At 61.5% G+C, this 115,343-nt stretch carries 101 protein-coding genes and 5 tRNA genes (1 of these 106 running past the window's edge); 39 read left to right on the forward strand and 67 right to left on the reverse strand.

Annotation, left to right across the window (positions count from 1 at the left end):
• Positions 1–4: 4 nt before the first annotated feature.
• Positions 5–80, reverse strand: a tRNA-Ala gene (locus BUC04_RS16465).
• Positions 81–162: 82 nt separating this feature from the next.
• Complete coding sequence (gltX, locus tag BUC04_RS16470; RefSeq protein ID WP_067664404.1) at positions 163–1,575, reverse strand: glutamate--tRNA ligase; 1,413 nt, start codon at positions 1,573–1,575, stop codon at positions 163–165.
• A 165-nt stretch (positions 1,576–1,740) separates the two neighbouring features.
• On the opposite strand from gltX, the gene BUC04_RS16475 reads away from it, so the two are divergent.
• The gene (locus BUC04_RS16475; RefSeq protein WP_067664406.1) at positions 1,741–1,968 is read left to right on the forward strand and encodes a hypothetical protein; all 228 of its coding nucleotides are present in this window, start codon (positions 1,741–1,743) and stop codon (positions 1,966–1,968) included.
• A gap of 101 nt (positions 1,969–2,069) precedes the next feature.
• Positions 2,070–2,945 (forward strand): LysR family transcriptional regulator, encoded by an 876-nt coding sequence (locus BUC04_RS16480; protein ID WP_067664408.1) that lies wholly within the window; start codon positions 2,070–2,072, stop codon positions 2,943–2,945.
• Here BUC04_RS16480 and gltS read toward each other — a convergent pair.
• The 12 genes from gltS to pspA all read right to left on the reverse strand — a co-directional run bounded on the left by gltS (position 2,942) and on the right by pspA (position 14,436).
• The gene (gltS, locus tag BUC04_RS16485) at positions 2,942–4,135 is read right to left on the reverse strand and encodes a sodium/glutamate symporter (protein ID WP_067664410.1); all 1,194 of its coding nucleotides are present in this window, start codon (positions 4,133–4,135) and stop codon (positions 2,942–2,944) included. The genes BUC04_RS16480 and gltS overlap by 4 nt on opposite strands.
• A gap of 200 nt (positions 4,136–4,335) precedes the next feature.
• The gene (gene maiA, locus BUC04_RS16490) at positions 4,336–4,983 is read right to left on the reverse strand and encodes a maleylacetoacetate isomerase (RefSeq protein WP_067664512.1); all 648 of its coding nucleotides are present in this window, start codon (positions 4,981–4,983) and stop codon (positions 4,336–4,338) included.
• Between the two features lie 142 nt (positions 4,984–5,125).
• Positions 5,126–6,196, reverse strand: coding sequence for a 4-hydroxyphenylpyruvate dioxygenase (gene hppD, locus BUC04_RS16495; RefSeq protein WP_067664514.1), 1,071 nt, complete (start codon positions 6,194–6,196; stop codon positions 5,126–5,128).
• A 169-nt stretch (positions 6,197–6,365) separates the two neighbouring features.
• Positions 6,366–7,916: a transcriptional regulator TyrR gene (tyrR, locus tag BUC04_RS16500; RefSeq protein WP_067664412.1), complete on the reverse strand. Its 1,551-nt coding sequence runs from the start codon at positions 7,914–7,916 to the stop codon at positions 6,366–6,368.
• 209 nt (positions 7,917–8,125) lie between these two features.
• Positions 8,126–8,461, reverse strand: coding sequence for a 4a-hydroxytetrahydrobiopterin dehydratase (locus BUC04_RS16505; protein WP_067664414.1), 336 nt, complete (start codon positions 8,459–8,461; stop codon positions 8,126–8,128).
• Positions 8,462–8,473: 12 nt separating this feature from the next.
• Positions 8,474–9,265, reverse strand: a complete 792-nt coding sequence (phhA, locus tag BUC04_RS16510) for a phenylalanine 4-monooxygenase (RefSeq protein WP_067664416.1) — start codon at positions 9,263–9,265, stop codon at positions 8,474–8,476.
• Positions 9,262–10,464, reverse strand: a complete 1,203-nt coding sequence (locus BUC04_RS16515; protein WP_067664418.1) for a trans-sulfuration enzyme family protein — start codon at positions 10,462–10,464, stop codon at positions 9,262–9,264. The genes phhA and BUC04_RS16515 overlap by 4 nt, the downstream gene beginning before the upstream one ends.
• Before the next feature lie 203 nt (positions 10,465–10,667).
• Positions 10,668–11,690: a TIGR01620 family protein gene (locus BUC04_RS16520; RefSeq protein WP_067664420.1), complete on the reverse strand. Its 1,023-nt coding sequence runs from the start codon at positions 11,688–11,690 to the stop codon at positions 10,668–10,670.
• On the reverse strand, positions 11,687–13,066 hold the full coding sequence (locus tag BUC04_RS16525; protein ID WP_067664422.1) for a YcjX family GTP-binding protein: 1,380 nt from the start codon (positions 13,064–13,066) through the stop codon (positions 11,687–11,689). Before BUC04_RS16525 ends, BUC04_RS16520 begins: the two co-directional genes overlap by 4 nt.
• A gap of 64 nt (positions 13,067–13,130) precedes the next feature.
• Positions 13,131–13,520 (reverse strand): envelope stress response membrane protein PspC, encoded by a 390-nt coding sequence (gene pspC / locus BUC04_RS16530; RefSeq protein WP_067664424.1) that lies wholly within the window; start codon positions 13,518–13,520, stop codon positions 13,131–13,133.
• Positions 13,507–13,752 (reverse strand): envelope stress response membrane protein PspB, encoded by a 246-nt coding sequence (pspB, locus tag BUC04_RS16535; RefSeq protein ID WP_067664426.1) that lies wholly within the window; start codon positions 13,750–13,752, stop codon positions 13,507–13,509. Before pspB ends, pspC begins: the two co-directional genes overlap by 14 nt.
• Before the next feature lie 15 nt (positions 13,753–13,767).
• Entirely contained in the window at positions 13,768–14,436 is a 669-nt protein-coding gene (pspA, locus tag BUC04_RS16540; RefSeq protein WP_067664428.1) for a phage shock protein PspA, read from the reverse strand.
• A 179-nt stretch (positions 14,437–14,615) separates the two neighbouring features.
• Between pspA and pspF the strand changes: the two genes are divergently transcribed.
• From pspF to BUC04_RS16570, 6 genes are read left to right on the forward strand one after another with little or no spacing between them, the layout of a single operon-like run.
• Positions 14,616–15,671, forward strand: coding sequence for a phage shock protein operon transcriptional activator (gene pspF, locus BUC04_RS16545; RefSeq protein ID WP_067664430.1), 1,056 nt, complete (start codon positions 14,616–14,618; stop codon positions 15,669–15,671).
• A gap of 55 nt (positions 15,672–15,726) precedes the next feature.
• Positions 15,727–17,328, forward strand: a complete 1,602-nt coding sequence (locus BUC04_RS16550; RefSeq protein WP_067664432.1) for an ABC transporter substrate-binding protein — start codon at positions 15,727–15,729, stop codon at positions 17,326–17,328.
• Positions 17,329–18,351, forward strand: a complete 1,023-nt coding sequence (locus BUC04_RS16555; protein ID WP_067664434.1) for an ABC transporter permease subunit — start codon at positions 17,329–17,331, stop codon at positions 18,349–18,351. It begins immediately after the preceding gene.
• Positions 18,344–19,234, forward strand: a complete 891-nt coding sequence (locus BUC04_RS16560) for an ABC transporter permease subunit (protein WP_067664436.1) — start codon at positions 18,344–18,346, stop codon at positions 19,232–19,234. Before BUC04_RS16555 ends, BUC04_RS16560 begins: the two co-directional genes overlap by 8 nt.
• Positions 19,234–20,229, forward strand: a complete 996-nt coding sequence (locus tag BUC04_RS16565; protein ID WP_067664438.1) for an oligopeptide/dipeptide ABC transporter ATP-binding protein — start codon at positions 19,234–19,236, stop codon at positions 20,227–20,229. The genes BUC04_RS16560 and BUC04_RS16565 overlap by 1 nt, the downstream gene beginning before the upstream one ends.
• Positions 20,226–21,005 carry an ATP-binding cassette domain-containing protein gene (locus BUC04_RS16570; protein ID WP_067664440.1) on the forward strand — a complete coding sequence of 260 codons (780 nt, stop codon included), beginning with the start codon at positions 20,226–20,228 and terminating at the stop codon, positions 21,003–21,005. Before BUC04_RS16565 ends, BUC04_RS16570 begins: the two co-directional genes overlap by 4 nt.
• A gap of 76 nt (positions 21,006–21,081) precedes the next feature.
• Here BUC04_RS16570 and fabV read toward each other — a convergent pair whose 3' ends face one another.
• The 11 genes from fabV to BUC04_RS16625 all read right to left on the reverse strand — a co-directional run bounded on the left by fabV (position 21,082) and on the right by BUC04_RS16625 (position 32,021).
• Positions 21,082–22,284, reverse strand: a complete 1,203-nt coding sequence (gene fabV / locus BUC04_RS16575) for an enoyl-ACP reductase FabV (RefSeq protein WP_067664442.1) — start codon at positions 22,282–22,284, stop codon at positions 21,082–21,084.
• A 619-nt stretch (positions 22,285–22,903) separates the two neighbouring features.
• A complete protein-coding gene (locus tag BUC04_RS16580) occupies positions 22,904–24,763 on the reverse strand; it encodes a SurA N-terminal domain-containing protein (RefSeq protein ID WP_067664444.1) in 1,860 nt (619 codons plus the stop codon).
• A 171-nt stretch (positions 24,764–24,934) separates the two neighbouring features.
• Positions 24,935–25,207, reverse strand: coding sequence for a nucleoid-associated protein HU-beta (hupB, locus tag BUC04_RS16585; protein WP_067664446.1), 273 nt, complete (start codon positions 25,205–25,207; stop codon positions 24,935–24,937).
• A gap of 278 nt (positions 25,208–25,485) precedes the next feature.
• Positions 25,486–27,843 (reverse strand): endopeptidase La, encoded by a 2,358-nt coding sequence (gene lon / locus BUC04_RS16590; RefSeq protein ID WP_067664448.1) that lies wholly within the window; start codon positions 27,841–27,843, stop codon positions 25,486–25,488.
• 179 nt (positions 27,844–28,022) lie between these two features.
• Positions 28,023–29,300: an ATP-dependent protease ATP-binding subunit ClpX gene (gene clpX / locus BUC04_RS16595; protein ID WP_067664451.1), complete on the reverse strand. Its 1,278-nt coding sequence runs from the start codon at positions 29,298–29,300 to the stop codon at positions 28,023–28,025.
• Positions 29,301–29,367: 67 nt separating this feature from the next.
• Positions 29,368–29,985, reverse strand: a complete 618-nt coding sequence (clpP, locus tag BUC04_RS16600) for an ATP-dependent Clp endopeptidase proteolytic subunit ClpP (RefSeq protein WP_067664453.1) — start codon at positions 29,983–29,985, stop codon at positions 29,368–29,370.
• Positions 29,986–30,082: 97 nt separating this feature from the next.
• Positions 30,083–31,384: a trigger factor gene (gene tig, locus BUC04_RS16605; protein WP_067664455.1), complete on the reverse strand. Its 1,302-nt coding sequence runs from the start codon at positions 31,382–31,384 to the stop codon at positions 30,083–30,085.
• A 238-nt stretch (positions 31,385–31,622) separates the two neighbouring features.
• Positions 31,623–31,698, reverse strand: a tRNA-His gene (locus tag BUC04_RS16610).
• Positions 31,699–31,710: 12 nt separating this feature from the next.
• Positions 31,711–31,787, reverse strand: a tRNA-Arg gene (locus BUC04_RS16615).
• Between the two features lie 34 nt (positions 31,788–31,821).
• Positions 31,822–31,909, reverse strand: a tRNA-OTHER gene (locus BUC04_RS16620).
• 35 nt (positions 31,910–31,944) lie between these two features.
• Positions 31,945–32,021: transfer RNA gene (locus BUC04_RS16625), tRNA-Pro, on the reverse strand.
• Positions 32,022–32,256: 235 nt separating this feature from the next.
• Between BUC04_RS16625 and folD the strand changes: the two genes are divergently transcribed.
• A complete protein-coding gene (folD, locus tag BUC04_RS16630) occupies positions 32,257–33,111 on the forward strand; it encodes a bifunctional methylenetetrahydrofolate dehydrogenase/methenyltetrahydrofolate cyclohydrolase FolD (RefSeq protein ID WP_067664457.1) in 855 nt (284 codons plus the stop codon).
• A gap of 69 nt (positions 33,112–33,180) precedes the next feature.
• On the opposite strand, the gene cysS is transcribed toward folD, so the two are convergent.
• Positions 33,181–34,566, reverse strand: a complete 1,386-nt coding sequence (gene cysS / locus BUC04_RS16635) for a cysteine--tRNA ligase (protein ID WP_200804702.1) — start codon at positions 34,564–34,566, stop codon at positions 33,181–33,183.
• Between the two features lie 142 nt (positions 34,567–34,708).
• Between cysS and BUC04_RS16640 the strand changes: the two genes are divergently transcribed.
• Positions 34,709–35,203 carry a peptidylprolyl isomerase gene (locus tag BUC04_RS16640; RefSeq protein ID WP_067664461.1) on the forward strand — a complete coding sequence of 165 codons (495 nt, stop codon included), beginning with the start codon at positions 34,709–34,711 and terminating at the stop codon, positions 35,201–35,203.
• Positions 35,193–35,945, forward strand: coding sequence for a UDP-2,3-diacylglucosamine diphosphatase (locus tag BUC04_RS16645; RefSeq protein WP_067664463.1), 753 nt, complete (start codon positions 35,193–35,195; stop codon positions 35,943–35,945). The genes BUC04_RS16640 and BUC04_RS16645 overlap by 11 nt, the downstream gene beginning before the upstream one ends.
• A 9-nt stretch (positions 35,946–35,954) precedes the next feature.
• On the opposite strand, the gene miaE is transcribed toward BUC04_RS16645, so the two are convergent.
• Positions 35,955–36,680: a MiaE family protein gene (gene miaE / locus BUC04_RS16650; RefSeq protein ID WP_067664465.1), complete on the reverse strand. Its 726-nt coding sequence runs from the start codon at positions 36,678–36,680 to the stop codon at positions 35,955–35,957.
• Positions 36,681–36,852: 172 nt separating this feature from the next.
• Between miaE and BUC04_RS16655 the strand changes: the two genes are divergently transcribed.
• The gene (locus BUC04_RS16655; protein WP_067664467.1) at positions 36,853–37,452 is read left to right on the forward strand and encodes a Yip1 family protein; all 600 of its coding nucleotides are present in this window, start codon (positions 36,853–36,855) and stop codon (positions 37,450–37,452) included.
• Positions 37,453–37,511: 59 nt separating this feature from the next.
• Here the strand turns inward: BUC04_RS16655 and purF are convergent, their stop codons facing one another.
• The 10 genes from purF to fabB form a co-directional block, all read right to left on the reverse strand.
• The gene (gene purF / locus BUC04_RS16660; RefSeq protein ID WP_067664469.1) at positions 37,512–39,026 is read right to left on the reverse strand and encodes an amidophosphoribosyltransferase; all 1,515 of its coding nucleotides are present in this window, start codon (positions 39,024–39,026) and stop codon (positions 37,512–37,514) included.
• 38 nt (positions 39,027–39,064) lie between these two features.
• Positions 39,065–39,553: a CvpA family protein gene (locus BUC04_RS16665; protein WP_067664471.1), complete on the reverse strand. Its 489-nt coding sequence runs from the start codon at positions 39,551–39,553 to the stop codon at positions 39,065–39,067.
• Between the two features lie 106 nt (positions 39,554–39,659).
• A complete protein-coding gene (locus tag BUC04_RS16670) occupies positions 39,660–40,256 on the reverse strand; it encodes an SPOR domain-containing protein (RefSeq protein WP_067664474.1) in 597 nt (198 codons plus the stop codon).
• A 2-nt stretch (positions 40,257–40,258) separates the two neighbouring features.
• Positions 40,259–41,509: a bifunctional tetrahydrofolate synthase/dihydrofolate synthase gene (folC, locus tag BUC04_RS16675; RefSeq protein WP_067664476.1), complete on the reverse strand. Its 1,251-nt coding sequence runs from the start codon at positions 41,507–41,509 to the stop codon at positions 40,259–40,261.
• Positions 41,506–42,423 (reverse strand): acetyl-CoA carboxylase, carboxyltransferase subunit beta, encoded by a 918-nt coding sequence (gene accD / locus BUC04_RS16680; RefSeq protein ID WP_067664478.1) that lies wholly within the window; start codon positions 42,421–42,423, stop codon positions 41,506–41,508. The genes folC and accD overlap by 4 nt, the downstream gene beginning before the upstream one ends.
• Before the next feature lie 264 nt (positions 42,424–42,687).
• Positions 42,688–43,479, reverse strand: a complete 792-nt coding sequence (truA, locus tag BUC04_RS16685) for a tRNA pseudouridine(38-40) synthase TruA (RefSeq protein WP_067664480.1) — start codon at positions 43,477–43,479, stop codon at positions 42,688–42,690.
• A gap of 128 nt (positions 43,480–43,607) precedes the next feature.
• Positions 43,608–45,095 (reverse strand): FimV/HubP family polar landmark protein, encoded by a 1,488-nt coding sequence (locus BUC04_RS16690; protein WP_082766785.1) that lies wholly within the window; start codon positions 45,093–45,095, stop codon positions 43,608–43,610.
• Between the two features lie 65 nt (positions 45,096–45,160).
• Positions 45,161–46,171, reverse strand: a complete 1,011-nt coding sequence (locus BUC04_RS16695) for an aspartate-semialdehyde dehydrogenase (protein WP_067664484.1) — start codon at positions 46,169–46,171, stop codon at positions 45,161–45,163.
• Positions 46,161–47,303, reverse strand: a complete 1,143-nt coding sequence (locus tag BUC04_RS16700) for a 4-phosphoerythronate dehydrogenase (protein WP_067664486.1) — start codon at positions 47,301–47,303, stop codon at positions 46,161–46,163. The genes BUC04_RS16695 and BUC04_RS16700 overlap by 11 nt, the downstream gene beginning before the upstream one ends.
• 142 nt (positions 47,304–47,445) lie before the next feature.
• A complete protein-coding gene (gene fabB, locus BUC04_RS16705; RefSeq protein WP_067664488.1) occupies positions 47,446–48,669 on the reverse strand; it encodes a beta-ketoacyl-ACP synthase I in 1,224 nt (407 codons plus the stop codon).
• Positions 48,670–48,799: 130 nt separating this feature from the next.
• On the opposite strand from fabB, the gene mnmC reads away from it, so the two are divergent.
• Complete coding sequence (mnmC, locus tag BUC04_RS16710) at positions 48,800–50,731, forward strand: bifunctional tRNA (5-methylaminomethyl-2-thiouridine)(34)-methyltransferase MnmC2/FAD-dependent 5-carboxymethylaminomethyl-2-thiouridine(34) oxidoreductase MnmC1 (protein ID WP_067664490.1); 1,932 nt, start codon at positions 48,800–48,802, stop codon at positions 50,729–50,731.
• 85 nt (positions 50,732–50,816) lie between these two features.
• Here the strand turns inward: mnmC and BUC04_RS16715 are convergent, their stop codons facing one another.
• The 6 genes from BUC04_RS16715 to prmB are packed head-to-tail and all read right to left on the reverse strand — an operon-like array spanning position 50,817 to position 55,955.
• Positions 50,817–51,086: a YfcL family protein gene (locus BUC04_RS16715; protein WP_067664492.1), complete on the reverse strand. Its 270-nt coding sequence runs from the start codon at positions 51,084–51,086 to the stop codon at positions 50,817–50,819.
• Positions 51,087–51,088: 2 nt separating this feature from the next.
• On the reverse strand, positions 51,089–52,213 hold the full coding sequence (locus BUC04_RS16720) for an ATP-NAD kinase family protein (RefSeq protein WP_067664494.1): 1,125 nt from the start codon (positions 52,211–52,213) through the stop codon (positions 51,089–51,091).
• Entirely contained in the window at positions 52,195–52,743 is a 549-nt protein-coding gene (locus BUC04_RS16725; protein ID WP_067664496.1) for an elongation factor P hydroxylase, read from the reverse strand. Before BUC04_RS16725 ends, BUC04_RS16720 begins: the two co-directional genes overlap by 19 nt.
• Positions 52,709–53,899 carry an MFS transporter gene (locus tag BUC04_RS16730; protein WP_067664498.1) on the reverse strand — a complete coding sequence of 397 codons (1,191 nt, stop codon included), beginning with the start codon at positions 53,897–53,899 and terminating at the stop codon, positions 52,709–52,711. Before BUC04_RS16730 ends, BUC04_RS16725 begins: the two co-directional genes overlap by 35 nt.
• Positions 53,900–53,901: 2 nt before the next feature.
• The gene (gene aroC / locus BUC04_RS16735) at positions 53,902–54,999 is read right to left on the reverse strand and encodes a chorismate synthase (protein WP_067664500.1); all 1,098 of its coding nucleotides are present in this window, start codon (positions 54,997–54,999) and stop codon (positions 53,902–53,904) included.
• A gap of 23 nt (positions 55,000–55,022) precedes the next feature.
• Entirely contained in the window at positions 55,023–55,955 is a 933-nt protein-coding gene (gene prmB, locus BUC04_RS16740) for a 50S ribosomal protein L3 N(5)-glutamine methyltransferase (RefSeq protein WP_067664503.1), read from the reverse strand.
• 89 nt (positions 55,956–56,044) lie between these two features.
• Here prmB and smrB point away from each other — a divergent pair, with 89 nt between their 5' ends.
• Positions 56,045–56,578, forward strand: coding sequence for an endonuclease SmrB (gene smrB, locus BUC04_RS16745; RefSeq protein WP_067664505.1), 534 nt, complete (start codon positions 56,045–56,047; stop codon positions 56,576–56,578).
• Here smrB and sixA read toward each other — a convergent pair.
• Positions 56,575–57,036 (reverse strand): phosphohistidine phosphatase SixA, encoded by a 462-nt coding sequence (gene sixA, locus BUC04_RS16750; RefSeq protein ID WP_067664506.1) that lies wholly within the window; start codon positions 57,034–57,036, stop codon positions 56,575–56,577. The two genes, smrB and sixA, sit on opposite strands and share 4 nt — an antisense overlap.
• Before the next feature lie 189 nt (positions 57,037–57,225).
• Between sixA and BUC04_RS16755 the strand changes: the two genes are divergently transcribed.
• The 3 genes from BUC04_RS16755 to BUC04_RS16765 all read left to right on the forward strand — a co-directional run bounded on the left by BUC04_RS16755 (position 57,226) and on the right by BUC04_RS16765 (position 65,569).
• The gene (locus BUC04_RS16755; RefSeq protein ID WP_067664508.1) at positions 57,226–60,012 is read left to right on the forward strand and encodes an insulinase family protein; all 2,787 of its coding nucleotides are present in this window, start codon (positions 57,226–57,228) and stop codon (positions 60,010–60,012) included.
• Between the two features lie 106 nt (positions 60,013–60,118).
• On the forward strand, positions 60,119–64,456 hold the full coding sequence (locus tag BUC04_RS16760) for an EAL domain-containing protein (RefSeq protein WP_067664511.1): 4,338 nt from the start codon (positions 60,119–60,121) through the stop codon (positions 64,454–64,456).
• A gap of 333 nt (positions 64,457–64,789) precedes the next feature.
• The gene (locus BUC04_RS16765) at positions 64,790–65,569 is read left to right on the forward strand and encodes a hypothetical protein (RefSeq protein WP_073326019.1); all 780 of its coding nucleotides are present in this window, start codon (positions 64,790–64,792) and stop codon (positions 65,567–65,569) included.
• Positions 65,570–65,794: 225 nt separating this feature from the next.
• Here BUC04_RS16765 and fadJ read toward each other — a convergent pair whose 3' ends face one another.
• Together fadJ and fadI are read right to left on the reverse strand one after the other, a co-directional pair.
• The gene (gene fadJ / locus BUC04_RS16770; protein ID WP_067663612.1) at positions 65,795–67,918 is read right to left on the reverse strand and encodes a fatty acid oxidation complex subunit alpha FadJ; all 2,124 of its coding nucleotides are present in this window, start codon (positions 67,916–67,918) and stop codon (positions 65,795–65,797) included.
• Entirely contained in the window at positions 67,918–69,228 is a 1,311-nt protein-coding gene (fadI, locus tag BUC04_RS16775) for an acetyl-CoA C-acyltransferase FadI (protein ID WP_067663615.1), read from the reverse strand. Before fadI ends, fadJ begins: the two co-directional genes overlap by 1 nt.
• A gap of 222 nt (positions 69,229–69,450) precedes the next feature.
• Between fadI and BUC04_RS16780 the strand changes: the two genes are divergently transcribed.
• The 9 genes from BUC04_RS16780 (at position 69,451) to BUC04_RS16820 (ending at position 77,989) form a co-directional block, all read left to right on the forward strand.
• Complete coding sequence (locus tag BUC04_RS16780) at positions 69,451–69,792, forward strand: hypothetical protein (RefSeq protein ID WP_143165773.1); 342 nt, start codon at positions 69,451–69,453, stop codon at positions 69,790–69,792.
• A gap of 59 nt (positions 69,793–69,851) precedes the next feature.
• A complete protein-coding gene (locus BUC04_RS16785) occupies positions 69,852–70,808 on the forward strand; it encodes an AAA family ATPase (protein ID WP_067663622.1) in 957 nt (318 codons plus the stop codon).
• The gene (locus tag BUC04_RS16790; protein ID WP_067663625.1) at positions 70,808–71,716 is read left to right on the forward strand and encodes a DUF58 domain-containing protein; all 909 of its coding nucleotides are present in this window, start codon (positions 70,808–70,810) and stop codon (positions 71,714–71,716) included. The genes BUC04_RS16785 and BUC04_RS16790 overlap by 1 nt, the downstream gene beginning before the upstream one ends.
• On the forward strand, positions 71,713–72,168 hold the full coding sequence (locus BUC04_RS16795) for a DUF4381 domain-containing protein (RefSeq protein WP_067663628.1): 456 nt from the start codon (positions 71,713–71,715) through the stop codon (positions 72,166–72,168). The genes BUC04_RS16790 and BUC04_RS16795 overlap by 4 nt, the downstream gene beginning before the upstream one ends.
• Positions 72,161–73,129 carry a vWA domain-containing protein gene (locus BUC04_RS16800; protein ID WP_067663631.1) on the forward strand — a complete coding sequence of 323 codons (969 nt, stop codon included), beginning with the start codon at positions 72,161–72,163 and terminating at the stop codon, positions 73,127–73,129. The genes BUC04_RS16795 and BUC04_RS16800 overlap by 8 nt, the downstream gene beginning before the upstream one ends.
• Complete coding sequence (locus BUC04_RS16805) at positions 73,122–75,032, forward strand: vWA domain-containing protein (protein WP_067663634.1); 1,911 nt, start codon at positions 73,122–73,124, stop codon at positions 75,030–75,032. Before BUC04_RS16800 ends, BUC04_RS16805 begins: the two co-directional genes overlap by 8 nt.
• Complete coding sequence (locus tag BUC04_RS16810) at positions 75,026–76,684, forward strand: BatD family protein (RefSeq protein WP_143165774.1); 1,659 nt, start codon at positions 75,026–75,028, stop codon at positions 76,682–76,684. Before BUC04_RS16805 ends, BUC04_RS16810 begins: the two co-directional genes overlap by 7 nt.
• 89 nt (positions 76,685–76,773) lie before the next feature.
• Positions 76,774–77,289 carry a sigma-70 family RNA polymerase sigma factor gene (locus BUC04_RS16815; protein ID WP_067663640.1) on the forward strand — a complete coding sequence of 172 codons (516 nt, stop codon included), beginning with the start codon at positions 76,774–76,776 and terminating at the stop codon, positions 77,287–77,289.
• Positions 77,282–77,989 carry a DUF3379 family protein gene (locus BUC04_RS16820; protein ID WP_067663643.1) on the forward strand — a complete coding sequence of 236 codons (708 nt, stop codon included), beginning with the start codon at positions 77,282–77,284 and terminating at the stop codon, positions 77,987–77,989. The genes BUC04_RS16815 and BUC04_RS16820 overlap by 8 nt, the downstream gene beginning before the upstream one ends.
• A gap of 20 nt (positions 77,990–78,009) precedes the next feature.
• Here BUC04_RS16820 and BUC04_RS16825 read toward each other — a convergent pair whose 3' ends face one another.
• The gene (locus tag BUC04_RS16825) at positions 78,010–78,480 is read right to left on the reverse strand and encodes a GNAT family N-acetyltransferase (protein ID WP_067663646.1); all 471 of its coding nucleotides are present in this window, start codon (positions 78,478–78,480) and stop codon (positions 78,010–78,012) included.
• Positions 78,481–78,540: 60 nt separating this feature from the next.
• Between BUC04_RS16825 and putP the strand changes: the two genes are divergently transcribed.
• The 8 genes from putP to BUC04_RS16865 all read left to right on the forward strand — a co-directional run bounded on the left by putP (position 78,541) and on the right by BUC04_RS16865 (position 88,838).
• Positions 78,541–79,980: a sodium/proline symporter PutP gene (gene putP / locus BUC04_RS16830; RefSeq protein WP_067663649.1), complete on the forward strand. Its 1,440-nt coding sequence runs from the start codon at positions 78,541–78,543 to the stop codon at positions 79,978–79,980.
• A 213-nt stretch (positions 79,981–80,193) separates the two neighbouring features.
• Positions 80,194–81,561 carry an OmpP1/FadL family transporter gene (locus BUC04_RS16835; protein WP_067663693.1) on the forward strand — a complete coding sequence of 456 codons (1,368 nt, stop codon included), beginning with the start codon at positions 80,194–80,196 and terminating at the stop codon, positions 81,559–81,561.
• A gap of 408 nt (positions 81,562–81,969) precedes the next feature.
• Complete coding sequence (locus BUC04_RS16840) at positions 81,970–83,286, forward strand: OmpP1/FadL family transporter (protein WP_407643885.1); 1,317 nt, start codon at positions 81,970–81,972, stop codon at positions 83,284–83,286.
• A 239-nt stretch (positions 83,287–83,525) separates the two neighbouring features.
• On the forward strand, positions 83,526–86,105 hold the full coding sequence (locus tag BUC04_RS16845) for an efflux RND transporter permease subunit (RefSeq protein ID WP_067663652.1): 2,580 nt from the start codon (positions 83,526–83,528) through the stop codon (positions 86,103–86,105).
• On the forward strand, positions 86,086–86,898 hold the full coding sequence (locus BUC04_RS16850; RefSeq protein ID WP_067663655.1) for an outer membrane lipoprotein-sorting protein: 813 nt from the start codon (positions 86,086–86,088) through the stop codon (positions 86,896–86,898). The genes BUC04_RS16845 and BUC04_RS16850 overlap by 20 nt, the downstream gene beginning before the upstream one ends.
• Before the next feature lie 11 nt (positions 86,899–86,909).
• Positions 86,910–88,226 (forward strand): hypothetical protein, encoded by a 1,317-nt coding sequence (locus BUC04_RS16855; protein WP_067663658.1) that lies wholly within the window; start codon positions 86,910–86,912, stop codon positions 88,224–88,226.
• A 28-nt stretch (positions 88,227–88,254) separates the two neighbouring features.
• Positions 88,255–88,491 carry a YgaP family membrane protein gene (locus BUC04_RS16860; protein ID WP_067663661.1) on the forward strand — a complete coding sequence of 79 codons (237 nt, stop codon included), beginning with the start codon at positions 88,255–88,257 and terminating at the stop codon, positions 88,489–88,491.
• Positions 88,488–88,838 carry a rhodanese-like domain-containing protein gene (locus BUC04_RS16865; protein WP_067663663.1) on the forward strand — a complete coding sequence of 117 codons (351 nt, stop codon included), beginning with the start codon at positions 88,488–88,490 and terminating at the stop codon, positions 88,836–88,838. The genes BUC04_RS16860 and BUC04_RS16865 overlap by 4 nt, the downstream gene beginning before the upstream one ends.
• A gap of 14 nt (positions 88,839–88,852) precedes the next feature.
• Here BUC04_RS16865 and rssA read toward each other — a convergent pair whose 3' ends face one another.
• Complete coding sequence (rssA, locus tag BUC04_RS16870) at positions 88,853–89,803, reverse strand: patatin-like phospholipase RssA (protein WP_067663665.1); 951 nt, start codon at positions 89,801–89,803, stop codon at positions 88,853–88,855.
• A 177-nt stretch (positions 89,804–89,980) separates the two neighbouring features.
• Between rssA and BUC04_RS16875 the strand changes: the two genes are divergently transcribed.
• Positions 89,981–91,540: a SulP family inorganic anion transporter gene (locus BUC04_RS16875; protein ID WP_067663667.1), complete on the forward strand. Its 1,560-nt coding sequence runs from the start codon at positions 89,981–89,983 to the stop codon at positions 91,538–91,540.
• 441 nt (positions 91,541–91,981) lie between these two features.
• Here the strand turns inward: BUC04_RS16875 and BUC04_RS16880 are convergent, their stop codons facing one another.
• The 14 genes from BUC04_RS16880 to BUC04_RS16945 form a co-directional block, all read right to left on the reverse strand.
• Positions 91,982–92,713 (reverse strand): nitroreductase family protein, encoded by a 732-nt coding sequence (locus BUC04_RS16880; protein ID WP_067663669.1) that lies wholly within the window; start codon positions 92,711–92,713, stop codon positions 91,982–91,984.
• 118 nt (positions 92,714–92,831) lie between these two features.
• Positions 92,832–94,043, reverse strand: a complete 1,212-nt coding sequence (gene flgL / locus BUC04_RS16885) for a flagellar hook-associated protein FlgL (protein ID WP_067663672.1) — start codon at positions 94,041–94,043, stop codon at positions 92,832–92,834.
• 10 nt (positions 94,044–94,053) lie between these two features.
• Positions 94,054–95,958 carry a flagellar hook-associated protein FlgK gene (gene flgK / locus BUC04_RS16890; protein ID WP_067663676.1) on the reverse strand — a complete coding sequence of 635 codons (1,905 nt, stop codon included), beginning with the start codon at positions 95,956–95,958 and terminating at the stop codon, positions 94,054–94,056.
• An 11-nt stretch (positions 95,959–95,969) separates the two neighbouring features.
• Positions 95,970–96,935 (reverse strand): flagellar assembly peptidoglycan hydrolase FlgJ, encoded by a 966-nt coding sequence (gene flgJ, locus BUC04_RS16895; RefSeq protein WP_067663679.1) that lies wholly within the window; start codon positions 96,933–96,935, stop codon positions 95,970–95,972.
• Positions 96,935–98,023 carry a flagellar basal body P-ring protein FlgI gene (locus BUC04_RS16900; protein WP_067663682.1) on the reverse strand — a complete coding sequence of 363 codons (1,089 nt, stop codon included), beginning with the start codon at positions 98,021–98,023 and terminating at the stop codon, positions 96,935–96,937. Before BUC04_RS16900 ends, flgJ begins: the two co-directional genes overlap by 1 nt.
• 11 nt (positions 98,024–98,034) lie before the next feature.
• Positions 98,035–98,709, reverse strand: a complete 675-nt coding sequence (gene flgH / locus BUC04_RS16905) for a flagellar basal body L-ring protein FlgH (protein ID WP_067663685.1) — start codon at positions 98,707–98,709, stop codon at positions 98,035–98,037.
• A gap of 9 nt (positions 98,710–98,718) precedes the next feature.
• Positions 98,719–99,507 (reverse strand): flagellar basal-body rod protein FlgG, encoded by a 789-nt coding sequence (gene flgG, locus BUC04_RS16910; protein WP_067663687.1) that lies wholly within the window; start codon positions 99,505–99,507, stop codon positions 98,719–98,721.
• Positions 99,508–99,519: 12 nt separating this feature from the next.
• Complete coding sequence (locus tag BUC04_RS16915; protein ID WP_067663690.1) at positions 99,520–100,260, reverse strand: flagellar basal body rod protein FlgF; 741 nt, start codon at positions 100,258–100,260, stop codon at positions 99,520–99,522.
• Positions 100,261–100,711: 451 nt separating this feature from the next.
• Entirely contained in the window at positions 100,712–102,115 is a 1,404-nt protein-coding gene (gene flgE, locus BUC04_RS16920) for a flagellar hook protein FlgE (protein WP_067663704.1), read from the reverse strand.
• 11 nt (positions 102,116–102,126) lie between these two features.
• Positions 102,127–102,810 carry a flagellar hook assembly protein FlgD gene (locus tag BUC04_RS16925; RefSeq protein ID WP_067663707.1) on the reverse strand — a complete coding sequence of 228 codons (684 nt, stop codon included), beginning with the start codon at positions 102,808–102,810 and terminating at the stop codon, positions 102,127–102,129.
• Between the two features lie 13 nt (positions 102,811–102,823).
• Positions 102,824–103,240: a flagellar basal body rod protein FlgC gene (gene flgC, locus BUC04_RS16930; protein ID WP_067663710.1), complete on the reverse strand. Its 417-nt coding sequence runs from the start codon at positions 103,238–103,240 to the stop codon at positions 102,824–102,826.
• Positions 103,241–103,242: 2 nt separating this feature from the next.
• A complete protein-coding gene (gene flgB, locus BUC04_RS16935; protein WP_067663712.1) occupies positions 103,243–103,638 on the reverse strand; it encodes a flagellar basal body rod protein FlgB in 396 nt (131 codons plus the stop codon).
• Positions 103,639–103,718: 80 nt separating this feature from the next.
• Positions 103,719–104,555, reverse strand: coding sequence for a CheR family methyltransferase (locus BUC04_RS16940; RefSeq protein WP_373277980.1), 837 nt, complete (start codon positions 104,553–104,555; stop codon positions 103,719–103,721).
• Entirely contained in the window at positions 104,552–105,475 is a 924-nt protein-coding gene (locus BUC04_RS16945; RefSeq protein ID WP_067663717.1) for a chemotaxis protein CheV, read from the reverse strand. Before BUC04_RS16945 ends, BUC04_RS16940 begins: the two co-directional genes overlap by 4 nt.
• Positions 105,476–105,653: 178 nt before the next feature.
• Between BUC04_RS16945 and flgA the strand changes: the two genes are divergently transcribed.
• The 3 genes from flgA (at position 105,654) to BUC04_RS16960 (ending at position 107,158) form a co-directional block, all read left to right on the forward strand.
• Positions 105,654–106,337 (forward strand): flagellar basal body P-ring formation chaperone FlgA, encoded by a 684-nt coding sequence (gene flgA, locus BUC04_RS16950; RefSeq protein WP_067663719.1) that lies wholly within the window; start codon positions 105,654–105,656, stop codon positions 106,335–106,337.
• A 79-nt stretch (positions 106,338–106,416) separates the two neighbouring features.
• Positions 106,417–106,734: a flagellar biosynthesis anti-sigma factor FlgM gene (flgM, locus tag BUC04_RS16955; protein ID WP_067663722.1), complete on the forward strand. Its 318-nt coding sequence runs from the start codon at positions 106,417–106,419 to the stop codon at positions 106,732–106,734.
• Positions 106,727–107,158, forward strand: a complete 432-nt coding sequence (locus BUC04_RS16960) for a flagella synthesis protein FlgN (RefSeq protein ID WP_067663725.1) — start codon at positions 106,727–106,729, stop codon at positions 107,156–107,158. Before flgM ends, BUC04_RS16960 begins: the two co-directional genes overlap by 8 nt.
• Positions 107,159–107,340: 182 nt before the next feature.
• Here the strand turns inward: BUC04_RS16960 and ptsG are convergent, their stop codons facing one another.
• The 4 genes from ptsG to BUC04_RS16980 form a co-directional block, all read right to left on the reverse strand.
• Complete coding sequence (ptsG, locus tag BUC04_RS16965) at positions 107,341–109,221, reverse strand: glucose-specific PTS transporter subunit IIBC (RefSeq protein ID WP_073326026.1); 1,881 nt, start codon at positions 109,219–109,221, stop codon at positions 107,341–107,343.
• Positions 109,222–109,240: 19 nt separating this feature from the next.
• Complete coding sequence (gene ptsP / locus BUC04_RS16970) at positions 109,241–111,829, reverse strand: phosphoenolpyruvate--protein phosphotransferase (protein WP_067663731.1); 2,589 nt, start codon at positions 111,827–111,829, stop codon at positions 109,241–109,243.
• 648 nt (positions 111,830–112,477) lie between these two features.
• A complete protein-coding gene (locus BUC04_RS16975; protein WP_067663734.1) occupies positions 112,478–112,918 on the reverse strand; it encodes an LPP20 family lipoprotein in 441 nt (146 codons plus the stop codon).
• Positions 112,918–113,586 (reverse strand): FlgO family outer membrane protein, encoded by a 669-nt coding sequence (locus BUC04_RS16980; RefSeq protein WP_067663736.1) that lies wholly within the window; start codon positions 113,584–113,586, stop codon positions 112,918–112,920. The genes BUC04_RS16975 and BUC04_RS16980 overlap by 1 nt, the downstream gene beginning before the upstream one ends.
• Before the next feature lie 127 nt (positions 113,587–113,713).
• Between BUC04_RS16980 and BUC04_RS16985 the strand changes: the two genes are divergently transcribed.
• On the forward strand, positions 113,714–114,838 hold the full coding sequence (locus BUC04_RS16985) for a flagellar assembly protein T N-terminal domain-containing protein (protein ID WP_067663740.1): 1,125 nt from the start codon (positions 113,714–113,716) through the stop codon (positions 114,836–114,838).
• Positions 114,839–114,911: 73 nt separating this feature from the next.
• On the opposite strand, the gene aqpZ is transcribed toward BUC04_RS16985, so the two are convergent.
• A protein-coding gene (aqpZ, locus tag BUC04_RS16990) for an aquaporin Z (protein ID WP_067663743.1) crosses the window boundary here: on the reverse strand, positions 114,912–115,343 show its 3' portion. 264 nt of this gene lie beyond the right edge of the window; 432 of the gene's 696 nt are visible here — the last part of the coding sequence; the start codon falls outside the window, past its right edge; its stop codon occupies positions 114,912–114,914.

The raw sequence follows: 115,343 nt of genomic DNA on the forward strand, positions 1-115,343 counted from the left end.
AAGATGGTGGAGCTACGCGGGATCGAACCGCGGACCTCTTGCATGCCATGCAAGCGCTCTCCCAGCTGAGCTATAGCCCCATCAAGCTTGCCCTTTCAGGGGGCGTCCCCTTCAGTGCGAGGCGCATTTTAGGGAGCCCCCAGAAATGAGTCAATACGTTTTTTAGGAATTCGCTCTGTTTGCTACAAATTCAACCGCCTTGCCGATTCTCTCGACGGAACGTGCTTGTCCAATCAGCAACAGGGTCAGATCCAGGCTCGGAGATTGGCCGGCGCCGGTCACCGCCACGCGCAGCGGCATACCCACTTTGCCCATGCCCAGCTCCAGCTCCTCGGCGGTCTGTTTGATGCAGTTGTGGATCGCCTCGGCATTCCACTCCTGCAGTGCCGCCAGCTTCTGGGCAACCAGCTCCAGCGGAGCTTGTGCCACCGGACGCAGGTGCTTCTTGGCTGCGGCAGCGTCGAACTCTTCGAAGTCTTCGTAGTAGTAGCGGCTGGATTCGGCCAGTTCCTTGAGGGTCTGAGCGCGCTCGGCCATTACCGGGATCAGGGCCTCCAGGCTGGGGCCGTTCTGCAGCGGGATGTTCTGTTGCTCAAAGTGCCAGGCCAGGTGCTTGGCCACTTCGTCCGCCGGCAGGCTCTTCATGTAGTGCTGGTTGAGCCACAGCAGCTTGTCGGTGTTGAAGGCGGAGGCAGACTTGTTGATCGCCTTGAGGGAGAACAGCTCGATCATCTCCTGCTCGCTGAAGATCTCCTGGTCACCGTGGGACCAACCCAGGCGCACCAGGTAGTTGAGCAGGGCCTGAGGCAGGTAGCCGTCATCCCGGTACTGCATCACGCTGACCGCACCGTGGCGCTTGGACAGCTTGGCACCGTCGTCACCCAGGATCATGGAAACGTGGGCAAACTCCGGTACCGGGGCACCCAGAGCCTGGTAGATGTTGATCTGACGGGGGGTGTTATTGATGTGGTCTTCGCCACGCACCACGTGGGAGATCCCCATATCCCAGTCGTCCACGACTACACAGAAGTTGTAGGTGGGGGAGCCGTCGCTGCGGCGGATGATCAGATCGTCCAGTTCGCGGTTGTCGATCTCGATACGACCACGGACGTGATCGTCAAAGGCCACGGTGCCCTCGGTGGGGTTGCGGAAGCGGATCACGAAAGGCGCGTCAGCGGCGTGCTGCTCCTGGCTGTCACGGCAGTGACCGTCGTAACGGGCCTTTTCACCATTGGCCATCTGCTGCTCGCGCAGGGCATCGACGCGCTCTTTGCTGCAGTAACACTTGTAGGCTTTGCCTTCGGCCAGCAGTTGATCGATCAGCTGGTTGTAGCGGTCAAAGCGCTTGGTCTGATAGTAAGGGCCCTCTTCCCAGTTCAACCCAAGCCAGTTCATGCCCTCGAGGATGGCGTCGATCGCCTCCTGAGTGGAACGCTCCAGATCGGTGTCTTCAATGCGCAAGACAAACTCGCCGCCCTGGTTCCGTGCGTGTAGCCAGGAGTACAGTGCGGTGCGCGCCCCTCCCACGTGGAGAAAGCCGGTCGGGCTGGGGGCAAAACGGGTTTTTACGGTCATATCTTTCTCGATATACAAATGCTTCTGGGGGCGGCCGGGGCCGTTTCAAGGGCGCTAGTTTAGCAGCCCGGCGGCAAGTCAACAAAAGCAATCCAACGACGGCGCCAAGACGTAGACAATGGCCTACGCTAGAGCTGTGGCGCGACAGGAATCCGGAGGCTCATTATGCCCACCAACATTTCGCAATCCGCCCCGATTGAGAGCATCGCCAGCTACCTTAAGCAGACTCAGGGCTACGACCACGCCCAGGCGATGTCGGAGGCAAAACAGGTGGTCGAGGATTTCAAGAAGATGCAGCGTCTGGGCTACATCCGTGGATGGTATTTTGACGAGCATGGTCACCTGGACCTGATCCCGTCCGATGACGTGCTGGGTCGGTTACAGGACACCTAGAGACGCAGGAGGCGCAGCCTGTAACAATCTGCTTGAGACATTTTCATAAACTGGCATAGTAAGTGACTACCGATGCAGTTTATCAAATGGCTCAAACACCTATGGATCTCAGACAGCTTCGTAACTTCGTCATGGTGGCGGAACACGCCAGTTTTACCCGGGCAGCCAAGGTCCTGGGCGTGGCACAACCGGCGGTCAGCACCGCCATCAAGAAGCTGGAGAGTGACCTGGGTCTGGTGCTGTTGCACCGCCAGGATAAACGGGTACAACTGACTGCCGAGGGCAAGGAGCTGCTGCCCCATGCCCAAGCCATCTTGCAGCGGGTTGAGCAAGCCACCCAGGCGATGGCCCGCTTGCGCGACCTTGACCGCGGTGAGGTGCGCATTGCGCTGCCAGGTATGGTCGGCTCCTACTACTTCCCTGCCCTGTTGATGGCATTCCACCATCGCTACCCTGACTTAAAGCTGTCACTGTGCGAGGCCGGCACCCAGGAGATCCGCGCCATGCTGGAGCGGGATGAGGTGGACATCGGCATCATCATCGATCCGGGTGAGCAGGTAGGATTGGAAACCCTGCCCTTGATGCGCCCGGAGATGATCGCCGCCGTGGGCACCGAACACCCGCTGGCGCAGCGTGACAGCATCGACTGGGACGAGTTCTTCCAACACGAACTGGTGATGTTTAAGCCTGGTTATTACCACCGTGAGCTGGTCAATGAGCTGGCCCAGGCCCGCGGCTTTACCCCCGATATCGCCTTTGAAACCAACCTGATTGAACTGATCCGCAGCATCGTACGGCAGGGCTTTGCCATCACCACGGTGCTGGAGATGGTGGTGGAGTCGGATCCTGAGATCAAGGCGCTGCGCTTCAGTGAGCCGATGTACATGGATCTGCACGTCGGCTGGAAGAGTGGCCGGGCACTGACCCAGGCGGATCGAACCTTCCTGGACTTCCTGCTGGAGCAGAACGGCCGCTAGGGCGCAAACAGGTTGAGCAGCGCCTGCAGAATGATGGCGTTGGAGATATCAACGAAGAAGGCGTTGGCCAGCGGCAATACCATAAAGGCCAGCGGCGCGGCACCATAGCGATTGACCACGGCGTTCATATTGGCCATGGCGTTGGGCAAAGCGCCCAGCCCCATGCCCAGGTAGCCTGAGCAGATCACCGCGCTGTCATAGCTGCGCCCCAGCATCGGAAACAGCACAAATACCACCAGCAGCACCATCATGGTGACCTGAGCGACGATGGTCAGAAACATCGGTAATGCCAGGTCCACCAGGGTCCACAGCTGCATCCCCATCAACGACATCGACAGAAACAGGCCGAGGGTGATCTCCCCCATCAGTGGCAGTGACTGGCCGTCGGTGGGGGCTTCAAGCTTGGGCAGCAGCCGCGGCAGTACATTGGTCAACAGCAGACCACTGAGCATGCAGGCCAGGAACTCCGGCACATTGACGCCGTGAGCCGCCGCCCACTCTGACGCCTGGGTCCCCAGGATCATCCCTGCACTGATGTACATCAACACCACGAACATGCTCTGGCTGTCGATCTTACGCCCCGGCCCCTCGTCACTGGTGCTCTCCAGCACCGGCTCACCCGCCTTGAGCTTATGCTTGTCGATCAGCTTCTGCGCCAGTGGTCCACCAACCAGGCCCCCCATCACCAGCCCCATGGTGGCGCTGCCGATGCCAATCTCCAGGGCATTGCTGATCCCCAGCCGCTGCTCAAACACGCTGGACCAGGCCACCGAGGTGCCGTGACCACCGAACAGGGAAACGGAGCCGAGCAGCAAGCCATTGGCCGTCGGCAAACCGGTCACCGTGGCCATGAGCAGCCCGGTGACGTTTTGCAGCACCACGCCGGCGACGCAGACAAACATCAGCACCAGCAGCGGCCGCCCCCCTTTTGCCAGCATCTCCAGCCGGGCCGCCAGCCCCACCGTGGTAAAGAAGGCCAGCAGCAGGGCGTCTCGCAGCGAGGTGTCAAACTGCACCTCGAATTGCCACAGCTCGTAGGCGGCAAAGGCTAACAGGGAAGCGAAGATCCCGCCGGACACGGGCATTGGGATGTTGTAGCGGCGCAGCACGGCGATCTTGCTGTTCAGCAACCGTCCGATCAGCAAGACCAGGATCGCGGCCAAGACAGTCGCACGCAGCGATAGCTCCATACTGGCTCCTCATGAACCTCCGCACCGGCGTGCGGCGATCTGGGTTTGGCGTTGTTATGGGTGGCGGCTGCGTACCGGCTCAAACACCGAGCTGACCCCAGAACCACAGAGGGGAAAATGGTTAGCGCAGGAGTATGGAAGTATAGGCAGGACATCAGGGGGAGCAGAAAAGAAGGCGGCGGCCCTTCGGCCGCATAGCATCAGTTGGAGACGATCGCATCCGGCTGGCGCTCTGGGGCAGCCAGGTTAAAGGCCTCCAGTTCGCGGCAGCGGCTGACGATGCGCTGGATGCGGGGAAACTCCTCCAGGGAGAGACCCACTCGCTCGGCCTGGTAGCACTGGGGCACCAGGCAGACGTCCGCCAGGGTGGGCTGATCGCCAAAGCAGAAGCGTCGTGCGGTGCCCTCGAGCTGGGCCTCCAGGCCCGCCAGAGCCAGACGGTGCCAGTGACGGAACCAGGCTTCTTTCTGCGCCTTACCCTGTTTGAGCTCATTGCCCAGGTACTTCATCACCCGCAGGTTATTGAGCGGCTGACAATCGCAGACCAGGTTCAGCGCCAGGGCGCGCACCTTGGCCCTGTCCAGCGGGCAGGCGGGCAGCAGAGGCTTGTCGGGGTAGGCTTCGTCCAGGTATTCGATGATCGCCAGCGACTGATTGAGGATCATGTCGCCGTCCACCAGGGTGGGCACCAGACGATTGGGGTTGAGGATGGTATAGCCGGGCAGGTGCTGCTCGCCCCCCTCTTTAGTGAGGTTGACGGCGATGTACTCAAACGGCAATCCTTTGTAATGACACGCTATCCGAACGCGGAACGCCGCGCTGGAGCGCCAGTATCCATAGAGTTTCAGCATGACCGAGGCGTCTCTTTGAAGCAACCGGGGCAATTAGTAACAACTATAGTTGCTGCTTCTCCAAACGCCTCTTTAGTAAAGAAGTTTTTTCATTCCCCCCTCATACCGGGTTCACCCGGGGGTGAACCCGGCCGAAGGTTTAGATCACGCCGCGGCGGATCTGATCTTCCTCAATGGACTCAAACAGGGCCTTGAAGTTGCCCTCGCCGAAGCCCTCGTTGCCCTTGCGCTGGATGATCTCGAAGAACACCGGACCGATAACGGTCTGGGTGAAGATCTGCAGCAGGATACCGTCTTTCATCGGCGCGCCGTCGATGAGGATGCGCAGCTCCCGCATCCGATCAACGTCCTCGCCGTGCCCTTCAACCCGGCTGTCGACCTTGTCGTAGTAGGTGTCCGGGGTCGGCATAAAGTCCATGCCACCGGCGCGCAGCGCCGCCACGGTGCCGTAGATGTCTTCGGTGGTCAGGGCGATGTGCTGGATCCCCTCCCCTTTGTACTCGCGCAGGTACTCCTCGATCTGGCTCTTGTCGTCGGAGGACTCGTTGATGGGGATACGGATCTTGCCGCAGGGGCCGGTCATGGCCCGGCTGACCAGACCGGTGAGCTTGCCTTCGATGTCGAAGTAGCGGATCTCACGGAAGTTGCCGATGCGCTCGTAAAAGCCAGCCCAGGTGTCCATGTTGCCCTGGAACACGTTGTGGGTCAGGTGATCGATCTCGTACAGGCCCTTGTCGGCCGCAGCCAGGCGCACCGCCGCGTCGGGATAGAACTCGAAGTCCACATCGTAGATGGAGCGATCGCCGTAGCGGTCGACGAAGTAGAGGGTGGAATCGCCGATGCCATTCACCGCCGGGATGTTCAGCTCCATCGGGCCGATGTTACCGACAAACTCGCTGGCACCGTTGGCCAGGGCGTGGGCCAGGGCCTTACCGGCGTCCTTCACTCGCCAGGCCATACCGCAGACGCTGGGGCCGTGCTGCTTGGCAAACTCCGCCGCCTGGGAGTGCGGCTGAGCGTTGACGATAAAGTTGATGTCGCCCTGGCGGTAAAGCCAGGCGGCCTTGCTGCGATGCTTGGCGATCTCGGCAAAGCCCAGGCCGGAGAACAGCTGCTTGAGGGCATCGATCCCCTCTTGGTTCGGGGCGGTGTACTCAACAAATTCAAATCCGTCGGTGGCCAGCGGATTCCAGTCCACGGCGTTGGTCACTTCGGTCACGTTGCTTCTCCCTATTCGTGTTGTTCGTGTGATACCCCTCTTGTTTACCCAACCCCTGCCAAACAATAAACTCCGTGACCCAGATCACACTGCATACAACTGCAAAAGGGCCCGTCACCTGGTCTTTACACCAGACAACGGGCCCTTTTATATCAACAGCTTACTTGGAGGTTCGCTGTTTGCCGATGCGATACTCCCGCAGCTTGTTGGCGATGGCGGTGTGGGATACCCCCAGCTTGCGCGCCAGCTGACGGGTGGAGGGATACGCCGGGTAGAGTCGGCGCAACAGGCTGGATTCGAACTGCTTGACCGCCTCATCCAGGGTGCCCTCGAACTCCTGGTCAAGATAGCCAAAGGTTTCGTTCCAGGCGGGCAGACGCAGCTGCTCCGGGGTCAGCTCGCCGCGCTCATCGGCCATGGAGACCGCCCGGAAGATGGCGTTCTTCAACTGGCGCACGTTCCCCGGCCAAGCGTAGCTGCGCATAAAGTCGCGGCAGCTGGCGGAGAGCTGGCGCAGGGGGCTGCCTAGCTGCTCACTGTAGTGCTCGAGGAACAGCTCGGCCAGCGGCAGGATGTCGGCCTTACGCTCACGCAGTGGCGGCAGCTGCAGGTTGAGCACATTGATGCGGTAGTAGAGATCCTCGCGGAACTCACCCTTCTGGCACAGCTCGGACAGGTCGCGCTGGCTGGCGCAGATGATGCGCAGATCGACCTTGATCTCGGTGTCATCACCGACCCGGCGGAAGCAGCCATCCTGGATCAGGCGCAGCAGCTTAACCTGCAGCTGCGGCGACATGTCGGCCACCTCATCCAGGAATACCGTGCCGCCATCGGCCTGTTCAATCACCCCTTTCTTAACCAGTTCGGTGGGGCTGGAGGCCAGGCCGAACAGTTCACTCTCGGCCACGTCATCCGGCAGCGAGGCGCAGTTGATCACCACGAAGTTTTTGTCGTGACGCAGGCTGGCCTGGTGGCAGGCGCGGGCCATCTGCTCCTTGCCGGTGCCGGTCTCTCCCAGGATCAGCAGCGGCGCCTCCAGCTGGGCCATGCGACGGGCCTCATCCAGCAGGGTGCGCATCCGCTCGCTTTCGGCGATCAGAGTATCGAAGCCGGAGCGATGCTCACGCAGGGCGTTGAACTGACGCCCGACCCGGGCGGCGGATTTGAGCTGGACCATGGCCCCGGCGAGGATCTTGGTGCCCTCCTCGTCCGGCAGGTCGATCGGCAGCATCTCCGCCAGGTACTGGCTGCCGCCGATAGTGACCTTGATGGCCTGGGGCAATACCTCTTCACCGCCCAGCCAGCGGGCAAAGGAGAAGCCCTGGATGAAGTTGGCTACCGGCTGATCGATCACCTCCTCTGCCGGGCTGCCCAGTACCGCCAGGGTGGAGTCGTTGGCGGTGGCAAAGTTGGCCTTGAGATCCAGCGAGAAGATGGGATCCGGCAGGGTACGCAGCAGCGCTTCCAGGGCGTAGTGCTCACGCTCTGAGGGCATATAGGGAACGGTGCGTACGTCGGTGACGTTGGGGATCTTGCGCAGCATCGGCATCAGCTCTTGCAGCTGCTCAAAGGTGGGTGCGGGCACCTGCAGGTACACGTAGCCCTCACTGCCGGCATCGATGGCGTTGATGTTGATGCCTTGCTTCTCCAGTACTTCCAGGATCTCTCGCGCCAGTCCGATACGGTCCTGGCAACTTACTCGAATCCGCATAGTCCCTTCCTGTTGTTTTGTTGTCGTGATAGGAACGGTCAATCAACCTGTTGCAGCGAGCCCCTGGTGTACGTTGGCGTCTCTCCCCAAATCCAGGCGCTGCTGGGTCACTCGCTGAAATGATACTGTAAAAATACCTGTACAATAACCCCGACCAGCACAAAAAAGCCCACCCTGTCAGGGTGGGCTAATCACTGCTAGGGCTGGGCCTACAGCAAGGCGTCGGTCTTGGCGGCCATGATGAAGTCGTTCTTGTGCAGGCCACCGATGGCGTGGGTCCACCAGGTGACGGTCACCTTTCCCCACTCCAGCAGGATCCCCGGGTGGTGGAACTCCGCTTCGGCCAGCTCCGCCACCTTGTTACTGAAGGCCCAGGCCTGCTTGAAGTTCTTAAACTTGTAGACCCGCTCCAGCTGCATCACGCCGTCGTGCACCGGGGTGGCCCAATCGGGGATCTGGCCCATCAGTTCGGCCAGCTCCTGCTCGGTCACCTTGGGGGCTCCGGCCTGGCAGGCCTCGCACTTCATCTCACTCAGTTCGCTCATCCTTGGGTTCCTTTAACTTGCTTGCTGCTTAGGGGGAAAGAGGGGCTCGCGCAGACCCAGGGCCATCGCCTGGTCCACCAGGGCCATCAGGTCCATCTGCGCCAGCTCGTAAAGCTGATCAATCTGCTCCAGTACGAAATAGACCGGCTGCATGATGTCGATGCGGTAAGGGGTGCGCATCGCCTCCAGCGGGTCCATCGGCTGCAGCTTGGGTTGTCCCGAGAGGGCGTACTGGGTCTCGCCGGGGCTCGACAGGATGCCGCCGCCGTAGATCCGCAGCCCCTCGCTGCTCTGTACCAGGCCAAACTCCACGGTAAACCAGTACAGTCGGGCCAGGTAGACCCGCTGCTGCGGTGTGGCCGCCAGCCCCAGCTTACCGTAGGTGTGGGTGAAGTGGGCAAAGGCCGGGTTGGTCAGCAGTGGGCAGTGGCCGAAGATCTCGTGGAAGATGTCCGGTTCCTGCAGGTAATCGAACTCTTCCCGACTGCGGATAAAGGTGGCGACTGGGAAGCGCTTGCTGGCCAGCAGCTCGAAAAAGCGCTCAAAGGAGATCAATGCCGGCACCTGGGCGGTCTGCCAGCCGGTGCACTCCATCAGTACCCGGTCTACCTCCGCCAGCTGGGGGATACGGTCGCTGGGCAGGGCCAGGCGTTCCAGCCCATCCAGGTAGGCGTCGCAGGCCCGACCCGGCAGGTGCTGTTGCTGCCGCGCCACCAGCTCTGACCAGATCTGGTGCTCCTCGGGCGGATAGTGGATATGGCCCTGAGCATCGGGGTTGCGGGCGCTGTATTGGGTGCCTTTCATCGCTGTGCTCCTTGGGTCTCCACTTGGGTTGCTACCGCTGCCAGGGCCTGGTCCAGATCCGCCAGCAGATCGTCGACGTGCTCCAGGCCGATGGCCAGGCGGATTAAGCTGTCACTGATGCCGGCGGCCTGGCGTACCTCCGGCGCATAGGGGCTGTGGGTCATGGATGCAGGGTGCTGCACCAGCGACTCCGGATCCCCCAGGCTGACCGCCAGGGTGAACAGCTGCAGCCGGTCGGCAAAAGCCAGGGCCTGATGGTAGTCAGCCTCCAGCTCCAGCGCCAAGACCGCGCCTCCGGCGGCCATCTGGTTTCCCAGCAGATTGTCCTGCTCCAGCCCCGGGTAGTAGACCCGGGCTACCCTGGGGTGATGCTGCAGATGTTTGGCCACCTTGAGGGCACTGGTGCAGTGGCGCTCCATCCGCACCGCCAGGGTCTTCATCCCGCGCAGGATCAACCAGGCATCGTGGGGGGAGAGTACGGCACCGAAATCCTTACGGATCTCACCGCGCAGTCGCTGCATCATCTCGTCACGGCCACAGACCAGGCCGGCGATCACATCGCCATGGCCATTGAGGTACTTGGTGGCACTGTGCACCACCAGGTCAACCCCGTGACTGAGGGGCTTTTGCAGCAACGGGGTCATAAAGGTGTTGTCGACCACGGTCAGCAGCTCATGGCGCCGGGCCAGGGCAACAATGGGGTCCAGCGGATAGACCCGCAGGTGCGGATTGACCGGGGTCTCCAGCAGCATCAGCCGGGTGTTGGGTTGAATGGCGGCCTCGACGCTCGCCAGGTCGGCAAAGTCCACCAGGCTGACCTCGATGCCAAAGCGCGGCAGTTGCTCGGTCACCAGTGAGTAGCTGCAGCCATAGAGGCCGACCGCCGCCAGCAGGTGATCCCCCGCTTGCAGGTTGGCCAGCAAGGTGGCGGCGACCGCGGCCATGCCACTGCCGAAGGCAACCGCGGATTCGGCCCCCTCCAGCAGCGCGATGCGGCGCTCCAGCTCGTCGGTGGTTGGGTTGCCCAACCGGGTGTAGATCGGTCCCGTTTGCTCACCGGCGAAGCGTGCGCCACCGGTCTGGCAATCGGGAAAGGCAAAGGTGGCGGTTTGCCACAAGGGCGTGACCAGACTGCCGCTGGCGTCGCGCCGGTGACCGCCATGGATCACGCAGGTATCCGGGTGCATCTTGGCATCCATACTCTTCTCCCCTGGATGTGGCCCGCCGGGGCTGTCTGCCCTTATTGGTGTTTATTGGTTGGCGGGGTATCGCCCTAACATAAGCCAGAGGATGGCGCGATCGAGATCCGTGAGCCAGATCACAATCGTATCGGCATGTAAATTCTCCGTTACGCCCAGCAGTGAGGCCGCAGCAGACGGTCAGGTCGGTGCGGACAACAAGTTTACGGGGTCTTGGTCAGGTCGCTGGCCCGGCGGGCCTGGCGCAGTGCATCGGCGGAGACCCGGGTCAGCTCAGAGAGCAGACGGCCCTGCACCTTCATCAGCGAGGGGCGCTGGCGCGCCTGGTAGGGTAACGGGCGGCACTGGGCGCACGCGGCGTAGCCCAGGCGGGCGGTCAACAACCCCGCTCCCAGCCCCTGCGCTACCCGGGCAGAAAGCTTGCCGGTCAGCTCTGCCGACAGCATCTGGGTGCCCAGATCCAGTGCCAGCTCGCTGCCCCCGGCGTAGAGCAGGTTAGCGAGAATGCCGCGCACCAGCCGGATCCGGCCCCAATAGCCCGGCTCAATGCCGTAGATCCGCGCCACCTCATCCAGCATCGCCTGATTGCGCCACAGCATCAGCGCCATATCCAGCACCGCCATGGGACTGGCCGCCAGCAGCAAGCTGGCCTGGGCGGCATAGCGGTAGATGCATTCGTGGGCCGCCTCATCCTGGCGGCTGAGCACGGTGCGCTCGTACAGCAGCAGCAGCTCGGCATCATCATGGTGAGGCTGGCGGCGCTGCTGCCAGTCCACGACCTGGGGTTGGTAAGCCTCAGGCACCTGCTGACTGATCTGCTTGATAAAGCCCTCCGCCTCGCCTCGTTGGGCACTGCAGGCCATGCGCTTGGCCTGGTCGCGGGCGCCTTGGGCGGCCTTGAGCTGGCGCAAGCGACGCCACTCACGCCAGCCCCAGCGGGCCAGTACCAGGCCGGCCCCGGCGAAGGCGGTGGCGTAGAGGGCAAACCAGGCCCAGTGCTGCTGATACACGCTCCACAGGGTGTGGCCGGCCTCCACCAAGAGCAGCAGGCCGAAGGTCAGCAATACCCCGCGCAGCAGCTTGCTGGGGGGCTTGCTGGCGGTCACCTTGGGCTGCGACATGTCGATCAGCGGCTCATCCGCCAGATCCTGGGCCGGCTGCAGCTGGGTTACCGAGTGCTCCGGCAGGTCATCAAAGCTCTGGGCTGGCTTGAGATCCTTATTCACATCTTGTCTCCCAACATCCACTCAATCAGGTGGTCCATACGCATATGAGGTAAGGGGGCCTGCACCGACCCCAGCTGCGGCGGCGCCAACCGGCCAAACTCGAACCCCTGCTGCTGCCAGAAGCTGGGCTCGGGCAGCTGGCTGGGGACCTCACCGGGAAAGCGGGTCACCGCCTGCTGGGCCATATCAACGCCGCGGATCACCGGGATCAATCCGCCCCGGTCTACCTGGCCCTGCTGGCTGGCGCGGATGGCGCTGAGCACCATGGTTTCGACCTTGCTGCCACTGAAGCGGGCCAGGCGACCGGACTGCCCCATCAGGCTGTCGGTCAGTGACAGCAGGTTGGCGTGCTGATCGACGGTGATGTGGTCCGCCTTGCCGGCGGCAAACAGCAGTTTGTCGATGCGGGGGCGGAACAGTCGCCGCAGCAGACTGCCGGGGCCGTAGTGAAAGCTTTGCTGGATCGCCTGGATGGCATCGGCCATCTGGGTGATCTGGGCATGGCCCTTGTCCAGCGCCCCCAGGGTATCCACCAATACCACCTGCCGGTCGAACCGGGCGAAATGCTTGCGGTAGAAGGGCTTCACTACCTGCTCGCAGTAGGCGTCGTAGCGAGAGCGCAGCACCGCCACCAGGGGATCGTCATGCTGCTCCAGCCGTTGCGGCGACAGTGGGAAGAACGCCAGGATCGGCGTACCGGCCAGCTCGGCGGGCAGCAATGCCCTACCCGGCTGCAGATAGGTGGCCGCCAGACTCTGGCGCAGCTCACCGAGCAAGCTGCCGTACTGGGCCGCCAGCGGTTCGATGCCCGCCTCGTCACTTAACTGCTCCACCTCGGCCAGCCAGGCCCCGGTGGTCTCGTTCCAGGGCGGCGCGCTGAGCATCTGCCACTGTTGGCGAGACCAATCGGCAAACTCCAGGTTCAGCATCGGCAGGTCCAGCAGCCACTCCCCCGGGTAATCCACCAGATCCAGGTAGAGGGTGAGGTGATCGATCAGTTGACGCTTGAGTCCGCCGGCAGGGGCGAAGCGCAGTGCCAGACGGATCTCCGACAACCCCCGGGTGGAGGGCGGCCATTGCGGCGGATTGGCGCAGAGGCCGGCGATGGCGTTGTCATAGTCGAACGGCAGCAGTGCCAGGTCCGGTTGGGATTGGCGCTGAACCCCCAACAGGCGGCCATCGCTTAAGGCCTGCCACATCGGCAGATGTTGCGGCTCGGCGTGGAGGAGTTGGTGAACCAGGGAGGTGAGAAAGGCGGTCTTGCCGGCGCCAGACAGGCCGGTGATCCCCACTCTGAGATGTTGATCCAGGCCGCGGTAGGCCCACTGTTCCAGGTTGCGGCCCCAGCGGCGCCAATGGCTTTTGTTGGGTGTCATAGTGTCCCAGCAGGTCGAAAGCGGGAGCATGCTGCTCCCGCCGAGGGCTTATCTTCGTTATCGATTATTTTAAGTTATCGATTTCCCGTCGCAGGTTGTAGCTGTCTGAGGTGACGTAGCGCTCCATCTGCTGCAGCCTCAGTTCCAGGGCGCGAAAGCGGCTGTTGACCTCCCGAAAGGCACTGCGGGGGGACTCGCCGGCCTGCCACACCTTGGTCTTTACATCGTGGCGATGCAGCGGCTCCTCACGGGGCTTCTTGTCCAGCAACACCCAGGCCACCACGTAGAGCAGCAGGACGAAGCTGAAGATCCCGGTCAGGATAAGTGCCGACAGCATGACGATCCGCACCAACCACACCTCGAGGCTAAAGCGCTCCGCCAACCCGGCACAGACCCCGGCGATCTTGCCTTGCTCCGGGATCCGGTACAGCGGGATGGTGTTATTCTTGGCCATGCTTCCTCCTCCAGTCCGGCGACTCTGCATCCAGGATCCGCTCCAGACTGTCAATGCGATCGGCCATCTTATCGGCCCGGTGCAGCAAGCTGTTCAGTTGCTCATATTCTTCATCGGTAAGCCCTTGGCTGATCTGCTTCTTGCTGCGGTAATGCAAGATGAGCCAGATGGGCGCCACAATGACTAAGAATATGATGATGGGCGCAACCAGTAACCCGATCAGATCTTCCATGGGGGGCTCCTTACCTTAGGATTTCTTCTTCGACATCTTTTTCTTCATCGCTTCCAGCTCCTGGTTGACCTTGTCCTCGGCCTCCAGGGCGGCAAACTCGTCATCCAGGCTGCGGGGCTGGCTCAGCTCGTAGGCCTCCACCTCAGACTCGATGTTTTCGACCCGACGCTCGTATTGCTCAAAGCGGTTCATCGCCTGGTCGATCTTGGAGGTGTCCAGCTGACGCTTCACATCCAACCGAGAGCTGGCGGCCTGCTTGCGCATGACAATGGTCTTCTGCCGGGCGCGGGCGTCGTTCAGCTTTTCTTGCAGCTGGGTGATCTCCTCCTTCAGGCGGGCGATCTGGGTTTCGATGGTTTCCAGCTCCTGCTTCAGGGCTTCCACCAGCTCACCGGCCTTCTGCTTCTCTACCAGAGCGGCGCGGGCCAGGTCTTCCCGGTCTTTCGACAGGGCCAGCTCAGCCTTGGCCTGCCATTCGTCAGCCTGGCGCGTGGCGCGCTCCACCCGACGTACAGCTTCTTTCTTTTCCGCCAGGATCTTAGCGGAGGTTGAACGCACCTCCACCAGTGTATCCTCCATCTCCTGGATGATCAGGCGGACCATCTTTTCCGGATCTTCGGCCTTGTCCAGCAAGGCGCTGAGATTAGAATTCACAATATCGGCAAAGCGAGTAAAGATACCCATAACTGATTCCTCTTATAAACTTGCCCTCGTGCCAAATGTTTACAGGAAGCGTGCCAACTTTTTATCTAATTGCAAAGCACTGTATTTACAGGATTTTTGTAAGTCCTTTATTTTTCAGTGGTCTGTTCCTATCATGGAAACCGCCAACAGTTGGCGAAACTCACCATACGGGATAATGGATGTCTGCACACCGCCACACGGATAATCTGATCGGCCAGTCCGCCGCCTTTCACCAGGTTCTGGACCACGTCTCCAAGATCGCGCCACTGAGTAAGCCGGTGTTGATCATCGGCGAACGGGGGACGGGTAAGGAACTGATTGCCGAGCGCCTGCACTTCCTGTCGCAGCGGTGGGAGCAGCCCTACCTCAAGCTCAACTGCGCGGCCCTGAATGAAAACCTGCTGGAGAGCGAACTGTTTGGCCACGAGAGTGGTGCCTTTACCGGCGCCGGCAAGAAACACGAGGGCCGATTTGAGCGGGCCGACAAGGGCACCCTGTTCCTCGACGAGCTGGCCAACACCTCCGGACTGGTCCAGGAGAAGCTGCTGCGGGTGATCGAGTACGGTGAGTACGAGCGGGTGGGCGGCAACCGCACCCTGCGCAGCGACGTCCGCCTGGTGTGCGCCACCAACGAAGACCTGCCGCAGCTCGCCGCCAAGGGCGAGTTTCGCGCCGACCTGCTGGACCGGCTCGCCTTTGATGTGATCACTCTGCCGCCGCTGCGAGCCCGCAGCGAGGATATCCTGCTGCTGGCAGAACATTTTGCCATCCAGATGACCCGCCAGCTCGATCTGGAGCTGTTCTCCGGCTTCACCGAACGGGCCCGTAAAACCCTGCTGACCTACGAGTGGCCGGGCAACGTGCGGGAGCTGAAGAACGTGGTGGAGCGCAGCGTCTACCGCCACAACAACGCCGAGCTACCGTTGCACGAGATCGTGCTGGACCCGTTCGAGTCCCCCTGGCGTCCCACTCAAGCGGTGCGCACCGAGGACAGACGCAGCGTCAGCGAGGTCAGTGCCCCGCCGCAAGCGCCGGCAGCGGCCCCCAGCGACGAGGGGATCGCCCTGCCGCTGGACTTCAAGCAGGCCAGCCAGGATCATGAGATCAAGATCCTCAAGCAGGCCCTGGTGCAGAGCCAGTACAACCAGAAGAAGAGTGCCGAGCTGTTGGGCCTGACCTACCACCAGCTGCGCGGGATCCTAAAGAAGTACGACCTGCTGGGGCAGGAGAATTGAGCCCCAAGGTGGCCCCTGCTAAACTAGTGCGATCAACAAGTTGTGAACTTTAATCATGGCCAGAATCTGGTTGAGTGTCGCCGCCCTGGCCTGGGTCTTGAGCGGTTGCAGTGGCGAGGGGGTCGAGCCGACCTCCGGCATGGTGTACTGCTCCGAGGGCAACCCGGAAACCTTTAATCCCCAGCTTACGACCTCCAGCACCGCGGTGGATGCCACCGCTAAACAGCTCTACAACCGCTTGCTGCGCATCGATCCGCAAACCGGATCCCTGGTGCCGGAGCTGGCGATCAACTGGCAGGTCAGTGGCGACGGACGCCAATACCACTTCACCCTGCGTAATGGCGTCCGCTTCCACCAAAGCGACCGCTTTACCCCAAGCCGCGAGTTCAACGCCGACGACGTGCTGTTCAGTTTCAACCGCATTGTCGACACCACCCACCCTTACCATGGGGTATCCGGCGGGCGTTATCCTTACTTCCAGAGCGTCGGCCTGGAGCAGAACCTGGCCCGGATCCACCGGCTGGATGATCATCAGATCACCTTTGAACTGCACGAGCCCAACGCCAGCTTCCTGTCGGACCTGGCCACCGACTTTGCCGTTATCCTCTCCGCTGAGTACGGCGAAACCCTGCTGCACCGGGGCGAGACCGAGGTGATGGACCAGCATCCCATCGGCACCGGCCCCTTCCTGCTAAAGGATTACCGCCGCAACCAGTACGTCCGCTACAGCCGCCACCCCCATTACTGGGGTGAGCCGGCGCAGATCGAGCAGCTGGTGTTCGATATCACCCCCTCCAGCACCACCCGGGTGATCAAGCTGATCGGCGGTGACTGCGACGTGGCTGCCCTGCCCCAGATCAGCGAGCTGTCGGTGATCCAGCGCTATGACGACCTGGCAGTAGACACCCGGCCGGGGATGAACGTGGCCTTCTGGGCCTTCAATACCCAGAAGCCGCCGCTGGATGACCCCCGAGTCCGACGGGCGCTGAGCCAGGCGGTGGACAAGCGCCGCCTGCTGACCACCGTTTACCACAACACCGCGGTGGTGGGAAAAGGGCTGTTGCCCCCCATCTCCTGGGCCTATGACCCCAGTCTGCCGGATCTCAACTATGACCCGGAGCGCGCCCGCCAGTTGCTGGATAGCGCCGGCTACAGCGAGCTGGAGCTGGATATCTGGGCGATGCCGGTGGGACGGATCTACAACCCCAATGCGGTCAAGACCGCCGAGCTGCTGCAGCAGGACCTGGCCAAGATCGGCGTGCGTGCCAACATCGTGCGCAACGACTGGAGCGGCTTTATCGACAAGCTGCAGCACGCCGAATACGACTCGGTGCTGATCGGCTGGTCCGCCGACAACCTGGATCCGGACAACTTCTTCAGCCCGCTGCTGAGCTGCGCCGCCATGGTGTTCGGCTCCAACCGCGCCCGCTGGTGTGATCCCAACTTCGATGCCCTGATCGCCGAGGCCCGGGCCAGCGCCGATCCGGAGCAGCGCCGCCGCCTCTACCAACAGTTGGAGCTGATGATCCAGCGGCAGATGCCATTGATGCCACTGGCCCACGCCAGCCGCACCCTGGGCCGCCAACGGGTATGGGAGGGGCCGATCCTGCACACCAGCGGTGGCATCGACTTTACCCAGGTCCGGAGGGCGCCCTAGATGCTCACCTACCTGATCCGCAGACTCAACCTGCTGGTACTGACCACCCTGGTGCTGATGGGGCTGCTCTACCTGGCCCTGCTAAACATGCCCGGCAGCACCGCAACCAACCTCAGCGGTGTCACCAATCCCAGCGACACCGTGGCCCAGCGCATCAGCGACCGCTACCAACTGGAATCCCACCCGGTGCAGGGCTACCTGGCCTTTGTCACCGCCCGACTCAGTGGCGACCTGGGCCTGTCCCAGGCCTCCGGCCAGCCGGTCAGCGAGGAGCTGGCCCGGGTGATGCCCGCCACCTTTGAACTGCTCGGCCTTGCGCTGGTGTGGGCGTTGCTGTTTGGTATCCCACTGGGGGTGCTGGCAGCCAGTCGCCGCGGCCCGATGCCAAAGCTACTGTGGGCCGGCACCCTGCTCGGCTTCAGCCTGCCGGTGTTCTGGCTGGGGATCCTCGGCATGCTGACCCTGGGGCTGGGGCTGGACTGGCTGCCCCCCTCCGGTCGCTTGAATCTGTTGTATGACGTACCCACGGTCACCGGCCTGCTGCTGATCGATATCCCGCTGTCCGGTGAGCCCTGGCGCTGGGCAGCGCTGGACGATGCCATCCGCCACCTGCTGTTGCCCTCGCTGGTGCTGGCGGTGCTGCCCTGCACCATGGTGATCCGCACCATCCGGGCGGCGATGCTGGCGGAGATGGACAAGAACTACATCCGCGCCCTCAAGGCCCGGGGCCTGCGTCGCGGCCAACTGGTGGTGCGCCATGCCCTGCCGAACTCGCTGGCGCCGATGATCCGTACCCTGACTTTGCAGCTGGGCCAGATCGTCGCCAGCGCCATCATCGTCGAATCCATTTTTACCTGGCCGGGGATTGGCAGCTGGCTGCTCTCCTCCCTGAGCCAGGGCGATTACACCGCGCTGACCGGCGGGATCCTGGCCCTCTCCCTGGTGGTGATCATCACCACCGTGGCGCTGGAGGTGGTGCAGTCCCTGCTTAATCCGGTGATGCGTAAGGAGATCTATGGCTAACCCCCAGCTCTACCACGAGGACAAGATCCCCTCGCCCTGGCACCAGATCTGGCGTCATTTCAAGGCTCGCCCCAGCGCCATGATCGGCCTGTGGAGCCTGACCCTGCTGGTGCTGATTGCCCTGCTGGGGCCGGTGTTGGCGCCCTACAGCGCCGAGCAGCAGGTGACGGATCAGCTGCTGATGCCGCCCTCCTGGTACCAGGAGGGTTCCGTGGAGTTCTTCCTTGGCACCGACGCCCTGGGCCGGGACATCTTCTCCCGAGTGCTGCACGGTGCCACCCTGACCTTTGGCTACGCCGCGCTGATCGTATCCGCCTCGCTGCTGGCCGGCCTGGTGATCGGCACCCTGTCGGGCCTGTCCCAGGGGCTGCAGGCCTCGGTACTGGGCCACCTGCTGGACGCCCTGCTGTCGCTGCCCTCGGTGCTGCTGGCGCTGCTGTTTGCCGCCGTATTGGGGCCGGGACTGGAGAACGTGTTCCTGGCGGTGGGGCTGGCACTGCTGCCGGGCTTCGTGCGGATGGTGCACAACGCCATCCACGAAGAGATGCAGAAGGAGTACGTGATTGCTGCCCGACTGGATGGCGCCAACCGCTGGCAGCTGTTTCGCTACGTGGTGCTGCCCAACGTCACCGACAACATCGTGATCCACACCACCCTGGCTTTCTCCATCGCCATTCTGGATATCGCCGCCCTGGGCTTTCTCTCGCTGGGGGCGCAGCCGCCGTCACCGGAGTGGGGAGCCATGGCCCGGGACGGGATCAGTAACGTACTCAGCGCGCCCTGGACGGTGACCATGCCGGGTCTGGCGATCCTGCTGGCGGTGCTGGCAACCAACCTGGTTGGGGATGGCCTGCGCCACGCCATCGCCGAGGAGCGTGGCTGATGCAGTTACTGGACATCCGTAACCTCACCATCGAGCTCGATACCCCCCATGGTCGCCATGTGGTGCTGGAGCGCTTCAGTCTGAAGATGGCGGAGGGTGAGATCCATGGCCTGGTGGGTGAGTCCGGCTCCGGTAAGAGCCTGCTGGCCAAGGCGGTACTGGGGATCACCGACCGCCGTACCCATGTGCGGGCCGACCGACTGAACTGGAACGGCCATAACATGCTCAACATGAGTGGCGCCGAGCGGCGGGCGCTGATGGCGGAAGAGATCGCGATGATCTTCCAGGAGCCCGCCTCCTGCCTGGACCCCAGCGCCCGCATCGGTACCCAGCTGCTGGAAGCGATGCCGATCCCCAAAGAGGTGCACTGGTGGCAGCGCCGACGCCGACGTCAGCAGCTGGCGATCCGGTTGCTGCACAAGGTGGGGGTCAAGGAGCACAAGTCGCTGATGCGTGCCTTTCCCTGGGAGCTGACCGACGGTGAGGCCCACAAGGTGGTGCTGGCGATGGCACTGGCCCACAAACCCAAGCTGATCATCGCCGACGAGCCCACCACCGGGCTGGAGAGCTCAGCCCAGGCCAAGGTGTTCCGCCTGCTCGACAAGATGAACAAGCTTGGCAACGTGGCGATCCTGATGATCAGCCATGATCTGGAGTCGGTGGCCAACTGGTCACATCGGCTGACCGTACTCTACTGCGGCCACATCATGGAGTCCGGACGCAGCAAGCAGATCCTGAAACAGCCGATGCACCCCTATACCGAGGCGCTGCAGCAAAGCGCGCTCAGTGCAGGGCCTGGCAGCCAGCGTAAGAAGGACCTGCCGGCACTGCGCGGTGCGGTGCCGCCGCTGCAGCACCTGCCGGTGGGCTGCCGGCTCGGCCCCCGCTGCCCCTATGCCCAGCGTGAGTGCGTCAAGACCCCCAGTATCCGCAGCCAGGGGGGCCATGCCTTCCGCTGCCACTTCCCGCTGCACACGGAGACCCGAAGCAAATGATCCCGCTGCTGCAAGTCCGCGATCTGCACAAGCACTACCGCAAGGGGCGGCGACTGTTGCGCACCCAGTACAAGCAGGCGCTGGCCCCCATCTCCTTCGATCTCTACGCCGGCGAAACCCTGGCCTTTGTCGGCGAGGCGGGTTCCGGCCGCAGCACCCTGGCGCAGATCCTGGCCGGGGCCAAGGTGCGCAGCGGCGGTCAGATCCTGCTGGAGGGCAGCGAGCTGGACAGCCAGGACCGACGTCGCCGGGCCAAGGAGATCCGGATGATCTTCCAGGACCCCACCAACTCCCTCAACCCCCGGCTGCGTATCGGCGAGCAACTGGAGGAGCCGCTTCTGTTCAACTCCCAGCTCAACAAGGAGCAGCGGCAGCAGGCGGTGGAGCAGGCCCTGGTCCGGGTTGGCATGCTGCGGGAGCACACCGACTTCTATCCGCAGATGTTGGCCCATGGTCAGCGTCAGCGCATCGCCATCGCCCGGGCGCTGATCCTGGAGCCGAAGATCCTGATCGCCGATGAGGCGTTCGCCGGGCTGGACACCTCGCTGCGGGCCCAGTGCGTCAACCTGATGTTGCAGTTGCAGCGTCAGATGGGGCTGGCCTATGTGATGATGTCCCACGATCTGGGCCTGGTACGGCACATGAGCGACCGGGTTATCGTGATGAAGAAGGGCCAAGTGGTGGAACAGGGCGAGACCGAGCAGCTGTTCACCGCCCCCCAGCATGACTACACCAAGCGCCTGCTGGATGAACAGCTGATCCAGTTCAAGCACTGAGCCGGTCGCACTGCCCCCAAAAACAACAAAGCCCCTCCTAGGAGGGGCTTTTTGCGATTGCGACGGGCTAGCGGACTCAGTCCAGGGTCACCACATCGAAGGGCACCACCGGGTTGACCTCAGCGTCGTAATCGATGCCGTCCAGACCGAAACCAAACAGGCTCAGGAACTCCTCTTTGTATTCGGTGTAGTCGGCCAGCTCGGTCAGGTTGTCGTCGGTCAGCTGGGGCCACAGATCGCGGCAATGCTTCTGGATGTGCTCACGCAGCTCCCAGTCGTCCAGGCGCAGACGGTTGTCCTCATCGGTGGGCAGGGTGCCATCGGTGCGGTAGAGACGCTCGGTCAGCATCCGGCAGATCTGCTCAATGCAGCCCTCGTGCACACCCTCTTCGCGCATCTTCTTGAACACCATGGCGATGTACAGCGGCATTACCGGGATGGCGGAGGAGGCCTGGGTTACTACGCTCTTCAGCACCGCTACGTTGGCACCGCCGCCGAGGCTCTGCAGCTGGCTGTCCAGCGCCTTGGCGGCACGGTCCAGGTCCTTCTTCGCCTCACCCAGGGCACCGTGCCAGTAGATAGGCCAGGTGATCTCGGTGCCAATGTAGCTGTAGGCCACGGTGCGGCAGCCCTGGGCCAGTACGCCGGCCTCGGCCAGAGCCTGGATCCACAGCTCCCAATCCTGACCGCCCATGACGGTTACGGTGTCCTGCACCTCCTGCTCGGTGGCCGGCTCGATGCTGGCTTCAAACAGGGTGTCCTTGTTGGTGTCCACCGCGGTGGCGGTGTAGGTCTCACCCATCGGCTTGAGCGAGGAGCGCACCAGCTCACCGCTGTCCGGCAATTTGCGCACCGGTGAGGCCAGGGAGTAAACCACCAGGTCTATCTGACCCAGGTCCTGCTTGATCAGCTCAATCGCCTTCTGCTTGGCTTCATGGGAGAAGGCGTCGCCGTTGATGCTCTTGGCGTACAGACCCGCCTCGTGCGCGGCCTTATCGAAGGCGTGGGCGTTGTACCAGCCGGCGGTGCCCGGCTTGCGCTCGGTGGCCGGCTTTTCGAAGAACACGCCAAGGGTGGCGGCATCGCTGCCAAAGGCCGTGGCGATACGGGATGCCAGGCCATAACCGCTGGAGGAACCCACCACCAGCACCCGCTTGGGGCCATTCTCCAGCTTGGGCTGGGCCTGGACGTGGGCGATCTGGTCACGGACATTCTTCTCACAGCCCACGGGGTGGGTGGTGGTACAGATAAACCCGCGAATTTTCGGTTTGATAATCATCTTGTTTTCCCTAATGACAGCGGCAAGGTCAGCGATAACGGACCAGCTAAACTGCGGGCAAGATTACCTTAATCCTGCCCCGGCAGAAAGGGAGAGCCAGCAGATCCGACCATCCGCCCAGCGCAAATAAAAAGCTCTTTCTTGGTCAAGTTTTGAAATCCATGAAAGCTCTCATTGGCAGCAGAGCATAGTGCCCCACCAGCAGTTCGCCGACTTGGAGTCGCCCGAGCGAAGTGCTCTAAGGCAAGGTCGAAGGCCTGGATGGCCTGAGTGGCTTGCGGAGACAGGGGTGAAAACCGCAGGTTTGAACGCGTAGGCAAGGATGCCGAAGCCGGTCTTTGATGCGAAGCAGGGACTGCGCAGCAACAAAGTCGACTCAAGCCAGAGCCGAAGACTTAGGGCCCGAAAGTGAGGATTAGCGGCGACTGGAGGCAAACGGGGGTTACAAGCGGGGCGCGCAGCCGGGGCGGAACGCCCCTTTGGTTGCTGCCGGCAATCCGGCAAAGTTATTTCAACCTAAGGGCTGAAAGCAATAAAGCATGCAGGAACAACGGTTAACTCAGATAGACACAAATAAAAACGGCGGCCCGAGGGCCGCCGTTGTCGTTCGCAGTCGCGATTACTGAACCGCACCCGCCTGATACAGGATCTTGGCATCGGCGCGCAGGCTGTCGATCAGCGCCTGGTAGGACGCCTCGCTCATCTGCTGGCTCAAACGGCTCTTGAGCAGCTCTTCGCCGTCCACCGCTTCCGGGGTATGGATGGCGTCCAGCGCCACTACCGCGATGTCACCGCTGGGCAGGCGCACCGATTCGATGGTGCTACCTTCGCCGGTCAGTGCCATCTTGAACAGCTGCTGGGTCAGGGCCGGATCCAGCTCCGCCTGGCCCATGCGGCCGACGGCATCCAGCTCAATCACCTCGGCCGGGGCTTCGCCACCTTGCCAGGCGTTCAGCAGGGCATCCGCCTGGGACTGAGCCTGCTCGGAGGCTTGGTCGATGGTCAGACGCTCAACGATCTGGTCGCGTACGTCGGCCAGAGGCTGAGTACCCTCTTCCACGTGCTCCAGCACGCGCAACACCAGCATGTGACCGTTGTCGATCTCCACCAGGTCAGAGTTCATCTGGTCCAGCAGTACCTGGTCAGAGAACGCCGCCGCCAGGGCGCGGGGGTGGTTCAGCGGTGCCGGTGCCAGGCCACGCTCAAACAGCGGCGAGGTCTTCACCTCCAGGCCCACGGCATCGGCCGCTTCCTGCAGGGAATCCGGCACCTCGAAGCTGACGTCCGCCAGGGTCTGCTGCAGGGCGTAGAACTCACGCTGCGCCTTGTCGCTTTGCAGGGTCGCGGCGATGTTGTCCTTCACCTCGGCAAACGGCAGCACGGTGGCCGCTTCAACCGCCTTGGCCTGCACAATCTGGTAGCCGAAATCGCTGGCGAAGACGTCGGAAACGCCGCCCTCTTCCAGGCCAAACAGCGCCTCGTCAAAGGCAACGTCCATGGCACCCGGGGTCATCCAATCCAGCTCACCGCCGTTCTCGGCGGTAAAGCTGTCGTCGGAGGCCTCGCGGGCCACATCGGCAAAGGCTTCACCGGCGCGAACACGGGCCAGGGCCTCATCGGCACGGGCCTGGGCGTCATCACCTTCAAACAGCATGTGGGCCGCCAGACGACGCTCAGGCTGAGTGAACTGGGCAGACTGGCCGTTGTAGTACTCCTGCAGCTCCTGCTCAGAGACCTCCTGAGTACCGGCCAAATCGGCCACGCTCAGTTCAATGTACTCTACCTTGACCTGTTCCGGCTGGATAAAGCGGGTCGGGTTTTCCTGGTAGAAGGCTTCCACCGCGGCCTCATCCACGCTGATCCCCTGCTGGAAATCGGCGGCACTGACCAGGGCGTAGCGGGCGTCACGAGTCTGCTGTTGCAGCTGCGCCAGCTGGTAAACCTCCTGCTCGGTGGTGAACTCGCTGCCCATCAGGCCAACCAGCAGCTGCTGGCGGGCCATGTCGCGGCGCAGGATGTCACGCAGGCGGTTGCCGGTCAGGCCGCTTTGGCGCAGAACGGCTTGGTAACGGTCGTTATCGAAACGGCCGTCAACCTGGAACTCGGGCATCTGGGCGATGGCCTGGCGGATCTGGTCATCGGACACACGCAGGCCCATGGCCTCCGCTTTCTGGTCCATCAGACGCTCGGCAATCATGCGGTCCAGCACGCTCTGGCGCAGGCCGGCCAGGTACTGGCTGTCGGCGGCCAGGGTATCGAACATCTCACCCAGCTGGCTGCGCATGCGCTGCTGTTCGTTCTGAAAGGCCTGGTCCAGATCATAGCGGCTGATCTCTTCGCCATTCACTTCGGCCGCCATCTGCTCAGCGTTGCTGCCCAGATAGCTGTATACGCCGGTCAGAGCGAAGGACAAGATCACCGCACCAAGGATAATCTTGGCGACCGGGCCCTGTGAGCCTTCACGGATCTTTTCTAACATCTACCTAACTCTATTGGTGTGGTTTTGAGGAATTGGGATAGTAACAAAAAAAGCGCATCAAGTGATGATGCGCCTTTCGATATCCTGACATGCGTTAGCACGCAAACGGCGCCTGCCTGTCAAAACAACAACGCTCAAGCCGTGGCCTGAGCGTTGAGTTGTAAACCAGTCTTAGTTTACAGCGTCTTTCAGAGCCTTACCGGCCTTGAACGCAGGGATCTTCGCAGCAGCGATTTTGATCTCTTTGCCGGTCTGCGGGTTGCGACCAGTGCGCTCAGCACGCTCGCGTACTTCGAAAGTACCGAAACCTACCAGAGAGATTTTGTCACCGTTCTTCAGAGACTCGGTGATGGAATCGATGAAAGAGTCCAGAGCGCGGCCAGCAGCCGCTTTGGAAATATCAGCACCGGAAGCAATTTGATCGATCAGTTGAGATTTGTTCATTTCATCCCCTTGAATTCTATTATTCGCGCCGCCGCGAAATCCGTGTCAAAGCGCGGTCTGCGGAGGTTTTATATCAAGCTTGAAATTAAAGTTCAAGCGCCTGCCAGACAGCAAAATCCTTTTCTAGGATACGGCTCAAACCCATCTCTGCTGCGGTCTGCAGTCAGATCAAGGCCTGTTCGACAACTACACTACCACTTATTTTCGTCTTGAAAAGCCCTTTTTCGCACGAATCAAAGAAAAAATGCGCCAAATCAGGCGCATTTCTTGATTATCGCTCAGGATTCCGCCGTGACCAGCTCAAATCCAGCGGGGGCATGCTCTAATGCCAACTCGAGAACTTCATCAATCCAACGGACCGCTTTAATCTCCAGGTCGGCTTTCACGTTATCCGGAATTTCCTCCAGGTCCCGTTCATTCTCCTTGGGAATAAGCACCCGTTTGATGCCACCGCGGTGGGCGGCCAGCAGCTTCTCTTTTAGACCACCGATGGGCAGCACCTCACCACGCAGGGTGATCTCACCGGTCATGGCCACGTCAGAGCGCACCGGGTTGCCGGTCAGGCTGGAGACCAGTGCGGTGCACATGGCGATGCCAGCGGACGGACCGTCCTTCGGGGTTGCCCCTTCCGGTACGTGTACGTGCAGGTCACGCTTCTCGTAGAAGTCGCCGTTGATGCGCAGCTTCTCGGCACGGGCCCGCACCACGGTCATCGCCGCCTGGATGGACTCCTGCATCACATCCCCCAGCGAGCCGGTGTAGGTCAGCTTGCCCTTACCCGGTACCGAGGTGGTTTCAATGGTCAGCAGGTCGCCGCCTACTTCGGTCCAGGCCAGGCCAGTCACCTGACCGATGCGGTTGCTCTCCTCCGCCTTGCCGTAGTCAAAGCGCTGGACCCCCAGGTAATCCTTGAGGTTATCCATGTTGACCACCACCGGCTTGCCGTTCTGGCCCAGCAGGATCTGCTTCACTGCCTTGCGACAGATCTTGGAAATCTCCCGCTCCAGGCTCCGCACCCCGGCTTCGCGGGTGTAGTAGCGGATGATGCCGATAATGGCACTGTCTTCCACCGTCAACTCATCGGGCTTCACGCCGTTGCGCTTGAGCTGCTTGGTCAGCAGGTGCTGCTTGGCGATGTTGAGCTTTTCGTCTTCGGTGTAGCCGGACAGACGAATCACCTCCATCCGGTCCAGCAGCGGGCCGGGGATGTTCATGGAGTTGGAGGTGGCCACAAACATCACGTCGGACAGATCGTAATCCACCTCGAGGTAGTGATCGTTGAAGGCGTTGTTCTGCTCCGGATCCAGTACCTCCAGCAGCGCTGAGGCCGGATCGCCGCGCATGTCGGAGCTCATCTTGTCGATCTCATCGAGCAGGAACAGCGGGTTCTTCACCCCGACCTTGGACATCTTCTGGATCAGCTTGCCCGGCATGGAGCCGATGTAGGTACGACGGTGACCGCGGATCTCCGCCTCGTCCCGCACCCCACCCAGGGCCATGCGCACGTATTTACGTCCGGTGGCCTTGGCGATGGACTGACCCAGCGAGGTCTTACCCACCCCCGGCGGTCCCACCAGACAGAGGATCGGCCCCTTCAGCTGTTTCACCCGGGCTTGTACCGCGAGGTATTCGAGGATCCGCTCCTTGACCTTCTCCAGGCCAAAGTGGTCGGCATCAAGTACATTGCTGGCGATGGACAGGTCTTTCTTCACCTTGGAGCGCTTGGCCCAAGGCACACTGACCATCCAGTCGACGTAGCTGCGCACCACGGTGGCTTCCGCCGACATCGGCGACATCATCTTCAGCTTGTTAAGCTCAGCGGTGGCCTTCTCTTTGGCCTCCGCCGGCATCTTGGCCTCGTCGATCTTCTTGGTCAGCGCCTCAAACTCATCCGGCGCATCATCCAGCTCACCCAGCTCTTTCTGGATCGCCTTCATCTGCTCGTTGAGATAGTACTCGCGCTGACTCTTCTCCATCTGTTTCTTGACCCGGCCACGGATCTTCTTCTCCACCTGGAGGATGTCGATCTCCGACTCCATGGTGGCCATCAGGTACTCGAGGCGCTCGGCCACATCCACCATCTCCATCACCGCCTGCTTGTCGGCCAGCTTCAATGGCATGTGGGCAGCCATGGTATCGGCCAGGCGCGCCGCCTCGTCGATGCCATTGAGGGAGGTCAGCACCTCCGGCGGGATCTTCTTGTTGAGCTTGATGTAGCCTTCGAACTGGCTGATGGCGGTGCGTACCAGCACCTCCTCTTCCCGGTCCGGCACATTCTTGGAGGGCAGGAACTCCGCCTCCGCCACAAAGAAGGGGTCGTTCTCGGTGAACTGGGTGATGCGGGCCCGTTGACCGCCCTCTACCAGTACCTTAACGGTGCCATCGGGCAACTTGAGCAGCTGCAAAATGGAGGCAACGGTGCCGACGTGGTAGATGTCGTCCTCTTCCGGCTCATCCTGGTCGGCTTCCCGCTGGGCAACCAGCAGCACCTGCTTATCTTGTTCCATCGCTGCTTCCAGGCAGCTGATTGATTTTTGCCGCCCCACAAAAAGCGGGATCACCATGTGGGGGTAAACCACCACATCCCTCAGGGGGAGTACGGGAATGACGACGTGATCAGAACGCTCTAGGGTCATTGGTCGGTTCCATTTTGCTGCAGGAAATCTCTGGGGTTACCCAGTATATGGTGGCGGATTTCAGCGATTCAATGACCTGATCACAAAAAAAGGGGCCAAATGGCCCCTTAACAATCAATCACCTGGCTAAGTTTTAACCCATTGTTTACCAAAGGGTAACCCTGCCAGCTGCTCAGCAGTTACTCAGACGATGCGGCCTGAACGTCGCTGTGATACATCAGCAGCGGCTCAGATTCCCCGCGGATCACCGACTCATCCACCACCACCTTGGCGACATTCTCCGCCGACGGCAGGTCGTACATGGTGTTGAGCAGCACGCCCTCCACAATGGAGCGCAGGCCACGGGCGCCGGTCTTGCGTTCCATCGCCTTGCGGGCAATGGCACGCAGGGCGTCTTCGCGGAACTCCAGCTCGGCACCTTCCAGGTCGAACAGGGCACCGTACTGCTTGGTCAGCGCGTTCTTCGGCTCCTTGAGGATCTGAATGAGGGCATCCTCATCCAGCTCACCCAAGGTGGCCACTACTGGCAGACGACCGATGAACTCGGGGATCAGGCCGTACTTGACCAGATCTTCCGGCTCCACCTGGGCGAAGGTTTCGGTCAGGGACTTGGAGTCATCCTGGCTGCGAACCTCGGCACCGAAGCCGATACCGGTGCCGACAAAGGCACGCTGTTCAATCACCTTATCCAGGCCGGCAAAGGCGCCGCCACAGATAAACAGGATCTTGGAGGTGTCCACCTGCAGGAACTCCTGCTGGGGATGCTTACGACCACCCTGGGGCGGCACCGCCGCTACCGTGCCTTCAATCAGCTTCAGCAGGGCCTGCTGCACGCCTTCCCCGGACACATCACGGGTGATGGAGGGGTTGTCAGACTTGCGCGAGATCTTGTCGATCTCATCGATGTAGACGATGCCGCGCTGGGCCTTCTCTACGTCGTAATCGCACTTCTGCAGCAGCTTCTGGATGATGTTCTCCACGTCCTCACCCACGTAACCGGCTTCGGTCAGGGTGGTGGCATCGGCCATGGTGAAGGGCACATCCAGCAGACGGGCCATGGTTTCTGCCAGCAGGGTCTTACCGGAACCGGTGGGACCGATCAGCAGGATGTTACTCTTGCCCAGCTCCACCTCGGCGTTGACTCCACCGTGGCGCAGGCGCTTGTAGTGGTTGTACACCGCAACGGAGAGCACCTTCTTCGCCTGCTCCTGGCCGATCACATAATCGTCCAGGTGCGCGCGGATTTCGTGGGGGGTCGGCAGCTTGTCTGACTGACGCTTGGGCGCCAGCTCTTTGACCTCTTCGCGGATGATGTCGTTGCATAGCTCAACACATTCATCGCAAACATAAACCGAAGGGCCGGCGATCAACTTGCGCACTTCATGCTGACTTTTGCCACAAAATGAGCAGTACAGCAGCTTGCTGTTGTCGCCATCACCCTTATGGATATCACTCATTCACTACCCCTCAAACAGGCGCATTACACTCTTTTATACAGTCTATGACAGGGTACACGCTTTTGCGTCACTCGGACACCCGAGCAGAGAAGACCGAATCCACCAGACCATACTCCTGAGCCGCATCAGCGCTCATAAAGTTGTCACGATCGGTGTCCCGCTCGATCACCTCCAGCGGTTGGCCGGTGTGCTCGGCCAGCAGGGTGTTGAGCTTCTGCTTGATGCCGATGATCTCCTGGGCATGGATGGCGATGTCAGAGGCCTGCCCCTGGAAGCCACCCAGCGGCTGGTGGATCATCACCCGGGCGTTGGGCAGGCAGTGACGCTTACCCTTGGCGCCGCCCGCCAGCAGGAAGGCACCCATGCTGGCCGCCTGGCCCATGCACACGGTGCTCACATCCGGCTTGATGAACTGCATGGTGTCGTAGATGGACATCCCCGCGGTGACAGAGCCACCAGGCGAGTTGATATACAGGTGGATATCCTTGTCCGGGTTCTCTGACTCCAGGAACAGCAGCTGGGCAACCACCAGGTTGGCCATGTGATCCTCCACCGGGCCGGTCAGGAAGATCACCCGCTCCTTGAGCAGGCGGGAGTAGATGTCATAGGAGCGCTCACCCTTGGCAGTTTGCTCCACCACCATGGGCACCAGTGCGTTCAGAGGAGAATCTTGCAGATGCTGCATATTATGTCCGTTTCCCTAACAAAATGGCTCGTACGAGCAAAGCGTCATACGAGCCATTATAAGATTGGCCGACAAGGCCAAGTCAAATCGCAGTAGCTTAGCGCTGCTGGTTCATGAACTCATCAAAGTTCACTTCTTTGTCAGTGACCTTGGCTTGTTCCAGCAGAGCGTCGATGGCCTGCTCTTCCAGGGCAACGTTGCGCATGTTCTGCATCATCTCCTGGTTCTTGGCGTAGTAGTCTACGACTTCCTGCGGATCTTCGTAGGCAGAAGCCATGGATTCGATCAGCGCCTTAACGCGGTCCTCGTCCACCTTCAGCTCTTTGGACTTGATCACTTCACCCAGCAGCAGGCCTACCTGGACGCGACGCTTGGCTTCGTCAGCGAACAGTTCCGCCGGCAGTTCCGGCATGTTGTCGCCTTGCTGACCACCGAAGCGCTGCAGCGCCTGCTGGCGCAGCTGGTTCACTTCCTGGTCGATCAGGGCAGACGGCATGTCAACGTCGTTGGCCTTAACCAGACCGTCGATAACCTGTTGCTTGGTGGCGTTCTTCAGCGCCTGGCTCAGCTCGCGTTCCATGTTCTTACGAACCTCGGCACGCAGGGCTTCAACACCGCCTTCGGCGATACCAAACTTAACCACGAACTCGTCGTTCAGTTCCGGCAGAACCTGCTCTTCCACAGCGTGCAGCTTGATGGCGAAGACCGCGTCTTTGCCCTTCAGGTTCTCAGCGTGGTAGTCCTCGGGGAAGGTCACGGTGATGTCGAACTCTTCACCGGCCTTGTGGCCCTTGATGCCGTCTTCGAAGCCCGGGATCATGCGGCCGGAGCCGATCACCAGTTCAAAGCTCTCGGACTGGCCGCCGTCGAAAGCTTCGCCGTCGATGGAACCGGCAAAGTCCAGCTTAACGCGGTCGTTGTCGCCGGCTTCACGCTCAACTTCACCGAAGGTGGCGTGCTGCTTGCGCAGGGTTTCCAGCATGTTGTCAACGTTCTCGTCGGTCACGTCGCATACCGGCTTCTCGATCTCGATGGCGTCCAGACCGGCCAGCTCAACTTCCGGGTATACCTCGAAGATGGCGGCGAATTCCAGGTCCTGACCCTCTTCAGACTTCAGGGGCTCGAACGTCGGCATGCCAGCCGGGTTCAGCTTCTCGTCCATAACGGCCTTGAAGAAGCTGTGCTGCATCACGTCACCCATTACCTGGGCGCGGATCGCCTTGCCGTAGCGCTTCTTGAATACGGAAACCGGCACTTTACCCGGGCGGAAGCCATCCAGACGAACTCGCTTGGCTTCTTTCTTCATCTCTTCGATCACCTTGGGCTCGAACTCAGTCGCAGCGACGGTGATGGTCATGCGGCGTTCCAGGCCCTGGGTAGTTTCAACGGAAACTTGCATTTCGTTACCTCAGTACTCGATGTTCTTTCGCTTCCCGCCGATCCATTTCGACGGGTAAAAATCCGGGCCCAAAGGGGGTAGTTTTCCCCAGTTTGAGCGGTCACAGGCGTCCACGCCTTTTTAAGGACGGGCTATTATAGCGACAGCGTGGGGCGGAGTCGAGATGGGAACTCAAGGTGTGGCGGGCAGATAGCAAAAAAGGGGAGACGCTGAGCGTCTCCCCTTTTTCAAGGAAGGGTGGGGTGGCTAACGGGACTTGAACCCGCGACAACCGGAATCACAATCCGGGACTCTACCAACTGAGCTATAGCCACCACTGTTTTTAATGGCACGCCCGGCAGGATTCGAACCTGCGGCCATCCGCTTAGAAGGCGGATGCTCTATCCAACTGAGCTACGGGCGCAGAGAATACGGCGTATATGCGTACCAAAGAAAAGTGGTCGGTGAAGAGGGATTCAAGTCCCGACTCGCTGGTCCGCCCTCTCCCATAAGAGTAGGTGCGCTACCAAGCTGCGCTATTCACCGGCCTTATCGCCGTCCTAAGACCACGATAATTAAAGTGGTCGGTGAAGAGGGATTCGAACCCCCGACCCCCTGGTCCCAAACCAGGTGCGCTACCAAGCTGCGCTATTCACCGACTTGTCCAACCGAAGTATCGGCTGAGTTGAATGATACTCCCAAGGAGTGCCTCGCTCAACGGGGGCGGATATTAGCCCTGCCCCATGCGGTCGTCAACGACTTTTTCCAATAATCTCTGCGTTTGCACAAAGCTTGCGCGCGCCCCACTGCACCGACGTGACCCACCTCACAACAACTGGTAAACTGCGCCCGCCCTCTCACCATGGCCGCAACCAGAAGACTTAGAACAGAATATGACCGCGCAACGAATTGATGGCAAGGCCATCGCCGCCCAGATCCGAGAGCAGGTTCGCCTGCAGGTGGAACAACGCAAGCTTCAGGGCCTTCGTGCCCCCGGCCTCGCCGTCATCCTGGTGGGTCAGGATCCCGCCTCCCAGGTTTATGTCGGCAACAAGCGCCGCGCCTGTGAGCAGGTGGGCTTTGTCTCCCGCAGCTACGATCTGCCCGTTTCCACGCAAGCCAGCGAACTGCTTGAGCTCATCGACCAGCTTAATGTCGATGCCGAGATCGATGGCATCTTGGTGCAGCTGCCCCTGCCGGACCACATCGACAGCACCCAGGTGATCGAACGCATCCACCCGGACAAGGACGTGGATGGCTTCCACCCCTATAATATCGGCCGCCTGGCCCAGCGTATCCCGGTGCTGCGTCCCTGCACCCCGATGGGGATCATGACCCTGGTGGAATCCACCGGTCGCAAGACCCACGGCCTCCATGCGGTGGTGGTCGGCGCCTCCAACATCGTCGGTCGTCCTATGAGTCTGGAGCTGCTGCTGGCCGGTTGCACCACCACCACCTGCCATCGCTTCACCGAGGATCTGGCCTACCACGTGGGCCAGGCCGACCTGCTGATCGTGGCGGTGGGCAAACCGGGCTTTATCCCGGGCGAGTGGATCAAACCCGGCGCCATCGTCATCGATGTGGGGATCAACCGCCTGCCCTCCGGCAAGCTGACCGGTGACGTCGCTTTCGAGGCCGCGGCTGAGCGGGCGGGCCACATTACTCCGGTCCCCGGTGGGGTCGGCCCGATGACCATCGCCAGCCTGCTGCAGAACACCCTGTACGCCTGTGAGCAGTACCACGGTTAGTCGCTTGTGACACAGCCATAAAAAAGGCCCGCTGATCTGCTCAGCGGGCCTTTTTTGTTGTCTGACGCCTTACTTGCGGCGCCAGGTGGTACCACCGGCACCATCTTCCAGGATCACGCCCATGGCGTTCAGGGCATCCCGGGCTTCGTCCGCGGCGGCCCAGTTCTTATCGGCACGGGCCTGGTTGCGCTGAGCGATCCACGCCTCGATCTGCGCCACCTCGTCATCGTCGCCGCCCCCTTGCAGGAAGGCTTCCGGATCCTGACCCAGCAGGCCCAGGATCTTACCCAGGTGGATCATCAGCCCAGCCAACTGCGCCGCCTGCTCGGACTCGCCATCCTCTTTGGTGATGTTGAGTTCACGGGCCAGGTCGAACAGCACCGGCAGGGCTTCGGCGGTGTTGATGTCGTCATTCATCGCCGCGTCAAAGCGCTTAACGTAATCGTTGTCCAGTGCCAACTCGGCTGCCGGGGTCACCCCGCGCAGGGCGGTGTAGAGACGCTCCAGCGCCGCATGGGCCTGGTCCAGGTTCTCGGAGGAGTAGTTGAGCTGGCTGCGGTAGTGGCTGGACAGAAGGAAGTAACGCACCGACTCGGCCTGGTACTGCTTAAGCACCTCGCGGATGGTGAAGAAGTTGCCCAGGGACTTGGACATCTTCTCCTTGTTGACCTGCACCATGCCGGAGTGCATCCAGTAGTTCACGTACTGGTTGTCGTGGGCACAGCAGCTCTGGGCCACCTCGTTCTCGTGGTGCGGGAAGGTCAGGTCGCTGCCGCCACCGTGGATATCAAACACCTTACCCAGGTGCTTGTTGCTCATCGCCGAGCACTCAATGTGCCAGCCGGGACGACCCTGACCCCAGGGGGAGTCCCAGGACGGCTCACCAGGCTTGGCGCTCTTCCACAGGGCAAAGTCCATCGGGTTGCGCTTGCTCTCATCCACCTCAACCCGGGCACCGGATTGCAGCTGCTCCAGGTCCTGGCGGGACAGCTTGCCGTAGTCGGCAAAGGTCTTTACCTCGAACCAGACGTCGCCGGCCTCGGTGACGTAGGCGTGGCCCTTGTCTACCAGGGTGGCAATGATGGCGATGATCTCACCCATGTGACCGCTGACGGTGGGTTCGATGTCGGGACGCAGCAGCCCCAGGGCATCGAAGTCCTCGTGCATCATCGCCACGTTACGGGCCACCAGCTCCTGCCAGCCTTCACCGTTATCGTTGGCACGGTTGATGATTTTATCTTCCACGTCGGTGATGTTGCGGACGTAGGTGACCTCCATCCCCTGGCTGCGCAGGAAACGGACCACGGTATCGAACGCCACGTAGGTGCGGGCATGGCCGATATGACAGAGATCGTACGTGGTCACCCCGCACACATACATGCCAACCTTGCCGGGCACGATGGGTTTGAATTCCTCTTTCTGACGGGTCAGGGTGTTGTAGATCTGCAACATCATTACGCTCTTGTCTGGATTGGATTAAAGCAAAAAAGTCAAAGCCGCTATTCTAGCATGACAGCACCGCGATCCTATTGGCTTTTTCCCCCGTTACGGATGCGGTAGGATCCGGCCGTATCAAACCAACAAGAGACTGACCATTATGGTGACTTTGCATACCAATCACGGTGACATCACCCTGAGCCTGAACGCTGAGAAGGCCCCGAAAACCGTTGAGAACTTCCTGGCCTACGCTAACGAGGGCTTCTACAACGGCACCATCTTCCACCGCGTGATCGACGGCTTCATGATCCAGGGTGGCGGCTTCGACGCCGACATGCAGCAAAAGCCCACCAAGGGCGGGATCCAGAACGAGGCCAGCAACGGTCTGTCCAACAAGGTGGGCACCATCGCCATGGCCCGCACCCCAGATCCGCACTCCGCCACCGCCCAGTTCTTTATCAACATCAAAGACAACGATTTCCTCGACTTCAAGAACGAGTCGATGCAGGGCTTTGGCTACTGTGTGTTCGGTGAAGTGACCGGCGGCATGGACGTGGTCGAGAAGATCAAGGCCGTGGCGACCGGCAACCACGGCATGCACCAGGACGTGCCGCTGGAAGCGGTGGTGATCGAGAGCGTGACCATTGCAGAGTAATGCGTCCAATGCGGGGGCGGCCCAGCGCGGCCCCCGTACCCTGGTGATCGGCGATCTGCACCTGTGCCCCAGTCGCCCGGACATCACCGCCGCCTTTGCCCGCTTCCTCGATGAGCAACTGGACGGCGCCGAAGCGCTATACATCGTCGGTGACCTGTTCGAGTTCTGGATTGGTGACGACGACATCAACCCCTTCACCGATGAGGTGGCTGCCCTGCTCCACCGGGCCAGTCAGCGTCTTCCCATCTACTTCATCCATGGCAACCGGGACTTTGCCCTGGGGCAGCACTACGCCGCCCGCTGCGGTATGACCCTGCTGCCGGAGGTGGCCAAGCTGGATCTCTACGGTAAGCCCACCGTCATCCTGCACGGGGATTCGCTGTGCACCGACGACGTGGAGTACCAGAAGTTTCGTCGCCTGCGCAACCGACGCTGGTTCCGTGTGGTCACGGCAGCGATGCCGTTGAAGCTGAGACGCTACCTGTCCGACAAGGGGCGAGCCAAGAGCAAGCAGAAGGCTCAGCAGAGCGATTACAAGCCGGTGGATGTCACAGCGCATGCAGTTGCCGATTTGATGGCGCAGCAACACGCGGTGCAGATGATCCATGGCCACACCCACCGACCCGCCATCCATGATCTGGACAACGGGCAACAACGGCTGGTGGTGGGAGACTGGTACGATCAACAAAGCGCGCTGATTGTCACCCCCGAAGGCGCCCAGCTAACCAGCGATGCCCTGTAGCAGGCCCAACTAGACCGGAACCCCGGAATGGAAGCGAAACAGCGGATCGGGGCTTTGGATCAGCTCCGCTTCCCACTGGGCAAAGCGCGCTACCCTTTCCTCCAGACCCTCCCCTTCCAGCTGACGCGCCAGCGTCAGGTAATCCTCAAAGTGCCTCGCCTCACTGCGCAATAGCGAGTGATAAAACGCGCCCAGCTCCGGGTCGACTCGGGGGATGAGGGCGGCAAAGCGCTCGCAGGAGCGTGCCTCGATAAAGGCGCCGATGATCAGCAGATCCACCTGACGGGCCGGCTCCTGGTTGCGGCAGTGGCGGCGCAACTCGACAGCGTAGCGACCGGCACTGACATGACGGTAATCCACCCCACGGGACTGCATCAGCGCCAGCACCTGGCGAAAGTGGTGCAGCTCCTCACGCACCAGCAAATGGAGCTTGTCCGTCAGTTCGCTGCGCTGGGTTGGCAGCGGCACCCTGCCCGCCCCGGGCTGGGCCAGCAGATCCTCCGGTGCCATCCGGCCAAAAGCGACCGCCTCGTAGGGCGCCACCCAGGCCAGCAGATCCTGGTCATTGTCGCCATATCGCCGCATCAACCGGATGGCGGCCTGGGCCGCCTTGAGCTCGCAGTTGCAGTGGTCAATCAGCAACAGCGGCAGCGCCTGCTCGGCCGCATCGAGCCAGGCCTTGGGGGTTGCGCAGCCAAGAAATCCCCGCACCGGGGCCAACAAGTCGGTGTCCATCTCGACCTTTCCTTTTGAGTTAGGGCCTGATTATACCCTGTGGCTAAAGCCAGCCCGAGCAGAAAACGGCTTGACTCGAGAGGCACATTCACCAATAACTAGAAGGCGAGCATCAGTTGTAGTGTCTGCGGTAACGACACTGATTCGAGTGACCCAAAAAAGGACTATAACTATGATTCTCAATCATTTGTGGGGACTGTACGCCCATCCGCGAGAAGAGTGGAAAACCATTGAGAAAAGCCATGAAGGGATGCGCTCGAGCCTGACGCACATCTTGATCATTGCCTTGATACCCTCCATCTGCGCTTATTTTGCCACTGCCCATATCGGCTGGAGCATCGGCGCCGGCGAACCCATCCGCCTGACCCAGGCCAGTGCGCTGAAGATGTCCGCCGCCATGTACGTGGCGCTGATTGCCGGGGTATTTGCCCTCGCCTACCTGGTGCACTGGATGGCCAAGACCTTCGGCGCCCAGCCGGACTTCTCTCAGGCGCTGGAACTGGCGGCCTACACTGCCACCCCGGTATTCATGGTGGGCTTTGCCGCCCTCTACCCGATCCTGTGGTTCGTGATGATGGCTGGCCTGGCCGGGGTTGCCTACTCGGTGTACCTGCTCTACGCCGGCGTGCCCATCTTGATGAACATCCCGGAGGAGCGTGGCTTTATCTACGCCAGCTCGGTGGTGACCTGCGGCCTGGTGCTATTGGTGGGGATCATGGCCAGCTCGGTTATCCTGTGGAGCTACGGCTTCGGCCCCGCCTTTGTCGGCTGAGCAAGCTCAAAACAAAAAACGCCGCCCCTAAGGGCGGCGTTTTTGATCCTGGCTGCCGATTAAGGATGGCAGACGTTGTGGATCTCCAGGTTGGTGCTCTGCTCGCCGGACTTCTTGGTCTTGGCATCGTCGCTGCGTGAGGCGTTGAGCTGGTCCAGGTAGGCCTGATCCACGTCGCCGGTGACGTAGCGCCCGGTAAACACCGAGGTCTCGAAATGGGCGATAGTCGGGTTGGCTTGCCGTACCGCGGCTTCCAGGTCTTCAATGTCCTGGTACACCAGGCCATCGGCGCCGATCTGCTTGCGGATCTCGTCGACGTCACGGCCATAGGCGATCAGCTCCTCAGAGGTGGGCATGTCGATGCCGTACACGTTGGGGAAGCGGATCTCCGGGGCGGCGGAGGCAAAGTACACCTTCTTGGCGCCGGCCTCACGGGCCATCTCGATGATCTGCTCCGAGGTGGTGCCGCGCACGATGGAGTCATCGACCAGCAGCACGTTCTTACCACGGAACTCCTGGCTGATGGGGTTGAGCTTGCGACGTACCGACTTCTTACGCTGGGTCTGACCCGGCATGATGAAGGTACGGCCGATGTAGCGGTTCTTCACGAAGCCCTGACGGTAGGGCAGGTTCAGCTCATGGGCGATCTGCAAGGCGATGTCGCAGGAGGTCTCCGGAATGGGGATCACCACGTCGATGTCGTGGTCTTCCCACTCACGGGCGATCTTAGCCCCCAGCTTGCTGCCCATGTTGACCCGGCTGCCGTAGACGGAGATCTCGTCGATGGTAGAGTCGGGGCGGGCGAAGTAGACGTACTCAAAGATGCAGGGCACGTGTTGCGGGTTATCCGAACACTGTTGGGTGTGCAGGTTGCCGTCAAAGTCGACGAAGATCGCCTCACCCGGGGCCACATCACGCAGGGTGATGAAGCCCGACGCATCCAGGGAAACGGACTCAGAGGCCACCATGTACTCGGTGCCCTGTTCAGTTTCCTTCTTGCCCAGCACCAGCGGACGGATGCCGTAAGGGTCGCGGAAGGCCACCATGCCGACCCCGATCACCATGGCCACGGCAGCGTAGGCACCACGGACCTGGCGATGCAGTTGGCGAACCGCTTCAAAGACATCCTCGGCGCTAGGGCACAGCGAGTTGCTCTTTTGCAGCTCGTGGGCCAGCACATTGAGCATCAACTCAGAGTCGGAGCCGGTGTTGATGTGGCGACGCATCACCGACATCGACGCGACCAGCTCATCAAAGTTGGTGAGGTTGCCGTTGTGGGCCAGGGTGATGCCGTAGGGGGAGTTCACGTAGAAGGGCTGGGCTTCGGAGGAGCTGGAGCTGCCCGCAGTAGGGTAGCGCACGTGGCCGATACCAGTGTTGCCCTGGAGGCGATGCATGTGTTTGATTTCAAACACATCCTTAACCAAGCCGTTGGCCTTGCGCAGGCGGAAGGCCTGGCCGTCAATGGTACAGATCCCGGCGGCGTCTTGACCGCGGTGCTGCAATACGGTCAAGGCGTCATAGATCAGCTGATTTACCGGGGAATGCCCGACAATCCCGACGATACCACACATGTTTGAGTTTCCTCACAAAGGTCGATGTTCTATAGGGCTTATAGTTGTTTCAGGAAGCTGGATGACTGCTCAATGTGCTCAAAGAACCACTGGATGACCACGCCAAACTCGGGCACCAGCACCGAATCCGACCACCAATCCGTTCCACCGGCACCGGTAAAGGTGTCGAGAAAGAACAAGATGGCACTGACCACCAATACTCCTCTGAGCGCACCAAAGCATGCCCCCAGGACTCTATCGGTCCCACTGAGGCCGGTGCGTTCCACCAGCTGGCCAACCAGATAGTTGACCATGGCTCCCAGGACGAGGGAGGCAACGAACAGGATGGCAATCGCCGCGCCTTTGCGCAGCATCGGATCGCTGATCTGGGTCAGGAACACCGCCAGGTCCTCATAGAACCGGCTGGCGATCACAAAGGCCGCAAACCACACCACCAGCGACATCGCTTCCCGGGCAAAACCCCGGATCAGGCTAATGATCACGGACAAGCCAATGATCGCCAGGATGGCGTAATCGATCCAAACCATAGCTCGATGCACTTCCTTTTTGTCGTCTATTTTTGGCCGGCGATTCTACCAGAGCCGACGAGAATTCACACCTTGGAGAACAAAAAGCCCGCGCGAGGCGGGCTTTTTAGATCTGCAAGGGGTTGTAGCGAACCAGCTGTGTTTGCAACGCATGCTCTTCGGCCAGCTCCCGCTGCAGCGCTTCAATGCGGCTCTTATCGATGTCCGGGCCGACAAACACCACGGTGATCTGACCGTCCACCGGTTTGGCCGGCACGGTGTAGGCCGGGTAATCCTGCGCTCGCAGGTCCTTGACCAGTCGATTGACGTTGCTGGCGCTGCGGAAGCTGCCCAGGCGAATGCTCCAGCCACTGCGCTCCGACTTGGCCTGGCTTTCTACTGCCTTGGGCTTAGGTTTGGGCGTGGGCTCGGCCTGGGCCGACTCAGTAACCTCGACCTCGGTCGTCGCCGGCAGCTGGGCAGTCTCGACCGGCTTGCTCTCGCTGTCTTCCAGCGGGATCGCCACCGGTGCCTCGGCCTCCGCCAGCGGGCTCAAGGCCTGCTCCGGCAGGGTCGACTCCGCCACCGAGGGGCGCAGCGGGATGGTGGCAAACTGCTCCTCGACCCGTTTCTTCTCGCCATTGAGCATGTCGGGCAGGAACAACACCCCGAGGGCTACCAGTACCAGGGTGCCCACCAGGCGGTTTTGTATGGGTTGTGCCAAGGCTAACTCCTCCGCTGCCAGAACGCTTTTGCTTCGGCAACAGTGTAAAAGGAGCCAAACACAATGACCAGATCTGCGCTGTCAGCCTGTGACAACGCCGCCTCCAGTGCCTTGTCCACCGAGCCGTACACGCCTGGCTTGGACAGGTGCGGCGCCAGCTCGCTGGCACGGGCTCCACGCGGCACAGCCAGATCCGCCAGGTACCATTGCAGCGACAGAGACGAGAACTGGCCTAAGGTGGCTTCAATGTCCTTGTCCTTGAGCATGGCGCAGACTGCGTGCAGCCTCGGCTCCGGCCGCGCCGCCAACCACTGGGCCAGGTACGCGGCCGCCTGAGGATTGTGGGCCACGTCCACCACCAGCTTGGGGGCGTCGCCCAGAGGCTCCAACCGTCCGGGGACCACCAACTGCGCCAGCGCCTGGCGGATGGCGGCTTCTGGCACCTGCAGTGGTATCTGCCCCAGGGCGGTCAGCGCGGTGGCGGCGTTATCCAGCGGAATGGCCGGCAGCGGCAACCGTTGCAGGGTCATCCCGTCCGCCTGGTAATCCCAGTGGGCGGGGTGACGCTGCAGGATGAAGTCCCGGCCCCGTTGCGACAGCGCTACCCCAAGCAGCTCGGCGGTAACACCGATGGTGACCGGCGGGTTGGGGTCGCCACAGACCGCGGGGCGGCCGGGGCGAAGCACCCCGACCTTCTCCCGGGCAACCGCTTCACGGGTGTTGCCCAGGTATTCGATGTGGTCCAGATCGATGGTGGTGATCACCGCCTGATCGGCATCGATGAGGTTGGTGGCATCCAGTCGGCCGCCCAGTCCTACCTCCAGCAGCACCACGTCCGGTCGCGCCTGGGCAAAGCACCACAGCGCCGCCAGGGCGGAGTATTCGAAGAAGGTCAGCGACACCTTGTCCTGGGCGGCGGCAATGGCGGCAAAGGCATCAACGTGATGCTGGTCTGCCAGTTCGACGCCGTCGATGCGCACCCGTTCGTTGTAGCGCTCCAGGTGGGGCGAACTGAACACCCCGACACGGTAGCCGGCATTGAGCAGCGCCTGCTCCATCAAGGCACAGGTGGTGCCCTTGCCATTGGTGCCGGCAACGGTGATGACGTGGCTGTGGGGTAAGGCGGTTAAGCCCATTCGAGCGGCGACCTGACGCAGGCGGTCAAGTCCGAGATCGATTTCCGAAGGGTGCAGGGCGAGAATGCAATCCAGCCACTCCTGAAGGGAGTGGCTGGCGGTCAGAGCGGGTTTCATGCCGGGTCGGTATCGGGTTTAGCCGCTTCCGTAGGCTCCACCGGTTCCGCTTCCAGTGGATGCGGGCTGAGATGAACAAACTTGGCCAGGATCCGGGCAACGGTATCGCGCATCTCGCGACGGTCGACGATCATGTCGATGGCCCCCTTCTCCAGCAGGAACTCACTGCGCTGGAACCCTTCCGGCAGCTTTTCCCGCACGGTCTGCTCGATCACCCGCGGGCCGGCAAAGCCGATCAGGGCGCGAGGCTCGGCCAGGTTCAGATCCCCCAACATCGCCAGAGACGCCGATACGCCGCCCATGGTGGGGTCGGTCAGTACCGAGATGTAGGGCAGGCCGCGCTCACGCATGCGCGCCAGCGCCGCGGAGGTCTTGGCCATCTGCATCAGCGAGAACAGCGCCTCCTGCATCCGCGCACCACCACTGGCGGAGAAGCAGATCAGCGGCAGGTCTTTCTCCAGGCAGACCTCGACGGCACGGACAAAGCGCGCGCCGACCACCGAAGCCATGGAGCCGCCCATGTAGGAGAATTCAAAGGCACAAGCGACCACCGGCATGCCTTTCAGGCTGCCTTCCAGGGCGATCAGGGCGTCTTTTTCGCCGGAGGCCTTGGTGGCCTGGCTGATACGATCTTTGTATTTCTTGGAATCGCGGAACTTGAGGATGTCCTGGGGTTCCAGCTCGGCCCCCAGCTCCTGCCAGCTTCCCTCATCGAGGAAGCGCTCCAACCGGTCACGGGCGCCGATCCGCATGTGGTTATCACACTTGGGGCACACCTCCAGGTTGCGATTCAGCTCAGCGCGATAGAGGATTTGATCGCACTGGGTGCATTTACTCCAGACCCCTTCCGGTACACTGTGGCGACGATCCGCCACCGCCTTGCTCTTGGGTAGGATCTTATCTAGCCAACTCATTTGCGGTCCTGTCTCCATCTCGGCAAATTCGACCATCCGGTCGTCATTGGTAGGGAACGTGGTGCTAACGACCGGGCATTGGGTCGCCATCGGCCAGTTTAGTTCCCTTTGACCATTGCAGCATGGCTGCCATTAAACCATAAGGCGATCTGAGCGCCTACCGAAAACTGGTCATACCCTCTAATCCTCTGTAATAGAGCGGCTATTTTCGGTTATTTCTCAAGAAAATGGCTGAGATATCTGCGCTCGGCAGGGCTGAGGTGATTACAGCGGATCTGGCAGGAACAGCGGCCCCGGTGCGCTCTTGGGCAGAGCAAACTCCTCGGGGTAATCCACCTCCACCAGGTAGAGCCCCTCGGCCTTGGCGGTGGCCGCGGCCAGGTTGCGATCCTTGCCTTCCAGCAGCTCGGTGATCCACTGCTCAGGCTGGTTACCCTGGCCCACCTCCATCAGCGAACCGACGATGTTGCGCACCATGTGATGGACAAAGGCGTTGGCCTTGATGTCCACCACCACGTATTGGCCAACACGATCGACCTTGACGTGATGCACGTTGCGCCAGGGGCTGCGAGATTGACACTGCACCGCACGAAAGGCGCTGAAGTCGTTCTCTCCCAGCAGGCGCTGGGCGGCCTGGTGCATCTTGGCGGCATCCAGCGGCTGGTGGTAGTGGCTAACGCCATGACGCAGGATCCCGGGACGCAGTCGATGATTGTAGATCACGTAGCGATAGCGCCGGGCGGTGGCAGAGAAACGGGCATGGAAGTCGTCCACCACAGGTTGGGCCCAGCGCACCGCAATGCCATCGGGCAGATTGGTGTTGAGTCCCAGTGTCCAGGCGGCGGGACGCCGCTCCACCTGGGCATCAAAGTGCACCACCTGACCTGTGGCGTGCACCCCGGCATCGGTCCGACCGGCACAGATCACCTCCACCGGGTGGTTAGCCACTTTGCTCAGCGCCTGCTCCAGGCGCTGCTGAACGCCAACCACTTCCCGTTGACGCTGCCAGCCATAGTAGCCGTGACCGTTGTATTCGATACCCAATGCGATGCGCATGCCATGCCCTCAATCTAAACAGGGCGCGCATTATAAACCCTATCTCAGTAAAAATCCTGCCATCAGCCCACAGCCTGTCAGGCACAAAAAAACGGCGGATAAGCCGCCGTTTTTTACCTGGTATTGCGTTACAGCTGGGACAGCAGCAGATCGGCTTCCTTACGCTGGCTTTCGGTGCCTTCCAGCGCCACCTCTTTGAGCAGCGCCTTGGCGCTGTCGTTGTCGTCGATCTCGATATAGGCCCGGGCCAGATCCAGCTTGGCGTTGATGCCGCCCTCGTCCAGTGCCGGTTCGCTCATCGCCACCATGGTGTCGTTCTCGCTGTCCAGATCCGCCGGGTCCTGGCTCAACTCGCTCTCCTCCAGCAGCTTGTCGATGTCGATAAAGGGCTCATCGGCTGGCGCTGGGGCGGCCGGGGTCTCCACGGCCTGGGGCATGGGGGCCGGTTCAACCGCCACCGGTTCAGGCTCCACCGCTGCCGGTTGAGTCTCGGCTTGCTCCACCTCAGTGGACGCGGCCTGGGCTTCCTGGCGCTGCTCTTCCAGCAGCTGATCCAGCGACAGGATCTCGTCGTCCTTCAGCTCCGCTTCCAGCTGGATCCCGGCCTTGCTGTCGTCCGCCATCACCAGCTCTTCCAGGGTGCCATCTTCCAGGGTCTCCTCCATCGGCGCCTCGTCGGCTACCACAGGATCCGCATCCCGCAGCTCCGCTTGGGCCGCGTCCGCTTCCTGGTCCTGGCGACGACGCAGCCAAGCAAAGATCAGCAGCAATGCCAATCCCACCGGCAGAAGGGACCACAAGGTCAGCGACAACGGGTTGGCCAGCAAGTCACGCCAGAAGGAGGAGGGCTCCTCCAGTACCGGTTCGTTCACCACCGCGTCCGGGGCGACCACCAGGCTGCGCTGACGATCCAGCTCCTCTTCCAGGGCGCGGTTAAGCCCCTGCTGCTCATCTAGGGCACGACGCAGTACCGTCATCTCGTTGCCCAGCTCGTCCAGCTGCTGCTGCAGCAGGGCGTTCTGCTCCAGCATCTTGGCCATCTCATCGGCGGTGCTGGCCAGCTCCTGGCGCAATGCGCTGATCTGAGCCTGCTCACGCTCCTGCTCCGCCAGCTGCGCCTGCAGCTCGGCCTTTTCAGCCTCCAGCTGGCTTACCGCGGCACTGCTGGGGGCAGCGGCCGCAGCGGGGGCACTCTTAGCCTGACCCTGGTTGTCCAGTACCGGCGGCTGCCAGGCCTGGTCGTGTTGACGAGCCTGGGCACGGGCTTCCGACTCAGGGAAGGCGGCAATCACCTCACGCGGTGGCACGGTCAGGATCTTGCCCCGCTCCAGCGAGTTGAAGTTGGAGCTGGAGAAGGCATGGGGGTTGGCATTGAACAACGCCTGCATCACCTGGTACACCGTGACACCGGTGTCGGGACGAACGTCATTGGCGATGCGCCACAGGGTGTCCCGACGGCTGGTGGGGCCGTAGGTGGCCAGCGGGGCATCTTCCACTTCCATGATCTGGCCGTCTGGGCCGGTGATCTTTAGAGTCTTGGCGGACACTGGCAGCGTCATCATGGCGCTACCCAGTACGGCGGCACAGAGTGCCCGAGTCATGGTGTTGTTCATCATTCCACTCTATTGTGATCGGCCGACCCTCCCGGTCGGCACGACTTTCATCATCTTACCCGCTGATCTTACAGGTAATCTTGCACTAATAGTTCGGCAATTTGCACCGAATTCAATGCCGCCCCTTTACGGATGTTGTCCGCCACTACCCACAGGTTCAGTCCCTGGGGATGGCTGATGTCCTGGCGAACCCGACCAATAAAGACATCATCCTGGCCCTGGGCGTGGCTGAACTGGGTCGGGTAATCCTGATCCTCTTCCATCAGGGTCACCCCCGGCGCCTGGGCCAGCAGCGCTTTGGCTTCGTCCACCGAGGTCGGCAAGCGGGTCTCGATGTGGATCGCCTCGGCGTGGCCGTAGAACACCGGCACCCGAACTGCAGTGGGGTTAACTCGGATATCGGCATCGCCGAAGATCTTTTGAGTCTCCCACACCATCTTCATCTCTTCCTTGGTGTACCCGTTATCCATAAAGACGTCGATCTTGGGCAGGGCATTGAAGGCGATCTGCTGCTCAAACACCTCGGTGGTGGCCGGCTGACCGTTGAGCAACTGGCCACACTGCTTGGCCAGCTCTTCGATGGCGCTGCGACCGGCACCGGAAACGGACTGGTAGGTGCAGACGTTGATCCGTTCGATACCGAACTGTTCGTGCAGGGGCTTCAGCGCCACCAGCATCTGGATGGTGGAGCAGTTGGGGTTGGCGATGATATTGCGGTTACGGAACTCCGCCAGGGCATGGGGGTTAACCTCCGGCACCACCAGCGGGATCTCCGGGTCGTAACGGAAGTGGGAAGTGTTGTCGATCACCACGCAGCCGGCGTCGGCGGCCAGCGGTGCGTACTTCTCGGAGACGCTGCCCCCGGCGCTGAACAGACCCAGTTCCACTTGGCTCCAGTCGAAGGTGTCCACGTCGATGACATCCAGGGACTCGCCCTTGAAGGAAACGGTTTTGCCCAGGCTGTTGGCACTGGCCAGGGGATACAGCTTGGCCACCGGGAAATCCCGCTGCTCCAGGATCTCGATCATGGTCTGACCCACGGCGCCCGTGGCACCCAATACCGCAATGTTATACGCCATCTTCGCTCTTCTCTTTTACTGTAAATCCGAGTTGCGCCAACCGCTTCGCTTGGGAAGGGTCAGCGATGTATAAGGTTTGCGCGCTGAACTCTCGGCGCGCCAGGTTGGCCTTGCGTCGTCGATCAAAGCCATCAGGCAATGCTGCCCGGAACAACCGGTCTTCCGCCGCCAGGTCATAGACGCCACTCATCAGGCTCAGCAGCTCGGTCTGGTCCAGCTTGGACTCAATCTGCTGGGCCGGCAGTGGGCTGTCCGGCAGCAAACTGGCCAAGGCCGGGGTTTGCTGCGGTTGTTGTTTCTGCTGCATCAGCGCCCGGTGCAGCATCTGGCTGCCCCGGATCTTGCCCTCGCGGGAGTAGCCGGCGATGTGGGCAGTGGCAATCTCCGCCAGCGCCACCAAATCGGCCAGGGGGTGGGGCTCATTGGCCCACACATCCAGCACCAGTTTAAGGTCCGGACGCTTCCGCTTGACTCGAACCAGGGCTGGGTTATCAATCACTTCCCCGCGGCAGGCGTTGACCAGCCAAGCCCCCGATTTGAGCATGCCCAGGCGGGCTTCATCAAGCAGATTGACGGTGGCGCCCTGCCCTTCGGTTATTAAGGGGACATGCAGGGTTATGACATCACACTCTGCCAACAGGGTATCCAACTCATGCCAGGTTCCCGCCGCCCTCTGCGCCGCTTTGGGCGGATCGCAACACAGCACCTCTATCCCCAAGGCCTGCAACCGACGGGCCACCGCGCTGCCGGTGTTGCCCAGCCCCACCACGCCGACGCGGCGCTGGCTCAGCTCGACACCCTGACGCTGGGCCAGCAGTAGCAAAGCGGTGAGTACGTACTCACCCACTGCTTCGGCGTTGCAGCCCGGGGCGTTGCTCCAGGGGATACCGCGACGGGCCAGGGCAGCGGTATCCAGGTGGTCGGTACCTATGGTGGCGGTGCCGACAAAGCGCAGCTTCGGGGCCGCACGCAGCAAGGCCTCGTCTACCTTGGTTACCGACCGCACCAGCAGAGCGTCAGCATCCGCCACCTGCTCTGGGCCGATGTCGCGCCCGGGCAGGGAGGTGATGCTGCCGAGGGAAGCGAACAGCGGCTCCAGCGCCGCCATGTTCTCGTCCGCGACGATCTTCATCCGTTGTCGTCTACCTGTTGGGTCAAAACCGCCAGTTTACCCGAATCGGGATCCCCGACCCAGCCCCCATCGCTGAGGGTTTGAGCCTGAAACGAAAAAAGCCCGGCATGTTGCCATGCCGGGCTCATCAGTACGGTGCCAATTACTTCAGTTTGCTGAAGATCAGGGCCGCGTTGGTGCCGCCGAAGCCGAAGCTGTTGCTCATCACCGTGGTCAGCGCCTTGTCCTGACGCTCGGTGACGATGGGCAGACCTTGTGCTTCCTCATCCAGGTTGGCCACGTTGATGCTGGGGGCAACAAAGCCATGCTCCAGCATCAGCAGGCTGTAGATCGCCTCGTGCACGCCCGCCGCGCCCAGGGCGTGGCCGGTCATCGCCTTGGTGGCGCTGATCATCGGCGGCTTGTCGCCAAAGGTTTCACGGATGGCACCCAGCTCACGGGTGTCGCCCACCGGGGTGGAGGTGCCGTGGGTGTTGAGGTATTCCACCTCACCGGCGCCGGCGGCTTCCGCCTGAGCCAGGGCCTGCTTCATGCAGCGTACCGCGCCCTCACCGGACGGGGCCACCATGTCGTAGCCATCGGAGTTGGCACCGTAGCCGACGATCTCGGCGTAGATCTTAGCGCCACGAGCCAGGGCGTGTTCCAGCTCTTCCACTACCACCATGCCGCCACCGCCGGAGATGACAAAGCCATCCCGGTCGGCGTCGTAGGTACGTGATGCCTGGGTCGGGTCCTCGTTGTACTTGGTGGACAGTGCGCCCATGCCGTCGAAGCCCATCGCCAAGGTCCAGTGCAGTTCCTCAGAGCCACCGGCAAAGACGATGTCCTGCTTACCCAGCTGGATCTGCTCCACCGCGTTACCGATGCAGTGGGCACTGGTGGCACAGGCGGAGCTGATGGAGTAGTTCACCCCTTTGATCTTAAATGGAGTCGCCAGACAGGCGGAGGCGGTGGAGGACATGATCCGCGGTACCAGATATGGACCGATGCGGCGCACGCCCTTCTCACGCAGGGTGTCGGCCGCGTTCACCTGGTTCAGGGAGGAGGCTCCACCGGTGCCGGCGATGATGCCAGTGCGCTCATTGCTGACCTGGTCTTCGCTCAGGCCAGAATCCTCAATCGCTTGCTGCATCGCCAGGTAGGCGTAGGCCGCGGCGTCGCCCATAAAGCGCATCACCTTGCGGTCAATGTGTTCAGCAGGGTTGATCTTCAGATCGCCCCAGACGCGGCTGCGCAGCCCCATCTGTTCAAACTGTTCGGAATAGTTCAGGCCGCTCTTCCCTGCACGCAGGGCCGCGGTGACCTCTTCGGCGTTGTTACCGATGCTCGAAACCACCCCGATCCCGGTAATGACCGCTCTTTTCATCTCTGTCGTCCTATCTGTGTGTAGACTCATTTCAACCGCGGCTATGTTAGCGCGAAGCCATGGCCAAACTGGTCGGCTTTCCCAAGTTGGCGGTAGAATACCATCCAAGTTCTGTGTTTTGAGTGCAATTGTGAGCCAACTGACCCACCCCAGCATCGACTGGTCTGATCCCGGTGCGCCGATCTCCGTCGAGTTCGACGACGTCTATTACTCTACCACCAACGGCGTCGCAGAAACCGAGTACGTATTCCTGCGCCCCAACGGGCTGCCACAACGCTGGCTCAGCCATCCCCGCGGCCATTTCGCGGTGGCAGAAACCGGGTTTGGAACCGGATTAAACCTGCTGGTCTTGTGGCATCAGCTCCGGCAGTTTGCTCAACGCTCTGACTCTGGCAATTCGCTTCGCCTTCACTTTGTCAGCTTCGAAAAATACCCGCTAACCGTCACCGATCTGGCCCGTTCTCACCGACAATGGCCGCAATTTGCCGATTTAGCGCAACAGCTTCGGAACGCTTACCCCATTGCGACCCAAGGCTGCCACCGCCTGGTGCTGGACCAGGGCCGGGTGACGGTGGATCTCTGGTTTGGTGATGCCCTCGACACTCTCCCACAAGTCGATGCGGGACCAAACGGCGTCTTCGATGCCTGGTTTCTAGATGGTTTTACCCCCAGTAAAAACCCCCAGATGTGGCAGCCAGAGCTTTACCAACAGATGGCACGTCTGTCTCGGCCCGATGCCACTTACGCCACGTTCACCTCGGCGGGTCATGTGCGACGGGGACTGGAAGCCGTTGGTTTCAGCGTGAACAAACTACCCGGCTACGGCCTGAAGCGGGAGATGATCCACGGTCAACTGCCCGGTGAGGCGTCGCCGATGTCCCAGCCGTCGCATGTCGCGGTGGTTGGTGCCGGGGTGGCCGGTGCCAGCACAGCCCTTGCGCTATGCCGCCGGGGCATTGCGGTCAACCTCTACTGCCAGGATCCTAAGCCGGCTCAGGGGGCGTCTGGCAATCGCCAGGGCGCGCTCTATCCGCTGCTCAACGCCAGCGACGATGGCCTGGCCCGCTTCTACAGCCAGGCCTTCCCGCTGGCGCGCCAACAACTGCTGCAACTAGCTGAGTGTCGTCAGGTCGATCATGCCCTGTGCGGGGTGGTACAGCTGCCGGTGGATGACAAGAGCAGCAACAAGCTGAAGAAGGTAAGTGAGGCGGGCTTCCCGCTGGAGCTGGTACATGCGGTGGATGCCGAGCAGGCGACGCAGATCGCTGATCTGCCACTGGACCGGGGTGGCGTCTACTACCCGTTGGGCGGCTGGCTCTGCCCGGCGCAACTGACTCAGGCGATGCTGGATGAGGCGGAGGCGACCGGCCTGCTCACCCTGCAGCCGGAGCACCGCTTGACCCAGCTGCAGCGCAACGACAGCGGCTGGCAGCTGCAGTTTGAACAGCAGAGGTCAGTACAGGCAGAGAGCGTGGTGTTGGCGACGGGTGTAGGAACCACGGCGCTGGAGGCCACTGCGGCACTGCCCTTGAATCCCGTCCGGGGGCAGATCGCCTACCCCAGCGCCCAGGGGGAGCTGGCCTCGCTTAAATCGGTGATCTGCGCCGACGGCTACCTGGTGCCCAGCCAGGACGGTCGGGTCACCTGCGGTGCCAGCTTTGGCCGCGGGGATGCAGACGACAGCATCAAGGCGGAGGACTACCAGGAGATTGGCCAGCGCATGGCCCGCAGCTTCGCCGGGCTGCCCTGGTTGCCGGCGCTGGCGCCAGAGCACTACGACCAGGGCCGGGCGGCAGTGCGCGCCACGGTGCGAGATCACCTGCCGTTGGTGGGGCCGGTACCGCAGTGGGACCATGGGGATTCCCTACCCGTGGCTCACCAGCCTGGGCTGCATCTGCTGACGGGCCTGGGCTCCCGCGGGCTTTGCTCTGCTGCGCTCTGTGCCGAGCTGTTGGCCAGCCAGCTGTGCGACGAGCCCAGGCCGCTGAGCCTGAGCGATCAGGCCAACCTGGCACCGGATCGCTTCGAACGCCGAGCCCGCGCCAAGGCGCAGAAGCGCTAGCTGCCGCATTCAGCGCTAACAAAAAGCCCCGCACACTGGCTACCAGCGTGCGGGGCGTTGGTGTTCTCGCCGATGTAGAGACGGCTCAGTGCAGCAGGCGCTGCTCCAATTGGCTCCAGGCGTGCTGGATCAGAGCCAGATCATCCGGTGCCAGCTCGGTGCGGGCCTGGGCCAAGCGTTCGCTCATCTGCGCCTGCAGCTGGGTCAACTGCGGCTGCGTCTCCTGCTCCAGCTCAGACAGCACCACGGCAAAATGGCCCTGCAGGTAGCCGCTGGCAAACACCTCATCGTCACTGCCTTGCTCCAGCAGTTCCGCCACCCACTGATGGCAAATCTCGTCCCAACGCTCCAGCATGGTTACTCCTCGAAATCCGACAAATCGGCCAGGGGATACAACACCGCATCCCGGTAGCCGGTAATGATCTTGTAATGGCCCGACAGGGCCCTATCTAATTCGGCGTCGCCGGTGTCCGCCACCATGGGTCGACCCGTCAACGCCTCCAATTTGCTCTTGCTGGCCACCAGCACCAGGTTGTCCCGGCCGATGGCCCGAATGACCGCGGGGCTCAGCTGTTGATTACCCCGGCCAAACAGATGGCCCTGACCGCCAATCAGGGTCAGCACCAGCTTGGTGGGCACCTCACGGACCGCCGCCAGCAGCTGTGCCTCGGTCAGGTCCTGTGCCAGCAGCTGTTGATCGCGGATCAGATCCACCCCCAGCAGGGTGTTATCCAGCCCAAGCTGATCCATGATGGCGGCCACGGTGGAGCCGGAGCCCATCACGTATTGCCAGTCAGGATCCATCGACTCGGTCAGCTCGGCGGCGATGTCATCCAGCACCAGCTCTTCGCTCTCTTGGCCGCCCATCTTGACCGCCTGAACGTAGCGCAGCGCCTCTGGCACCAGCATCTCGCCGTAGTAGCGTGCTCGCACCTGCCCCTGGCGAAAGGCGACCTCGTCGATGTCGCGCACCTCACCCTCGGTGACACTCAGCAGCTCGCCACGCACCATCTGGGCCGCTACTTTACCACTGGCGGTGGGGCTGATCCCATACACCCCGGAGTGGATCTTCACCCCGGCGGGCACCCCTAGTACCGGGATCCGCTGTCCCACCTCGGCACAGAGATCCCGGGCGGTGCCATCGCCGCCGGCAAACAGGATAAGGTCCACCTGCTGCTCCAGCATCGCCCGGGCCAATGCCCGGGTATCCTTGGCGTCTGTTGGTTGACTGGCGTGATGCAATAGCTCTGTATCAAGGCCCAATTGCTGCGCCAGGTCCTGGCCCAGCACACCGGAGCCGGTATACACCCGAAGACGCTGGGCCAGCGGCAGCAACTCGGTCAATGCAGTGCGCATCCGCTGCGGCGCCTTGGGCTGTGCGCCCAATGCCATGGCCTGCTCGGCCACACCGTCGGAGCCTTTCAGGGCAACCGTGCCCCCCAGCCCCGCCAAGGGATTGATGATCAGGCCCAGCTTGAACATAACTGCGCTTCACTCCATGAAAAGTCGTCTTTGGATGGTGCTGGCAGGGCGAAATGCCGACACAGATCCTGCCCAAGGGCCTGTGCCCGGGGCGGCCAGCCGCGCTCGATGTAGGCCAGCGCCGCTGCCTGCACTGCCCTGCGAAAGCCGGGTCGGTCGGTCTCGATGGCCAGGTTATCGGCACTGACATCAAACACCCGACCGCAGCACAGGCTCAGGTACCACTCGATCGCCTGGGGCTGAGCCTCCAGTCGCTCAAACTCCTGTTGGCGCTCGGCGCTGCGCTGGTCCGGCTCATACCAGTAGCCATAGTCCACCAACTGGCGACGCCGAGGGCCGGCCTGGCACCAGTGGGCCAGCTCATGCAGGGCACTGGCGGCAAAACCGTGGGCAAAGTAGATGCGATGGTAGGGGCAGGTATCATCCGCCGGCAGATAGAGCGGCTCGTCATCGCCAAACAGCAACCGGGTCTGGTGGGCTCGGCCCAGACCTTGATTAAACAGCCTGACCAGTTGTTTGGCGTCGATCATCTACCACCTTCATCAGTAACACCCCTATGGCAGCCAACCCGGCCGCCGCCGACGCCAACCACCAGGTCTGGGTCGCACCGGCGCCATTGTGCCACATTACGCCGCTGAGGTAGGCCCCCAGCGCGCCGCCAACGCCGAAGCTCAGGCTGGCGTACAGGGCCTGGGCCTTGCTTTGATGGGCCGCGGCAAATCGCCGGTGCACCAGCTGAATGCTGCAGGCGTGGGTCAGGCCAAAGCTAAAGGCATGCAGCGAGGCCGCCAGCAACTGCCAACTCAAGCTTGCCCCGCCCTCGGCGGTCAAAGCCCAGCGCAGCGCGGCCAGCAGACAAGCCAGGCACAACAGAGTGGGCACCGACCAGCGCCGCAGCAGCCGCGGGGCCAGGGCAAAGATCCCGATCTCGGCGGTGACGCCCAGGGCCACCAGGGCACCCGCGACCCCCTCGCTGAAACCCAGCCCTTTGAGATAAAGCACATAGAAGGTGTAGAAGGGGCCATGGCTGGCCTGGATCAGCATCGCCGACAGCAAAAACAGCCATACAGGTGGCTGGCGCAGGGTCTGCCAAAGCCCCTGCCCATCGGGTTGACGCTCTGATGGCGGGGTTGGGGATTCGCGCAGCAGCCAGCAGGCGCTGATCAGCAACAGAAATACCGCGCTGCCGAGCCAGGGGAAGTGGCCGGGGCCGGCCTGGGCAAACCACCAGCCGGCGCCGGTGACCATCAGGATGTAGCCGAAGCTGCCAAAGCTGCGCAGGGTGCCGTAGCGCTCGGTCTGGCCGGAGAGATGGGACAGGGTCACCACCTCAAGCTGGGCCAGGATGGCGTTCCAGAAGAAGGTGAACAGTGCCATCACCAGCGCCAGGGTCCAAAAGCCCTCGGCCCAGTGCATGGCCAAGAAGACCCCGCCGGCCACGGTCGCCCCCCAGCGGATCACCGCGACCCGGCGACCGGTATGATCCGCCAGGGCGGCCCAAAGATTGGGCGCCAGGATCCGGGTAGCAAACAGGATGGCCAGCAGTTGACCGATGGCCAGGGAATCGAGACCCAGGTGGTCGAGGTAGAGCCCCAGGTAGGGTACCAACAGACCTAAGGTGGCAAAGAACGCCAGGTAGCAAGCCGCCAGGACCTGGCCCTGGCGGCTCAGCAGGGGGTGTTGCATGATCAATCGCGCATCGGCAGCACCGGGGTGTCTACCTGAACATCGCCGCACTGGGCCTTGTGGCGCAGCAGGTGGTCCATCAGTACGATGGCTACCATCGCCTCGACGATGGGCACGGCACGGATACCGACGCAGGGGTCGTGGCGGCCACGAGTCACCATCTCTACCGGCTTGCCGTGCACGTCGATGCTTTGGCCAGGCACCATGATGGAGGAGGTGGGCTTGAATGCCACCTCGGCCACCAGCGGTTGGCCGGAGCTCAAACCGCCCAGCACGCCGCCGGCGTGATTGCTGGCAAAACCATCCGGGTGCATCTCATCGCGATGCTCGGAGCCACGCTGGTTCACCACCTCGAAACCGTCGCCGATGGAGACCGCTTTGGCCGCGTTAATGCCCATTAGGGCATGGGCCAGATCCGCATCCAACCGGTCAAACACCGGTTCGCCCAAACCCACCGGCAGGCCGGTCGCCTCAACCCGCACCTTGGCCCCCACCGAGTCACCGGCCTTTTTAAGCTCACGCATGAACTCATCCAGGCGCTCCAGGCCGTCCGGGTCTGGGAAGAAGAAGGGGTTTTGCTCCACCGTGTCCCACTGGAATTTGCTGGCGCGGATGGGACCGAGCTGATCGATACAGGCACGGATCTCGATGCCGCAGGCCTGACGCAGGTACTTCTTGGCAATGGCACCGGCGGCCACCCGCATGGCGGTTTCCCGGGCGCTGCTGCGCCCGCCACCGCGGTAGTCGCGATTGCCGTACTTGTGGTGATAGGTGTAGTCAGCGTGGCCCGGGCGGAACAGCTCGGCGATGGCGGAGTAATCCTTGCTGCGCTGATCTGTGTTCTCAATCAGCAAGCCGATGCTGGTGCCGGTGGTCTTACCCTCGAACACGCCGGACAGGATCTTTACCTGGTCCGGCTCGCGGCGGGCGGTGGTGTAGCGGGAGCTGCCGGGGCGACGGCGATCCAGGTCCCCCTGCAGATCCGCCTCAGTCAACGCCAGCCCGGGAGGACAGCCGTCGACGATGGCCCCCAGGGCCGCGCCGTGGCTTTCGCCAAAGGTGGTGACAGAAAAACGCTTTCCAATGCTATTACCGGCCATGGCAGACGGGGTCCTCGTTGTTGTTATTTGTAGGGGGCAAAGTCCGCTTCCGCGGCCAGCAGTTGCTCCTTGCTGAGCATGAAAACGCCATGGCCACCACGCTCAAAATCGAGCCAGGTAAAGGGCACATTGGGGAACTGCTCCTGCAGCGCCACCATGGAGTTGCCCACCTCGACAAACAGCAGGCCCTCGTCGGTGAGGTGATCAGCGGCGTTGGCCAGGATGGAGCGGGTCAGCTCGAGGCCATCACGGCCAGAGGCCAGGCCCAGTTCCGGCTCATGGTGGAACTCATCGGGCAGATCCGCCATGTCGTCCGCGTCCACGTAGGGCGGGTTGGAGACGATCAGGTCGTAACGCTGGCCCTTGAGCACGGCAAAGCCATCGGACTCAATGGGGTAAACCCGGTTCAGTACGCCGTGGCGCTCGATGTTGATCTGGGCGACCTCCAACGCATCCGGGCTGATGTCCACCGCATCCACCTGGGCATCGGGGAAGGCATGAGCACAGGCGATGGCGATGCAGCCGGAGCCGGTGCACAGATCCAGCACATGGTTGACCGGCTTGTTGTAGAGCCAGGGGTTGAAGCCGTTTTCAATCAGCTCGGCAAAGGGGCTGCGCGGCACCAGCACGCGCTCATCAACGAAGAACTCGTGACCGGCGAACCAGGCGCTGTTGGTCAGGTAGGGCACTGGCACCCGCTCTCGCACCCGGCGGATCACCAGCTCGACGATGCGATGCTTTTCACTGCTAAGCAAGCGGGCATTGCGCACCTGGCCACCCAGCTCCAGCGGCAGGTGCAGGGTGTGCATGATCAGCGCCACCGCCTCATCCCAGGGGTTGTCGGTGCCGTGGCCGTAGTAGATGTCGGCCGCATTGAACCGGCTGACGCACCAACGCAGCATGTCATCGATGGTATGAAGCTCGTTGACCGCTTCATCAATAAAGATTTTTTCCACTGGGGGGCTTCCTCATTCAATCCGACGCTCATTCTACCCAAAGGGGAGAAGCGTTCCTATTCCTATCCGCTTCGGCGTAAAATGTCGGGATGAACAAATCCGATCCCAACCAATGCGACGATTTTGACCTGTTCCGCCAAAGCATGGAGGGGGTGCGCCCCCTCCAGCAAGATCAGGTGAATCATAAGCCAAAGGTGCCGACGCCGGACAAAACCCGGGTCAAACAACAGCGCAAGCTGGCCGACCACTACTTTTCGGACAGCTACCAGCCGGCCCTGCCCGAAGAGGGCCCGATGCGTTATGTCCGCGAGGGTGCCGATCCGTACGCCGCCAAGCAGCTGCGCCGGGGCGACTACAGCCCGGAATTGCTGCTCGATCTGCATGGCCACACCCAGGCCGAGGCCCGTCATGAGTTGATCGCACTGATCGATGCCTGCAAGCGTCAACAGGTGCCCTGTGCCAGCGTGATGCATGGCCTCGGCACCGGTGTGCTCAAACAGAGGGTGCCGGCCTGGTTGAGCCAGCACCCGGACGTGCTGGCCTTTCATCAGGCGCCTTTGGAGTGGGGGGGCGACGGTGCCCTGCTGATTTTGGTGGACGTGGGAGAAGCGGCTAAGCGTTAGTGGGTTGGGCCGCGCAGCTCGATAAGATCAGCGCGTTGCTCGCTGCGAATATGGGCGACACCGGAGGTCATGAACATCGCCGGCTCGCTGCCGCTGACCAGCTCCGCCAACAGGTAGCCCAGCAGCGGCATGTGCGCTACCACCAGCACCCCGCGTGCGCCGGCCACCTCTGCCGAGGCCAGGAGCAGATCCCGGGCCAGGGCCGGGTCTGACTCCGGTACCAGCTCCTCCAGGGTTTCTACCTTTACCTTCAATCCAAGTGCCTGCTCGATCGCCTGCCAAGTCTGCTGAGCACGCAAATAGGGGCTGACTAGCACCAGGTCAAGCTGGTGCCAGGCGTCGCCATAGTGCTTGGCCATCGCCACGCTCTCAGCGATGCCCCGCTCGGTCAGCGGTCGCTGGGGATCGGTCGGCGCGGCGTAACTCGCCTCGCCGTGACGCATTAGGTATATATCCATCGAATACCGGTTTCTACTGCTGTAATGGCCCGATTCTAGCGTGACTGGAGGGCGGGCAACAGTGCCTTCACGCTCACTCTTTGGTCTTATGCCATGGCAACAATTGCGCCGCAGCGGATCTGAGCGCACACTAGCTACATGCAAGGTACTCTCATACAAGGACGAAGCCCGGATGCTTCGCAGCGGTTAATGGCCAACACGATCAAGACCAGCCCCAATGATCCCAAGCGCTACCACCCAATGACCCTCAGCAATGGGCTGAGGGTGTTACTGGTGGAGGATCCGGAGGCGACCAAGGCCGCGGGCACCATGGCGATCCGGGTTGGGCACTTCGACGACCCCAGCGACCGGGAAGGGATGGCCCATTTCCTTGAGCACATGCTATTCCTCGGTACCGAGAAATACCCCAACGCCGGCGAGTATCAGCAGTACATCAGCCAGAATGGTGGTACCCACAATGCCTGGACAGGGCCGGAGTTCACCAGCTTCTACTTCGACGTGAAGCCAAGCGCCTTTGAGGAGGCGCTGGACCGTTTCGCCCAGTTCTTTACCGCGCCGCTGTTCGATGAGGGCCTGGTGGAGAAGGAGCGCCAATCGGTGGACTCCGAGTTCAAAATGAAGCTGCAGGACGACATGCGCCGCTTCTACCAGGTACACAAGGAAACGGTGAACCCGGCGCACCCCTTCAGCAAGTTCTCGGTGGGCAATCACCAGACCCTGGCCGATCGCGATGGGCAAAGCATCCGCAGCGAGCTGATCGCCTTTTACCAACGTCACTACTCCGCCAACCTGATGACCCTGGTGCTAGTCTCTCCGGATCCCGCCAGCCAGTGGCAAGGGTTCGTCGAGCAGGAGTTTGGCAAGATCGCCAACCAGAGCGCCGACAAGGTGTTGCCCGAGGTGCCGCTCTATCGTGAGCAGGAGCTGGGCGTGCAGATCTCGATGGCGCCATTGAAGAAGTCACGTCAGCTGACCCTGACGTTCCCCCTGGGTGCTCTGGATGCCTGGTATCGCCACAAACCCCTGACCTACCTCTCCTACATGCTGGGCTATGAAGGCTCAGGCAGCCTGCTGTCCGCCTTGAAAGAGGAAGACCTGGTCAGTGAGCTGTCCGCCGGTGGTGGCATCAACGGCTACAACTTCAAGGACTACAACGTCAGCTACCGCCTGACCGAGAAGGGCCTGGCAGAGCAGGACAGGATCCTGGCGATGACCTTCCAGTACATCGCCCTGATGCGTGAGCAGGGGATTGCCGATTGGCGCTACCAGGAGCGACAAACCTTGCTGGAGCGTGCCTTCCGTTTTCAGGAGAGCACCAAACCGCTGGATTTGGCCAGTCATCTGGCCATCAATATGCACCACTACGAGCCGCAGGATTGGGTCTACGGTGACTACCGAATGGACGGCCTGGACCAGGCGCTGGCAATGGAGATCCTCGACCAGTTTGTGCCGGAGAATGCGCGCCTTACCCTGGTCCACCCGGACTGCGAGGGCGACCGCAGGGCCAAGTGGTACGACACCCCCTATCGGCTTGAGCCCATCGGTGAGCAGCGTAAGGCCAGTTGGCTCAGCGGGCCCCGTGACCCGCGCCTGGCACTGCCGGAACCGAATGAGTACATCTGTGATCTGCTGGAGCCTCGGCCGGAGCCGTCTGCATCTGACGACCCGATGCCCATCTACCAGAGTGAACGGCTGACCCTGTGGCACAAGAAGGACGACCAGTTTAACGTGCCCAAGGCGCACCTGTTCGTCGCGCTGGACAGCGAGGCCTGTCACGAGAACGCCAAGGCCGCGGCCCAGACCCGCCTCTACATCGCCATCCTGATGGATTCACTCACCGAGCTGACCTATCAGGCCGAGGTCGCGGGCCTCAACTACAACGTTTACCCACATCAGGGGGGCCTGACGTTGCACCTCAGTGGCTTTACCGGTGGCCAGGAAAAGCTGCTGGATCTGCTACTGCATCACGCGCGCCAGCGACAATTCACTGAGGCCCGTTTCCAGGAGCTGAAAAGCCAGTTGCTGCGTAGCTGGAACGGTGTCCGCATCAGCCGGCCGGTGTCCCGCCTGTTCAACGCCCTGACCACCACCCTGCAAAAGCGCAGCTTCGACCCATTGCGTATGGCCGAGGAACTGGAATCGGTCACTCTGGAGCAGCTACACCAACACATCGATGGGATCTACCGCCACCTCCATGTGGAAGCCCTGGTCTATGGCGACTGGCTGCGCAGCGAGGCCGACGGCCTGGCCCAGCGGCTGGAGCACACACTGACCCAGGTGGGTGGGCCGGGACAGGAGGTCAAACGTCAACTGGTGAGCATCAAGGGTCAAGGCACCATCCATCGGGAGATCGAGAGCAGTCACCAGGACAGTGCCATCCTGGTGTACTACCAGTCTCGGCGTAACGACCTGAAGAAGATGGCGCTGTTCTGCCTGCTCAATCACACCATCTCCAGCGACTTCTTTTACGAGCTTCGCACCAAGCAGCAGCTTGGCTACATGGTGGGCACCAGCTATGTGCCGATGAATCGCTGTCCGGGTATCATTTTCTACATCCAGAGCCCGGTAGCCGGCCCATTGCAGCTGCTGGAGTCCATCGACCAGTTCATTGCGGACTTTGGCTACGCCCTGATGCAGATCTCCAGCAGTGAATGGCGTGACACCAAGCAGGCGCTGTGTCACCAGATTATGGAGCAGGAAAGCAACCTCAAGGCCAAGGCCCAACGCAGCTGGGTCAGCATCGGCAACAAGGACATCGAATTCGACCAGCGAGAGCAGATTGCCGCCATTGTTGAGTCGATGGATCGGGCCGAACTTATCCGCTTTATGATGGAGCGGATGCGCATCGCCAACCCAGACCGCCTGGTGCTCTACTCCAGTGGCAGCTCACACAGCGATCTCGAGCCCCTGTCACGTGAACGTCATATCACTGATATCTCCAGCTTCAAGCATCAGTCCGCCCTGATAGACTTCTGAAACATCGAGATTAATCCCTAAGTGGAGGGCTACTTCCCCTTGGATCGCCCCCCACTTAGTGATAACTTCTGAGCAACAGTTTTACCCAGCTCGAATGGACTCATTGATGCGGCGATGGATAGCCACCTTTCTTCTCTTTCTCTCCTGTGTCGCACACGCCGGCTCCGATAGTCTGACTCGCGTATATAACTTTCAGCAGTATGGTGTTACTGACGGTAAGGCGCTGTCTGAAGGGACTATTACGAGCATTGCCAGAGACAAGACTGGATTTGTTTGGATAGGAACCATCAGTGGATTAAATCGTTTCGATGGCAATGAATTTAAGCACTATGACACATCAAAGGCAGACCGCTACAATTTAAATGAAGACTTCATATCAGATTTGATAGTTGATAAGTCTGGCGTTCTTTGGGTTGCGACAAAGAAAAACGTATATAAATATCTTCAGCACCTTGACTCTTTCGAGCCGATCCTAGATGGGGTACAGCAGATTAATAATGCTGTATCATCCGCTAATGGCATATATGTATCCACAAGCAACAATGTATTGTTCTTCCCATTTGATGGAAAAGTTCAGAAATACAACATCCCCGAAGATAAGGCACAAGTAGACTACCTACTGCTGTCCACAAAAAAGGACTCTGAGGTCTATGCTTCTTTCTTTGATGGCGATGCTTTTACTGTGGATAACGATGGTAACTTCAGAAAAATTGACTGGCTCCCTAAAGAAAGAGTCACTTCATTCAGTTCAGCTGAGAATCTTGGATATGTAATTGGTACCCCGAGCGGAGTTTACCTAGCCAATCAACATACCAAATCATATATAAGAATAAATGGCACCCCTCAAGTCTCAAGTGTTATATACTCTGAACTTGATAGCTCTTTCTTTCTTGCATCTGAGTCAGGAATTTTTTCACTTCCTATCAAGGAAGGTTATGATGCCAACTCGCTTAAAGTAAAAAAAATATCAGACAAGCCGGCCTCAATTCTAAAAGTGGATGACGAAGGCAATCTTTGGGCAGGTACCTATGGTCATGGAATAGCGAGACTATCTAATAAACGGGAATACCTTCAGACGTATAAAGTTGACAAAAGTAGCAATCTAAACAATCAGGTGTGGGCGATAGCCGAACATAATGGGTCTATATGGGTTGGCAACAACAGCTCCATAGTTCATGAATTGTCTGCAGACATGAAGCTCTTATCATCACTCGACACTGGGATTAATGGGCCGAAGTCTTTAGCCTCTGTCGATGACGCTTTATTGGTTGGTGGTCAGGGTGGCCTTCGCTCTATCAGGCAGGGGTATGTCTCCGATTTAGTACTAGACCTTACTGTCACCAGTTTAAGTAAGTTTCGTGGACAAGTCCTTGTCGGCTCCTTAAGCGAAGGCGCTTTTGGCTTTGATGCAAGCTCCAACACTTTTCTCCCTCCAATTATTGACGACATCAACGAACCAATTCTAGCTTCCCAAATGATGGAGAAGATCACTTTTATCGCAACTCAAAGCGGCCTTTATGCGTACAAGAGTGATGAGTTGGGTCGCTGGCAAAGGCATGGAAAGCTTCTAGACGGAACAATCGTTACGACCTTAGTCAGTATCGAAGGTGCTCTTGTCGTTGGTACAGTTAACAAAGGGCTTTACAAAGTTGATACCGAGAGCCTGGAAACGGAAAAACTGTTGACAAATTTAAGTGATTCTCTGTCGATATACAGCGCAAAGTCTCTCGATGGAAGTATTTACTTAGCAACCAACAATGGCATTATTGTTGTTGGGGGGTCAGACCTAAATCTGATTGAGATGTTTTCTGTCAGCGACGGCTCACAGAAAGACTTTAATGGCATGGCTGCTGGGGTCGGTAAAGGCCATGTCTATTTTGGTGGTGCCGAAGGCATAACCAGGGTTCGGTCTAGTAACTTTAGAAACAAACACAATGATTTGAATCCCATAATTACCTCAATCAAGGTGTTCAACTCAGAGTACCTAAATGATGACGGTGTCCCTGTTTCTCCGTCATCAGTTGAATCAATCACTTTAAAATATAGCGATTACCCTTTTTCCTTCGGCTTCTCCAGCTTGAACATGGAGTCCAGCGAAACCCTCTCATATGAGTATCGTCTAAGCGGTTTTTCTGAGGAATGGATTCCGGTAGAGAATAAATTCCGGTATGCCACTTTCACAAATATTCCAGCAGGTAATTACCGTTTTGAAGTCAGGGTTAACTCAGTACTAACATCTAACTCTGGTAGCTATACATACCTGGATGTCAATATTACGCCGCCTTGGTGGCTATCTGCGTTTGCAAAGACCTTATACAGCCTGCTGGCACTCTCCGTTGTTTTGCTTTGGTATAAAGAGCTTCAAAGGCGTAAGCAGGTACAACAGCGCATCGCCCAAAGCGAAGAGCGACTGAAACTCTCACTTTGGGGCAGTGGCGATGAGATGTGGGACTGGGACATCGAAGCGGGCAAGATCTACCGTTCAAACATGTGGGGGGCGCTGGACTTTGCTGCGGGTCAAAAAGGGCAAACCGAAGAGCAGCGAAATATTCACCCGGATGACGTCTCTCGGGTCAACCGTCTACTTATGCAGCACTTTAAGGGCGAGAGTGACCATTTTGAGGCCACCTACCGTGTCAAAGGCAACCGAGACAACTGGGTCTGGATCCTGGACAGGGCAAAAATTGTAGAGCGAGACGCAAACGACAAGCCTACCCGGATGACCGGGACAATCAAAGACATCAACCAGATCAAAGAATCGGAAGAGCGGCTGTCTCTGTTTGCCAGAGCCTTGACCAACATCTCAGAAGGGATGTTCATCCTGGACGAAAACCTGACCTTTATCGAGCTCAATAAGGCTTGTGTCAGTATCACCGGTCAATCCAGAGAGTCGTTTATTGGCAACCCATTGAATTTTCCCGAGTACCCTGCAAGCTACACCCATGACATTGTTTCTATCCTGAACAATCAAGGTCGTTGGAGCGGGGAAGTCGACTACCGACACTCCAGCGGCAAGATCATCAAGTTGGAGCTGACCCTGGATAGGCTGGATGAATTGGACAGCCGGGAGTGCTTCTATGTCGGTGTATTCAGTGACATCACCCACCGCAAGGTGGCGGAGTCGGAGCTACGCCGGCTGACCAACAATGACATGCTGACGGGGCTGCCCAACCGAAGCTACCTGCATGTCAGTATCGATAAACTGCTTCGTCTCGAAGTGCCCTTCTGCCTGATCCTGTTCGACCTGGACAACTTCAAGCGAGTGAATGACTCCTTGGGGCATGAAGCCGGTGATACCTTGTTGTGTAACATTGCCAATCGTCTTGCAGCCCGTCTTCCTCATGAGGCGACTTTGCATCGCATTGGTGGTGACGAGTTTGCCGTGGTCTACGAGGGACGCCAGGCTCTGAGTATGAGTACTAATCTGTCTCGAGCCCTATTGGAGTCCTTTGAGCAGCCCTTTACCGTCAAAGATCAGGAACTGTTGATCGACAGCAGCGTCGGCATCGCAAACTATCCTGAAGACGACCAGGACAGACAGGCCTTGATACGAAAAGCGGAACTGGCGATGTACCATGCCAAAAGCCAGGGGGGTCAGCGCTACCAGTTCTATAACGAAGGGCTGAACAAGGCTGCCATTTCCCGGATGAATATGGAAAGTCTGATCCGCCAGGCTCTGAAAGAGAACTGGTTCGAGGTTTATTACCAACCCAAGGTTGATACTCACTCCGAGCAAATCATCGGTGCCGAAGCACTTGTCAGGCTGGTTCATCCCGAAAAAGGCTGCATTTCACCTGCCCAGTTTATTCCATTGGCGGAAGAGAGCTCTCTGATTATTGAGATTGGTGAGGTTGTGCTCAGGCAAGCCTGTTTCGCCGCTCAGACCTGGCGTGAAGCCGGGCTCTTTAATGGTCGCATTGCGGTTAACCTATCATCGAAGCAATTCATGCTGCCCGATTTAGGCCCCAGGATTGCCAGTATCCTCAACGTGACACAGCTGCCAGCGAAACACCTGGAACTGGAGCTAACCGAAGGAACAGTGATTCAAAATCCAGATGAAGCTATCCAAACCATGGGGGAGTTGCAAAAGCTTGGAATTAGTCTCGCACTGGATGACTTTGGTACCGGGTACAGCTCCCTCTCCTATTTGCGCCAATATCCACTGGATACGCTCAAGATCGATAAGTCCTTTATCGACGATCTAAATCGAACCCGTTCAGGCAAGATGATGGTTTCCTCTATTGTGACCATTGCCAAGAACCTGGATCTGCACGTAGTGGCCGAGGGTGTTGAAGAGAAAGAACAGGCCAAAACACTTTCTGAGCTGCGTTGTGACTGTATCCAGGGCTATCTCTACAGTAAGCCACTCCCGGAAGCAGAATTCGAACGCCTTCTGCTTCGCGAGCAAGGTGCAATAAAACCCCTCCGCCAAAAAACCGTCTAAAAAACTGGCACATCGGTTGCTTTAAGCAGAGTAGAGCAAATTTTTTGACCTACTCTGTTTCAAGGATCGATGATGAATATCTCCCGCAAGCTTATCTGTTTGTCTGCCGCCCTGTTTGTTTCTGCCAATGCACACGCATCATTGCCTTGGGTGGATGTAGAACAGTCAAATGCGAATATTTCAGAGCACTATATCTCCTCTCAGCAGATAAATACTGACATTCAAATCCAAGAAACAGAGCAGTTCGAGAATAATATCCCTTGGCTAACTCCATCTACCGGTGACACTGCGACAGTCCCTTGGATCCGCCGTGCCGAGCAAGAGTTCGCTACCGTGCCCTGGATCCGCCGTGCCGAGCAAGAGTTCGCCACCGTGCCTTGGATCCGCCGCGCCGAGCAAGAGTTCGCTACCGTGCCCTGGATTCGCCGTGCTGAGCAAGAGTTCGCTACCGTGCCCTGGATCCGCCGTGCCGAGCAAGAGTTCGCCACCGTGCCTTGGATCCGCCGCGCCGAGCAAGAGTTCGCTACCGTGCCCTGGATTCGCCGTGCTGAGCAAGAGTTCGCTACCGTGCCCTGGATCCGCCGTGCTGAGCAAGAATTCGCTACCGTGCCCTGGATCCGTCGTGCCGAGCAGGAGTTCGCCACCGTGCCTTGGATCCGTCGAGCCGAGCAAGAGTTCGCCACCGTGCCCTGGATCCGTCGTGCTGACCAGGAGTTCGCCACCGTGCCCTGGATCCGTCGTGCTGACCAGGAGTTCGCTACCGTGCCCTGGATCCGCCGAGCTGAGCAAGAGTTCGCTACCGTGCCCTGGATCCGCCGTGCCGACCAGGAGTTCGCCACTGTTCCCTGGATCCGCCGTGCTGAGCAAGAATTCGCCACCGTGCCCTGGATCCGCCGTGCCGACCAGGAGTTCGCCACCGTGCCCTGGATCCGCCGTGCCGACCAGGAGTTCGCCACTGTTCCCTGGATCCGCCGTGCTGAGCAAGAATTCGCCACCGTGCCCTGGATCCGCCGTGCCGACCAGGAGTTCGCCACCGTGCCCTGGATCCGTCGTGCTGACCAGGAGTTCGCCACCGTGCCCTGGATCCGTCGTGCTGACCAAGCTGACGCCTAACACCGGTTTTATCGTCCTTGCGGGCAAGAGAGAAAGAGGTATTCATCATGCTGAAACTGATCAAAATCGCCTTTGGCATCGAGCAGAAGCGTAAGAAGGTCAACCTGCCGAAAGGGCTCAGCCAGCTGGAAACCACCAGCGCTGCCGCCTGGTGGAACTGAACCACTGAGAATCCGAACATAAAAAAAGAGAGCCGATTGGCTCTCTTTTTTGCTTTGAGACCGGTCAGTAGAAGGTCTCACCCAGTTCAGCCATAGTCATCAACCGATCTGCCGGGGCAAAGCGGTCACCATAGCGCTCTTGGTAGCCTTGGAGGATAGCCACCAGCTTGTCTGCACCCAAGGCGTCAATGTAGCGGAACGGGCCGCCACGGAACGGCGGGAAGCCGATACCGAAGATGGCGCCGATATCCCCATCCCGGGGTGAAGCGATGATACCTTCCTCCAGACAGCGCACAGCCTCATTGAGCATCTGCACCGCACAGCGTTCGGCGATCTCCTCACCACTCAGGCGAGCTTGCGGGGTCACACCCAGCACCGGATAGACGCTCTCATCCACAGGCTTGGCGCCTTTCTTCTTGCTGTTGAACTGATAGAAGCCCTTTCCGTTCTTCTTGCCCTTACGGTCATCCGCCAATAATTTGACGAAAGCCTGAGGGGCTGCGAATCGCTCACCCAGTTCTTGTTGTAAAATTGGCGCGATCTTAGCCCCCACATCGATGCCCACCTCGTCCAACAAGGTGATAGGACCAACAGGAAAACCGAATTTCACCAATGCCTTATCAAGGGCTTCGATAGGTTCACCATCCAACAGCAGATTGGCCGCCTCGTTCATGTACAGCGCCAAAATTCGGTTTACATAGAACCCCGCACCGTCTTGCACCACGATAGGGGTCTTACCCTGTTTCTTGGCAAAGGCCACGGTGGTGGCGATGGTCTCAGGTGAAGTGCCCTTGTGAGCGATCACCTCGACCAGCGGCATCTTTTCAACCGGGGAGAAGTAATGCAGGCCGATCACCTTGTCTGGTCGGGAGGCCGCTTCTGCAATCTGGCCAATGGGCAGCGACGAGGTGTTGGAAGCAAAGATGGTGTCTTCGTTACACTGGGCCTCGATCTCTTTAACCATCTGATGCTTCAGCTTCAGATCCTCAAACACCGCCTCCACCACGATGTCGGCGTCCTTAACGCCCTGGTAGCGGGTGGTGGTAGAGATCAGGCTCATGGACTGGTCTCGCTGGGCCGGCGTCATCTGCCGTTTCTTAACCCGCCGATCCACCTGCTTATAGCTGTAGGCCAGAGCGTTCTTCAGGCCCTCTTCATTGATATCCTTGATCCGAACCGGGATCTTCGCCTTCAGTCCGGTCACTGAGGCAATACCGCCGCCCATCAGGCCACCACCGAGCACCATCGCTTTGTGCACCGGATTAGGCTCCACACCCTCAGCACCGGTCTCCTTTTTCATCTCGGTGGTGGCAAAGAACAGACCGCGCAGGCATTCGGACTCCGGTGACATCACAAGCTCGGCAAAGGCCTGGGCTTCAGTGTCGTAGCCAGCCTGGCCACCCTGCTCCACGCCCACCTTGACCGCTTCGATGATCTTCGCCGGAGCCGGGTAGTTTCCGTGGGTTTTCTTCTCAACCTGCTTCAATGCCTGGTCGTAGATCACCTTGCGACCAACGGAGGTCAACTCCAGGGCTTTCTCAGCTCCGGACAGCTTGGGAGTTATCTTCTTGCGCTTGCCCTTCAGCGCCCATTTCTTGGCCACCTCCACCAGCACACTCAGAGGCACCGCCTCCTCGACCACCCCCATCTTCACCGCCTGACGATGACGTAACTGACGACCGGTGAGCATCATATCCAGTGCCTTGGCCACCCCCACCAGCTTGGGCAGACGCTGGGTTCCGCCGCCACCGGGCAGCAGGCCCAACTGCACCTCAGGCAAACCGATAAGGGTTTTATCGCTGTTACTGCAAACCCGGTAATCGCAGGCCAGCGCCACCTCCAGGCCACCGCCCAGGCAAGGGCCGTGGATCGCTGCCACCACGGGCACCGACAAGTCAGAGAGCGCAGCCAGGGTCTGATGACCGGAGCGAGACAACGCCTCCACGTCCTCAGCGGTCTCACAGGCATCGAGCATGCCTATATCGGCACCGGCGATGAAGGAATCCGGCTTACCGGAGGTGAGTACCACCCCCTTTACCTCAGAGTCCGCACCGATCTCAGCCAACAACGCACGTACCTCGTCATTGAAGCTGTCACGCAGGGTATTCATGGTCTCGCCGGGCACATCCATGGTGATCAGTGCAATGCCATCGGCGTCCTTTTGCCATGTAAAGGTCTTATCCGTCATCACTCTACCTCCAGAACCATCGCTGCACCCAAACCACCAGCGGCGCAGGCGGTGGTCAGCCCCACGCCTCCGCCCCGTCGTTTCAGCTCCCGACAGACCTGGGTGATCAGGCGAGCGCCGGTGGCGGCGAAGGGGTGACCATAGGCCAGTGAGCCCCCCATCACGTTGAACTTATCCATGTCGATCTCACCGATCGCCTGACTGCGGCCCAGCTTCTGCTCGGCAAACTGTTTGCTGGCGAACATCTTCACATTGGCCAGGGATTGCGCGGCAAAGGCCTCGTGCATCTCAATGATGTCCAGATCCGCCAGGGTCATGCCGGCGCGGTCCAGTGCCAGCGGGGTAGCGTAGGAGGGGCCCATCAGCATGTCTTCCCACACATCGATGGCGGTAAAGGCATAGCTGCGCAGGTAACCGATAGGGTCGTAGCCCATCGCCTTGGCCCTGGACTCCGGCATCATCAACAGCGCCGAAGCCCCATCGGTCAGCGGGGTGGAGTTGGCGGCGGTGACGCTGCCGTGCTTACGGTCGAACACCGGCTTGAGCTTGGCCAGCTTATCCAGCGCCATCTCAGCCCGCACGTTGTTATCCCGCTCGATGTAGCTCTTGTAAGGCGGTACGTGGCAGGTCATCACCTCGTTGGCCAGTACGCCAGACTCCCAGTTCTTGTGCGCTAGCTGGTGCGAACGCAGCGCCAGCTTGTCCTGATCTTCCCGGCTGATCTGGTGGGTCTTGGCCATCTGCTCAGCAGTCTGACCCATCGACAAACCGGTGGAGTATTCCGCCACCGCCGGCGGCACCGGCAGCAGGTCTTTCGGACGCAGCCGCTTGATGATGGACAGGCGCTGACCGAGGGTCTTCGCCTTGGTCAGATCCACCAGGGCGCGGCCCAGTTTCTTGCTGACGCCAATAGGCAGCACCGAGCTGGAGTCAGCGCCACCGGCGATGCCAATCTCCACGGTACCAGCCATGATCGACTCAGCGATGTTGGCGGCGGACTGGAACGAGGTGGCACAAGCACGGGTCACCGAGTAGGCATCGGTGTGCACCGACATACCGGTACCCAGCACGATCTCACGGGCAATGTTTGGCGCGGCGGGCATCTGCACTACCTGACCGTACACCACCTGGTCCACCAGCTTGGGATCCAACTCGGCGCGAGCCAGCAACTCACTCACCGCCATCTTGCCCATGTCCAGGGCCGAGATCCCGTGAAACGCCGTTGCCTGTCGGGCAAAGGGCGTCCTCAGTCCCGCCACAATGGCGATCCGATCGCCAGATGACGTCGTTAACTTGCTTGCTTGCGTCATGAAAGATCCTCTTTTCTTCGGGCTCTGCGAGCGTGATCCGCTCGAGGTCTGACCAGTAAAACGTGATCCCATACTAACTTTTGTGGCATCAGTTTCAAACAGGTGTGTGAAACTTCCCCTGCCTTCGCGCTGTCCAAATCAAGGTAAAAAGCAATTAAAGCCACTTGAATCTGGTATTTAGCGACGATATAACCGCACAAAACTTCACAAAACGGACCCTTAATGCGACCTGACACCGATCTTCGCCGTACCCCGCTCTCTGTTTGGATTGCAGTGATCTACTGGCCCCTGGGCCTGCAGATGCTGTTTTGGATGATGGGCTTCCACTACGTCGACTTCAGCCTGCCCGGCTCCTTGATGGAACTGCCGGCCACCCTGCTGCGTTACTACGTCAGCGTCACCCTGCTGCTCTACCCGGCCTTCTTTGCCTATGGTCTGTTCTACAGTCTGCATCTGAACCGCAGTGGCGCCCCCGCCAGCAAGGTGATGCTGGCATCGTTGCTGCCCTTTGTTACCGCCGCGCCTTACTTGCTCACTGCCCAGATAATGCAGTATTTTCAATAGCCTCTGATGGTGTGTCCGGACCGGCCGGACTGGACGTCACGACGTAATAGAGAGACCTCATGCAACGGCAACGACTGAATCTCATCCAACAATACCTGCAGCAGATGGTGCTGGGTCAGCCCAACCTGGTGGAGGGGCTGCTGATCGCCCTGATCGCCGATGGCCACCTGCTGGTAGAGGGCCCACCGGGTTTGGCCAAGACCCGAGCGGTCAAGGCCCTGGCGGACTGCATCGATGGCGACTTCCACCGCATCCAGTTCACCCCGGATCTGCTGCCGGCGGATCTGACCGGGACCGACATCTTCCGACAGGAGACCGGCAGCTTCGAGTTCCAACCCGGGCCGCTGTTCCACAACCTGATCCTGGCGGACGAAATCAACCGGGCGCCCGCCAAGGTGCAATCCGCCCTGCTCGAAGCGATGGCAGAGGGCCAGATCACCGTGGGCAAGCGCAGCTACACCCTGCCCAAGCTGTTCCTGGTGATGGCCACTCAGAATCCCATCGAGAACGAGGGCACCTACCCGCTACCGGAGGCCCAGCTGGACCGCTTCCTGCTGCACCTGTCGCTGGACTACCCCGACGCCGAGACCGAGCTGGAGATCCTGGCGCTGTCGCGCAACGAAGCGCAGCAGGGCAACCTGGCCACGCCACAACCGCTCAACGAGCAGGAGCTGTTCGCCATCCGCGACGAGGCATTGCGGCTCTATATGGCACCGCAGATGGAGCAGTACATCGTTGCCCTGGTGATGGCGACACGCCAACCCAAACGCTATGACGAGACCCTGGCGGACTGGATCCAGTGGGGCGTCTCTCCCCGTGCCAGTATCGCCCTGGAACGCTGTGCCCGCGCCCGGGCCTGGCTACACGGCCGGGATTATGTCGCCCCGGAAGATGTCCAGGCGGTCGCCCCCAACGTACTGCGTCACCGCATCCTGCTCTCCTACCAGGCTGAAGCCGAAGGGATCGACAAGGACCAGGTGATCAATCGCATCCTCAAGCTGGTGGCCATCCCCTGATGCTGCCCCTGCCCCGCCATGGCAACGGCGTCGATCTCAGCCTGAAGGAGCTGCTGGCCCGGGCCGAGCACCAGACGCTGGTGCGCAGCCCGGACCAGGGTGCCGCCCGAGCCATCACCGCCGGTGAGCGGCTATCGCGCCAGCGTGGTCGGGGTATGGAGTTTGCCGAAGTGCGTGCTTACCAACCCGGCGACGACATCCGCACCATCGACTGGCGTGTCACCGCCCGCACCGGCGCAGCGCACACCAAGCTGTTTCGTGATGAGCGCGAACGGCCCGTGCTGCTTTGCGTCGACCTGGGCAGCCGCCAGCACCTGGGTTCGCAGCTGTTACTGCAATCGGTTCAGGCCGGACACCTGGCCGCCCTGCTGGGCTGGCATGTGATGGCCCACGGCGATCGCCTTGGCGGCATCGTCTGCAACGACGGTCAGCACAAGGAGCTCAAACCCCGCTCCCGCCGCGCCGGGCTGCTGCCCTTGCTGGAGGCCCTGGTGGAGCTGCACCCCCAACAAGCTCCCCAGGGGGAGTACTGGAGCGAGGCGCTGGAACGACTGCAGCACCTGGCCCGTCCCGGCTCGCTGGTGGTGATCATTACCAACCCGCTGGGGCTGGATCCTGCCAGCCTGCAGAAGATCAAACGGGTCAAACGCCACGCCGAGGTGCGGCTATTTGCCATCACCGATCCCCTCTACCAGCAGATGGCCCAGGTCAATCAACCCCTGCCGGTGCGACTGCCCGGCCAGGGCCAACCCAACTGGCTGGACCGACGCGGTGCCCAACAGCTGGCCCAGCGCTGGCAGCAGGCCTGGCAACAGGCGCAGCAACTCAGCCGTCAGTATGCGCTGCCACTGAGCGAAATCAGTGCCGGCCAGCCCCTGCAGAACCAGTGGCAACAGCTTTGGATATGAACCCTCTCGACGCCCTCAAGCCGATCCACCAACCTGCTGCCGTCGCTGCCTGGCCACCGGGTCCCGGAGCCTGGCTGGCGCTATCGCTCCTACTCGCCCTTATCGGCCTGGCCCTTTGGTGGTGGCGCCGACATCGCCATAAGGTCGCGCCGAGCCGCCAGGCCCTGGCCCAGCTCGACGCCCTCAATCCCACTGATCCTGAGCTGGCCAGCCAGGTGGTGGCCCTGATCAAACGCACCGCCCTGGCCTACCTGCCACGGGAGCAGGTGGCGGATCTGCACGGTGCTGAGCTGCATCGCTTCCTCAACCAATGCCTGGGTACCACGGCGCCCTGGAACGAGCTGCTGGGCAACCCCTACCAAGCCAAGCCAAACCATGGCGGTGACGCGCTGCGTCAGCAGGCCCGCTTGGTGCTACAACGCCTGCCCAAGATGGGGGAGCGCCATGCTTAGTCTTGCCTGGCCCTGGCTATTGCTGTTACTGCCGCTGCCCTGGCTGCTGCCCCGACGCCGCCCCGCCCAGGCCGCAGCCCTGCGCCTGCCCGGTGCCCTGGCCAAACAACTGCCGCTGGCCGCTGGCCCCAAACCCAAAGCGCTGTGGCAAACCCTGGCGGCATTGGCCTGGCTGCTATTGGTAGTCGCCAGCACCCGCCCGCTTTGGCTGGGTGAGCCTGTGGCCTTAACCCGGGAAGGGCGGGATCTGATGGTGGCGGTGGATCTCTCCGGCTCCATGCAGATAGAGGACATGGAGCTCAATGGCCGGGTGGTGGATCGCTACACCGTAGTGCAATCGGTACTGGGAGAGTTTATCCAGCGTCGCGAAGGTGATCGCCTCGGCTTGATCCTGTTCGCTGATCAGGCCTACCTGCAGGCGCCGCTCACCTTCGACCGCGCCGCAGTGCGCCGCTACCTGACCGAGGCAGAGCTGGGCCTGGTAGGTACACAAACCGCCATTGGCGATGCCATCGCCCTGGCGGTCAAGCGCTTTGAGCAGCTCGAGCAAAGCTCAAGAGTGCTGGTGCTGCTAACCGATGGCGAGAACAACGCCGGTCGCTTTAGCCCTGAGCAAGCGGTGGATCTGGCCCGCCGGGCCGGGGTCACCCTATACACCATCGGGGTTGGCTCCTCGGAGATCAGCCAGCGCCGCCTGTTCGGCACCCGTACCGTGAACCCTTCGGCCGAGCTGGATCGGGCCGAGCAAACCTTTGCCCAGCATTCGGAGTCCACCGGCGGCGCCTACTTCCGTGCGCGCAATACCGCCGAGCTGGAGGCGATCTACAGCAAACTGGATGAACTGGAACCCATCGCCCAGGGTGGTGCCCAGTGGCGCCCCCAGACCGAGCTGTACCATTGGCCGCTGGGTGCCGCCACCGCGCTATTGCTGCTACTGCTGCTGAGGAGGCGTCATGGCTGATTTTCACCTGGTACGCCCCTGGGTACTGCTGGGCTTGCTGCTGCTGCCGATCCTAGCCTGGTGGCTGCGTAAACACAGCCTCAATGGTCACCATTGGCAATCGCTGCTGCCGGCACATCTGCAATCGGCGCTGCTGCAGGGCGATCGCGAACAAAAGCCCTTGGGCTCCGCCCTGCCGCTGGCGCTGCTGGCGCTGATGCTGCTCTCGCTCTCCGGCCCCAGCTGGGATCGCCAGCCGGTACCGCTGTATCAGCTGCAGCAGGGCCGGGTGATGGTGATGGATCTCTCCTACTCCATGTGGGCCACGGACCTCCCCCCCAACCGCATCACCCAGGCTCGCTTCAAGGCGTTGGATTTGCTGGAGCAACTGCCCGAGGGTGAGATGGGCCTGGTGGCCTACGCCGGCGACGCCTTTGCCTTGGCGCCGATGACCGACGACCGGGCCACCCTGGCCAACCTGATCCCGGTACTAGGCCCGGAGCTGATGCCTGCCCCCGGCTCCAACCTGCCCCGGGCCCTGTACGAAGCCGATCGCCTGCTGCGGGATGCCGGCTACCAGCAGGGTGAGATCCTGCTGCTGATTGACGACCTGCTGCCGGAGTACGCCGACGAGGTAATGGATCTGGCCGAGCGCCTGCCCTGGACTTTGAGGATGCTGACACTGGGTACCCGGGAGGGCGCCCCCATGGAACAGCCCAACGGCGATCTGGTGCGTGACCGCGCCGGTCAGGTCGCCCTGGCCCGCACCAACTTTGACCTGCTGGCCCGGGTAGCTCAAGCCAGTGGCGGCAGCCTGGTCCGCTACCAACCGGACGGCAGCGACGTTACCGCCCTAAGCCAGTCCCCCTCGCTGGCCGATGACAGTGCCCGCCACGACAGCCAGACCCACCAGCAATGGCTCGACCGTGGCGGCTTCCTGCTGCCACTGCTGCTGCTTCCCTTTGCCCTGCTGCTGCGTCGCCATGCCCTGCTGGCCCTGTTGCCACTGCTGATGCTTACTCCCAGCAGCGAGGCCAGCTGGTGGCAAACCCAGGATCAGCGCGGCCAGGCCGCGTTCGAGACGGGGGAGTATGCCGAGGCCGCGCAGCTGTTTGACGATCCCGCCTGGCAAGGCACCGCGCACTACCGAGCCGGCCAGTACGAGCAGGCCCTGTCCGCCTTTGACGACGCCGACGACCTCACCAGCCGCTACAACGCCGGCAACGCCCTGGCGCAGCTGGGCGACTACGCCGAAGCGGCCGAGCGCTATCGCCAGGTACTGGCACAACAACCGGACCACGCCGATGCCCAGGCCAACCTGGCGCTGATGGAACAGCTGCAGCAGGAGCAATCTCAACAGCAGGGCCAGGGCGAGCAGGAGGGCGATGGCGAATCCGGCGATGACAGCCAGTCCGGTGAGGGTGAACAGCCCCCAGGGGATGACAGCGAGTCCGGCGAGCAGGGCGACGGGGCCAATCCCGATCAGCCCAGCGAAGAGCAAGGGCAACCTGACCCGAGCAACGGCGAGGGCGACGCCGAGAGCGAGCAGGGCAATGACGCTCAGCCTGATAATCAGCAAGCCCCGGAGCCACGGGACAGCAGTGACCCCAGTTCCTCGGCGCCGCCCTCGGACAGCCCGGAGCCATCCTCGCCGCAAAGCCCGGACAGCGCCGAGCCGGAGCCGGGCCAGTCCAGCGAGGGCTCGGCCCAGCCAATGAACGAACAAGATGAGCAGACCGAGTCGCAAGCAGAGGCCCAGGCCGCCGCTGCGGCGGAATCTGACGGCGAGCAAGATGAGCTACTGCAGCGTCAACTGCGGCTGGTGCCGGATGATCCCGGCCAGCTGCTGCGCAACAAGATGGAACGGGAATACCAACGACGCCGAGCCGAAGGCAGTCTCAATCGGGAGCGAACCCAGTGGTAACGAAGCGATTACTCTCCTTATTTGTGCCCATGGCACTGGCGCTGATGGCCTTGCCCAGTTGGGCCATCAGCCAGCTCAGCGCCACCGTGGATCAAAACCCGGTGATCCAGGGCCAGTCGGTCCAGCTGGTGGTGGAGGCGGATGCCTCGGCCGATCGGGAGGATCTGGACCTGTCGGCGCTGGAGGCGGATTTTGCCATCGGCCGCACCAACATCAACAAGTCGACCCAGATCATCAACATGGAGATGCAGCGTGCCACCACCTGGACCATCCTGTTGCTGCCCAAGCGTGCCGGCACCCTGACCATCCCGGCACTGGAGCTGGACGGGGTGTTAAGCCAGCCTATCCAGTTGCGGGTGCTGCCCCCGGAGCAGGCCAAAGAGCTGGGCCAGGTACCGCTGGCCTACATCGAAACCGAGCTGGACAGAAACCGGGTGCTGCCGGGCCAGCCGCTGATCCTGACCCTGAAACTGTTCCTTGGTGCTGAGCTGCAGCGCGGCAGTCTCAATGCGCCGGAACACCCGCAGCTGCAGCTGCAGCAGCTGGGTCAGGACCAGTCCAGCTCAGAGATCATCGAAGGCAAGCGCTACCATGTGATTGAGCGCCAGTACCTGATCAGCGGCGACACCCCCGGCGAGTACGATCTCGGTGCCGCCAACTTCCGCGGCGATCTGCTGGTCAGCGGCACCCGCCAGGACTTCTTTGCTCGCCCCCAGGCCCGCTCCATGTTCAGCCAGAGTGAGCCCATTCGCTTCACCATCGAACCTCGCCCGGTCAGCTACCAGGGCAGCTGGTTGGTGGCGGACATCGTCTCACTGTCGGACGATCTCGACACCGAGACGCGCTTTGAAGTGGGCCAACCCATCACCCGCAACCTGCTGCTCTCTGCCATCGGCACCACCCCGGACAGCCTGCCGGAACTGACCCTGTCGGTGCCGGAGGGGCTGCGGCTCTACCCGGACAAAACCGAGCGAGGCGGTGGCCCGCGGGACGGTCAGCTGATCGCCCAGCTCAAACAGAGCGTGGCCATCGTGCCCAACCAACCAGGCAGCTACACCCTGCCCGCCCTTAAGGTGCCCTGGTGGAACGCCCGCCTGAAGCGGCAGGAGTGGGCAGAGCTGCCGGAACGCACCATCCAGGTTGAACCGGCCAGTGGCCTGGCCCCGGTGACCCCAGCGCTACCGCAACCGGAAACCCAGCCCGAGCCGATGGCGCCAGCCCAAACCGATGCGGGCTTCTGGCCCTGGCTCAGCCTGGGACTGGCCCTGTTATGGCTGGCCACCCTCTGGTGGGGCTGGCAGCGTCGCCGGCCGCAAGCGCAGCCAGCGGCACAACCGCAACTGCGACCGCTGCAGGCGGAGAAGGCCCTGCTCCAGGCCTGCAAAGACAACGATGCGGACAAGGCCCTGGCCACCCTGCCCCGCTGGGGTACCGAATTCCTGGGCCGGTCGGTTACACTGGCTCAACTGGGGCAGGCCCTGCCCAGCCTGGCCCAGCCTATCGCGGCACTGCAAAGCAGCCGCTACGGCTCAGATCCCCAGCCCTGGCAGGGGGATGCTCTGCAGGCAGCAGTCCGCGCGCTGCCGCCACCGCAGGCCAAAGGGGAGCCTTGCCACTTGCCGGCAATGGATCCCACAACCAGAATGTCCTAACCCCCCTGTTTCAGGCGCAACAAGGAAGGCGCGAAGAAAAAATGTTTGGCATAGGAAAGAAAAAAACGGCAGCCTCGGTCACTTCTGACATGATGAGCAAACAACGCCGCTATGAGGCGCTGGTGCGAGCTTTGCACGGCGACCTCTATCGCTACGCCTATTGGCTATGCCACGACCGCAGTGTCGCTGACGACCTGGTCCAGGAGACTTTCCTGCGCGCCTGGAAATCGCTGGACTCCCTCAAGGATGAAAAGGCCGCCAAAGCGTGGCTCATCACCATCCTAAGGCGGGAGAATGCCCGCCGGTTCGAACGCAAACAATTTGATTTAACGGACATCGACGACTGCCAGGTGGCGGATCCCGTCGCCACCACGCCGGAGCAGGACGCCGAGCACTACCTGCTACGTCAGAAGATGGCCCTGCTGGAGCCGGAGTACCGCGAGCCTTTGCTTCTGCAAGTGCTGTACGGCTTCAGCGGTGACGAGATCGCCACGGTGCTGGAGCTGAACCGCAACACCGTGATGACGCGCCTGTTCCGCGCACGAAACCAGTTGCGCGAAGCACTGGATGTCCAACACGCTGATAAGGGGCATCGCAATGGATGAACTTGAATTTCGCCGGCGCATCTACGCCGAGCCCAACAGCAAGGATACTGAGCTGAAGCACGCCGCCGGGGAAGCCCCCGGTCGGGACGCCTTCTGGCAAGAGCTGCAGGCACTGGATGCGCAGATAGGCCAGGCCGCCAAGATCCCGGTCCCCGATGACCTGGCTGATCGACTGCTGCTGCAACAGAACTTGGTGGTGCACAAACAACAGAAACGCCGACATCGCTGGCAGTTGGCGGCGGCCGCCTCGGTGGCCTTCGCCGTAGGTCTTACCTTTACCCTGAACCAGCGCACCCAGAATGACCTTGGTACCCACGCCCTGGCCCACGTGGCCCACGAAGAGGGCTTTGTCGATACCATCGATGAAGGGGTAACCCTGACGGCGCTGAACACCAAGCTGGCGGCCCTTGGCGGGCGTATGGACAGCATGCCGGGCCAGATCTATTACGCCAACTTCTGCGACTTCGACGGCATCCGCTCACTGCATGTGGTGATGGGTTCGGAGCAGGGCCGTGTGACCCTGTTCTACATCCCCAAAGAGGGTAATCAACGCCTGCCTGAGCGCTTTGCCAACGATCGCTACCAGGGCCTGGGCAGCGACAACAGCAATGTGCATATGGCGGTGATCGGTACCGAGCAGCAACAAGGTCAGCTTAAGCCGCTAATGCAACAGATCAGCAACCACTACCAGAGCCTCTAGAGGTTTGGGTGAAGGCCGGGTCAGTCCTGACTGCTGCCCGGCAACACCATATCCAGGTGCATCACCCCGCCATCGTCGTAGGGCAACGAGCAGGCGCGAAAGCCAAAGTCCTCGTAGTAAGACTGCAGCGCCTGCTGCGCCGACAGGGTAATAGGCAGGGATGGCGCCACTGACAGGGCCCGGGCGATCCCCGCCTGCACCAGCTCCCGCCCCAGCGCCTGGCCCCGCGTGGCCTCGGTCAGAACGATGCGCCCCAACTTGATGGCGCTGTCGGTGGGGATCAAACGCAGGTAGCCTATCAACTGCTCGTTCTGGGTCACCAACAGGTGGTGGGCGATCTGGTCCTTGTCGTCCAGATCCGGGTAGAGGCTGCTCTGCTCAAGCTGAAATACCTGCTCGCGCAGTTTCAGCAACTCATACAGTTGGTTGACACTCAACTGCTGAAACGGCAGCCACTGCCAGGACACCTCAAAAACGTTATGACTGGTCACCGTCTTACACCTCTGCTAGCATTTTGCGCGCTTCCTTCCTAACCCCTTAAAAATATAAGCATGATATCCACCGCCACCACCATCACTTTTTTTGCCTACCTGATCCTGTTGCTGGTGATCGGGACCCTGGCCTATAAAAACACCACCACCTCCTCCGACTACATCCTGGGCGGACGGAAGATGGGGCCAGCGGTAACGGCCCTGAGCGTGGGGGCATCGGACATGTCCGGCTGGCTGCTGCTGGGTCTGCCCGGGGCGGTCTACCTGTCCGGCCTGTCCGAGGCCTGGATCGGCATCGGCCTGGTGCTGGGGGCCTGGGTCAACTGGCACCTGGTGGCCAAACGCCTGCGAGTCTACACCGAGTACACCCGCGACTCGCTGACCCTGCCGGACTTCCTCGAGCGCCGCTTCGAGGATACCGGGGTGCTGCGCCTTGTGGCCGCCTCCACCATCCTGCTGTTCTTCACCTTCTACACCTCCTCCGGCATGGTCGGTGGCGCCATCCTGTTTGAGCAGGTGTTTGGCCTGGACTACACCACCGCCCTGTTGATCGGCTCCGCCATTATCGTCTCCTATACCTTTGTCGGCGGCTTCTTTGCCGTCAGCTGGACCGATTTCTTCCAGGGGATCCTGATGCTGTTGGCCCTGCTGGTGGTGCCCATGGTGGTGTTCTCCTCCGACCGCTACGACCTGGCCATGGTGGAGCCGGCCATGCTGGAGCTGTTGCCGGAGAGCCTGTCGCTGATCGCCATCCTCTCCCTGCTGGCCTGGGGCCTGGGCTACTTCGGTCAGCCCCATATCCTGTCCCGCTTTATGGCCATCGGCGACGTCAACCACCTGCCGGTGTCCCGTCGCATCGCCATGGGCTGGATGCTGCTCTCCCTGGTGGGTGCCCTAGCCACCGGCCTGGCCGGCGCGCTCTACTTCGCCGGTACCCCGCTGGATAACGCCGAGACCGTGTTTATCGAGCTGTCCAAGGTGCTGTTCAACCCCTGGGTCGCCGGCTTCCTGATCGCTGCCATTCTCTCCGCCATCATGAGCACCATCGACTCCCAGCTGCTGGTGTGCAGCTCGGTGGTGACCGAAGACTTCTACCGCAAATGGCTGCGCCCTGACGCCAGCGAGCGGGAGCGGGTGATGGTGGGCCGTCTCACTGTGTTGGCGGTGGCGGTCCTGGCCACGGTGATCGCGCTGGATCCCCAGTCCACCGTGCTGGCGCTGGTCAGCTACGCCTGGGCCGGCTTCGGTGCCGCCTTTGGCCCGGTGATCCTGCTGTCGCTGTACTGGCGTGGCTACAGCCGCTTCGGCGCCATCGCCACCATCCTGGTGGGTGCCATCACCGTGGTGGTATGGAAGCCACTCGAGGGCGGACTGTTTGACCTCTACGAGATCCTGCCGGGCTTTGTCTTTGCCACCCTGGCCGGGGTAGTGATCAGCAAGCTGCTGCCCCCCAGCAGCGAGGTACAAACCCTGCATCGCAGGTTTGAGCAGCAGCTCTAAACCGGGCGACAACAAAGGGCGTATTTTACGCCCTTTTTATTTACCTCCACTTAAGCAAGCTGTTGCATTGTTCGCCAATTGCGGGACGATGCGCTCACTTTTGCTGCAGACACCCTCATTTTCCCCTCTGGTCGGATATGTCCAACTACCCCAACTCCCTATCATGCGGCGCAATTACTAAAACACTGCCTTGAAGTGAGAGAGCAAGTGAAGATGAAAGCGATGAACAAGACACTGATCGCCACCGCGATCGCCATGACCAGCGCCCCGACCCTGGCGGCCGGCTTTGGCCTGAACTCCCAATCCGCCACCGGCATCGGTCGCGCCATGGCCGGTGACGCCGTGATCGCCGACAACGCCTCCGTGCTGGCCCGCAACCCGGCCGCCATGGCCCTGTTCGACGAGCGTGCCTTCTCCGGCGGTGTTGCCTACGTTGATACCCAAGTGGACGTCATGGACGTGAACTACATGGGCGGCATGGTAGACCTGGGCAGCATCGACGATGCCGCCGACAGCAAGCTCGTTCCCAACATCTTCTACATCCAGCCGCTGAGCGACAAGGTTGCCATCGGCTTCGGTGCCTTCTCCAACTTCGGCACCGGCACCGACACCGGCTCCCTGGTGAACCGCATGCCCACCGATGAGAACGGCATCCCGCAGGGTCCTATCGACCTGATCGGCAACACCGAGGTGACCACCATCAACCTCAACGCCAGCGTCTCCTACCGTGTCAATGACCAGCTGAGCCTGGGTGCCGGCCTGGACATCATCCAGGGCCAGGGCAAACTGACCCGCGCCATGGACGTGATCAGCGCCGACGCCGACGGTTGGGCCTTCGGCGGTATCCTGGGTGCCACCTACGAGTTCAACGAAAACCACCGCCTGGGCCTGAGCTACCGCTTCAGCCCGGACGCCACCGTGTCCGGTGACATCGGTGCCAGCCTGGTGGCTAACCTGCCCACTGGTAACCCGCTGCTGCCTGAGTTTGCGGCCGCCATCACCGCAGACTTCGACGAGCTGGAAGTGCCGCTGCCGGACATCTTCCAGATCGCCGGTTTCCACCAGCTGACCAACAAGTTTGCCCTGCACTACACCGCCCAGTGGACCCAGTGGAGCGTGTTTGAAGAGATCACCGCCACCAATGGTGTCGGTACTGCTCAGTGTGTCGACAACGCCGTGGTTTGTGGCATCGTCGGTGGTCAGGTACCCGGTGGCTTCCCCATCGATGTTGACCTGGGTGACATCGCCCTGAAAGAGTACCAGTGGCAGGACAGCTGGTTCCTGAGTGTCGGTGGTACCTACACCCTGAACGACAAGTGGACCCTGCGTGCCGGTTACGCCTACGACCAGGGCGTGGTGGGTGACATCGAGTCCCTGTCCATCCCGGACTCCGACCGTCAGTGGTTCACCGCTGGTGTGGGTTACAACCTGTCCGCCAAATCCACCATCGATCTGGGCATCGCCTACATCGCCGGTGAAGAGGTGAACCTGGTTGAAGACAGCGCCCTGGCAGGTCCGGTAAACGCCACCACTGAGTCTGGTGCCACCTACTACTCCATCCAGTACAGCGTACGCTTCTAATCACGTTGTCACTGGAACAAAGGGAGCCTCCGGGCTCCCTTTTTGTTTGGTCAAGGCGCAACAGCTTGGTCAAACCCGAACCTCATTCCCTACTTTTCACCGCCGCTTAGCCCTCTTTTCGATCCATTTCTCCGCCCTTTGCCCCCAGCTCATTGCTCCCCCTTCCTTAAACAAAAAGCTAGAGCTTTTACTCACAACCAAGCAACAACGAACCCAAGTCAGCAACATCGCAAGCGCAACCCTAGAGCAACAACTCAGAAACAAAGCATTCCATTCCTGTGCGGAACCTCTCGACTTGCGCATTTAGTGGCCAAAACAGGTCGGTGGTCTGACCAGTAAAGGGGTTTTAGTTAATAAAATGGCAACGCTTTGCGTACATATAAAAACAACATGGAAAGGTTGAATACCATGATGAAGAAGTCATTAGTCGCGTTGGCCATTGCCGCCATCAGCGCGCCAACTCTGGGGGCTGGTTTCCAACTCAACAGCCAATCTGCCACCGGCATTGGTCGTGCCTTCTCCGGTGACGCTGTCATCGCCGATAACGCCTCCGTCCTGAGCCGTAACCCCGCCGCCATGGCCCTGTTCAATGAAGCCGCCTTCTCCGGTGGCATCACCTACGCCGATCTGGCGATCGACATCAAAGATGTCAACTACATGGGCCCGCTGGGACCTATCGACATCGGCGGCACCAGCGACGCCGGTGAGGGTAAGGTGATCCCCAACATCTTTTACATCCAGCCGCTGAACGACAAGGTGGCCGTGGGCTTCGGTGCCTTCTCCAACTTCGGTACCGGAACCGACAGCGGCAACCTGGACCTGACCAACGCGGTCCTGCCTACCGGCGATGTCTACGCGCCGTTTGACCTGCTGGGCAACACCGAGGTGACCACCATCAACCTCAACGCCAGCGTCTCTTACCGCATCAACAACCACCTGAGCCTGGGTGCTGGCATCGACGCCATCTACGGCGAAGGTAAGCTGGACCGCTTCGCCGGTGAAACCCCGCTGGTGGCGGTGGAAGCCGACGGCTGGGGCTTTGGCGGTATCATTGGTGCCACCTGGGAGTTCAATGAGCGCCACCGCATCGGTGCCAGCTACCGTTTCAGCCCGGACATGAAGGTGACCGGTGATATCAACACCATCTCTCCGGCCATGATCCCCGGTGTTGGCCTGGCCAACGTCGCCACCAGCTTCGACGAGCTGGAAGTGCCGCTGGCGGACATCTTCCAGGTGGCCGGTTTCCACCAGCTGACCGACCGCTTCGCGCTGCACTACACCGCCCAGTTCACCCAATGGGGTAACTTCGAGCAGATCACTGCACTGGATGGCAATGGCATCATCATCGATGGCCCTGCCGCTGGTACTGAGATCCCAGTAGGTGACGTGGCGCTGAAGGAGTACCTGTGGGACGACTCCTGGCTGTTCAGCGTGGGGGGTACCTACAACCTCAGCGACCGCTGGACCCTGCGGGCCGGCTACATGTTCGACCAGGGTGTGGTGAACGAAATCTCCTCCATCTCCATCCCGGACTCGGATCGTAACTGGTACACCGCCGGTATCGGCTTCAACATCACCCCGAAGTCCACCATCGACCTGGGCATCGCCTACGTTCAGGGTAAAGAGGTGGACCTGGTGGAAGAGAGCGCCATCGTCGGTCCGGTCAACGCCACCACCGAATCCGGTGCGGTTTACTACTCGGTGCAGTACAGCCACCGCTTCTAAGCCGGAACCATCGCAAAAAGAAGGGAGCCTGACGGCTCCCTTTTTTTGTCTCTCATCATCCTGTTCTCGTCACCATCCTATCGCATTGCCAGCGCCCGCTTTCCCTCGGATTGCGGTGACAGATCGATCACCCGCTGCGGCAGTGCGCCGTTACATTAGAATCACCTAAAGCTTGAAAATTAGAAATTGCTAATTTATGCTCACAAAAAACATTAGCAAAAACTAATTCAAGAGCCGATATGAAAACCGCACTGATCCACTTCGCCACGGAACGCCCTCGCTGGGTCTATGCCCTGGTGGGATTGCTGGTCCTGCTGACCGGGGCCCTGATCCCCAACATCCAGATCGACACGGACCCGGAGAACATGCTCCCGGCGGACGACCCCGCCCGGCTGTTCCACAACCAGGTGAAGGCCGACTTCGCCCTCTACGACAGCATCGTGGTGGGTGCCGTCGCCGAGGGTGAGCAGGGGATCTTCAATCCCGACTCCCTCGCCATCATGCACAACCTGACCGACGCCATTCTTAAGCTGGACGGTGTGGTGCAAGCAGACCTGATGGCGCTCTCCACCTCCGACAACATCACCCAGGGCGACGCCGGAGAGCTGCGCTTCGAGTACCTGATGCGCACCGCGCCGGCCACCAGCGAGGCCGCCCGGGCGATCGGCGATGCCGTCGCCCGCCTGCCGATGCTGGACAACACCCTGGTGTCCAGCGATGGCAAAGCCGCCGCCATCTACGTGCCGCTCTACAGCAAGGACGACAGCTACCGGGTGGCGGAGCAGATCCGTGCCCTGATCGCCGAGCAGGCACCGACGGATCACTACTACCTCACCGGCTTGCCGGTGGCAGAGAACCAGTTTGGCCACGAGATGTTCGTGCAGATGGCCATCGCCGCTCCCCTGGCCGGGGCGATGATCTTCGCCCTGATGTGGTTCTTCTTCCGCAGCGTACCGCTGGTGCTGGCACCGATGATGGTGGCCATGACCACGGTGATCGCCACCATGGGCACCCTGATTGGCCTCGGCTACACGGTGCACATCATGTCCTCGATGATCGCCATCTTCCTGATGCCCATTGCCGTAGTGGACTCGGTCCACATCATGAGTGACTTCACCGACCGATTCCGCGCCGGCAAAGACCCCAAGGCGGTGATCCAGGAGGTGATGCGCGACCTGTTCAACCCCATGCTGTTCACCTCGGTGACCTCCGCCATCGGCTTCTACTCACTGATGCTGACCCCAATCCCGCCGGTGCAGGTGTTCGGTGCCTTCGTTGGCAGCGGCATCCTGCTGGCCTTTGTGGTCTCCATCCTGTTGGTACCCGCTTACGTGGTGCGGATGAAACCGGCCACCCTGGCGGCGATGCAGCAGCGCCTGCATGGCAAAGCACAAGGCGGCGTACTGGCTCGTACCCTGCCTAAGCTCGGCCGGGTCAGCGTCACTCGGGCCAAGCCGATCCTGCTGGTCGCCCTGGGGATCCTGGCCCTGTCCGCTATCGGCATCGGCCGCATCCAGATCAACGACAACCCGGTGCGCTGGTTCAAGGCAGACCATGAGATCCGCGTGGCCGACCGGGCCCTTAACGCCCACTTTGCCGGTACCTACGACGCCTACCTGGTACTCACTGATCACAGCCCCTTGGCCACCCCCGCCGAGATACAGAAGCTCAATACAGCCCTGACGCTGGCGCTGCCCGGTGATCAGGAAGCCCAGGCCCAGTTACAACAAGGATTGGCCGGCCAACCGGCGATGCTGGTAACCCTGCTCAGCACCCTGGATGATGCCGCCTTCGCCGCCAGTGACGACGCCCAGCTGGAAGCCATTGATCAGGCCATGGCCGACTTGGAGCTATTGCTGGAGCAGAGCCGTCGCTTCCTCGACCCGGCGGTGCTTGAGTGGATGACCGGCCTGCAACAACAACTGCAAGCCAGTGGCCTGGTGGGCAAGTCCAACGCCTTGCCGGACATCGTTAAGACGGTTAACCGGGAGCTGCACTCCGGCGATGACGCCGACTTCCGCCTGCCCGCCAGCGCTGCTGGTGTGGCCCAGACCCTGCTGCAGTTCCAGTCCTCCCACCGACCGCAGGACCTGTGGCACTTCGTCAGCCGCGACTACCGCCAAAGCCTGCTGTGGCTGCAGCTGACCTCCGGTGACAACCAGCACATGACCCAGGTGATGGCCGAGGTGGACCAGTACCTTAACGCCCACCCGCTGCCCCAGGGGCTTAGTGCCGACTGGGCCGGTAAGGCCTACATCAACGTGGTGTGGCAGGACGCCATGGTCAGCGGCATGCTGGAGAGCCTGCTCAGCGCCTTCGTGGTGATCTTTATCATGATGAGCCTGCTGTTCCGTTCACCGCTCTATGGCCTGGTGGCGATGCTGCCGCTGAGCCTTACCATCGCCTTTATCTATGGCCTGGTGGGTTGGCTGGGCAAGGACTACGACATGCCTATCGCGGTGCTCTCCGCCCTGGCGCTGGGGCTGTCGGTGGACTTTGCCATCCACTTCCTCGAGCGCACCCGGGCGCTGCACCGCCAGACTGGCGATGTCGCTCAGACTTTCCGGCTGATGTTCGATGAACCGGCGCGGGCCATCAGCCGCAACGCCATCGTTATCGCCCTGGGCTTCACCCCGCTGCTGCTGGCTCCGCTGGTGCCCTATATCACCGTCGGGGTGCTGATGGCCTCCATCATGGCGGTCTCCGCCAGCGTCACCCTGCTGCTGTTGCCGGCGGTACTCAAACTCCTTGCCCGCTGGGCCCTGCCCAGCCAGAACACCGAACTCAACGGAGGTTCCCATGTTGAAATTCGCCACTAAGTCCCTGTTTGCCAGCCTGCTGGCCGCCACCCTGGCCCTGCCTGCCGCTGCCCAGTCTGACAGCGCCGGGGACCTCAGTGCCGAAGCGATCATCGACAAGGCCAACCTGGCCTCCTTCTACGCCGGCAACGACGGCCGCAGCCAGGCCCGGATGCGCATCGTCGATGGCCGGGGCCGGGAGCAGACCCGCCAGTTCACCCTGCTGCGTCGCACCAAGGAGGCCGCCGGCGATCAACAGATGCTGGTGTTCTTCTCCCGCCCCTCGGACGTGCGCGGCACCGTGTTCCGGGTGGAGAAGCAGGTGAAGAGCGACGATGACCGCTGGCTCTATCTGCCGGGGCTGGATCTGCTGCGCCGGATCAGCGCCGGCGACAAGCGCACCTCGTTCGTCGGCAGCGACTTCTTCTACGAGGATGTGTCCGGCCGCAACCCGCGGGAGGACAGCTTCAGCCTGGTGGAGGAGACCGAACAGCACTACCTGATCGAGGCCACCCCCAAAGATCCCCGCAGCGTCGAGTTTGCCCGCTACCGGGTCTGGGTCGACAAGGGCCATTTCCTGCCGATTAAGGCGGAGTACCAGGACAGCCAGGGCAACCTCTACCGCCGGGTCAGTGTGGCCCAGGTGGAGACCATCCAGGGCCACCCCACCGTGCTGCGCTCCAAGGTCGAGGACCTGCGCAGCGGCGGGTACACCCTGATGGAGTTCCGCGGTGTCCAGTACGACCTGGGGCTGCCTGAGTCGATCTTCAGCGAGCGCAGCATGCGCACGCCCCCCACCCAGTACCTGCGTTGAGGAGGCCCAAGATGCGAAGTAAGGCCCTGTTGCTGCCATTTAGCCTGCCGCTGCTGCTGAGCCTGGCGATGCTGCCGGCCCAAGCCCATAGCGAGCAGCCCAAGCAGGACGATTGGGAGGATGCCTGGGGTGAGCCGTGGGAGGATGACTGGGACAGCGAAGCCCCCTCCCCCTGGCAGCCGATCAGCGGTTTTGTCGAGGGGGCGCTGGGCACCCGGCTGCAGAGCGATGGCGCTGGCCTGCCCCGGCAAACCCTGGGGGAGGCCCGGGCCCGACTGGAGAGCGGCTACCGCGGTGACACCCTGCGGGGCGATCTGCGGGCGGATCTGCGCTACGACGACGTGGTGGAGGGCTGGCAGCTCGACCTGCGGGAACTCTCCGTCGGCTTTGGCCTGGGAGACAGCGTTGAGATGAAGCTGGGCCGACAGGTGCTGACCTGGGGCACCGGCGACTACCTGTTTCTAAACGATCTCTTTCCCAAGGATTGGCAGGCGTTCTTCTCCGGCCTGGACGATGAGTACCTCAAGGCGCCGGTCAACGCCATCAAGGCCAGCTACTACGGCAGCCATGCCAACCTGGACCTGACCTGGCTGCCGCGCTTCGAGGCGGACAACTACCTCAATGGCGAGCGCTTCAGCGTCTACAGCCCGGTGGTCGATGGCCCGGTAGCCCCGGGCTTTGAGGCCGACGAGCCCAGTGACGAAGCCCTGGCTGCACGCCTCTATGGCCAGCGTGGCAGCGCCGAGTGGGCGGTCTATGGCTACTGGGGCTACACCGGCTCGCCGGAGGCGGTTGATGAGCAGGGCCAGCCCAGCTTCACCCGGCTCAACGCTTACGGCGCCAGTGTGCTGATGCCACTGGGGCCTGGCCTGTGGAACCTGGAAGGGGCCTGGCACGATCTGCAGGACCAGGATGGCACTGTCGCCGGGGTACCGGCGGACAAGCTGATGCTGCTGACCGGCTACCAGATGGAGCTGGTCAGCCAATTGACCCTGGGGGTGCAGTACCAGTGGGAGCACCTGACGGATTACAGCCAGTGGCTGGCAGCCCAGCCCTACCCGGACAAGCAACCGGAGCAGGACCGCCATCTGCTGACCCTGCGGCTGGACTACCGTGCGCTGCAGGAGCGGCTAACCCTGTCGATGTTTGGCTTCTACAGCCCCACCGACCAGGACGTCTACCTGCGACCCCAGATCGGCTATCGCCACGATGACCGCTGGTCCTTCGCCGCCGGCCTCAACCTGCTGGATGGCAAACATAACCACACCTTCTTTGGCCAACTGGCGGACAACAGCAACGCCTGGCTGCGGATTCGTTACCACTACTGATGCTGACTGAGAAACCAAGGAGAACACCATGACCCTTACCCTACCCAACACCACCGAACGCGCCCTTTATCTGTTTGCCGGCCTGATGGTGATACTGTCGGTGGCACTGACCCACTGGGTCCATCCCGGCTTTATCTGGTTCACCCTCTTTATCGGGGCTAACCTTACCCAGAATGCCTTTACCGGCCTGTGCCCCGCCACCGCTGTGATGCGTAAACTGGGCCTGCGCTCAGAACGGGAGCGGGCCGAAGCGAGTCAAAGATGAGATCATGGGTTGTTGTTCTGAGCTGCCTGCTGGCCCTGCCGATCGCCGCCTCCGAGCGTGCGAAGGCGGCCTGGCAGGCCCTGTCTGACGGCGCTGTACTGATCGACGTGCGCACCCCGGAGGAGTTTGCTGATGGCCACCTGGCCGGGGCCCAAAACCTGCCCTACGACAGCATCGCCGACACCATCGACAGCCTCGGGCTCGAGCCTGGCCATCAGGTGGTGGTCTACTGCCGCAGCGGTCGCCGCTCTGGCATCGCCACCCAGGTGTTGATGGGGATGGGCTACTCAGTCACCAACGGCGGTGGCCTGGAGGAGATGCGCCAGGCACAACCTGAGCAGCCCTGAATCCAGGCCCGGCCTCAGTGGCCATTGCGGGCCTGTTGGAAGCGCTCTATCTCCGCCTCAATCTGGTGCTGCACCTGGAGCACCGCCGCCTCGCCGGCGGCGATCGCCTCTTCGGCACGCTCAAACTCCAGCGTGGCGATGTCGCCAACCCGCGGCAGGATGAGGGATTCCGGCGGATCCCCCATAAAGCGGGCACGCTTGTGGCGCTGCTCGAGGATCTCCATCGACTGGTGCATCACCGCGATCATGTTGGGTTGCTCACGACTGCCGGAGAAGCTGTCCATCACCCGCCCCAGCAGATGACGCCCCTGTACCAGGAAGTCCATAAAGCCGTTGTCGCTGCTCTGGCGGCGCTTCTGTTCCGGGCTGACCGGGGTGGCGATCTTCACCACCTCGTTGGTGTGCTGACGGCTGTCGCCGTGGAGATCCACCGCTATCACCATGTCTGCGCCGAGGGTGCGGGCCGCCGAGATCGGCACCGGGTTAACCACCGCGCCGTCCACCAGCCAGCGATCACCAATCTGCTTGGGCAGCATCAGACCCGGAATGGAGCAGGAGGCACGGACGATGTCGGTCCACTCCCCCTCGTCCAGCCAAACCTCCTGGCCGGTGTAGAGATCCGTCGCCACCGCCAGGTAAGGCAGTGTCATCTGCTCCATGCTGGTCAGGCCGATCGCCTTGCTGCCCGCCTCGAACACCTTGGTGCCCTCGATCAGGCCGCCCTTGCGCCAGGACAGGTCCATCAGCCCCATCACGTCCCAACTGGAGAAACCGGTAACCCACTCCTCCAGCGCATCCAGCTTGCCGGCGGCATAGGCACCGCCGACAAAGGCGCCGATGGAACAGCCCGCCACCACCTGGGGCTCGACCCCCATCTTTTGCAATGCCCGGAGCACACCGATGTGGGCCCACCCCTTAGCCGCACCGCTACCCAGCGCGATGCCAATCTTTACGTCTCGACTCATCGTCCCTCAACTTGCTGTGCCGGTACTAAGCCGGGCTTCAACGTCTCACCCCGCCGATGGGTTATCCAAATCGGCGGTGTTAGCAATGATATTGGTATTACATTTTGACAACACAACCCCGGCGCGGTACTTTCGCCGCCGAATCCCGCCCTTATCACAAACTAGGTTCACATCAGGATGTTCGAACTACGCAGTAACCCCCAGGCCACCGTCAAGGCGGACCTGCTCTCTGGCCTGACCGTTGCCCTTGCCCTGGTCCCCGAAGCCGTGGCTTTTGCCTTTGTCGCCGGGGTAGAACCCATGGTGGGCCTCTACGCCGCCTTTATCGTTGGCCTGATCACCGCCATCTTTGGTGGCCGCCCCGGCATGATCTCCGGCGCCACCGGCGCCCTGGCCGTGGTGATGGTCTCCCTGGTGGCCACCCATGGGGTGCAATACCTGTTTGCCACCGTGGTGCTGATGGGGATCATCCAGGTCCTCGCCGGGGTGTTTCGCCTCGGCAAATTTATCCGCCTGGTGCCCCACCCGGTGATGCTCGGCTTCGTCAACGGCCTGGCCATCGTTATCTTCCTGGCCCAGTTGGGTCAGTTCAAGGAGATGGGGCCGGAGGGTGAGCTGGTCTGGATGCAGAGCCCGGCCCTGGCCCTGATGCTGGGTCTGGTGGCCCTGACCATGGCGATCATCCATTTCCTGCCCAAGCTAACCCGGGCGATCCCCTCCTCGCTGGCCGCCATCCTGGTGGTCACCGGGCTGGTTCATGGCCTTAACCTGGATACCGCCAGCGTGGTGGATTTTGTCCGTACCATGACCGGCGATGCCAATGCCTCTTTGCAGGGTACCCTGCCCAGCTTTGCCCTGCCAGCGGTGCCGTTGTCCTGGGAAACCCTGAGGATCATCCTGCCCTACGCTCTGATCCTGGCCGCCATCGGCCTAATCGAATCACTGCTGACCCTCACCCTGGTGGATGAATTGACCCAGACCCGCGGTCAGGGCAACCGCGAGTGTGTCGGCCAGGGTGCGGCCAACGTGGTCACCGGTTTCTTCGGTGGCATGGGCGGCTGCGCCATGATTGGTCAGTCGATGATCAACATCAACTCTGGCGGCCGTTCACGCCTGTCCGGTGCCTCGGCGGCGCTGTTCCTGCTGGCCTTTATCCTGTTCGGTGCCAGCCTGATCGAGATGATTCCCATCGCTGCCCTGGTGGGGGTGATGTTCATGGTGGTACTGGGCACCTTCGAGTGGTCCAGCTTCCGCATCATGCGCAAGATCCCCATGGCCGATGCCCTGGTGATCGTGCTGGTGTCGGCGGTCACGGTGATCACCGATCTGGCCATTGCGGTGCTGGTGGGGGTGATCGTCTCCGCTCTGCGCTTCGCCTGGGACCACGCCACCCATATGACCGCCAAGACCGAGGTCGATGCCCAGGGCTGGAAGAGCTACCAGCCCCAGGGGCCACTGTTCTTTGCCTCGGTTACCAGCTTCCTCGACCTGTTTGACGCCAAGAGCGACCCTGACGACGTAGTCGTGGATTTCCGCGACTCCCGGGTGGCAGATCACTCGGCACTGGAGGCGATCGATACCCTGGCCGAGCGCTACCTGCGTGAGGGCAAGCGCCTGCACCTGCGCCACCTCAGTCCGGAGTGCCGCCAGCTGCTGGATAAGGCCGGCGACCTGGTGGAGGTCAATGTGCTGGAAGATCCCACCTATAAGGTGGCAACCGATCGGTTAGCAGGCTGACGCCTGCACAGCAAAAAGGGGAGCCATGGCTCCCCTTTTTGTGGGCTCTGCCCGAGTTAACTGTTGCTCCAGCTAACCTTCTCATTTCCCATATCACTTTTTGCTAATAGCTTTGCCGGGTTGCCGGCAGCAACCAATGGGGCTTTCCGCCCCCTTGGAACCCCCGTTGCCTCCGTTCGGTGCTGCTTCCTCGCGCCATCCTCACCGGCTAGCGGCTCAGACCAGAGTCGACCTCCCTGTCTTCGCTGGTCACTCGGGCCATCCTGGCCCTCAGCCTTGCCGACGAAGACTCTGCTCGGGCACCTCAAAGTCGGCAGAAATACCGGTGGGGCGACTTGCTCATCACGCAGAATCCAGCTTAGCGGTTACTAATTGCACCGCACTATTAGCTTCTTATTGTAACTCGAGGTTCAGTGAAGTGCCGATAAGGAGCTGCGCTCCTCAATGGCGGAGGATCACCGAGTCGCTTGGGACCCGATGACGCTCGCCGTAGATCCCCTCTTCCAGGCCATGGCCGCAGCCGATCACCATGGTGATCTCGCAGCCCGGCGCCAGCTGGAGCAAACGGGCCAGGCGCTTTGAGTCATAGCCCTCCATCGGGCAGCTGTCGATCCCCTCCGCCTGCAGGCCGGTCATCAGGGTCATCGCCGCCAGCGAGGTACTCTTATGCAGGCACACACGCAGGTCGGTCTTGCTCACCTCCCGCACCATCGGCTTGCGCAGGCCAACAAACCAGCTGAACAGCTTACGTACCCGGCCACGCAGGCCCAGGGCGTCGTTGTTGTACAGGGTCGGGATCAGCTTCTCGTAGTACTTGAAGGCGCGCTTGGCCGCCGGATGGTCCTCTCGCCCTGCGAAGTTCTCCCGTACCATGCGGGCATTGTGCTCGGCCCGGCCCTGCCAGTGTTGGGGGGTAGTGACGATCACCACCAGCTCCCGCGCCGTCGCCGCGGCGTTCTGGTTAAGGCAACAGCGGGCCACCTCGGCACGCAACTCGAGGCTGATCACCCGGTGAAACTGCCACAGCTGCATATTGGAGGAGTTGGGGGAGAGCAGGGAGAGCTCCAGTGCCCGGCCCACGGCATCATGGTCAAACGGGCGTTGCTCATCGAATTTGCGCACCGAACGGCGGCGCTGCACCAGCTCGGCAAAGGCGGCGAAGTGTTCAGACATAGTGACTTGATTCAGGGAGAAAACGGCCAGCATACCGCAGCGGTCACAGCAGATGTGAGAGTTGGGCGGCAGCTTTGCAACCGCCCACGCTTCAGATGTCGCTGAACTTAGATCTAACTTAGATGTAGTTGAACAGGGTCAGGTTGTTCACCTTGCCGAAGGTCTGGGTCACGGTGTTGAGGGCCAGGGACTGTTTCTCAAACTCGGTGATCGCCTTGGCGTAGTCCAGATCTTCCAAGGTGGACTGGGCCGAGCTGGTCACCAGCTCCATGCTCAGGTGCTGGTCTTCAAAGGTGTCTAGCGAGCGCAGGTAGTTACCGGTCTCTGCCCGTACCACCGAGGCGTGGATCTGGGTCTCAGTGATGTCGGCAATCAGTTGGGCGTACTCCGCCTGCACCACCGGGTCGCCCAGCCCCGCCGGGTCCTCCAGCATTTCAGCGGCCCGGTTCATGATGCTGAAGATATCCACTTCAGACTGCTGATCCAGTCCAACCCGGTCGCCGATGCTGGGCTCACCGGTCATCGCCACCTCCATGCCGTTGAACTGCAGCGGTTGGGAGGCATCGAATGGCTGCGGAGGCAGCAACACGGCACCGCCACCATCCACTACCTGGACATCGACGTTACCGGCGCCATCATCGAGGAACTGGATCTCAAACGGGCCGGGAACATGGGTGGCGGGATCGATGATCTTGGCCGACTCCACAAAGAACTGCTCGCCGCTCATGATGGCGTTGCTGTAGTCCGCGCGGTAGTCGCCGCTGGCATTGGGGGAGGCCATAAACAGCCGCTGACCGTTCTCGCTCACCGGCACGCTAACCCCATCGGCGATGGTAGCCCGACGACGGCCATCGTCGCCCATGTAGACCACGTCGCCATTGGCGTCCTTTACAAAGGGCACAGTGTCGGTCTGGAAGCCGGCAAACAGGTAGTTGCCGCCCTCGTCCTGGTTGTTGGCCAGGGCGATGATCGCCTCCATCTCTTCGCGGATATCCAGTGCCAATGCCGACCGGTCCGAGGCCCCCAGGGCACCGTCGTTACCCTGCAGCAGCTTGTCGCGGGTAGAGAGCAGCTGGTTCTCGTACTCCCCCAGGCGCGATTCCAGCTGGGTCAGGCGGTTATTGGCCAGGGTGATGTTGGACTTGTACTGATTGAGCTGGACGTTCTGCTGGCGCAGGTTCTCAATCATGATCGCCCCTACCGGATCGTCCTTGGCGGTATTGACCCGCTTGCCGCTGGAGATCTCCTGCAGAATCTTATTGGTGTTCGACTGCAGCCCGGTGATGTTCTGGGTGTTGAGGTTATAAAACTGGTTGGTCGACACGCGCATGGCTCAATCCTTAGCGTACGGAGTTAAACAGGGTATCGAAGGTTTCCTTGGCCACGGTCATGATCCGGGCCGAGGCCTGGTAGGCCTGCTGGAAACGCATCAGATCGGCGGCCTCCTCATCCAGGTTGACCCCGGACTCCGCCTCAACCCGGCTCTGGGCCTGGGCCTGTACCGCCGTGGCGGAGGCCACCGCGGTCTCGGCTGCCCGGGCACGACCACCCACGGTGGTGGTGATCTCCTGGTAGACGTCGGTCAGGGTCATGTCACCACTCTCCATCAGTTTGGCGCTGGCCAGGCCCGCCATCGCCACGGCGTTGTTGTTGTCGCCGGGACCAAAGCTCAGATCCAGGCTGAACTGGTCACCACTGGCGGTGGCATCATCCAGCTCAAGGACAAAGCCCAGGGCGCTGATCTGGTTGCCGGTGATGGCACCGCTGGCCACCGTGGTGCCACTGCTGTCGGTGATATTGAAGGTGCCGGCGGTGGGATCCGCCGTCACCGTCAGTACCTCACCGATGGCGGGGAAGCCCGGGTTGGCCCGGTCTACCGACTTGAGGCTGGCTTCGCCGCTGCCGCTCAAGGTCTCCAGGCCATAGCCTGCCGCGGCCAGCTCGCGGGGCTCGGTGATCTGGGTGGCCATCTTGGAGGCCGCACCCTTGGTGGGGGTGATCTGCCACTTGTCGCCCGCCTGGGCTACGCCGGTGGTGCTGAGATGGATGGAGAAGCCATCCGGGCTGATCAGCCGGTTGGCGTCGTTGGGGTCCACGGTGAGGGCCACTGAACCGCCCTCGCCGTCCACCATGCTGTAGTTGGCACCGTCGAAGCTGAGGGTATAGGTATCACCGGTGAGCGGCAGGGTATCGTCGATCATCACATCCAGCTGCATGGTGCCGCTGTTGCCCTCGAAGCGCATTGCCCGACCATCCACCAGCACCGGATCATTGATGTCGGTAAACAGGTTCTGACCGACGTCGCCGTTAAGATCGAAGCCGTTGCCCTGGGCGGTATTAAAGGCGTCTGCCATGCCCAGCGCCATCATATCGGTACGGGCAGTGGCCATTGCCAGCTCGCCCTCGCGGTAGTCAAACAGGCCCTGCAGCTGACCACCGAGGTCGTTGTTGCTGAGGATCACGGTCTGGCTGCCTATGGTGCCGGTCAAGCGGGTCTGCAGCGGATCCGGATCACCAGCGGTAGTCCCCAGCTGCATAGCGTTTTCCCCCGCCACCAGCATCACCGAGCCGCCGGCCATCAGGCTCTTCACCCCGTTTTCCTGGGGGATGATGTTGACCTGGACGAACTCGGACAACTCGGTGATCAGCCGGTCCTGCTGGTCGAGCAGTTGCAGGTCATTGCCCTGCAGCTTCTGCAGCTGTTCGTTGATGTTGGCCAGCTCTTCGGTAATGGCATTAACCCGGCTGACCACGCCGTCGATCTGGTCATTCTGCAGCACCAGCTGGTTGCGCAGCTCGGAGCTGAAGCTGACGTAGGCGCTGGCCAGCTGACCGGCACTGGTCAGCATGTTCTCCCGCACCGCCAGATCGGTGGGCATGTCGGCCAGGTTGTTGACGTTCTCAAACAGGTTGTTGAGGGAGTTGGGGATCGACTGGCCCACCACCGAAAACACCTGGTCGAGCTCCGACAGCTTGGTGTACTGGGTTTCCGCCTGGCTCAGCTCGCTGTTGGCCAGTACCAGCTCCCGCTGGGCGTACTCGTTGTAGACCCGCTTGATGTCCGCCACGTAGGTGCCGGTGCCGACGAAGTGCCCGCCCAGCAGCTGCGATTGCTGGGTCTGCTGCTCCACCACCTGACGGTTGTAGCCGTCGGTGCCAACATTGGCGATGTTGTTACTGGTGACGCCCAGTCGCTGTTGGGCGGCCAGGATGCCCGAACGGGCAATACTCATCATGTCAGCCATGGCTTACTTCCTTAACGGGTGCCCGCCTGCTTCAGCAGGTTCTGGAACACGTTCAAAATCTTGTTGGCGTAGTTGGGATCGGTGGCGTAGCCGGCCTGCTGCAGACCGTGGATAAAGCCACTGGCGTCGGTGGCCTGCAGGGCATCGGCGTAGCGCGGCTGACGCAAAAAGTCGACGTAGTCGTCGAAGCTGGCCTTGAGGTCGTCGTAGATCCGAAAGGCGCTGCGCTGCATCACCGGCAGCTGGTCTTCAAACTCCAGCGCGTTGACCATGGTGTGGTCGCCATCCCAGCGGCGGTCCGCCTTGATGTTAAACAGGTTGTGGCTGCTGTTGCCGTCCGGCGCGGTGAGGATCTTACGGCCCCAGCCGGTCTCCAGCGCCGCCTGGGCGATCAACAGCATCGGGTCCTGACCCAGCTCGGCGGCGGCCTGTTCAGCCTGGGGCAGCAGGGTCTGGACAAAGTGCTCCGGCCCCTCGAAGGCGATGTTACGCAGCGGCGCAATCGGCTGCGGCTCCGGGTTCATTGCCGCCTGCAGCGGCGGGTGCACCGGGGTGATCCCGGCTTGCTCAGGCGTTTGCTGCGTCACCGGCTCCGGCGCTTGCGCTGAAGCCGCCACCACGTTGGGGGTCAGGCTGTCGCTGCGCAGCGCGCTGGCTGGCATCAGCTGCTCGTTACCGCCCCACTGGTCAACGATCAGATCCGCCAGCCCCAGGCTGCCCTGGGAGGCCAGCTCGGTGGCCATCTGGCTGTCGTGCATCTGGCGATAGAATTGGGTGGTCTGGGAGGCGAAGGGGCTGTCGGTATCCTCAAACGCGGCGTTGGCGTCGCGCATGCTCTTGAGCATCATATTGAGGAAGATCCCCTCAAACTGCAGCGCTACCTGACGCAGGCTGGCATCGGGATCTGCCTGGGCCTGCTGACGCATCTGGTCCAGGCCGGCCATGTCCAGGTAGTGATTCTGCTTGAGGCTGTCCATCAGATGATCACCAGCTCGCCGCGCAGGGCACCGGCCTGGGACAGCGCCTCGAGGATTGCCATCAGATCGGACGGCGCCGCGCCCACCTCGTTCACCGCCCGCACCAGGTCATCCAGGTTGGTGCCGGTGTCCAGCTTGAACATGCGACCGTCGCCCTCGTTGATACCGATCTCGGAGTCCGGCACCACCACGGTGTCGCCACCGGCGAAGGGGTTAGGCTGGGACACGCCCCAGTTCTCGCTGATGGTGACGGTGAGACCGCCGTGGGTAATGGCGGTGGGCATCAGCCGTACGTCCTTACCCACTACGATGGTGCCGGTGCGGCTGTTGACGATCACCTTGGCGGACTCGTCCGCCGGCTCGACCCGCAGGTTCTCCAGGGTCGCCAGGTAGGAGACGCGCTGGGACGGGTCCCGCGGTGCCGACACCTGCACTGAGGTGGCGTCCAGGGCACGGGCGACGCCTGGGCCGAGCAGGTCATTGATGGTTTCCACCACCCGCTTGGCGGTGGAGAAATCCGGCCGGTGCAGGTTGAAGGTAAGGAAGTCGCCGTTGGCAAACGGGCTGGGCACGCTGCGCTCAACGATGGCACCGGCGGGGATGCGGCCCACTGTGGGGGTGTTGGCCAGCACCTTGGAGCCGTCGGCGCCCTCGGCGGAGAAGCCGGACACCACCAGGCTGCCCTGGGCAATGGCGTAGACCTTGCCGTCCGCCCCTTTAAGGAAGGTTTGCAGCAGGGTGCCGCCGCGCAGACTCTTGGCGCTGCCGACGGAGGAGATGGTGATATCAATCTGCTGACCGGGCTTCACAAAGGGGTGCAGCTCGGCGTGCACCGCCACCGCCGCCACGTTCTTGGTGCGGGGGCGCTGGTTGGCCGGCAGGTTGATGCCGAAGTTGGACAACATGGTGGCGAAGCTCTGCTCGGTGTAGCGGCTCTGCTCACCGGTGCCCGGCAAACCCACCACCAGGCCGTAGCCCACCAGTTGGTTGGAGCGAACCCCCTGCAGATCGGTGATGTCCTTCAGTCGCATCGCCTGGCTGCTCAGCGGCAGCAGCATCAGCAACAGGGCAGTAAACAAACGCATCATGGGTTCCCTCCTTAGAACGGCCAGAGCGGGCCAGAGAAGAAGCGGGCCAGCCAGCCGGACTTCTGCGCGTCGGCAAAGGTGCCGGTGCCGCTGTACTGGATACGGGCGTTGGCCACCCGGGTGCTGGGTACGGTGTTGTCCGGCTGGATGTCACGGGGACGGATGATGCCGGTGATGCGGATAAACTCGTCGCCATCGTTGATGGTGATCCACTTCTCGCCGCGGATCACCAGGTTGCCGTTGGTCAGCACCTGCAGCACGTTAACCGAGATCGCCCCGGCCAGGCTGTTGGACTGGTCGGCGTCGGACTCGCGCTTCATGTCGTACTGCTCGTTGTAGGACAGGTCGAGGGTTTGGCCGTTGATGGTGACGTCGCCACCCAGGCCCTGGATCGGGTCCAGCTGCATGTTGTTGCGCTTGGCGATCTCGTTGGAGGCGGACTTCTTCGCCTTGGTCTGCTCCGCCAGCATCACGGTGATCACATCCCCCACCCGGTGTGCCTTGATGTCGGAGTACAGCTCGTTGGTGTAGGCATCCTGGTAGATGGAGCCGGTGGTCACCACCTGGCTGGTGGGCAGGTCCGGGTAGACCGGTGCGTAATAGGGGTCATCCGGGATGGGCGCGTTGGGGTGAGTGCAGCCCCCCAGGGCCAACAGGCTGACTGCGAGCAGGGCGATCCGTTTCATGTTGCGTCCTTACAACTGCTGGTTCAGGTTGGCGAGCATCTGATCCACGGTGGAGATCACCTTGGAGTTCATCTCGTACACCCGCTGGCTCTCAATCATGTTCACCAGCTCCTCGGTTACGTTGACGTTGGAGGTCTCCAGCGCCCCCTGGCGGATGCTGCCCAGGCCATCCAGGCCGGGCACACCCTGGATCGGAGCACCGCTGGCACCGGTCTCCAGGTAGAGGTTCTGACCGATGGGCTCAAGGCCGGTGGGGTTGATGAAGTTGGAGATCTCAATCTGACCCACCACCTGGTTCTCCGCATCCCCCGGGACCCGCACCGACACCTCGCCCTCGGCGGAAACGGTCACGGTCTGGGTGTCCTCCGGCAGGGCGATACCGGGGTTGAGCAGGAAGCCGGCGCCCGGAGTCACCATCTCGCCCTCGTCATTGAGGGTGAACTGGCCGTTACGGGTGTAGGCGATGGTGCCGTCCGGCAGCTGGATCTCGAAGAAGCCCTCGCCCTCCACCATCAGATCCAGGCTGTTGTCGGTGGTCAGCATGTTGCCCTGGCTGTGGATGCGCTGGGTCGCCGCCACCTTGGTACCGGCACCCAGGGTCAGGCCCGCCGGCAGCTCGGTGTTCTGGGAGCTGATCCCGCCGGCCTGGTTGATGGTTTGATAGAGCAGGTCTTCAAACACCGCACGGCTTTTCTTAAAGCCCACGGTGCTGGCGTTGGCCAGGTTGTTGGAGATGGTGGCAATGTCCGTTTGCTGGGCGTCCAGGCCCGTCTTACCAATCCAAAGTGCCGGTTGCATGTGGTTCTCCTGTTACACCCGCATCAGCTGTGCGTGTGCTTTGTCATTCTCTTCTGCGGTCTTCATCATCTTGACCTGCATATCAAACTGGCGCTGGGACTCGATCATCTTCACCAGCTCGGTGGTGGGATTGACGTTGCTGCCCTCCAGCGCACCGGATTGCAGTGCCACCTCCACCGCGGGGCCATAGTCGGCGCCATCCAGGCGGCGGAACAGGCCATCTTCGCTCTTGTGCAGGGTGTTGAGCGGCGGGTTGGTCAGGCGGATCTGGCCAACCTGCTCCATCACGTCCGCCGGCGCGCCCTGGGGCTTAACCGAGATGGTTCCGTCCGGGGCGATCTCCACCCGCTCCACCGGCAGCGGCGCAAAGATGGGGCCGGCTTCACCGGTCACCGGCATCCCTTCGCCATTGACCAGCATGCCCACCTCGTCAAAGCGCAGGCGACCGTTGCGGCTCAGTGCCTCCTGGCCCTGACCGTCCAGCACCACCATCCAGCCGGCGTCCTTGATCGCCACGTCCATGCTGCGGTCGGTGACCTTGATCGGGCCCGGATCGTAGTCGGAGCTGGGACGCTCGGTCATGGCGAACACTCGGGTGGGCAAGCCCTCACCGTAGGCCTGCATGGAGCGTGCGTGCTGCATGTCCGCCTTGAAGCCGTCGGTCTTGGCGTTGGCCAGGTTGTTGGCATGCACCGCCAGTGCGTTCATGTTCTGTTTGGCACCGGAGGCGGCAAGGTAGAGGTAATTATCCAAGGGAGCGTCCTGTCCTGGGCTGTGCTTGGCAGGATAAAAGCAAAAGGTGTGCCACAACCAAAACCCCTGAATAAAAGGCGTTTTCGGACCGTTTTTTATCGATTCAGCTTCGATTCAAGGAAGCGCGCGGGGAAAGCCGTTGCCGCCCCGGCAAGGCGGCAGGCAAGGCGGCAATCTTGGGGGCACAAAAAAACCGCGGCCGATGGGCCGCGGTTTTCTAGGTGCTAGGTGCTAGGTGCTAGGTGCTAGGTGCTAGGTGCTAGGTGCTAGGTGCTAGGTGCTAGGTGCTAGGCAGCAAGCCTAGAACCCAAGCAATGACGCTCAATGCTTTTCCTTCGCTTTTCCTTCGCTTTTCCTAGCTCCTAGAAGGGCTTTGCCCGCCCCAGTACCTGCTCTTCCTCGACTTTTCCTAGAAGGGCTTTGCCCACTCTAGAACCTTGCCTCTCTCCTATTACCTGATCTGCAGAATGTTCTGGCTCAGCTGGTTGGAGACGTCCAGGGCACGGGAGTTGGCCTGGAAGTTACGCTGAGCGGTGATCAGGTCCACCAGCTCGGAGGTCAGGTCCACGTTGGAGCTCTCCAGCGCCGCAGAACGGATGCTGCCGAAGGCACCGACGTTGGCCTCGCCCACCAGCGGCTCACCGGAGGCCTGGCTCTGCTTCCAGCTGGTGTTGCCGGTCTGGCTCAACCCCTGCTCGTTGGCAAAACGGGCCATCGCTACCTTGCCCAGTGCTTCCTGGGTGCCGTTGGAGTAGGTGGCCTGGATCAAACCGTCCTCGGTCACCTCAACGTTGGTCAGGCGGCCCACGGTGGTGCCGTCCTGGTTCAGCTGGGTCACCTCAAACGGTGCCGCGTACTGGGTCGGGTTGAGGAAGTTGAGGGTCAGACGCTGGGTACCGTCGGTGCCAGGGCCGATGATGCCGGCACCGCTGCCCGGGCCACCGGTGGGGTCATCGATGCCCAGGGACTGGGTCTCGATCACCGCCGGATCCGAGCCGATGTAGCTGCCCACGTCGTCAAAGCTCATGACGAAACCGGTCTGGCCGCTGGCACCCTGGGCCGGGTGGAAGGTATCTGCCACGCCATCCCCAGTGGTGTCCTCACCCCATTGACCCGAGGTGGGGGTACCGGCGGTGGTGTCCCAGATGTCCACCGGCTGGTTATCCACGGTGGTAAACGCTACCCACTGGTTATTGCCGGACAGGGCACCGCCCTGGGGCTTCACAAAGTAGGTGGTCTGGATGTGCGGCTCACCCAGGGAGTCGTAGATGGTCACCGAGGTGGAGCTGGTGTAGGTAGAGGGATCCGCCGGGTCAAAGTTGGCCGGGTCCAGCTCCGCCTCGTGGGCCGGCAGGTTCATCGACATGTCGATGCTGCCGGTGGCCTTGGGCTGACCGGCGGTCTGCGGGATCTGCACCGGCTTGGAGGTGGACAGCGACACCGACTGGACCGAGCCATCCGGGTTCACCGGCAGCGCCATCAGGTAGTGGCCCTGGCTGTTAACGATGAAGTTGTTGTCGTTGACCCCAAAGGCACCGGCACGGGTGTAGCTGTAGTCCTGGCCACCGAACTCGGCGTTGGTGACGAAGAAGCCATTGCCGTTGATCGCCAGATCCAGCGCATTATTGGTGAAGTTCAGCGCGCCCTGGTGGAACTGCTGGGCCACCTGGGCCGTGGCCACACCGGAGCCGGTGTTGGTCTTGGCGTTGCTGAACAGCGAGTTGTTGTAGACATCGCCAAACTCCGCCCGCGACTCCTTGAAGCCGGTGGTGTTGACGTTGGCGATGTTGTTAGACGTGGTGTCCAGATCCTTCTGGGCCGCGTTCAACCCGCTCAATGAGATGTTATATGACATAGGAGCTTCCCTTATCCTTCGGCCACGGCCAGCACGTCACCCATGGTGACGCCGCCCAGACCCTTGAGGTTCAAAACGGTTTCGTAGTCGGCCCCACCCAGGGTGACGCTGGAGACATGGGCGTAGGCATACACGCTCAGCTCTTCAGTCTGGCCATTGACCATGCCGCTGGAGGCAAAGCTGTAGTTGCCCGCCGGCAGGCGGTTACCCTCGGCGTCCAGCCCGTTCCAGCTGAAGTCGACGTTGCCGCTGCCGCCATTCTCCACCGGCACCGTGGCCACCACCTGGCCATTGGCGTCCTCCACCCGCACCAGCACGCTCTGCGAGCCCGGCGGTACGCTGACCACCCCGGTGACCGGCTCACCGCCGTCCGCCAGGTAGCCACTGTTGGAGGGGATCAGTACCTTCTGACCCACCAGACCGGAAGCTTCCAGCGCCTGGTTGGAGGTCATCATGGTGTTGAGGTTCTTGATCTCGTCGTTGAGGGTGTTAATCCCATCCACGGTGGCAAAGGAGGACATCTGCGAGATCATCTGATCGTTGTCCACCGGCTTGAACGGGTCCTGCATCGACAGCTGCTGCGACAGCAACGAGAAGAAGTCCTCCTGGGTCAACGCCTGGTTGGCGTCTTTCTCCTGGACGGTCTCTTCCTGCCATTTGATGCTGTCGATGAAGCCGTTGTTAATGGTCGTCACTTAGGGCTCCTTCTTATCCTTTGCCCAGACGCAGGGTCTGCTGGGCAAGATCTTTGGCCGCGGTCGCCAGCTGCACATTGGCCTGGTAGCTGCGGGAGGCGGAGATCATATTGGCCATCTCCTCCACCACGTTGACGTTGGGCTTGTAGATGTAGCCATCGCCGTCCGCCAGCGGATGGTTGGGGCTGAACTCGCGGATCATCGGCTTGTCGCTCTCGACGATGCCGGCGATCTGCACCGGCACGCTGGCCTGGTTCTGGCTGGCCAGGTTGAGGGCGGACTCGAACACCGGCTGACGGGCCCGGTAGGTCTCGTCAGCACTGGAGGCCACGCTGTTGGCGTTGGCCATGTTGGAGGCGGTGGTGTTGAGGCGGGTCGACTGGGCGCTCATGCCGGAGCCGGCCACGTTGAAGATGTTAAACAGGCTCATGATCAGTCTCCTCGCAGTGCCTTTTTCAGGCCACCGAGGCGACCCTCCAGGAAGCCCAGGGTCATCTGGTACTCCAGTGCGTTCTGGGCAAACAGGTTGCGCTCAACCTGCAGATCCACGGTGTTGCCGTCACCGGTGTCCGGATGCATCGGCACCCGGAACTTGCTGGCCGGCTGGGGATCGATGCTGGCATCGAAGTGCTTCTCGTGACTGCGCGACAGATTAAACGACTGACGACTGACCGCACCGGCCAGGGCCTGGTCAAAGTCCAGATCCTTGGCCTTGTAGTGGGGGGTATCGGCGTTGGCGATGTTGCTACCCAGCACTTCGGCCCGCTCGGCGCGAACGCCCAGCGAGTGCTGATGAATACCCAACGCTTTGTCAAACGAGATGGCCATGGTTTGCCTCCAAACAACCTATGGCCGTAAAAAAGCAAAAGGCGTGCCAAAAGGCACGCCTTATCAATGCGGTGAGGGGTCTATCGGCGCCGATACACCATGCCGCCGGGGTATCGCACCATCTCGAACTCGTCGGCCAAGCCGGACAGGGACTCGGAGGCCCCCAGGAACAGGTAGCCGCCAGGATTGAGGGCGGCAGCGAATTGCCGCAGGATCTTGCGCTTGTTGTCCGGCGAGAAATAGATCAGCACGTTGCGGCAGAAGATGACGTCGAACTTGCCCAGCAGCACGTAGCTGTCCAGCAGGTTGGCGCGACGAAAGCTTACCGCCTGACGCAGCTCCGGCTTGATCCGCATCCGGCCCCGCTCCAGTGGCTCGAAGAAGCGTTGCTTACGCTGTTCGGTCAGGCCGCGGGCCATCGCCAGGGCGTCATACTCACCGGCCTGGGCCTGGGCCAGGATCTGGTTGTCGATGTCGGTGGCCAGCAGCTCTGCGCCCTGCATCAGGCGGCCGGGATTTTTCAGCCGGAACTCCTGCAGGGTCATCGCCAGTGAGTAGGGCTCCTGTCCGGAGGAGCAGGCGGCGGACCAGATCCGCGGTCGCCCCACCCGCCCGGCCAGCTCCGGCAACACCTCGGTAAGCATCAGCTCGAACGGGTAGCCATCGCGGAACCAGAAGGTCTCGTTGGTGGTCATCGCCTCCACCACCTCGGTACGCAGCTGGTGCTGGCCCATCTGCATCGCGGCGTGGACCAGATCCGCCAGGGTACTGTGGTTATGGCGCTCCAGCAGCGGTGTTAACCGGCTGCGCACCAGGTACTGCTTGTTATCACCCAACTCGATACCGCTTTGCTGCTGTAAAAAGCTGGCGAATCGCTGGTACTGGTCGGGGCAAAGCTGACTCATGGCCGCGCTCACTGTTGTTCCAGGATGTTGTTGACGGTGCTGGCCAGGTCATCCGGGTTGAATTTGGCGATAAACTGGTCGGCACCTACCTTGTCCACCATCGCCTGGTTGAACACCCCGGACAGGGAGGTGTGCAGGATCACCCGCAGCGACTTGAGCTTGGCATTGGCACGGATCTCAGCGGTCAGGGTGTAGCCATCCATCTCCGGCATCTCGATATCGGAGATCACCAGGTGCATGCGCTCGGCGATGTCGCTCTGGCACTCGTCGGCCAAGGCCTGCAGCATCTGCAGCGCCTCTACCCCGTCTTTGGCCAGCAGGATCTCCAGCCCCAGGGGTTCCAGCGCACGCTGCACCTGCTTGCGGGCCACCGCAGAATCGTCCGCCACCAGAATGGTGCGCTTGCGCTCCGCCACCGGTGCCAGGGTGGAAGCCACCTGCTCGCTCACCTCGGTCTTGGCCGGGTTGATCTCATCCAGGATCTTCTCCACATCGAGGATCTCCACCAGCTGGTCATCCAGCTCGGTGACCGCGGTCAGGTAGTTACTGCGGCCACTGCCCTGCGGCGGCGGCAGCACGGTCTCCCAGTTGAGGTTAACGATGCGGTCGACCCCGGCCACCAGGAAGCCCTGTACCTTGCGGTTGTACTCGGTGATGATGATGAAGCTGTTTTCCACCGGAGTCGTCGGGCCACCGATGGCAGCGGACAGGTCAATCACCGAGATCGCCTGACCACGGATGTGGGCCACCCCGCAGATCACACTCTTCTGATGAGGCATGGCGGTCAGCTTGGGGCACTGCAGTACCTCGCGCACCTTGAACACGTTGATGCCGTAGCGCTGTCGGCCGCGCAGGCGAAACAGCAACAACTCCAAACGGTTTTGTCCCACCAACTGGGTGCGCTGGTTAACGGAATCGAGGATACTGGCCATGGAGAGGGTTCCCTGTCGAAAAGGTGGTTGTCATCGTTATTGCCCCCGACGGGCTTTGCCGTTTTGTGACTCAATGCTGCCACGACGGTGAAACACTGATCAGGTTATCGGTATAATGCGCCCGGTTTTTAGCAGTTTCGCCAGGCAGGTTCAAGTAAGGGCGTTAACGTCACAGATTATGAAATTTCCGCTTCTATTTCTTGCCTTTTTCGCCGCTTATTCGGCCCAGGCTCAAGAGCTTACCCCACTGTCTGAGATCCAGCAGACCGCCGAGGAGTACGTCGCCGCCTTCACCGAGGCCCCGGGCGATGCCCGGGTGGAGATCCGCGCCAATCCACTGGACAAACGGCTGCGCTTCGAGCGCTGCCAGTTGCCACTGGTGGCCAACGCCCCGGGCAATAGCGGCAGCGGCCGCTATGTCACGGTGCAGGTGGCCTGCCCTGACCCCGATGGCTGGTCACTGTACGTGCCGGTGCAGACCCAGATCCAGTACCCGGTGGTGGTGATCACCGCCGCCCTGGCCGGCGAAAGCCTACTCAGCGACGACCTGCTGACCGTCGAATTCCGCGACAGCCAGACCCTGCGTGGCAATCACTTCACCGATCCCCATGAGCTGCAGGGGGCCCGCCTGATCCGCCGCCTCGGTGCCGGTCAGCCCGTACGACGCAATAACGTCTGCCAGGTGTGCCGCGGCGATATGGTCACCATCCTGGCTCGGGTTGGCGGCATGGAGATCAAGACCAGCGGTGAGGCACTGGGCAGTGGCGCCGTAGGTGACACCATCCGGGTGAAAAACAACCGCTCAGAGCGTATGATTGATGCACGGGTGGTCGCGGTCGGCACGGTGGAAGTCCGGATGTGATTTTTTCCTAAAGCTCTGGCCTACCCCGCCGATACCTAAGACAGAAGACACACATAGCGCGCCAATAACGGAGCCAACCATGGCTATCGATTTGAACAAACTGGGTGGTGGTGCCCCACAGACCGTCACCCACAAACACACTTCTCATGCCAAGCACGATTGCCAGGCGGAGGCGGCCCCGCAGGCCCGTAAGGGGGATGAGGTGGCACTGAGCAGCCAAGCCCAGCAACTGAAACGTGCCGAGGCCAGCCTGAGCGAGGCCAGCGGCATCGACCAGGCCAAGGTGGATCGCATCAAGGCGGCCATCGCCGAGGGTCAGTACCACATCGACCCGGAGCGTCTGGCCCAGAACATCACCCGCTTCGAAGCGGAGCTGGATGGTCTGAGCGATGACTGATTCCGGCCTGGCCGACCTGCTTTCCCAACAGCTGATCCGACTGGATCAGCTGTTGGCGCTTCTGGAGCAGGAAACCGACGCCCTGGTGCAACGGGACGTTGACCTGATTGAGCAACTGCTCAAGCGCAAGCTGACCATGTTGGACGAGGTTAAGGCCGCCGACGACACGCTGGGTCGTCACCCCCAGCGTGCCCTGCTGAAAACCGATCCTACCCTTGCCGAGCAGGTGGAACAGGGCAAGGACAAGCTGGTGCAGTGCCAACAGCGCAACGCCCACAACCAGGAGCAGGCCGAGCTGGTCGCAGCCAGCCTGACCCGCTTGCAGCAAGTGCTGCAAAGCGCCCACAAGAGCCACGCCATGACCTACACCGGTGAGGGCGGCACCCATGTGGGCCAGCGACTGGGTCGAACCATCAAGGCCTGACCCGGCCATCGGACATCACCGATTCCTAACCACGCCCCGCCTAATGCGGGGCGTGGTTGTTTGTGGCCCCCGAAAAGGCTGCACCTTTTAACTGCGACCGCCATCTCGCTCCACTCGACAAGCCACAAAAAAAGCCCCCGCATCGGCTGATGCGGGGGCTTTCGTGTGACGGAGCTAAGGGCTTAGGCCAACTTGGCCTGCAGCGCCTGACCCAGACCGGCGGTGTTGTCGGCAAACAGCAGGTGAGCGACGCTGCCGTTCATCACCACCACCTGCTGTACCCCGGCGGCCTTGAGGGCCTCGGCATCCAGCGCGGCGGTATCCGCCAGCTCCACCCGCAGGCGGTTGTCAGCAACCGCCTTGACCTCGGACAAGCCACCCAGCTGCGCCAGCAGCTTAGCCGCTTGAGCCTGGTCGGCGTCACTGGCCACCACCTCGGCAACCGCTTCCGGCGCGGCGGCCGCAGAGGCGGTGTAGCCACCGGATTGGAGCATCTCCTCCATCTCGGTCTTGGTGATCTCGGCGATGGTGCCAACGATGGCCTGGATGGCGTTGCCGGACACCAGCACTCCAGAGGCACCCAACTGCTTCAGGCGAGCCTGGTCCACCAGGGCCGGATCCGCCACACTCATGCGCAGACGGGTGATGCAGGAGTCGACGTTGGTCAGGTTACCCGGACCACCAAAGGCCTCGATAAAGTTACGGGCGCGCTCGGAGCCTTCGCCCACCTCGACCTCTTCAGCTTCGTCATCACCCCGACCCGGGGTCTTCAGATCCAGCGCCTGGATCACCACCCGGAACACCACGTAGTAGATGGCGGAGTAGCACAGGCCCACCAGGATCATCAGCGGCATCTTCTGGGCGTTGGCACTGAGCACCAGGAAGTCGATCAGACCGTGGGAGAAGGAGGTGCCGTGAACGATGCCCAGCATGTTGGACACCACGTAGGCGGAGCCCGCCAGCAGGGCGTGTACCGCGTAGAGCACCGGGGCAACGAACAGGAAGGCAAACTCCAGCGGCTCGGTGATGCCGGTGAGGAAGGAGGTCAGTGCCGCCGAGATCATCAGCGAGCCCACCTTGGCCTTGTTCTCAGGCTTGGCACTGTGCCAGATGGCAATAGCCGCCGCCGGCAGACCAAACATCTTAAAGAAGTAGCCACCAGCCAGCTGACCGGCGGTTTCGTCGCCTGCCATGTAGCGCGGGATGGTGCCACGCACTACCTCACCGGATTCGGTGACAAAGGAGCCGGCCTCGTAGAAGAAGGGCACGTTCCAGATATGGTGCAGGCCGAAGGGGATCAGCGAACGTTCGACTAGGCCATACAGACCGAACGCCACGGTGGGGTTCTGGTAGGCAGCCCAGTGGGAGAAGGCGTCGATGGCACCACCGATGGGCTGCCAGATAACGAACATCACCGAGCCCACCAGGATACAGGCGAAGCCGGTGATGATCGGCACCGAGCGCTTACCGGCAAAGAAGCCCAGGTAGACCGGCAGCTCCAGCTTGAAGAAGCGGTTGAACACCCAGGCGGCAACACCACCGGCGATGATGCCGCCGAGAACCCCGGTATCCACCGGGTTGTGGTCATCCACCAGCTTTTGCGCCGCGGCATGGGCCTCGTTAGCACTGACCAGATCGGTGCTCAGGCCGGCCAGCACGCTCGCATCTGCACCGGCGGCCACCGCTTGATTGAGCGCCAGCAGCGCCGCTTCCGCCACCTCAGCGGCCTGACTGGCTGCGGCGGTGATCCCTTCGATGGTAGTGGCGTCAATCATGCCGATGGTGCGGTTCATGATGGCGAAGCCCACCACCGCCGCCAGGGCTGCCACCCCGTCGTTCTTGGCAAAGCCCAGGGCCACACCGATGGCGAACAGCAGGCCCATGTTCTCGAACACCGCCAGACCGGCGTCGTTCAGCAGATGGGAGACGATGCTCGGCAGCCATTCGAAGTTGGCGGCACCGACCCCCAGCATGATCCCCGCCACCGGCAGCACGGACACCGGTAGCATCAGGGCCTTACCGACCTTCTGCAGAACCGCAAAGGCGTTACTAAATTTACTCATTGTTTTTCTCGTCCGTCAGTTACGCGCAGTGGCTGTTGGCGTCGTGATCGGCGTGGAAGGCTTTCATCAGCTCCCGCACCTGCTTGGCGTCGGCACACATCATCGCCTTGCCCGCCAGCTCAACACATTGGGTCTTGCTGAGGCCACGCACCTGGTGCTTCACCTCGGGGATCACCGGCACAGAGCAGGACAGCTCGTCGATGCCCAGGCCCACCAGCAGCGGCACAGCGTCTTTCTCGCCGGCCAGACCACCGCAGACTCCGACCCATTTGCCGGCCCGGTGGGCGGCATCGGCGGTCATCTGGATCAGGCGCAGCACCGCCGGGTGCAGGCCATCGGCGATGCCCGCCAGCTTGGGGTGACCACGGTCGATAGCCAGGGTGTACTGGGTCAGATCGTTGGTACCGATGGAGAAGAAGTCGACATGCTCAGCCAGCAGATCGGCCATCACCGCGGCGGAGGGCACCTCGATCATGATCCCCACCTCGATGTTGCTCATATCGATGCCCAGCTTCTGTGCCTCCTCATTGAGGATCTGCTTGGCCAGGTTGAGCTCGAACAGGCTGGCGATCATCGGGAACATGATGCGTAGGCGGCCGGCCTCGGCGGCCTTAAGCAGGGCCCGCAGCTGCTGGCGCAACACCGCCGGCTTATCCAGGCCGACCCGGATGCCACGCTCGCCGAGGAAGGGGTTCTCCTCCTCGGGCAGCGGCAGGTAGGGCAGCGGCTTGTCGCCACCCACATCCAGGGTACGAACGATCAGCGGGCGCTCACCCAGGGTGGTCAGCACCTGACGAATCGCCTGCTCCTGATCCGCCTCGGAGGGGAATACCTGGGAGGATTCGTAGAGGAACTCGGAGCGCAGCAGGCCGACGGCTTCACCGCCCTTGGCCACCAGCTTCTCGGCGTCGGCCACCTTGGCGATGTTGCCTGCCACCTCGACCTGGACGCCGTCCTCGGTAAAGGCCTGCTCATCCTTGGCGGCATCGGCAGCGGCTTTGACCTCCGCCTGACGCTGCTGTTGCAGTGCCAGCTCGGCCAGCTCCGCTTCGCTGGGATTGAGCAGCAGGTAGCCCTTGGCGGTGTCCATCAACGCCGCCTGGCCATGCAGAGACAGCACCCGCTCCTCGACCCCGGCCATGGCGGCAATGCCCATGGCGCGGGCCAGGATGGCGCTGTGGCTGGAGGCACCGCCGAGCACGGTGGCGATGGCCAGCACCCGGTTGGGGTCCAGGTTGGCGGTATCCGACGGGGTCAGATCCTTGGCCACCAGGATGGTGTTCTCCGGCAGATCCGTCGGGATGGTTTCCTGGGACAGGCCCGCCAGTACCCGGGCTACCCGACCACCGACGTCGCGCAGATCCGCAGCACGGCCGGCCAGCAGGGCGTTATCCATGTGAGACAGGGTATCGGCCTGGGTCTCCACCGCGGTACGCCAGGCGTAACCGGCGGACTTGCCGTCCTGGATCATCCGCACGGCATTGTCGTAGACGTCCGGGTCTTCCAGCAGCTCCTGGTGGGCGACAAAGATGTCGGCCTTCTGGCCCATGCCCTTGTTACGCAGGGCAAGGATGAAGTCCGCCAGGGTCTGGTTAGCGGCAGCAATGGCGCTGTCCAGCGCGGCCTTCTCTTCGTTGGTCTCGCCACCTTGCTGCGCCACCGGCGGCAACTCGGAGGCAATGACATAGAGGGTGCCTTTGGCCTGACCGGCAGAGGCTTCAATCCCCAGCACCTTGCGCTCGTCGTTGGAGGTCTGGATCAGCAGCGAGGGCTCGGCGTGGATGTCAAAGCTGTTATCCGCAACCGGCTTGACCACGGCGCTGGGATCGGCGCCCTCCTCGCCCAGGCCGGCCTTAAGGCCTTCTACCAGGGCGGCCAGGGCGGCCTCGGCATCGTCACCGTGGGCCAGCACCTTAACCTGGTCACCAAAGCCGATGTTGAGGCCCATCAGGGCGACCACGGAGCGGGCATTCACCTGCTTGCCCTCCTTCTCTACCATCATGGCACTGCCAAACTGCTTGGCGATGGCGACGATGGCGGCAGCGGGGCGGGCGTGGATGCCGGTGGGATTGATCACCGTCACCGGCTCAGAGGCCATCATCTCGGCGGCATCCACCGCGATCTCGGTGACGCCCTTCAGCTCGGCCTTAAACAAAAGGTCTCCGGCCTGGACAAAGTCCGCGTCAGTGGCGGTCAGGCTGGCGATACGGTCTTGATCGGTGAGCAGCACCACGGTACGCAGGGATTTCACCCCCTGGGCCACCGGATCCATGTCCACCTCCACCAACGGGGTCTTGGCGCTGACCTTTTCCCCCTCCTGAACCAGGGCCTTAAAGCCCTCACCGCGCAGCTTCACCGTGTCCACACCGATGTGGATCAACAGTTCGATACCCTGCTCGGTGGTCAGGGTCACCGCATGGCGGGACGGATGGATCTGGGTCACGGTGGCGTCGCAGGGCGCAACCAGAACGTTGTCCGTCGGGTCAACGGCAAAGCCGTCTCCCACCATCTTCTGAGCGAACGCCGGGTCCGGCACCTGCGCCAGGGGGCAGGTAACACCGGTGAACGGCGAGAGCAGTCTTAACACTGCCGGCTTCTCTACGGTCATGGGTACTTAAGTCCTATGTTTTTGAATTCTGTCTTTGCCGTGTGACGCCACGCCGGTGAGTGCCCGCTCACCGGCTGAAGGGAGTGAACTCCCCACGCCTCAGCCCACTGCCGGGCATTGAGTCTATTGTTCGGCAACAGTAGCGGATCGCCGATGGATTTCAGTGATTCAGCCAACACTCTGACCAGGCCTGATGTTGAAATTACACAACCTTACAGAGTGGCCGGCCGCACCAGACTCGACATCGGGGTGGTCAGGCTTGTGCATCTTTGTGCATCGCCATGGACCCAGCCGCTACGAGGCTCAAATTATCCCAAATTGTTGCGCCAAGCCCAGACCTAAAGCGAAAAAAAGGCCACAAAGGCGTACTTTTCTTCTCAGGCTGCACCCGACTTTGTAGTTTATTTACTACAAAACCAGCCTTAACGCGGCTGGTTTCACCACCCCTTTCTCAGCGGGATTACGGAATTGTTGCCCTAGTGATTGGTTGTTGGCTTTTCGACCCACAAGGCAAAAATGTAAGCGCTTTCTACCTTATGCGTAATCAGCAACTTAGTCGAGAGGCCATTGAACTCATCAGCTTCGTTAACAAGGCACAAAAAAACGGGCGACAATGCGCCCGCTTCCAGTCCGGTGGTAGCCGGTGACCTAATAGTAAGTGACTTTCTTGATGCGCTGGCGCGGCTGCTGTTGGTACAGCGCCCATACGGTGGCAAAGTCCAGCTCCATTTCGGTGACGTAGCTGTCCCCCACCGGATAGGCCCGCACCACCCGGGCGCCGCGGATCACCCCGTCCACCTGGGCGCGAAAGCTGTCATCACGCAGCACCATCTCGTTGACGTTGCTCTGGCCCTGGATGTGCTGACCATAGACCTGCTCCGCCAGCTCGCGGTAGGCATCCAGCTTGGCGGCCCGCATCGCCCGGCGCATCTTCTCTTCGTCGTTACTGCCCAGCTGGCTCGACAGCGGAGCAATGCCGGTGGCGGTCAGCACCGGGAAGGTGTCCGGCGCCAGGGTTTCGTACTCGACGTGGCGATCATTGGCGCAGCCGGCCAGCAACACAGCCACTAAGGCAATCCAGGCTCTCATCAACGATCCTCCCATTCTACGACCATCCCCTGGCCGGCACTGTCATGACGGTAGAGTCGGCCATGTTCCATGCTCACCTGGCCCGACGGCTGGAAGAACTCCGCCAGCTTCTGCCAGGGTACCGAGGTCTGGCTGGTGGCCAGCACCTGGCGATCGCCGACGCTGAGGATGCGGCTGTGGATCTGCACCCCATCGCGGCTGCGCCCAACGGTAGAGACCAGCACCTGGTCCACCGGCAGCTGGCTGGCCAACATGCTGACATCACGGCTAAGCAGCAGGTTGCCCCGCGGGCTGATCCGCACTCGATCGCTGCCGTTGAGATCCACCAACTGCACCTCCTGCTGATGCAGGGCCGACAGCATCGCCTCACCCAGTTGAAGAGCAAAGGCACTACTGCGGTCATACTGGTCGAGCATCACCGGCGTGGTCACCGCCAGCACGCTGTCGCTTTCGTTCTCACGATGATTGCGCAGCAGATCGGCGGCAATGCGTTCGGCTAACTCATTCACCGCCCCCTGGGGCGGCAAGGGTTTGCCGTTCTCTTCATAATCGAAGTGGCGGTGCTCATCGCCGAACTGAGCACAGCCGGCCAGTCCGGCCAACAGCAGCAACGGCAGGGCACGACGCAGTTGTCGTCGTACGCCGCCCAAAGAGGGATAGCGGGGCATAAACAGCCTCTGACAGATAATGGAGCCTTCTGAACCAGACTATCGGCCGCCAAAGCCAAAGCTTTAGGCACAAGGCTTGCTTATAATCCCCCATCTTTGTCTTTTTACCGGAAAAGTTGCCGCTGCCATGCCAACCCTTGCCCGACTGGTCGCCGCCCTGCTGGCGCTGTTCAGCTTCTGCGCCACCGCTTTGCCTATCGAGGTGAGCGGCGAGGCCCCCATCGTTAACAACAACGAGGAGGAGGCGCGTCAGCGAGCCATCGACCGGGCCCTGGCCCAGGCGGTGATGAGCCAGGGGGGCATGGTGGACTTCAACCAGGCCAGCCAGAACGGCGTGCTGCAGCAGGAGGAGATGAGCTGGCAGAGTCGCACCCAGGTGCGCAGCATGGAACTGCTGTCGGAGCAGCGCCAGGGCGACAAGCTCACCGTGCGCCTGCGGGTCGAACTGGCCCACGTCTCCGAGCCCAACTGCCGTGGCCTGTCCGGCCGCGCCGCCATCTCCGTGCCCCGGGCCGAGGTACGCTACCGCGACCAACTGGTACCTGGTGGTCTGTACGAGCTGGATGCCGCCCTGAGCCGGCTGCTGGGCAACACCCTCAGTGGTGAGTCCCACTTCGCCTTTGCCAAGGTACGGGATGACTTGCGGCTGGACCTTATCCCGCCTCAGCCCCACTGGATCACCGAGCTGGGCCAGCAAGATGGCAGCCAGTACGTACTTAACGTCATCATCGACGACGTCAGCGTCGACCAGCCCAAGAAGCGCCTGGGCTGGTTTGAGCGCACCGCCAACCGCACCATCGCCCTGGAAGCCCGCCTGTACGACAGCTTCAGTGGTGAACGGGTATGGCAACAGCGCTACCGCAGCGCCGCCGACTGGCCCTACAAACGCCAGGAGATCGCCGATACCGCCACCGAGCGGTTCTGGTCATCCGAGTTTGGCGAAGAGCTGCGCCGCCTCACCTTTGAGATGGTGGCCGACGTGGATGGCCTGTTGACCTGTCAGCCATTGAAGGGCCGCATTGTGCAGCTGAGCCAGGAGACCGTGATCCTGGATCTGGGCCTGCGCAACGGCATCCGTCCCGGTGATCAGCTCGAGCTGGTGCATCAGCAGGGAGCCTGGGGCAGCGACTCCGGCCTGGTGATGACCGTAGAGCAGGTTCACCCTGAGTCCGCCCGTGCCCGTCTGGATGGCGCCAGCGCCATGATGGGGGTGCAGCGGGGCGATTGGGTCCAGCGGGTCAGCCGCCGCTAATTTCAGCTAGCCAATAGCTGCCATGAAAAAGGCCAACCCGAGGGTTGGCCTTTTTTGTCTTTGCCGTCTGGTCTTACTCGTCGCCACCACTGCCGATCGCCTTGTACAACACCGCACCGATCACCGCACCGACGATGGGGGCCAGCCAGAACAACCACAGCTGCGCCACCGCCCAATCGCCGACAAACAGCGCCACCCCGGTGCTGCGAGCCGGGTTGACCGAGGTATTGGTGACCGGAATGGAGATCAGGTGGATCAGGGTCAGACACAGGCCAATGGCGATGGGGGCAAAGCCCGCCGGGGCCCGTGAGTCTGTGGCACCGAGGATCACCACCAGGAACATCGCCGTCATCACCACCTCGCACACCAGCGCGGCAGTAAAGCCATAGCCACCTGGGGAGTGCTCGCCATAGCCGTTACTGGCGAAGCCACTGGCGGCGGCATCGAATCCGGCCTGACCTGAAGCGATGACATAGAGCACCGCACCGGCAATCACCGCCCCCAC

It is taken from the genome of Ferrimonas marina (assembly GCF_900129905.1).
GTDB lineage: Bacteria > Pseudomonadota > Gammaproteobacteria > Enterobacterales > Shewanellaceae > Ferrimonas > Ferrimonas marina.

Excerpts from the sequence above, each read along its gene's own strand:
- gltX (WP_067664404.1), bottom strand. The coding sequence starts at position 1,575 with ATGACCGTAAAAACCCGTTTTGCCCCCAGCCCGACCGGCTTTCTCCAC.
- BUC04_RS16475 (WP_067664406.1), top strand. The coding sequence starts at position 1,741 with ATGCCCACCAACATTTCGCAATCCGCCCCGATTGAGAGCATCGCCAGC.
- BUC04_RS16480 (WP_067664408.1), top strand. The coding sequence starts at position 2,070 with ATGGATCTCAGACAGCTTCGTAACTTCGTCATGGTGGCGGAACACGCC.
- gltS (WP_067664410.1), bottom strand. The coding sequence starts at position 4,135 with ATGGAGCTATCGCTGCGTGCGACTGTCTTGGCCGCGATCCTGGTCTTG.
- tyrR (WP_067664412.1), bottom strand. The coding sequence starts at position 7,916 with ATGCGGATTCGAGTAAGTTGCCAGGACCGTATCGGACTGGCGCGAGAG.
- BUC04_RS16505 (WP_067664414.1), bottom strand. The coding sequence starts at position 8,461 with ATGAGCGAACTGAGTGAGATGAAGTGCGAGGCCTGCCAGGCCGGAGCC.
- phhA (WP_067664416.1), bottom strand. The coding sequence starts at position 9,265 with ATGAAAGGCACCCAATACAGCGCCCGCAACCCCGATGCTCAGGGCCAT.
- BUC04_RS16515 (WP_067664418.1), bottom strand. The coding sequence starts at position 10,464 with ATGGATGCCAAGATGCACCCGGATACCTGCGTGATCCATGGCGGTCAC.
- BUC04_RS16525 (WP_067664422.1), bottom strand. The coding sequence starts at position 13,066 with ATGACACCCAACAAAAGCCATTGGCGCCGCTGGGGCCGCAACCTGGAA.
- pspC (WP_067664424.1), bottom strand. The coding sequence starts at position 13,520 with ATGGCCAAGAATAACACCATCCCGCTGTACCGGATCCCGGAGCAAGGC.
- pspB (WP_067664426.1), bottom strand. The coding sequence starts at position 13,752 with ATGGAAGATCTGATCGGGTTACTGGTTGCGCCCATCATCATATTCTTA.
- pspA (WP_067664428.1), bottom strand. The coding sequence starts at position 14,436 with ATGGGTATCTTTACTCGCTTTGCCGATATTGTGAATTCTAATCTCAGC.
- pspF (WP_067664430.1), top strand. The coding sequence starts at position 14,616 with ATGTCTGCACACCGCCACACGGATAATCTGATCGGCCAGTCCGCCGCC.
- BUC04_RS16550 (WP_067664432.1), top strand. The coding sequence starts at position 15,727 with ATGGCCAGAATCTGGTTGAGTGTCGCCGCCCTGGCCTGGGTCTTGAGC.
- BUC04_RS16555 (WP_067664434.1), top strand. The coding sequence starts at position 17,329 with ATGCTCACCTACCTGATCCGCAGACTCAACCTGCTGGTACTGACCACC.
- BUC04_RS16560 (WP_067664436.1), top strand. The coding sequence starts at position 18,344 with ATGGCTAACCCCCAGCTCTACCACGAGGACAAGATCCCCTCGCCCTGG.
- BUC04_RS16565 (WP_067664438.1), top strand. The coding sequence starts at position 19,234 with ATGCAGTTACTGGACATCCGTAACCTCACCATCGAGCTCGATACCCCC.
- BUC04_RS16570 (WP_067664440.1), top strand. The coding sequence starts at position 20,226 with ATGATCCCGCTGCTGCAAGTCCGCGATCTGCACAAGCACTACCGCAAG.
- fabV (WP_067664442.1), bottom strand. The coding sequence starts at position 22,284 with ATGATTATCAAACCGAAAATTCGCGGGTTTATCTGTACCACCACCCAC.
- BUC04_RS16580 (WP_067664444.1), bottom strand. The coding sequence starts at position 24,763 with ATGTTAGAAAAGATCCGTGAAGGCTCACAGGGCCCGGTCGCCAAGATT.
- hupB (WP_067664446.1), bottom strand. The coding sequence starts at position 25,207 with ATGAACAAATCTCAACTGATCGATCAAATTGCTTCCGGTGCTGATATT.
- lon (WP_067664448.1), bottom strand. The coding sequence starts at position 27,843 with ATGACCCTAGAGCGTTCTGATCACGTCGTCATTCCCGTACTCCCCCTG.
- clpX (WP_067664451.1), bottom strand. The coding sequence starts at position 29,300 with ATGAGTGATATCCATAAGGGTGATGGCGACAACAGCAAGCTGCTGTAC.
- clpP (WP_067664453.1), bottom strand. The coding sequence starts at position 29,985 with ATGCAGCATCTGCAAGATTCTCCTCTGAACGCACTGGTGCCCATGGTG.
- tig (WP_067664455.1), bottom strand. The coding sequence starts at position 31,384 with ATGCAAGTTTCCGTTGAAACTACCCAGGGCCTGGAACGCCGCATGACC.
- folD (WP_067664457.1), top strand. The coding sequence starts at position 32,257 with ATGACCGCGCAACGAATTGATGGCAAGGCCATCGCCGCCCAGATCCGA.
- cysS (WP_200804702.1), bottom strand. The coding sequence starts at position 34,566 with ATGATGTTGCAGATCTACAACACCCTGACCCGTCAGAAAGAGGAATTC.
- BUC04_RS16640 (WP_067664461.1), top strand. The coding sequence starts at position 34,709 with ATGGTGACTTTGCATACCAATCACGGTGACATCACCCTGAGCCTGAAC.
- miaE (WP_067664465.1), bottom strand. The coding sequence starts at position 36,680 with ATGGACACCGACTTGTTGGCCCCGGTGCGGGGATTTCTTGGCTGCGCA.
- BUC04_RS16655 (WP_067664467.1), top strand. The coding sequence starts at position 36,853 with ATGATTCTCAATCATTTGTGGGGACTGTACGCCCATCCGCGAGAAGAG.
- purF (WP_067664469.1), bottom strand. The coding sequence starts at position 39,026 with ATGTGTGGTATCGTCGGGATTGTCGGGCATTCCCCGGTAAATCAGCTG.
- BUC04_RS16665 (WP_067664471.1), bottom strand. The coding sequence starts at position 39,553 with ATGGTTTGGATCGATTACGCCATCCTGGCGATCATTGGCTTGTCCGTG.
- folC (WP_067664476.1), bottom strand. The coding sequence starts at position 41,509 with ATGAAACCCGCTCTGACCGCCAGCCACTCCCTTCAGGAGTGGCTGGAT.
- accD (WP_067664478.1), bottom strand. The coding sequence starts at position 42,423 with ATGAGTTGGCTAGATAAGATCCTACCCAAGAGCAAGGCGGTGGCGGAT.
- truA (WP_067664480.1), bottom strand. The coding sequence starts at position 43,479 with ATGCGCATCGCATTGGGTATCGAATACAACGGTCACGGCTACTATGGC.
- BUC04_RS16690 (WP_082766785.1), bottom strand. The coding sequence starts at position 45,095 with ATGATGAACAACACCATGACTCGGGCACTCTGTGCCGCCGTACTGGGT.
- BUC04_RS16695 (WP_067664484.1), bottom strand. The coding sequence starts at position 46,171 with ATGGCGTATAACATTGCGGTATTGGGTGCCACGGGCGCCGTGGGTCAG.
- BUC04_RS16700 (WP_067664486.1), bottom strand. The coding sequence starts at position 47,303 with ATGAAGATCGTCGCGGACGAGAACATGGCGGCGCTGGAGCCGCTGTTC.
- fabB (WP_067664488.1), bottom strand. The coding sequence starts at position 48,669 with ATGAAAAGAGCGGTCATTACCGGGATCGGGGTGGTTTCGAGCATCGGT.
- BUC04_RS16715 (WP_067664492.1), bottom strand. The coding sequence starts at position 51,086 with ATGCTGGAGCGTTGGGACGAGATTTGCCATCAGTGGGTGGCGGAACTG.
- BUC04_RS16720 (WP_067664494.1), bottom strand. The coding sequence starts at position 52,213 with ATGTTCAAGCTGGGCCTGATCATCAATCCCTTGGCGGGGCTGGGGGGC.
- BUC04_RS16725 (WP_067664496.1), bottom strand. The coding sequence starts at position 52,743 with ATGATCGACGCCAAACAACTGGTCAGGCTGTTTAATCAAGGTCTGGGC.
- BUC04_RS16730 (WP_067664498.1), bottom strand. The coding sequence starts at position 53,899 with ATGCAACACCCCCTGCTGAGCCGCCAGGGCCAGGTCCTGGCGGCTTGC.
- aroC (WP_067664500.1), bottom strand. The coding sequence starts at position 54,999 with ATGGCCGGTAATAGCATTGGAAAGCGTTTTTCTGTCACCACCTTTGGC.
- smrB (WP_067664505.1), top strand. The coding sequence starts at position 56,045 with ATGAACAAATCCGATCCCAACCAATGCGACGATTTTGACCTGTTCCGC.
- sixA (WP_067664506.1), bottom strand. The coding sequence starts at position 57,036 with ATGGATATATACCTAATGCGTCACGGCGAGGCGAGTTACGCCGCGCCG.
- BUC04_RS16755 (WP_067664508.1), top strand. The coding sequence starts at position 57,226 with ATGGCCAACACGATCAAGACCAGCCCCAATGATCCCAAGCGCTACCAC.
- BUC04_RS16760 (WP_067664511.1), top strand. The coding sequence starts at position 60,119 with ATGCGGCGATGGATAGCCACCTTTCTTCTCTTTCTCTCCTGTGTCGCA.
- fadJ (WP_067663612.1), bottom strand. The coding sequence starts at position 67,918 with ATGACGGATAAGACCTTTACATGGCAAAAGGACGCCGATGGCATTGCA.
- fadI (WP_067663615.1), bottom strand. The coding sequence starts at position 69,228 with ATGACGCAAGCAAGCAAGTTAACGACGTCATCTGGCGATCGGATCGCC.
- BUC04_RS16780 (WP_143165773.1), top strand. The coding sequence starts at position 69,451 with ATGCGACCTGACACCGATCTTCGCCGTACCCCGCTCTCTGTTTGGATT.
- BUC04_RS16785 (WP_067663622.1), top strand. The coding sequence starts at position 69,852 with ATGCAACGGCAACGACTGAATCTCATCCAACAATACCTGCAGCAGATG.
- BUC04_RS16790 (WP_067663625.1), top strand. The coding sequence starts at position 70,808 with ATGCTGCCCCTGCCCCGCCATGGCAACGGCGTCGATCTCAGCCTGAAG.
- BUC04_RS16795 (WP_067663628.1), top strand. The coding sequence starts at position 71,713 with ATGAACCCTCTCGACGCCCTCAAGCCGATCCACCAACCTGCTGCCGTC.
- BUC04_RS16800 (WP_067663631.1), top strand. The coding sequence starts at position 72,161 with ATGCTTAGTCTTGCCTGGCCCTGGCTATTGCTGTTACTGCCGCTGCCC.
- BUC04_RS16805 (WP_067663634.1), top strand. The coding sequence starts at position 73,122 with ATGGCTGATTTTCACCTGGTACGCCCCTGGGTACTGCTGGGCTTGCTG.
- BUC04_RS16815 (WP_067663640.1), top strand. The coding sequence starts at position 76,774 with ATGATGAGCAAACAACGCCGCTATGAGGCGCTGGTGCGAGCTTTGCAC.
- BUC04_RS16820 (WP_067663643.1), top strand. The coding sequence starts at position 77,282 with ATGGATGAACTTGAATTTCGCCGGCGCATCTACGCCGAGCCCAACAGC.
- putP (WP_067663649.1), top strand. The coding sequence starts at position 78,541 with ATGATATCCACCGCCACCACCATCACTTTTTTTGCCTACCTGATCCTG.
- BUC04_RS16835 (WP_067663693.1), top strand. The coding sequence starts at position 80,194 with ATGAAAGCGATGAACAAGACACTGATCGCCACCGCGATCGCCATGACC.
- BUC04_RS16840 (WP_407643885.1), top strand. The coding sequence starts at position 81,970 with ATGATGAAGAAGTCATTAGTCGCGTTGGCCATTGCCGCCATCAGCGCG.
- BUC04_RS16845 (WP_067663652.1), top strand. The coding sequence starts at position 83,526 with ATGAAAACCGCACTGATCCACTTCGCCACGGAACGCCCTCGCTGGGTC.
- BUC04_RS16850 (WP_067663655.1), top strand. The coding sequence starts at position 86,086 with ATGTTGAAATTCGCCACTAAGTCCCTGTTTGCCAGCCTGCTGGCCGCC.
- BUC04_RS16855 (WP_067663658.1), top strand. The coding sequence starts at position 86,910 with ATGCGAAGTAAGGCCCTGTTGCTGCCATTTAGCCTGCCGCTGCTGCTG.
- BUC04_RS16860 (WP_067663661.1), top strand. The coding sequence starts at position 88,255 with ATGACCCTTACCCTACCCAACACCACCGAACGCGCCCTTTATCTGTTT.
- BUC04_RS16865 (WP_067663663.1), top strand. The coding sequence starts at position 88,488 with ATGAGATCATGGGTTGTTGTTCTGAGCTGCCTGCTGGCCCTGCCGATC.
- rssA (WP_067663665.1), bottom strand. The coding sequence starts at position 89,803 with ATGAGTCGAGACGTAAAGATTGGCATCGCGCTGGGTAGCGGTGCGGCT.
- BUC04_RS16875 (WP_067663667.1), top strand. The coding sequence starts at position 89,981 with ATGTTCGAACTACGCAGTAACCCCCAGGCCACCGTCAAGGCGGACCTG.
- BUC04_RS16880 (WP_067663669.1), bottom strand. The coding sequence starts at position 92,713 with ATGTCTGAACACTTCGCCGCCTTTGCCGAGCTGGTGCAGCGCCGCCGT.
- flgL (WP_067663672.1), bottom strand. The coding sequence starts at position 94,043 with ATGCGCGTGTCGACCAACCAGTTTTATAACCTCAACACCCAGAACATC.
- flgK (WP_067663676.1), bottom strand. The coding sequence starts at position 95,958 with ATGGCTGACATGATGAGTATTGCCCGTTCGGGCATCCTGGCCGCCCAA.
- flgJ (WP_067663679.1), bottom strand. The coding sequence starts at position 96,935 with ATGGACAGCCTCAAGCAGAATCACTACCTGGACATGGCCGGCCTGGAC.
- BUC04_RS16900 (WP_067663682.1), bottom strand. The coding sequence starts at position 98,023 with ATGATGCGTTTGTTTACTGCCCTGTTGCTGATGCTGCTGCCGCTGAGC.
- flgH (WP_067663685.1), bottom strand. The coding sequence starts at position 98,709 with ATGAAACGGATCGCCCTGCTCGCAGTCAGCCTGTTGGCCCTGGGGGGC.
- flgG (WP_067663687.1), bottom strand. The coding sequence starts at position 99,507 with ATGCAACCGGCACTTTGGATTGGTAAGACGGGCCTGGACGCCCAGCAA.
- flgE (WP_067663704.1), bottom strand. The coding sequence starts at position 102,115 with ATGTCATATAACATCTCATTGAGCGGGTTGAACGCGGCCCAGAAGGAT.
- flgC (WP_067663710.1), bottom strand. The coding sequence starts at position 103,240 with ATGAGCCTGTTTAACATCTTCAACGTGGCCGGCTCCGGCATGAGCGCC.
- flgB (WP_067663712.1), bottom strand. The coding sequence starts at position 103,638 with ATGGCCATCTCGTTTGACAAAGCGTTGGGTATTCATCAGCACTCGCTG.
- BUC04_RS16945 (WP_067663717.1), bottom strand. The coding sequence starts at position 105,475 with ATGGCCAGTATCCTCGATTCCGTTAACCAGCGCACCCAGTTGGTGGGA.
- flgA (WP_067663719.1), top strand. The coding sequence starts at position 105,654 with ATGAAATTTCCGCTTCTATTTCTTGCCTTTTTCGCCGCTTATTCGGCC.
- flgM (WP_067663722.1), top strand. The coding sequence starts at position 106,417 with ATGGCTATCGATTTGAACAAACTGGGTGGTGGTGCCCCACAGACCGTC.
- BUC04_RS16960 (WP_067663725.1), top strand. The coding sequence starts at position 106,727 with ATGACTGATTCCGGCCTGGCCGACCTGCTTTCCCAACAGCTGATCCGA.
- ptsG (WP_073326026.1), bottom strand. The coding sequence starts at position 109,221 with ATGAGTAAATTTAGTAACGCCTTTGCGGTTCTGCAGAAGGTCGGTAAG.
- ptsP (WP_067663731.1), bottom strand. The coding sequence starts at position 111,829 with ATGACCGTAGAGAAGCCGGCAGTGTTAAGACTGCTCTCGCCGTTCACC.
- BUC04_RS16975 (WP_067663734.1), bottom strand. The coding sequence starts at position 112,918 with ATGAGAGCCTGGATTGCCTTAGTGGCTGTGTTGCTGGCCGGCTGCGCC.
- BUC04_RS16980 (WP_067663736.1), bottom strand. The coding sequence starts at position 113,586 with ATGCCCCGCTATCCCTCTTTGGGCGGCGTACGACGACAACTGCGTCGT.
- BUC04_RS16985 (WP_067663740.1), top strand. The coding sequence starts at position 113,714 with ATGCCAACCCTTGCCCGACTGGTCGCCGCCCTGCTGGCGCTGTTCAGC.